This window comes from Enterococcus sp. LJL120 (assembly GCF_054871765.1).
Map to the genome: position 1 here is coordinate 1 of NZ_JBTXLV010000005.1, position 115343 is coordinate 115343.

The 115343-nt window shown below is 40.4% G+C and carries 103 protein-coding genes, 1 other RNA gene and 1 other annotated feature (1 of these 105 running past the window's edge); of the genes, 26 read left to right on the top strand and 78 right to left on the bottom strand.

Annotated elements, in window-relative coordinates; translation table 11 throughout:
• Positions 1–277: 277 nt before the first annotated feature.
• The 17 genes from ACYSNU_RS09170 to ACYSNU_RS09250 all read right to left on the bottom strand — a co-directional run bounded on the left by ACYSNU_RS09170 (position 278) and on the right by ACYSNU_RS09250 (position 18150).
• Positions 278–1387: a ClbS/DfsB family four-helix bundle protein gene (locus tag ACYSNU_RS09170; RefSeq protein WP_461736929.1), complete on the bottom strand. Its 1110-nt coding sequence runs from the start codon at positions 1385–1387 to the stop codon at positions 278–280.
• Between the two features lie 126 nt (positions 1388–1513).
• Complete coding sequence (locus ACYSNU_RS09175) at positions 1514–1978, bottom strand: hypothetical protein (RefSeq protein ID WP_461736930.1); 465 nt, start codon at positions 1976–1978, stop codon at positions 1514–1516.
• 56 nt (positions 1979–2034) lie between these two features.
• Complete coding sequence (locus tag ACYSNU_RS09180) at positions 2035–2952, bottom strand: hypothetical protein (protein WP_461736931.1); 918 nt, start codon at positions 2950–2952, stop codon at positions 2035–2037.
• A gap of 1 nt (position 2953) precedes the next feature.
• On the bottom strand, positions 2954–3850 hold the full coding sequence (locus ACYSNU_RS09185; protein WP_461736932.1) for a YwqG family protein: 897 nt from the start codon (positions 3848–3850) through the stop codon (positions 2954–2956).
• Positions 3851–3864: 14 nt separating this feature from the next.
• Positions 3865–5826: a leucine-rich repeat domain-containing protein gene (locus tag ACYSNU_RS09190; protein WP_461736933.1), complete on the bottom strand. Its 1962-nt coding sequence runs from the start codon at positions 5824–5826 to the stop codon at positions 3865–3867.
• 139 nt (positions 5827–5965) lie between these two features.
• On the bottom strand, positions 5966–6217 hold the full coding sequence (locus tag ACYSNU_RS09195; RefSeq protein WP_461736934.1) for a hypothetical protein: 252 nt from the start codon (positions 6215–6217) through the stop codon (positions 5966–5968).
• A 753-nt stretch (positions 6218–6970) separates the two neighbouring features.
• Positions 6971–7456: a DUF1307 domain-containing protein gene (locus ACYSNU_RS09200; protein WP_461736935.1), complete on the bottom strand. Its 486-nt coding sequence runs from the start codon at positions 7454–7456 to the stop codon at positions 6971–6973.
• A gap of 378 nt (positions 7457–7834) precedes the next feature.
• A complete protein-coding gene (gene lepB, locus ACYSNU_RS09205) occupies positions 7835–8458 on the bottom strand; it encodes a signal peptidase I (protein ID WP_461736936.1) in 624 nt (207 codons plus the stop codon).
• Positions 8459–8652: 194 nt separating this feature from the next.
• On the bottom strand, positions 8653–9333 hold the full coding sequence (locus ACYSNU_RS09210; RefSeq protein WP_461736937.1) for a hypothetical protein: 681 nt from the start codon (positions 9331–9333) through the stop codon (positions 8653–8655).
• A 24-nt stretch (positions 9334–9357) separates the two neighbouring features.
• A complete protein-coding gene (locus ACYSNU_RS09215) occupies positions 9358–10503 on the bottom strand; it encodes a DUF916 and DUF3324 domain-containing protein (RefSeq protein ID WP_461736938.1) in 1146 nt (381 codons plus the stop codon).
• A gap of 123 nt (positions 10504–10626) precedes the next feature.
• On the bottom strand, positions 10627–11481 hold the full coding sequence (locus ACYSNU_RS09220) for a WxL domain-containing protein (RefSeq protein ID WP_461736939.1): 855 nt from the start codon (positions 11479–11481) through the stop codon (positions 10627–10629).
• A 77-nt stretch (positions 11482–11558) separates the two neighbouring features.
• A complete protein-coding gene (locus ACYSNU_RS09225) occupies positions 11559–12365 on the bottom strand; it encodes a WxL domain-containing protein (RefSeq protein WP_461736940.1) in 807 nt (268 codons plus the stop codon).
• On the bottom strand, positions 12365–12691 hold the full coding sequence (locus ACYSNU_RS09230) for an LPXTG cell wall anchor domain-containing protein (protein ID WP_461736941.1): 327 nt from the start codon (positions 12689–12691) through the stop codon (positions 12365–12367). The genes ACYSNU_RS09225 and ACYSNU_RS09230 overlap by 1 nt, the downstream gene beginning before the upstream one ends.
• A gap of 52 nt (positions 12692–12743) precedes the next feature.
• The gene (locus ACYSNU_RS09235) at positions 12744–15458 is read right to left on the bottom strand and encodes a hypothetical protein (RefSeq protein ID WP_461736942.1); all 2715 of its coding nucleotides are present in this window, start codon (positions 15456–15458) and stop codon (positions 12744–12746) included.
• Positions 15459–16009: 551 nt separating this feature from the next.
• Positions 16010–16414, bottom strand: a complete 405-nt coding sequence (locus ACYSNU_RS09240; RefSeq protein ID WP_461736943.1) for a helix-turn-helix domain-containing protein — start codon at positions 16412–16414, stop codon at positions 16010–16012.
• 12 nt (positions 16415–16426) lie between these two features.
• The gene (locus tag ACYSNU_RS09245) at positions 16427–16759 is read right to left on the bottom strand and encodes a hypothetical protein (RefSeq protein WP_461736944.1); all 333 of its coding nucleotides are present in this window, start codon (positions 16757–16759) and stop codon (positions 16427–16429) included.
• 287 nt (positions 16760–17046) lie between these two features.
• Positions 17047–18150: a tyrosine-type recombinase/integrase gene (locus ACYSNU_RS09250; protein ID WP_461736945.1), complete on the bottom strand. Its 1104-nt coding sequence runs from the start codon at positions 18148–18150 to the stop codon at positions 17047–17049.
• A gap of 706 nt (positions 18151–18856) precedes the next feature.
• On the opposite strand from ACYSNU_RS09250, the gene ACYSNU_RS09255 reads away from it, so the two are divergent.
• Positions 18857–20341, top strand: coding sequence for a sensor histidine kinase (locus tag ACYSNU_RS09255; RefSeq protein WP_461736946.1), 1485 nt, complete (start codon positions 18857–18859; stop codon positions 20339–20341).
• Positions 20331–21119 (top strand): LytR/AlgR family response regulator transcription factor, encoded by a 789-nt coding sequence (locus ACYSNU_RS09260; protein WP_461736947.1) that lies wholly within the window; start codon positions 20331–20333, stop codon positions 21117–21119. Before ACYSNU_RS09255 ends, ACYSNU_RS09260 begins: the two co-directional genes overlap by 11 nt.
• A 485-nt stretch (positions 21120–21604) precedes the next feature.
• Here ACYSNU_RS09260 and ACYSNU_RS09265 read toward each other — a convergent pair whose 3' ends face one another.
• The 5 genes from ACYSNU_RS09265 to ACYSNU_RS09285 form a co-directional block, all read right to left on the bottom strand.
• Entirely contained in the window at positions 21605–22690 is a 1086-nt protein-coding gene (locus ACYSNU_RS09265; RefSeq protein ID WP_461736948.1) for a hypothetical protein, read from the bottom strand.
• A 578-nt stretch (positions 22691–23268) separates the two neighbouring features.
• Complete coding sequence (locus ACYSNU_RS09270; protein ID WP_461736949.1) at positions 23269–24234, bottom strand: siderophore ABC transporter substrate-binding protein; 966 nt, start codon at positions 24232–24234, stop codon at positions 23269–23271.
• A gap of 14 nt (positions 24235–24248) precedes the next feature.
• Positions 24249–25007 carry an iron ABC transporter ATP-binding protein gene (locus ACYSNU_RS09275; RefSeq protein WP_461736950.1) on the bottom strand — a complete coding sequence of 253 codons (759 nt, stop codon included), beginning with the start codon at positions 25005–25007 and terminating at the stop codon, positions 24249–24251.
• A 22-nt stretch (positions 25008–25029) separates the two neighbouring features.
• Entirely contained in the window at positions 25030–25998 is a 969-nt protein-coding gene (locus ACYSNU_RS09280; protein ID WP_461736951.1) for an iron chelate uptake ABC transporter family permease subunit, read from the bottom strand.
• Positions 25995–26957: an ABC transporter permease gene (locus ACYSNU_RS09285; RefSeq protein WP_461736952.1), complete on the bottom strand. Its 963-nt coding sequence runs from the start codon at positions 26955–26957 to the stop codon at positions 25995–25997. The genes ACYSNU_RS09280 and ACYSNU_RS09285 overlap by 4 nt, the downstream gene beginning before the upstream one ends.
• Positions 26958–27107: 150 nt before the next feature.
• Here ACYSNU_RS09285 and ACYSNU_RS09290 point away from each other — a divergent pair, with 150 nt between their 5' ends.
• The gene (locus ACYSNU_RS09290) at positions 27108–27554 is read left to right on the top strand and encodes a YueI family protein (protein ID WP_461736953.1); all 447 of its coding nucleotides are present in this window, start codon (positions 27108–27110) and stop codon (positions 27552–27554) included.
• Between the two features lie 178 nt (positions 27555–27732).
• Positions 27733–28140, top strand: coding sequence for a hypothetical protein (locus tag ACYSNU_RS09295; RefSeq protein ID WP_265456155.1), 408 nt, complete (start codon positions 27733–27735; stop codon positions 28138–28140).
• Positions 28141–28255: 115 nt separating this feature from the next.
• On the opposite strand, the gene gshAB is transcribed toward ACYSNU_RS09295, so the two are convergent.
• Positions 28256–30538 carry a bifunctional glutamate--cysteine ligase GshA/glutathione synthetase GshB gene (gshAB, locus tag ACYSNU_RS09300; protein WP_461737186.1) on the bottom strand — a complete coding sequence of 761 codons (2283 nt, stop codon included), beginning with the start codon at positions 30536–30538 and terminating at the stop codon, positions 28256–28258.
• 73 nt (positions 30539–30611) lie between these two features.
• Positions 30612–31406 carry a MerR family transcriptional regulator gene (locus tag ACYSNU_RS09305; protein ID WP_461736954.1) on the bottom strand — a complete coding sequence of 265 codons (795 nt, stop codon included), beginning with the start codon at positions 31404–31406 and terminating at the stop codon, positions 30612–30614.
• 79 nt (positions 31407–31485) lie between these two features.
• Between ACYSNU_RS09305 and ACYSNU_RS09310 the strand changes: the two genes are divergently transcribed.
• Positions 31486–32838, top strand: coding sequence for an MATE family efflux transporter (locus ACYSNU_RS09310; RefSeq protein ID WP_461736955.1), 1353 nt, complete (start codon positions 31486–31488; stop codon positions 32836–32838).
• Between the two features lie 100 nt (positions 32839–32938).
• Here the strand turns inward: ACYSNU_RS09310 and ACYSNU_RS09315 are convergent, their stop codons facing one another.
• The 10 genes from ACYSNU_RS09315 to ACYSNU_RS09360 all read right to left on the bottom strand — a co-directional run bounded on the left by ACYSNU_RS09315 (position 32939) and on the right by ACYSNU_RS09360 (position 45999).
• A complete protein-coding gene (locus ACYSNU_RS09315) occupies positions 32939–33226 on the bottom strand; it encodes a hypothetical protein (RefSeq protein ID WP_461736956.1) in 288 nt (95 codons plus the stop codon).
• 153 nt (positions 33227–33379) lie between these two features.
• Entirely contained in the window at positions 33380–34390 is a 1011-nt protein-coding gene (gene ftsY / locus ACYSNU_RS09320) for a signal recognition particle-docking protein FtsY (RefSeq protein WP_265456165.1), read from the bottom strand.
• Between the two features lie 531 nt (positions 34391–34921).
• Positions 34922–35737 carry a Cof-type HAD-IIB family hydrolase gene (locus ACYSNU_RS09325; RefSeq protein WP_461736957.1) on the bottom strand — a complete coding sequence of 272 codons (816 nt, stop codon included), beginning with the start codon at positions 35735–35737 and terminating at the stop codon, positions 34922–34924.
• Between the two features lie 108 nt (positions 35738–35845).
• Entirely contained in the window at positions 35846–39427 is a 3582-nt protein-coding gene (gene smc / locus ACYSNU_RS09330) for a chromosome segregation protein SMC (protein WP_461736958.1), read from the bottom strand.
• A gap of 10 nt (positions 39428–39437) precedes the next feature.
• Entirely contained in the window at positions 39438–40142 is a 705-nt protein-coding gene (gene rnc, locus ACYSNU_RS09335) for a ribonuclease III (RefSeq protein ID WP_461736959.1), read from the bottom strand.
• Positions 40143–40404: 262 nt separating this feature from the next.
• Entirely contained in the window at positions 40405–40644 is a 240-nt protein-coding gene (acpP, locus tag ACYSNU_RS09340; RefSeq protein ID WP_265456172.1) for an acyl carrier protein, read from the bottom strand.
• A gap of 89 nt (positions 40645–40733) precedes the next feature.
• On the bottom strand, positions 40734–41765 hold the full coding sequence (gene plsX / locus ACYSNU_RS09345; RefSeq protein ID WP_461736960.1) for a phosphate acyltransferase PlsX: 1032 nt from the start codon (positions 41763–41765) through the stop codon (positions 40734–40736).
• Positions 41766–41805: 40 nt separating this feature from the next.
• Positions 41806–43839: an ATP-dependent DNA helicase RecG gene (gene recG, locus ACYSNU_RS09350; protein WP_461736961.1), complete on the bottom strand. Its 2034-nt coding sequence runs from the start codon at positions 43837–43839 to the stop codon at positions 41806–41808.
• 78 nt (positions 43840–43917) lie between these two features.
• Positions 43918–45600 (bottom strand): DAK2 domain-containing protein, encoded by a 1683-nt coding sequence (locus ACYSNU_RS09355; RefSeq protein ID WP_461736962.1) that lies wholly within the window; start codon positions 45598–45600, stop codon positions 43918–43920.
• 36 nt (positions 45601–45636) lie between these two features.
• Positions 45637–45999, bottom strand: a complete 363-nt coding sequence (locus ACYSNU_RS09360; RefSeq protein ID WP_265456180.1) for an Asp23/Gls24 family envelope stress response protein — start codon at positions 45997–45999, stop codon at positions 45637–45639.
• A 381-nt stretch (positions 46000–46380) separates the two neighbouring features.
• On the opposite strand from ACYSNU_RS09360, the gene rpmB reads away from it, so the two are divergent.
• Complete coding sequence (gene rpmB / locus ACYSNU_RS09365) at positions 46381–46569, top strand: 50S ribosomal protein L28 (protein WP_071861708.1); 189 nt, start codon at positions 46381–46383, stop codon at positions 46567–46569.
• Positions 46570–46902: 333 nt separating this feature from the next.
• The gene (locus ACYSNU_RS09370; protein WP_461737187.1) at positions 46903–49536 is read left to right on the top strand and encodes a YfhO family protein; all 2634 of its coding nucleotides are present in this window, start codon (positions 46903–46905) and stop codon (positions 49534–49536) included.
• Between the two features lie 280 nt (positions 49537–49816).
• Here ACYSNU_RS09370 and ACYSNU_RS09375 read toward each other — a convergent pair whose 3' ends face one another.
• From ACYSNU_RS09375 to ACYSNU_RS09435, 13 genes are all read right to left on the bottom strand, one after another.
• Positions 49817–50287: a YbaK/EbsC family protein gene (locus ACYSNU_RS09375; protein WP_461736963.1), complete on the bottom strand. Its 471-nt coding sequence runs from the start codon at positions 50285–50287 to the stop codon at positions 49817–49819.
• Positions 50288–50419: 132 nt separating this feature from the next.
• Positions 50420–52237 (bottom strand): oligoendopeptidase F, encoded by a 1818-nt coding sequence (gene pepF, locus ACYSNU_RS09380; protein WP_461736964.1) that lies wholly within the window; start codon positions 52235–52237, stop codon positions 50420–50422.
• A 28-nt stretch (positions 52238–52265) separates the two neighbouring features.
• The gene (locus tag ACYSNU_RS09385) at positions 52266–53372 is read right to left on the bottom strand and encodes a competence protein CoiA (RefSeq protein WP_461736965.1); all 1107 of its coding nucleotides are present in this window, start codon (positions 53370–53372) and stop codon (positions 52266–52268) included.
• A 70-nt stretch (positions 53373–53442) separates the two neighbouring features.
• On the bottom strand, positions 53443–54081 hold the full coding sequence (locus ACYSNU_RS09390; protein WP_461736966.1) for an adaptor protein MecA: 639 nt from the start codon (positions 54079–54081) through the stop codon (positions 53443–53445).
• Between the two features lie 181 nt (positions 54082–54262).
• Complete coding sequence (locus ACYSNU_RS09395; RefSeq protein WP_461736967.1) at positions 54263–55297, bottom strand: LacI family DNA-binding transcriptional regulator; 1035 nt, start codon at positions 55295–55297, stop codon at positions 54263–54265.
• Between the two features lie 219 nt (positions 55298–55516).
• The gene (locus ACYSNU_RS09400; protein ID WP_461736968.1) at positions 55517–56338 is read right to left on the bottom strand and encodes a carbohydrate ABC transporter permease; all 822 of its coding nucleotides are present in this window, start codon (positions 56336–56338) and stop codon (positions 55517–55519) included.
• 11 nt (positions 56339–56349) lie between these two features.
• Positions 56350–57240 carry a carbohydrate ABC transporter permease gene (locus ACYSNU_RS09405; protein ID WP_461736969.1) on the bottom strand — a complete coding sequence of 297 codons (891 nt, stop codon included), beginning with the start codon at positions 57238–57240 and terminating at the stop codon, positions 56350–56352.
• A gap of 19 nt (positions 57241–57259) precedes the next feature.
• On the bottom strand, positions 57260–58555 hold the full coding sequence (locus tag ACYSNU_RS09410) for an ABC transporter substrate-binding protein (RefSeq protein WP_461736970.1): 1296 nt from the start codon (positions 58553–58555) through the stop codon (positions 57260–57262).
• A gap of 468 nt (positions 58556–59023) precedes the next feature.
• Positions 59024–59422 carry a transcriptional regulator SpxA gene (gene spxA / locus ACYSNU_RS09415; RefSeq protein WP_265456197.1) on the bottom strand — a complete coding sequence of 133 codons (399 nt, stop codon included), beginning with the start codon at positions 59420–59422 and terminating at the stop codon, positions 59024–59026.
• Positions 59423–60068: 646 nt separating this feature from the next.
• Positions 60069–61793 carry an ABC transporter ATP-binding protein gene (locus tag ACYSNU_RS09420; protein WP_461736971.1) on the bottom strand — a complete coding sequence of 575 codons (1725 nt, stop codon included), beginning with the start codon at positions 61791–61793 and terminating at the stop codon, positions 60069–60071.
• Positions 61794–62190: 397 nt separating this feature from the next.
• Positions 62191–65364, bottom strand: a complete 3174-nt coding sequence (locus ACYSNU_RS09425) for a DEAD/DEAH box helicase (RefSeq protein WP_461736972.1) — start codon at positions 65362–65364, stop codon at positions 62191–62193.
• A 46-nt stretch (positions 65365–65410) separates the two neighbouring features.
• On the bottom strand, positions 65411–68524 hold the full coding sequence (locus tag ACYSNU_RS09430; protein WP_461736973.1) for an AAA family ATPase: 3114 nt from the start codon (positions 68522–68524) through the stop codon (positions 65411–65413).
• The gene (locus ACYSNU_RS09435; protein WP_461736974.1) at positions 68521–69645 is read right to left on the bottom strand and encodes an exonuclease SbcCD subunit D; all 1125 of its coding nucleotides are present in this window, start codon (positions 69643–69645) and stop codon (positions 68521–68523) included. The genes ACYSNU_RS09430 and ACYSNU_RS09435 overlap by 4 nt, the downstream gene beginning before the upstream one ends.
• 259 nt (positions 69646–69904) lie before the next feature.
• On the opposite strand from ACYSNU_RS09435, the gene ACYSNU_RS09440 reads away from it, so the two are divergent.
• Entirely contained in the window at positions 69905–70594 is a 690-nt protein-coding gene (locus tag ACYSNU_RS09440) for a hypothetical protein (RefSeq protein ID WP_461736975.1), read from the top strand.
• A 111-nt stretch (positions 70595–70705) separates the two neighbouring features.
• Here ACYSNU_RS09440 and ACYSNU_RS09445 read toward each other — a convergent pair whose 3' ends face one another.
• A complete protein-coding gene (locus tag ACYSNU_RS09445) occupies positions 70706–71335 on the bottom strand; it encodes a lysophospholipid acyltransferase family protein (protein WP_265456208.1) in 630 nt (209 codons plus the stop codon).
• A gap of 190 nt (positions 71336–71525) precedes the next feature.
• Here ACYSNU_RS09445 and ACYSNU_RS09450 point away from each other — a divergent pair, with 190 nt between their 5' ends.
• From ACYSNU_RS09450 to ACYSNU_RS09470, 5 genes are all read left to right on the top strand, one after another.
• On the top strand, positions 71526–72269 hold the full coding sequence (locus ACYSNU_RS09450) for a tRNA1(Val) (adenine(37)-N6)-methyltransferase (RefSeq protein ID WP_461736976.1): 744 nt from the start codon (positions 71526–71528) through the stop codon (positions 72267–72269).
• On the top strand, positions 72259–72543 hold the full coding sequence (locus ACYSNU_RS09455) for a GIY-YIG nuclease family protein (protein WP_265456211.1): 285 nt from the start codon (positions 72259–72261) through the stop codon (positions 72541–72543). The genes ACYSNU_RS09450 and ACYSNU_RS09455 overlap by 11 nt, the downstream gene beginning before the upstream one ends.
• Positions 72544–72585: 42 nt before the next feature.
• Positions 72586–73110 (top strand): GNAT family N-acetyltransferase, encoded by a 525-nt coding sequence (locus ACYSNU_RS09460; protein ID WP_461736977.1) that lies wholly within the window; start codon positions 72586–72588, stop codon positions 73108–73110.
• A 3-nt stretch (positions 73111–73113) separates the two neighbouring features.
• Positions 73114–73470: an MmcQ/YjbR family DNA-binding protein gene (locus ACYSNU_RS09465; RefSeq protein ID WP_461736978.1), complete on the top strand. Its 357-nt coding sequence runs from the start codon at positions 73114–73116 to the stop codon at positions 73468–73470.
• A 145-nt stretch (positions 73471–73615) separates the two neighbouring features.
• A complete protein-coding gene (locus tag ACYSNU_RS09470) occupies positions 73616–74380 on the top strand; it encodes a class I SAM-dependent methyltransferase (protein WP_461736979.1) in 765 nt (254 codons plus the stop codon).
• Between the two features lie 63 nt (positions 74381–74443).
• On the opposite strand, the gene ACYSNU_RS09475 is transcribed toward ACYSNU_RS09470, so the two are convergent.
• From ACYSNU_RS09475 to hisS, 5 genes are all read right to left on the bottom strand, one after another.
• Entirely contained in the window at positions 74444–76297 is a 1854-nt protein-coding gene (locus tag ACYSNU_RS09475; RefSeq protein ID WP_461736980.1) for an acyltransferase family protein, read from the bottom strand.
• Positions 76298–76705: 408 nt separating this feature from the next.
• On the bottom strand, positions 76706–77806 hold the full coding sequence (locus tag ACYSNU_RS09480; RefSeq protein WP_461736981.1) for a hypothetical protein: 1101 nt from the start codon (positions 77804–77806) through the stop codon (positions 76706–76708).
• A gap of 133 nt (positions 77807–77939) precedes the next feature.
• The gene (locus ACYSNU_RS09485) at positions 77940–78818 is read right to left on the bottom strand and encodes a YitT family protein (protein WP_461736982.1); all 879 of its coding nucleotides are present in this window, start codon (positions 78816–78818) and stop codon (positions 77940–77942) included.
• Between the two features lie 163 nt (positions 78819–78981).
• Positions 78982–80751, bottom strand: coding sequence for an aspartate--tRNA ligase (gene aspS, locus ACYSNU_RS09490; protein ID WP_461736983.1), 1770 nt, complete (start codon positions 80749–80751; stop codon positions 78982–78984).
• A 172-nt stretch (positions 80752–80923) separates the two neighbouring features.
• Positions 80924–82222 (bottom strand): histidine--tRNA ligase, encoded by a 1299-nt coding sequence (gene hisS, locus ACYSNU_RS09495; protein ID WP_461736984.1) that lies wholly within the window; start codon positions 82220–82222, stop codon positions 80924–80926.
• A gap of 82 nt (positions 82223–82304) precedes the next feature.
• Positions 82305–82510: a binding site (T-box leader), on the bottom strand.
• 172 nt (positions 82511–82682) lie between these two features.
• On the opposite strand from hisS, the gene ACYSNU_RS09500 reads away from it, so the two are divergent.
• On the top strand, positions 82683–83609 hold the full coding sequence (locus tag ACYSNU_RS09500) for an aldo/keto reductase (RefSeq protein WP_461736985.1): 927 nt from the start codon (positions 82683–82685) through the stop codon (positions 83607–83609).
• A 146-nt stretch (positions 83610–83755) separates the two neighbouring features.
• Here ACYSNU_RS09500 and ACYSNU_RS09505 read toward each other — a convergent pair whose 3' ends face one another.
• On the bottom strand, positions 83756–84265 hold the full coding sequence (locus ACYSNU_RS09505) for a GNAT family N-acetyltransferase (protein ID WP_461736986.1): 510 nt from the start codon (positions 84263–84265) through the stop codon (positions 83756–83758).
• A gap of 130 nt (positions 84266–84395) precedes the next feature.
• Here ACYSNU_RS09505 and ACYSNU_RS09510 point away from each other — a divergent pair, with 130 nt between their 5' ends.
• The gene (locus ACYSNU_RS09510) at positions 84396–84593 is read left to right on the top strand and encodes a hypothetical protein (protein ID WP_461736987.1); all 198 of its coding nucleotides are present in this window, start codon (positions 84396–84398) and stop codon (positions 84591–84593) included.
• 226 nt (positions 84594–84819) lie between these two features.
• Here the strand turns inward: ACYSNU_RS09510 and ACYSNU_RS09515 are convergent, their stop codons facing one another.
• The gene (locus tag ACYSNU_RS09515; RefSeq protein ID WP_461736988.1) at positions 84820–85191 is read right to left on the bottom strand and encodes a carboxymuconolactone decarboxylase family protein; all 372 of its coding nucleotides are present in this window, start codon (positions 85189–85191) and stop codon (positions 84820–84822) included.
• A 280-nt stretch (positions 85192–85471) separates the two neighbouring features.
• Here ACYSNU_RS09515 and ACYSNU_RS09520 point away from each other — a divergent pair, with 280 nt between their 5' ends.
• The 4 genes from ACYSNU_RS09520 (at position 85472) to ACYSNU_RS09535 (ending at position 89244) form a co-directional block, all read left to right on the top strand.
• Positions 85472–86176, top strand: coding sequence for a response regulator (locus tag ACYSNU_RS09520; RefSeq protein ID WP_461736989.1), 705 nt, complete (start codon positions 85472–85474; stop codon positions 86174–86176).
• Complete coding sequence (locus ACYSNU_RS09525; RefSeq protein ID WP_461736990.1) at positions 86169–87536, top strand: sensor histidine kinase; 1368 nt, start codon at positions 86169–86171, stop codon at positions 87534–87536. Before ACYSNU_RS09520 ends, ACYSNU_RS09525 begins: the two co-directional genes overlap by 8 nt.
• 186 nt (positions 87537–87722) lie before the next feature.
• Complete coding sequence (locus tag ACYSNU_RS09530) at positions 87723–88421, top strand: PepSY domain-containing protein (RefSeq protein ID WP_461736991.1); 699 nt, start codon at positions 87723–87725, stop codon at positions 88419–88421.
• 193 nt (positions 88422–88614) lie between these two features.
• Positions 88615–89244 (top strand): PepSY domain-containing protein, encoded by a 630-nt coding sequence (locus tag ACYSNU_RS09535; RefSeq protein ID WP_461736992.1) that lies wholly within the window; start codon positions 88615–88617, stop codon positions 89242–89244.
• 236 nt (positions 89245–89480) lie between these two features.
• Here the strand turns inward: ACYSNU_RS09535 and ACYSNU_RS09540 are convergent, their stop codons facing one another.
• From ACYSNU_RS09540 to ACYSNU_RS09575, 8 genes are all read right to left on the bottom strand, one after another.
• On the bottom strand, positions 89481–90980 hold the full coding sequence (locus ACYSNU_RS09540; protein WP_461736993.1) for a helix-turn-helix domain-containing protein: 1500 nt from the start codon (positions 90978–90980) through the stop codon (positions 89481–89483).
• Between the two features lie 383 nt (positions 90981–91363).
• Positions 91364–91810, bottom strand: a complete 447-nt coding sequence (gene dtd, locus ACYSNU_RS09545) for a D-aminoacyl-tRNA deacylase (protein ID WP_461736994.1) — start codon at positions 91808–91810, stop codon at positions 91364–91366.
• A 252-nt stretch (positions 91811–92062) separates the two neighbouring features.
• On the bottom strand, positions 92063–94276 hold the full coding sequence (locus tag ACYSNU_RS09550; protein WP_265456241.1) for a RelA/SpoT family protein: 2214 nt from the start codon (positions 94274–94276) through the stop codon (positions 92063–92065).
• Between the two features lie 265 nt (positions 94277–94541).
• Complete coding sequence (locus ACYSNU_RS09555; protein ID WP_461736995.1) at positions 94542–95210, bottom strand: hypothetical protein; 669 nt, start codon at positions 95208–95210, stop codon at positions 94542–94544.
• Positions 95211–95212: 2 nt separating this feature from the next.
• Positions 95213–95962 carry a 16S rRNA (uracil(1498)-N(3))-methyltransferase gene (locus tag ACYSNU_RS09560; RefSeq protein WP_461736996.1) on the bottom strand — a complete coding sequence of 250 codons (750 nt, stop codon included), beginning with the start codon at positions 95960–95962 and terminating at the stop codon, positions 95213–95215.
• Between the two features lie 3 nt (positions 95963–95965).
• Complete coding sequence (gene prmA, locus ACYSNU_RS09565; RefSeq protein ID WP_461736997.1) at positions 95966–96910, bottom strand: 50S ribosomal protein L11 methyltransferase; 945 nt, start codon at positions 96908–96910, stop codon at positions 95966–95968.
• 20 nt (positions 96911–96930) lie between these two features.
• Positions 96931–97404 (bottom strand): DUF3013 family protein, encoded by a 474-nt coding sequence (locus ACYSNU_RS09570; protein ID WP_461736998.1) that lies wholly within the window; start codon positions 97402–97404, stop codon positions 96931–96933.
• Positions 97401–98030 carry a DNA-3-methyladenine glycosylase gene (locus ACYSNU_RS09575; RefSeq protein ID WP_461736999.1) on the bottom strand — a complete coding sequence of 210 codons (630 nt, stop codon included), beginning with the start codon at positions 98028–98030 and terminating at the stop codon, positions 97401–97403. Before ACYSNU_RS09575 ends, ACYSNU_RS09570 begins: the two co-directional genes overlap by 4 nt.
• Before the next feature lie 148 nt (positions 98031–98178).
• Here ACYSNU_RS09575 and ACYSNU_RS09580 point away from each other — a divergent pair, with 148 nt between their 5' ends.
• The 4 genes from ACYSNU_RS09580 (at position 98179) to ACYSNU_RS09595 (ending at position 100737) form a co-directional block, all read left to right on the top strand.
• Positions 98179–99462: a replication-associated recombination protein A gene (locus ACYSNU_RS09580; protein ID WP_461737000.1), complete on the top strand. Its 1284-nt coding sequence runs from the start codon at positions 98179–98181 to the stop codon at positions 99460–99462.
• A gap of 76 nt (positions 99463–99538) precedes the next feature.
• Positions 99539–99732: non-coding RNA, 6S RNA (ssrS, locus tag ACYSNU_RS09585), on the top strand.
• A gap of 71 nt (positions 99733–99803) precedes the next feature.
• Positions 99804–100085 (top strand): hypothetical protein, encoded by a 282-nt coding sequence (locus ACYSNU_RS09590; protein WP_461737001.1) that lies wholly within the window; start codon positions 99804–99806, stop codon positions 100083–100085.
• A gap of 178 nt (positions 100086–100263) precedes the next feature.
• Positions 100264–100737, top strand: a complete 474-nt coding sequence (locus ACYSNU_RS09595; RefSeq protein WP_461737002.1) for a universal stress protein — start codon at positions 100264–100266, stop codon at positions 100735–100737.
• 104 nt (positions 100738–100841) lie between these two features.
• On the opposite strand, the gene add is transcribed toward ACYSNU_RS09595, so the two are convergent.
• From add to ACYSNU_RS09665, 14 genes are all read right to left on the bottom strand, one after another.
• Positions 100842–101840, bottom strand: a complete 999-nt coding sequence (add, locus tag ACYSNU_RS09600; RefSeq protein WP_461737003.1) for an adenosine deaminase — start codon at positions 101838–101840, stop codon at positions 100842–100844.
• Positions 101841–101984: 144 nt separating this feature from the next.
• Positions 101985–103169, bottom strand: a complete 1185-nt coding sequence (locus ACYSNU_RS09605; protein WP_461737004.1) for an acetate/propionate family kinase — start codon at positions 103167–103169, stop codon at positions 101985–101987.
• Between the two features lie 19 nt (positions 103170–103188).
• Positions 103189–104187, bottom strand: coding sequence for a class I SAM-dependent methyltransferase (locus ACYSNU_RS09610; protein WP_461737005.1), 999 nt, complete (start codon positions 104185–104187; stop codon positions 103189–103191).
• Positions 104188–104343: 156 nt separating this feature from the next.
• Complete coding sequence (gene comGG, locus ACYSNU_RS09615) at positions 104344–104691, bottom strand: competence type IV pilus minor pilin ComGG (RefSeq protein WP_461737006.1); 348 nt, start codon at positions 104689–104691, stop codon at positions 104344–104346.
• The gene (comGF, locus tag ACYSNU_RS09620) at positions 104660–105139 is read right to left on the bottom strand and encodes a competence type IV pilus minor pilin ComGF (protein WP_461737007.1); all 480 of its coding nucleotides are present in this window, start codon (positions 105137–105139) and stop codon (positions 104660–104662) included. Before comGF ends, comGG begins: the two co-directional genes overlap by 32 nt.
• On the bottom strand, positions 105105–105416 hold the full coding sequence (locus ACYSNU_RS09625) for a hypothetical protein (protein WP_461737008.1): 312 nt from the start codon (positions 105414–105416) through the stop codon (positions 105105–105107). Before ACYSNU_RS09625 ends, comGF begins: the two co-directional genes overlap by 35 nt.
• Entirely contained in the window at positions 105397–105855 is a 459-nt protein-coding gene (comGD, locus tag ACYSNU_RS09630) for a competence type IV pilus minor pilin ComGD (RefSeq protein WP_461737009.1), read from the bottom strand. Before comGD ends, ACYSNU_RS09625 begins: the two co-directional genes overlap by 20 nt.
• Positions 105842–106144 (bottom strand): competence type IV pilus major pilin ComGC, encoded by a 303-nt coding sequence (comGC, locus tag ACYSNU_RS09635; RefSeq protein WP_461737010.1) that lies wholly within the window; start codon positions 106142–106144, stop codon positions 105842–105844. The genes comGD and comGC overlap by 14 nt, the downstream gene beginning before the upstream one ends.
• Positions 106141–107154 carry a competence type IV pilus assembly protein ComGB gene (gene comGB, locus ACYSNU_RS09640; RefSeq protein ID WP_461737011.1) on the bottom strand — a complete coding sequence of 338 codons (1014 nt, stop codon included), beginning with the start codon at positions 107152–107154 and terminating at the stop codon, positions 106141–106143. The genes comGC and comGB overlap by 4 nt, the downstream gene beginning before the upstream one ends.
• Positions 107151–108116, bottom strand: coding sequence for a competence type IV pilus ATPase ComGA (comGA, locus tag ACYSNU_RS09645; RefSeq protein WP_461737012.1), 966 nt, complete (start codon positions 108114–108116; stop codon positions 107151–107153). The genes comGB and comGA overlap by 4 nt, the downstream gene beginning before the upstream one ends.
• Before the next feature lie 45 nt (positions 108117–108161).
• On the bottom strand, positions 108162–108806 hold the full coding sequence (trmB, locus tag ACYSNU_RS09650) for a tRNA (guanosine(46)-N7)-methyltransferase TrmB (protein WP_461737013.1): 645 nt from the start codon (positions 108804–108806) through the stop codon (positions 108162–108164).
• Positions 108807–109058: 252 nt separating this feature from the next.
• Positions 109059–109856 (bottom strand): phosphotransferase family protein, encoded by a 798-nt coding sequence (locus tag ACYSNU_RS09655; protein WP_461737014.1) that lies wholly within the window; start codon positions 109854–109856, stop codon positions 109059–109061.
• Between the two features lie 221 nt (positions 109857–110077).
• A complete protein-coding gene (locus ACYSNU_RS09660; RefSeq protein WP_461737015.1) occupies positions 110078–111295 on the bottom strand; it encodes an ABC transporter permease in 1218 nt (405 codons plus the stop codon).
• Between the two features lie 15 nt (positions 111296–111310).
• Entirely contained in the window at positions 111311–112060 is a 750-nt protein-coding gene (locus ACYSNU_RS09665; protein WP_461737016.1) for an ABC transporter ATP-binding protein, read from the bottom strand.
• 164 nt (positions 112061–112224) lie between these two features.
• On the opposite strand from ACYSNU_RS09665, the gene ACYSNU_RS09670 reads away from it, so the two are divergent.
• The 3 genes from ACYSNU_RS09670 to ACYSNU_RS09680 all read left to right on the top strand — a co-directional run bounded on the left by ACYSNU_RS09670 (position 112225) and on the right by ACYSNU_RS09680 (position 114279).
• Positions 112225–112650: an HIT family protein gene (locus tag ACYSNU_RS09670; protein WP_265456279.1), complete on the top strand. Its 426-nt coding sequence runs from the start codon at positions 112225–112227 to the stop codon at positions 112648–112650.
• Positions 112651–113031: a YtxH domain-containing protein gene (locus tag ACYSNU_RS09675; RefSeq protein WP_461737017.1), complete on the top strand. Its 381-nt coding sequence runs from the start codon at positions 112651–112653 to the stop codon at positions 113029–113031. It begins immediately after the preceding gene.
• 210 nt (positions 113032–113241) lie between these two features.
• On the top strand, positions 113242–114279 hold the full coding sequence (locus ACYSNU_RS09680; RefSeq protein ID WP_461737018.1) for a peptidyl-prolyl cis-trans isomerase: 1038 nt from the start codon (positions 113242–113244) through the stop codon (positions 114277–114279).
• 137 nt (positions 114280–114416) lie between these two features.
• On the opposite strand, the gene ACYSNU_RS09685 is transcribed toward ACYSNU_RS09680, so the two are convergent.
• Positions 114417–115343, bottom strand: the 3' portion of a protein-coding gene (locus ACYSNU_RS09685) for a 3'-5' exoribonuclease YhaM family protein (protein WP_461737019.1). It continues 18 nt past the right edge of the window; 927 of the gene's 945 nt are visible here — the last part of the coding sequence; its start codon lies off the right edge, out of view; the stop codon is at positions 114417–114419.

The window sequence follows — 115343 nt, forward strand, 5'->3', positions numbered from 1 at the left end:
CATTTGTTGTTTAAATTCTTTGGTGAATGTTCGGCGTTGTCTGTTTGACATAAGATGTTCCCTCCAGTGTGTTTCCTTCTAGTTTACACACCACATCTTTTCTGTCTAGTCTAGTGTAGCCTATCCATTTTTATTTTCAAAATGTTGTGTTGTTATCCGCAACCTTTTATAAATTAAAACAAGCTTCTCATATAGAAAGCTATTTAGTGCTCTAAACTAAAAGAGATCACTTAAATGATTTCTCGTCTATTAATGAAAAACTAGTTTTCAGTAGCCTTCACTTATCATAATCTGCTAACTCTCTGACAGCTACTGCATAATGATAAACAAGCACTGTAGCATAAAAGAAGCCTTTTGTAGTTAAGGATTTAGTCCAGCCTTTTTTCGTATACAGCTGATTTTGGGGTTCTTGATTCAGTTGCATAACAAGCCGTTGATGACTTGTTGCAAAACTCTTCTGAATTTTGTTCAGACTCAGCTTAGTTGTTCCGTGTTCCAATATATTATTTTCTTTGATAGCTTTCCTGAATACCGTATCAAGAATCTCATAGCTTTCCCATTGATTGATGTACTCTTCTTCATTAATTTTGAGCATCACATTATTCCAGTCTGTTAAATAGTAGAGCAGGTCTATCACTTGCAGTTCCTCTTGAACGCTTAGATGTAATTTTATTTTGTCGACTATCGTGAGGATTTCGGCATACTTCACTTGAGAGGATTTCGCTATTTTTCTAACAGACGAAAAGACTTGAACTTGAGAAAAAATCTCTTGTTCTGCCAAAACAGGTATGGCTAAATCCCGATTTTTATTCGTATCATATTTATTTTTAAAATCACACTCAATGTCCTCAATGATTTGGGTGGATTCCTTGTCTAAATCGTCAGAAGGGAATCCTGTGGTTGTCGCTAAAATATCCTGTCTGTTAATTTGATAATTCCCACAAGATATCTCTTGGTTGTGGCAGACTTCGTAAAGGGTTTTTCTAATTTCAGTTAAAAACTCAAAAGGATTGTCGTAAAAATCCAGATATTCTTTGAAGGCAATACCAACATTTTGATAACCAGAAGAGGAGGGCTCAAGAACAATTGAAAATTGTTTGAATAACATTAATAAGTCGGGATGATAAAACTCGATATAGGATTTCCTAGAAAGGAAAGTTTGGTAGAAGTCCACTCTATTCTTAGAAAAAAAGTACAACATTACATCTGGTTCACTCACATTTTTGTGATTCAGGTTACTTACAAAATTTAGCTCCTCCAGTTGTTCCTTCAGTACAGCCATATCCTCTTTATGATTAAAACCCATCAGCCAAAAAAGCGGTAGTGTATTGTTAGACTCAAAAAAAATTCCCTCTTTACTTGCCAATAGGTATGAACGATTCCCCATAATAAATCCTCCTAAATAAAATAGCGAATCATTAAGCACAATTCACAATTAGTATTAGTTGCAATAAAATGACATCCCGTCCTTCATATAAGACAGAGCCGACAGTCACGAAGCTATGCTCAAAAGTTACACGGTATCTTTTCCCGACAATAAAGCTCTCAATTCAAGGAAAGTTTCAGGGCCACTATTACTTCCATAGATTGATTTCACTTCGTCATTTTGAAAATAAATGTTTAACATCCATTGATAGCCGTCCATCATATCTGGATCAATATACTCCTCCTGCCAATCACAAGTCCCTGTGTCTAAAATATCTTGTTCTAATTCTGGAATATCCTCAATTTTAGAAACGGTAAAATCACTTTGAGGGATTTCATCAAAGTCAGTTGGATTTTTATCTCTACTTACCAAATCATTTTCATAGAGCTTTCTGGTTCCATTTTGAAAATCTACTTCCACAGCATCCACGATTAGGCCAAAAGTTGACCCTTCATAAGTAATACGTCTGATAACTCCCGCTTCCCTCTCATTAGAAGTACAGGCAGATAGTACGGCAACAATAAAAATCATCAGGAGACCAATTTTTTTCATTTTAGTTCACTTCCTTAATAACCTTACGTTTTAATCCGCTTATCGTTCTTTCTTTTTTAAAGAGTTTTAAAAAAACGAATCTCTGCTTTAAGCTCCCGTTTTCTTTTCTTCAACTGACTAACTTCTTTTAGCAAATTAAAAACAACATAGCCTGAGCCAATACCGATACTGCCAAAAATAATGCGAGCAAAAATAGCTTTTACCGTATCCAATCCTCCCTTTAGAATTTTTGATTCTTGTGGGTTGATTACTACAGAAGAAAACAAGAGCAAAATGAATCCTAATAGACAGACAGGAATTAAAAATTCGAAATAAGTATTTCCTAATTGCGAGCGGACTACTTTTAGACTTTCTTGATTCATCTGCAATTGTCTTGCTTTAGTGAACTGCAAATATTCCTGGGCCTGTAAATCTAGTGGTACTTCACCATAGTCAGACAGATAGTTATCATAATTTTCAACATCTTGCTTCACTTCATAAACATAGTATTTCAAATCAAATTCCATAATCTCAACAAGCAACTCAACCTGATTATCCCTCATAATAAAATCTTCAGGATTACTCCGATCTTGACACAAAAACATTGATTTTAAGCCGTAAATTGAAACCTCACAACTGTATCCCTGCAAAATTTCATTTAACCACATTAAAAATTTTTGATAGCTCATCAGACCTGACTCACCCATTCGCTGAAGATAGCCATTCATTTGTTGCTCATGATTTACTTGGTCCAGTTTAAAAGACAGGCCATCCTCTTCATAAACGTACTCAAGCCCTGCAGCTAGAAAAAACAACTCCCAATAAAAGGGAATATAATTTTCAGAATAGATGGGTTCATGTTGCTGATTGTTTCTGTTCAAATAAATAGTCATGCCACTTTCAAAAGTTGTCTTCTTTTCAATCATCTTTAATCCTTTCATCAAATGACACCTTCCCCAAAAAACAATGACTAACTTGAATCCCTTTGACGTCAAGCTAGCAACAATCCCAGTTGTAATACACCTTTGAAAAATTTTTCTTCAACAGGTCATCTCGAGAAATAAAGAAATTTGCTACCCCGTTGTCTCCCCACATAAGCGACATCTCGGGACTCCAAAAACTGTCAATTTGTAATAAAACTGTATCAAAAGATACTGCTTCTTGATGATTTCGAGGTTCATCTTGAGTAAAAAATGGATACCCTCCGAGTTTACTGCATTCATTGTTGAAGACTGATAATCTGTTTACCAGCTCTTCAACAATGATTTGATTTCCTTCTGTTAATTGATCAAACCATTCAATCAACTCATTACCAAATTTTTCAGTGAACTCAAAACAGTTACTGGCTAAATACTCTGTTTGAATTTCTCCAAAAAGTTGATACTCTCCGCCTACGAGAGGGTAAAGCGCCTCTTCATACAAAGGCTTTACATGATTTTCAAGAGTTGCTCTTAATTGTGATACTGCGGAGTACTCTTCAAAATAGAAAAAGCGAAAACCAGTTTGGCAAGTGTGATCAGAAAAATCCATACCATACATATCATCAAAAAAATCTACATAAATAGCTAGGAGGCCAGTGTGTGGAAAGTCTCCTAAATGTGGTAACTCATCAAAATTCAATTGTGCAAGTGACGATAAAGATTGGTTCGTTTCTGAATTGGTAGGGTAATCCAGACCTATTGGTAAATAGCCCACTCCACCTAACTTACTAGCTGTTAAAGAGAGCTCACCAGTATTCTGAAAAGTCAGTCTTAATGATTTCCGAGGATAATTCTTAATTTGCCTCTCAACCTCTTGCCACAAAGTTTCTAAAACGGCATCATCTGTTTCGTCTTGAATCTTGTGTGACGTATTTCCTTTTTCCCTACTAAACAGTCGTTTTAACCATTCCATTTCGCTTCATCCCCCTACTGTTCAAGGTAAACTGTTTCTGGCAACAAATCCAGATTTGTCACTGGATTATTTTTGAGATTCACTTCCCGAAGTTCAACTAGAGAAAGCAATGGACTGACATCCGTAATATAATTATTTTCAGCATCTAAGACTCGCAAATTTGGCAAACTAGCGGCAAAGCTAATTGACGAGAGTTTGCTATTCACCAAATGAATTTCTTCTAGACTAGTAAAGGTTCCAATAGCACTGCCTAATGAGTCAAGACCTACATCAGACGCATCGTATTCAATACCACCTGAAGTAACATCGATAGACATGCTATCAGCTATCTCAAAATATTTCAGATTAGGCATGTTAAAACCCGCATCCAAATTAAAATTGACTCTCGTACCCTCGCCAAGTATCAATGTTTCTAGCTGAGATAATTGAAGGAGATCTATTTCTTCCCCTGGAGGATAATCATTTTTGGTATCATTTAATATTAATGTTGTTAACTTACCCATTCTTCCTAAGGCACCTTCATTAGTTAGGCCTACAGATGTCCCTGATATAGATAATTCCTCAATGTTTGGAATACTTGGTAAAGGGTTTAAATCCACACCAAGCCAAATCTTTAGATTCAATGTCGTTACAGTAGGAGAATCTATAATCATTCTTAGCCCTAAATCGTCGGTGGTCACCGTAGTCAAAAGAGGTAAAGTTGCCAGTGAAGCATAATTTGTATGATCTTCTAACTTGATAAATAATTCTGTTAAATTGGTCAAACTAGCCAATGCTGTAACATCATTTATCTCAGGAATATCATCAAAATGCAGATTTAATAAAGTCTGCTTGTCCCGAAGTGGCTCCAAACTTTGAATCCCACTGCTGGTTAACGATAAATGTGCCAAATTAGGCATGTTTTTAACAAAACTAAGATCTTTTAACATTTCCACTCTAGAAAGTGTCAGGCTCTTTAAATTCACCAAGCTGAACAAAAATGAAAATTCTGTTACTTGGTTATAAACATCCAGCTTTAGTTCCTCCAGATTGGTTAAATTTGCTAACCAAGAAAAATTGCTTTGTTCGCCGGCATGAACCGACAGTTTGGTCAGCTCCGTTAAATGCGAAAAAGCAGTCATATCGACTTCATCTGAAGCATAAAAAATTTCCAATTGTCTGAGATTAGGAAAGTTTGACAAGTCATTGACTGCCTGTGTATTGTAAAAACTAGCCTTAAGTCCCTGAAGCTGGCCTGCATCCGGCAATGCTTGCGCCACCATAGAACTGCTTTGATTGACTGCCTTTCCATAAAAAACTAAATCCTCCAAGCCAACCAAAAAATTCGTAGCAGTCGGTTCCTGCGCTCCATAGGCATCACTCACATCTAGATAATTCAATCCTTTAAACGCTGTAAAATCTGCCAAAGCCAGCTCATTTGAGGAATCAATAAAAATCGTCTCTATCGGATAATCCCGTTGTCCAGTCCACTCCGTCAGAGAATAACTGAAATTCCAGCCAGAATTAATGCTCACGGGCGCGATGCTTATGTATTTTACTTGAGCCAATTCTTCAGTGGTAATCGCAGAAAGTGGCTTTTTAAAAATTTCTTCAGCTAATCGAATCCCTGCCGTAGAATTAGGTTTAGCTAGCGGAGCCATCAGATTTTTCGAAGTACCTTCTAGCGATAGCTTATCTTCAAAAACACTAGTTAAATAGATAGTAATTTTATCGGCGTTAGTACCTAGACCAATAACAAGTAATACCATGAAAATAAACACCATCACAATAAAAGTTGTGAGTCTCTTCCTCCAACCATTTTGTTTTTTGGGATGTTTTGGTACTGATGTTTGCTGGTAATTGTTAACAATAATGTAGTCTGGTGTCTCATCATCAATCAAAAATCGTGAGCCACAAGATTCACACTCCAACATATCTGGAGCAATTTTTTTTAATTTCCCGCCACAGTTAGCACACTTCATGTTGATAATTTTCATCTTTTTCTCCTTTGAACCTTATCCAAAAAATCCCCTGAGCAAAAAGGCTTGGAAGCTACTATTTTTACGATAGGACACTTCCAAGCTACTTTTATACTATTTCTTACTCTGGCAATTAGCAAGATTTTCTGTCTTGTAACTATTCTCCAATTTTTTTCCTTTTGGGTAAAGCTTCAAAAAAAAGCAACCCACATAGAACCAACTGAATGATTGAAGCCGGAAGTACACCTACTAAATCATACAACCAACCAATAAATCTAGGAACTTGAAAACTGTACGGTAAATTATTTGTCAGATCTAAAACCATAACAAGACCGGCCCCTATAAACCATAGAGCTGAAAAAAATAATTGTACCCACTTAATTGATGTCTTTTTACTTTTGGATTCCATTCTGAATCACTCCTCTCTTTTAAGTCAATGAGTAATAAAAAGATAGATCTTCTATCCGATAACCAATTTCCAACGAAATATTATTTATAATTTTTCAAGCTTGGGATACCTAATCAGAAGCAAACTCGACACAAATCATCTTATTATTTATTATGCCGTCAAACTTCTTGAAGAGCTTTCCATCGATAGCATATCCTCAAACACCCTCATTAAATAAATAGTAGTCCTGATAACATTTTACCTAGTTCAAGAAAAATAACCCTATGAAAATTAACACCATCAAAACAAAAATTGCTAGCTTCCGCCTACCGCTCTTCTGATTTTTAGAACGTTTTGGCGCACTGGGAAAACTGGTAATTGTTAGCGATAATATCATTTGACTTTTTATCATCATTTAAAAATCCTGAGCCCCAAGCTTCACACTCAAGAATATCCAAAGCAATTTTTTTGAATTCTCTCCCACAATTTTCACACTTCACGTTTATAATTTTCAGCTTCTCCTCTTTAACTCTGATTCAGCTACTAAAAATGAACTCACTCCATCTCCTATTTTTACTCACAAATGGAAACAGTAATAAAAAATAAGCAAAAATCCCCTTCGATACATTTGTCTCTATTTCAGAATATTATAAACTATTTTGTAAAAATAATCTTATTTTTATAAAAAACTAAAAGAAACATAAAACGTTATCAAAAATGAGAATCCATCAGGGGAAGTTTGGAGATGGTAAAAAAGAAGAATAGTGATTCCCACTATTCTTCTTTATACCCTGCATTCTTCAAATAGTTAACTAAATCATCGTACTTCAATTCTTCAGCATCTTCTGAAGTACTAATGCCTAAAGCAGACAAACTACTTAGAACTTCCGAATCTGCATTCGTCATGTCAACTGTCATTGTTAAAGTAAATGTATTATCTGAAAATTCATTTACAATGGTTACTCCTTCGCTTCCATCATATCCCTCCGCTCCAGATGCAAAAGATTCCTCAACCAAAGCCTTATCTTCATCACTTAAGTTAGCTGTATCTAGGCCCAGAGTTGCTAAGTCAAAGCTTTCCACTATTTCTATTTCTTGAATTGTTTGCCCTTCATGAGTAACAGAAATCTGTCCTTCTGAAGCCCCCTCAACTGATCCGCTAAAATGACTTGTCTCAGCAGATTCCGCACTCCCGCCGCAACCAACTAAAATTAGTAAACTGACTCCTAACACTCCTACCATATTCACAATTTTTCCCATTTTTCTCCTCCATCTTTCTAAGTAAATTGAACCCCATTGATTTTTTTCCAAACAAAATCTCAGAAATTCTGTCAAAACCAATAATAAATTAACACTTAAGCACCTTTTCAAATCTCTATCTAATTCACAAATCTTTTTCCGTTTAAAACTCGTAAACAAGAAAAATTATTCTCCAATGCAAAAACAAAAAGTTTACTCAAAGTAATGCTAATTTCTGCCTTATAGATTTCAAAAAAATGGCAGCGTTACTTGAAAGTAATTTAAGCCAATACTTTTTAAAATGTTCTGCTAGCTCTCATTTCGCATTAGTTAATAATAAATAATTCATTTCCCTCTCAAAAATTTTTTTGTCTTACCATTAATCTTTTCAGCTTAAAATTATTTTGAAATATTAATCAAATCAGGTAAAATCCCAAATGCTGTTAAATCATTAAGGGGTAAAAAACGCATTTTCACCACACCAATAATCTTATCTTGAACTACCATGCCATAATTACGGCTATCCGTAGTATAGGGGCGATTATCACCTAAAACTAAGTAAGAATTATCTGGAATATAATTTTGTCCGTTAATATCAGCGGTGATGAAATCCTCCGTATACTGACCTTCACTCCGTTGAGACTCATTGATTTCATCAATAATAAATTTTTCATCAATCTCTTTTCCATCTACATAAAGCACATCATCAACATATCGTACCAATTCTCCCGGCAGACCAATTACACGTCGAACACTAGTATTACCACCCAGTCGAAAACAAACTAAGTCAAACCGTTCTATATCACCTCGTCGTTGAACTAGAACTGTATCGCTATCCCTTAAGGTTGGAATCATTCCAAAGCCTTTGATCTCAGCCACTCTAAAAAAATATGAACCTACTAAAGCAAAAACAATTAGTGTTCCTAAAAAAATAAGCAAAAAATCTCGAAGTCCACTGGCAACTTTCTGAAAGAGTAATTTTCGTCTAAAAACAAATCGTCCTGCTTTAGAGCTTCTCTTCAAAGTTCTTTTTTCCCTTCTTGATTGAAGTGAGTTCTGCTTTCTTGGAGTCTTAACTAATTTGTCCTTCTGCTTTTCTTCCCCTTGTTTTTTTGAGTAAGTCGTCTTTTTTTTTACTGAACTCTGTTTATTATTTTTTGACTTTGTAGAGAGCCTAATTTTTGTAGATGAGTGGTTTCGATTTTTTTTAGTTTAGCTCATCCACCCTCACTCATTTCAGTTTCTAGAGCAGTTTGATTCACTTTATAATACTCAAAGGCCGCCTCTTCATATCCCATCGTTCGCTCTACATCCATTTGAAATTCAGCTACTAATTCAGGGTTGCCATAAAAATTCTGGCTTTCACGGGTTGCATTAATTCCCAGCTCTGAAAGTGCATTAAAATATTTATTTAATATGGACTGTCCTTCAACAGTATTCAAGCTACTGGCAGAACTAGTGTTGTAGCTGGAAAGGTTTGTTGCAAGATAACGAATATTTTGTAAACTCGCTGTCTCATCTTCAGTCTGATTAGCTGCTTTATCTAATTCTTGTTGAAAATCTCTCAACAAAAAATATGAACGTCCAATGGCATTCTCATCATCTGAAGTCAGACTGATTGCTTGATAAAACATAGCATAATAGGTACCCCCACCAGCAATTCCCATCAAGATAAATAGAACAACCATTCTGACTAAACTTTTCTTTTTCTGACTCTTGATTTTTTTATTGAGTGCGACTAATCGTTTCCGTTTCCTTTTGTTTTTCGGTAGCTTATCAGGAATTTTTTTTAACTTCCTGCTCTGTGCTAAGAATTGAAGGAAAGAAAGGAGGGTAAAGGCTGCCAAGATAACTGTAACAGTAGCCCCAATCATTACAATCCATTCCAATATGGTCATCTTTTCACTCCTATTCTCATCGTACTATAGCTTTTTTTTCTTGGAGGAACTTTCTTTTGATGACACTTTCCTTGAATCGTTTTTCACTGTTTTTTTCTTTTTGATCTTGGCTTTTTTCTTATTACGAATATAACGAATCACAAAATATACGACCAAGACAACCACAATAAAACTACTAGCAATGATGGCAATCATTTTCCAATCAATTCCAGTATCTTGGACTAATCCGACATCCCGCTCATTGTATTCACTAGCTTCATCTTCTGTTATTTCGAAGTCCTCTGTCCATTCCCATTTATCTCCTTCAACTGTGGTCACCACCACATGTGCCGTATAGTTCCCAGCAGTCATTCGATCACCGTTCATGCTGATGGGATACTCAATGAAAGAATTTGGGGCCATTCGAATTGAGGTAGTTCGAGACTCATACAATACCTCGTTGCTCCCTTGAGCTGTAATCTGAGCATCAATATTCATTCGATTTAAAAAATTAGCAACTACATTTGAAAAATTTATAAAAATTGTATTCCGATAATTACTTTGGCCAGCATAGGCCTGATTCCACTGAAGTTCTGGAGCCAGAGTAACATCAGTTTCCTGCAAAAGGATTGAAATGACGTAAGCATATTGATTAATCACCTGTGAGCCGCCCGCTTGCTCGGATTCATTGGTTTCTTGATTTGCCTGCATCATCTGCAAGCCGCCAGCAATTACTCCATCGTAACTAGTCTCCGGCATTTGGACATTTAAAGGAACCGTTTTAGTTTCTCCTGGAGCCAGTTCAACTGACTCCGGTCCAGTTACAACATCCTTAAAGTCAAAAGCTAAAGAAGCATCATTTTCAATACTATCGTTTGCATATTCGATAACACCGTTTTGATTTGTTTTGGCTCCATTCAATGCCAAATTTACTGTTACTGGGACATCACTCGGGTTTGTCAGAATCAGATTAATTGTTTGTTGTTGCCCCGGATTCATCATCAAATGATAATAACCCAAACTAGTATCCGTCTGGTTTTCAGGATATTCTAAATTGTATGTAAAATTGCCACCACTTGAGGTTCCTGAGGTCTCAGTTGCCAGCACCTTTTGTGGCATTATCATTATTGTAAAAAAAAGAATGCCTAGCCATACCCAAAGTAGATGTTTATTTTTATTGTTCACACTCATACGTTAATCCTCATCAATTTTATTTTCGAACTTTGTATTAAAATATGTATGATTCTTATGTAACAAAGAAGATAGCAAGCTGATGGAACTCATCAGCCTGCCATACTCTTTGATTAAAATTTTTTACGCAGTTCTAGCAATAGACCAAGTAACAACAGCAGTATAATCTGAAGTTGTTTCCATGCTAGCAGTAGTTGCAGCAGGAACTGTTAACTTAACAGATGACTTATCCGTATTGGCAACACCCGTGTAACCTAAACTGTTGGCAGCAACTGTATAACCAGCACTTTGACCAAATTCAGCAGTAAAGATTCCTTTATTACTTGAAGGATTTACGACTACTGGCTGATCAGTATTATAAGCTAACGTAAATGAAGTGTTAAAAGTTGTTGGCGCCACTGCCCCTTCTGTTTGAGTCGCTAAAAGCCCGTTACTGAAATCAATAGTTGCACCTTCTAATACATGGCTTGTTGCGTTAGTAAATTGTGTGCTCAATTTAGCAGAAACTGTATAATTCCCTGTTTGCACACTATCTTCAATATCACCAAACTGTACTAAAGCACCACGAGTAACTTCAGTCAAGTTGGCAGGGTCAGTAAAATCTGCCCCTTTATCGTACACTTGTACCGTTACTGGGGATGCATATAAACTCTGTAAGGTACCAGTATTTTCCAAGTAAGCTGGTTGACCAGTTTTAGTTGGCAAATTGAAGTTGTAATCTGTGGTACGCATCAACACTAATGGACCAGTTTCTGGGTTTTCATTGATATCATCACCTTCATCAGGGACTAAGATGTCCTTCTCATCATCTTCCGGGTCTCCTAAATCAGTTCCAGGCGTATCAATCACACCTTGTTGCACCTTTACAGATCCAGTTGATGGCAGCTCTGTTTCAACTGCGCTTGCTGCAGTTGGTCCTACAACTGAAGCTCCTACTGCTGCGACTAGGGCAGCTGCACATAAACGTTTAAATTTCATTTTTGTTTCCTCCTATATTTCCCTTTTTTATTTACAAATGAGGTTCCCCTCAGCTTGCCTATGATAAATGTATTGCTTTAACCAGTGGGTCCAGCCTCCAGAGTCCAAGTCAATGTCGTGGTGTACTGAACCGGATAAATTTTAATTGCATCTGGTACTGACAATGAAATTGCAGAGTTACTATACGCAGTCTTATTGAACGTCGAGTCCGTAACTGGCTGTCCATCGTCATCTGTGAGTACTGTCAAAGTATTATCTTGCCCTGAAATGTTTTCTCCAGAAGCACCAAAGGAAATTGTCCAAATTCCAACACCCTGTCCACTTGTGGCCGAAGCAACTGTGTATGCTGTTCCCATCTCGTTTATCGCCAAAGTATCTCTTGTAACAGTTGGCGCTGAACCTGTATATGCTGAATTCGCCCAGCCTTTGTCGAAGGATAAGACAGCACCAGATAGCTGTTGACTGTCTAAGTCTTGAATAATCGAGCTATTAAATTGACTATCTTGAGAGAGAGTCAAAGTCCAGCCTTGGGCATCACTCCGTTGGTCAGTGACTTGAATATAATACCCGCGAGCATTTGTATCATTGTGGAACAACTGAGCTAAGGAATCATATTTTCGATTCGTTTCAGTAATTTTTGTTGCACCAAAATTTAAACTTGATACAAAATCGATTCGCAAATCTCCTGTTGTTGAAGGTCCTGGACCTGGGTCAACCTCTTCGCCAGGCTTTTCCGGGTCTTTTGGTGGTGTGACTTCTGAGCCGCGAACTGTGACTGAGCCGCTCCCACCTAAAGCACTTGCGCTTACCGAATGTTGGTCAATTGTTAACGATGCGAGGAGGCAAAAACTAAAAAGAGTTGCCATAATTGTCTTTTTCTTCACTATGCTTCCCCCTCCTTCTCGTTATCCTTTTTCTTACGATAGAAAAGGAATAGTAGTAGCACAAGCAACAAAGTGCCGCCAATTAGACTATAATTACGGATCACTTCTCCAGTTTGCGGTAGTTTCCCACCCGGTGTATCACTTGTATCCGGCAATACCGTACTACTAGATTCTGTCGTACTACTAGACTCTATTGTGCTACTACTGGTGGTTGAATCCGTCGTTTCTTCGTAAAAAGTAATTTGACTATCATTTTGTACTTGCCCCCCAGCATCACCCGCTGCATAAACTTCTCCAACACTCCCGACAACTCCGACTAACATCATTACGAGGCCTAGGAGTAAACCTATTTTCTTTTTCATTTATCTCCCTTCCCTTCTACGGCTGCCCCGCGATGACTGTCCATGTTACTGTTCCTGTGAATGTTCCCACTTTGCTACCAGTCCCAGAAATTGATGCTGGATTATAAACCATTTTTAATCCAGGTTGTTCCTCTGTAGCACCCCAACCACTAGTGATATTAGTTCGGCCGTTTGTAGCATTTACAAAGACATTCTGATTTCCACTATTTAAATCAACTTTTGTACCATCCTCCATGATGTAAATTAGTGCATCAGCCAGAATAGTTGCCCCGTTCGTCATATCAGTCGTCACAGCGGCTTGTAAAGTCCAACCGTCCGTAGTCGTAGCACGCAAGTCATTTACCACTAAATCACCAGTAGTTACTGGGTCATTAATTTGTTTTGTACTGGCATCATAATCAATGAGTCCAAAATCAACCATTGATGGTGCTGATTCAAGGAAGAGCTGGCCAGTTATTTTATATTTAACTGTTACAGCTGCAGTGTCGACCACTACGTTTCGTTCATTTGTTGGACGAGTGGTAATTTCATAACCTGCATCAATCAGCTCCTGTAATCGCCCAGTAACAGCGGCATTCGCTAATAAATCAACATTATCATTGATTTGAGCCCCAATAGTGACTGTGTAACCTGGCATGATTACATCACTCTCGTTGTAAAATTCAACGGTTATCGTAGCATCCGACGTATAGTAAACATCAATTGTATTGCCTGCCTCTTTAATGGTTCCAGAAAAATCACTAATCGAAACAACATCACCTTCTACTTTAGATAAAGACAGGCTACTATCCGCTAATAAGTTAGCAGAAATCTCATTAATAATAGTTGTGTAATCATAAGTGTCGTTTGTATTGTAGTAAAGAGTAACTGGATTTGAGCCGTTAAAATCAGCATTCGAACTACGGATACTTGTGCTACTCAGCAATGCATCATAAGGATCATGAAACGAGATGATTATTTCCGTTTTTATATTTGTCAGGACATCTGCAGAGTTTGCCGAATAATCCAAAAGACCAACTTGACTGTCTGCTTTGTTTTTGGAATTCATAGCTGATGTTCCTAAAGCAAGGTCTAGTTTCCCTTTAATTGAATCGGTCGGCTTAATTTTATAAGTTACTTGAATTGAATTATTTGCTACTGAGCCACCTAATAGTTCTAAATATCCCGCTACATTAGTATTACTGATAGTTAATACGGAAGTATCCACATCTAATTGATAGCCAGCAGTTACACTACCTGTCCAAACATCCCCATCCGATATTACTTGGCTCAGAGTCTGAACCCCGGCATTGTCCAGAATAGAAATAACCGTGCTGTTGCTGACTAGTTCATAACCGGCTGGAATAGCGTCAGTCACTTGATTTAGTAATGAAAGTCCCGTTTTCTGAGTTAAGTCGAGAGTCACATCAACCGTGTCACCGACTTTTGGATTATCATCACTCACAGATTTTTCTATGCTAATATCAGCTGGATAAACAGTTACATTGGTTTCACCAAAAGTATTTGTCGTTGAGTAGGTACTTGAGATAGTCACATCATTAATAAATTCAGTTGTATCTTCTCCTACAACAACTTGATAGGTATACTCAAACCAATTACCAGGTTCAATGATATTTGCAGCATCGTTAAAGGTAAAATTGGTTCCATCCATTGAAGGTGTTGGCGTTGAAAAAGAGGCCAAATTACTATCAAAAGAAAACTGATTATTCCAAGTATTCGTCTGTAAATCTTCTGAAATCGTCGTATTTCTTATTGGAATGGTCGTCCCATCGTCACTATTGTTTTCAACACGCACTTTATATTCCAAAATATCGCCCGGTTTCGCTTGTGTGTAACTTGCGTAGTCTTCGGTCGAGACACTTAAATTCTTAACTTTTCGATCAACATCAATTTGTGGTTCATTTGGCAGCTTAGTAATCATTACCCCAAACGGATTTCCAGCTAAGTAGTTAGAACCAGTAAATCCCCATGTGACTAAACGATTTTCAGCCGACCAGGGAATTTCCCAATCTACCGCACCGGTAAATGGTTCTGAGTTAAAATAGTCATCAATATTGATGTCTGGCCAAGTTTTAGTAGAGTAACTATAGTCAACGACACTTAAGTCGTTGTTATAAATCGGCCCCCAAGTATAACTCAAATCCCCAGTTTCAATATTGGCATAATCTCCCGGTGCTCCATCTGGAGACCATTTAATATTTAACTTTATCCAATGATTAAACCATGATGATTGTTCACTAGTATCACCAACTGAAGTCACACCATAATGCTCAAAATTATCAATCACATAATTGATTGGTGCTTCCCCATCTCGAGAAGTCCACAAGCTACCAGAAGTCGCAGTACTTGCCATCCCAATATGAGGCCACGATAAATCTAGATCAAGATTCCACGGATCTGACAAGAGTTGTAAGTCGTAACCTAAACTAATGCCTTGATTATCTCCATTGTTCACATAGGTATCCATCTCAACGGTAACGGCATTATAAATCATGGAGACACTGTCTCGTTCATAAGGATAGACGCCAATCCCACCGCCTCGACCGCCAATAGCAAGCTCATAAGCCGGATCCCTTTGTAAAACAAATGATATTCCATCACCAATTCCGTAAAAAGCTGCATTTGTATTTCCAAGATATATATATGCTTCAAACTCAAACGGGTAATTTAAGTTCAGCTTTTGGTTATACCAAAGAGTGGATTTTTGGTTTTGAGATGCACCATCGTACAAGACCAGTACATTACTTCTCTCGTTACTTAAATAAGCATTATTTCGCGTGAAAATATTAGAAGAAGCATACGTTTGTGGTAATGTAAAAGCATCTCTAATGTCTATATTGCTATCTTCAGCATCTTCTGGTACAGAACTCTCAAATCCATTGGGCTCCGGTCCATAAGCTGTATATGAATCTTGCCCTTGATTTACAATTACACCACTAGCAAAAACGGATTTCCCTCCAATAACTACAGATAGTCCAATCACAATCATACTTAACAAAAACGGAATCCATTTCATCTTTCTATTTTTCATTTCATTCACTCTTCCCTCCTATCCCATTGAGCCCGCTCTAAAACATCACATCCTGCAGATGTTTTATTGGCAACTGTCCATTATCTTTTATGTTGCCAAGATAACCAACAAGCCCCTCCTTTCCCACTAGACTGATGTTTATCTCTAATAACCAATGAGAGATATATATTTTCAAACATGAACATCATGTTTAAAACAAGTTTCGTTTAGTCATCTTCACTCGATTTGACCAACTCTTTCTTGGAGTTTGGCTAATTTGCAGCAACAAAATCTTGAATGACCTTCTCATCAATATATTTTGTGACAGTGTTACAAATCGAAATGCTTAAAGCATAGCCTTTGTTCCAATGTGTAATCACAGAATTTTCATCAACTCCAAAAGATACCATTTTCCTTTTTAGTCTTCCGATTAGTTGTGATAATTGCGTTAAGGTGGAATTAGAAGCATCCTTCTTCCAGAGCACCCGACTTAATTCTGTTCGAGAGACAAACTCTCCTTTGCGTCCGTATAAAATACTGAAAAGATCTTTTTCTTTTCTCGATAGACTAGTGATAAAACCTGCGACTATCGGCACTGGGATTATGACAGCAACATCATGATGATTCACTTCGTCTCCTAAAAAATCATAATGGGATTCTTTATGAGGACCAATCAACGATTCTCGAATTTACGTTAAATTCATCGCTGAGTTGATAAACTTAAGTTGTTGATCTTCTTCAAAGGATTGTAAAGAATCCTTTGCTGATCGCTCATTTTCAATTCTAAAAAAAGCAATATCAATTGTAGAGAATGCTTGTAAAATCTTTATGACCTCCTCATTCACAACACTTTCACTAAAAATCACAGTTTTAAAAAGGGTAAAGATATGCAAATTTTGTTTTAGAAGCCTTGAATCTAACAATTGGCTTGAGCAAAATACTTCATAACCAAGTTGTTGAATTTTATTGGTCCATTCTGTATCTAAAAAGATATTCCTGGTCAATAACAGAATCTGTTTCACCTCTTTACCTCCTTTCAATTCCCTGTTCTTGAAAAATTTTCGAAAACAAAAAAATCCTTTAAAAATCTACTCAATCTATTGATATTAAACATTTTGTAAACTAAAATTGTGTAGCTAGATTTTTAGCGCATTTTTCTCATAACTACCTACTATGAGAAGATTCAAAATCGCTTGATTCTCTTAAACTAAAATTACAATGACGGCGATGTTGACTGCTAAAAAATGATTTGCAAAAGAAAATAAATGTTCATTCTGACTTAAGAGAAGCATGATAACAGCTCCATTTTTTAGTATAGTTTATTGATTTTTTTCATTTCTTGGATTCGCTGTTCCATTAGCGAATCACTATATGTATCTAAAGTCAGCTTTATCGATTTATGTCCTAAAATCTTACTTAGACTCGCTATGTCCATTCCTTGCTCCACACAACGAGTCGCAAATGTATGTCTCAACACATGAAAATGAATATCAGAAAAACTTGTATCTGCAATGATTTTTTTAAAGCGCATGCTAATAATGCGTGGCTCTGCAATACCATATTTTGTGCTGATTACTGGAACACTTTTATCTTCATTTCGATGGGGAATTAGGTAGTCTTTTAATGTATCAACCAAGGGGATTAAACGCTCCGAGTAAGTGGTCTTGGGAGAATCAATAATCAATTTAGTTTTTTGGGGGCCTTCTTCCTGATTCACCCGTATGACTGTTTTATTGACTTGAATAAGATTTTGTTCAAAATCAATGTCACCCCAAGTTAATCCACTAATTTCACCTATTCGAAGGCCTGTGTACAATGAAATTAAAATGGGTAGCCCCTCCTTTGAGTTGTTTTTACTTGCCAAATTCTCTAACTCTCTTTGTTGATTTAGGCTAAGTGCAGCAATGTTTCTTCTTTCGTATTTGGGCAAAGAGACCTTTTTTATTGGATCAACTTTTAAATATTCTAGCTTTAGTGCTTCGTTGATTGACTGTTTTACTAAGCTAAAAATCAGTTGAATACTTTTACTGCTTAAGCTCTTTTCAAAAAGCGTATCAATAAATTCTTGTAAAATTACTCCATCCAGTCTTGAAAAAGGAACATCGCCCAAAAAAGGAAGGATATGGATACGTAGTAAACGCGAGTAACTGCTAGCAGTTGATCTTTTAATTCGTTTTTTAATACTAGGGAAGTAGAAATTAGTCAGCCAATCACCATACTTTTGATTGTTAGTTGAATTTTTTTTTAATTTGATTGCTTTGATTTTTAATGGAAGAAGCCGGTCCTTCACATCATCATATTTTTTTCCATAGATGTAGCCATAAATAATTTTATTTTCGCTGGTTCGGTCTTTTATATATCTCCCCTCCCAGCGGCCATCTTTTCGCTTATAAATATTTTCTCCACGTTTCATTCTCAACCATTCCTTTCTTCTGACGATTTCTTTGACGGCTTAAAGAAAAATGAGCTTCAACTCTTGTCAAATCAATGTTTTTCCGTTTCTATTTGTATTAGAATTTTTCCATTGTTAAATCACACTAAAAAACTTTTTATAAAAATAGACACTTTTGAAATTACCATTAATTTTTCTTCACAATTCTTAATAATTTAAATAAAATTAGCATTGACAATGAAAGAAATTACATTTAAACTTAAACTATCGACAAAAAGAAACCTTTAACAATCATTTTTCTCATAGTAGGTAGTCATGAGAAGCTAATTTATTTATCACAATCAATTTCATATAATATTTCCAGCAACCCATTATGCACAATCAAATGGGTTGCTTTTTAATTCCCAAAATTTTATCCATTACTTAACCAATCATAAAAATCTTGCCCCACAGAATTTTGATTACCTACAAAGTATATCCATCCAATTTATGATAAGGCAGAGAACCGTGTGAATAATGAACTATTCTAATAAGCGTTTTAAAAAGACAAAAAGAAACAACGTTTACAAATTCTAAACGTTGTTTCTTGAAAAATATCTTACACTGCAACTCTAAAACGACTAAACATAGTCAGTATAATTATAAATTTTAATAAAAAATAATCTTTAAATGTTATAATGATTTCAAATCTTGATTTCTATATAATTTTTGTTTTAAGGAGATTATTATGCTTTATTTTTATACTCAATTAATGCCTAGTGGAACAGTATTTTTAACCTTCTTATTCCAAGTAGCACCAGTAATCATTGGTTACCTTGTGACAATCCGCTACTGTCTACCACATAAAACCTCAGTATCATTATTGCTAATCTCATCAGTACCTACGTTTATTTTAAGTGGCTTGTTTACCCTATTCCTTCGCCTTTATTTTCAGGAGATAATGGTAATTCACAATATTTTTGTTATTGTCTGCCAGTTTTTCATACTCTTATCTCTATATTTAATTTATCATCGTGGAAAAACAAACGTTTTCCTAAAATTTTTGATTATTACTTTTCTAATTATAATCTGGGCCAGTATTTTTGAGTACATTCGAATTTTTTTATTGTATTATTTCCCCTCCGTTTTTATCTCTGTTTTTACTGTGAATTGGTTTTTTTTAAGCCTGATAGCTTTTCTTTCTTTGGTTAAACTTCTTTTAGCATGGATAGCTCACTTAACTGTAAAACACTTAACTTTAACAATTCGATTTTTCTGGTGTCTATTAGTTGCCTTTTCTCTATTTCAATTATTTGTCCAAATCAACGCCGTAACAGGTAGTTACAAACATGATTTTCCTTTAGTAATTTTTTTGTCTTCAGAAAATTTAGCATATTCTTTTTTAAAGCAACTCGTCCCTTCTTCTGTTTTTATTGTAGAAAATATCGACCGGGTTTTTCCTCTTACTACACTTTTTACAGTCACAGCCATGCTGTTCATCTGTACTTTTTTCTTTCTACTATTTATAAATAGGTATCGAAAACAAATAATAGTTCAACAAAATCAACACAGTTTTGAGTTATCTCAGTACCTAAGCACTCTAGAAACAATGTCTAAAGATATTCGGAAAAATCACCATGATTTTAGCAATATTTTATTTTCACTTGGTGGTCATATTTTTCAAACACCTATTGATGATTTGAAACTAAAAAAATACTATCAGTCCGTCACACAAACTTTCGAAAAAGATTATAATCACTTTCTTGAAATTTCCAAATTAAAAAATATAGAAATTCCAGGATTGAAGACCTTGCTCTTCGCTAAAATAATGGTAGCAAATAAAAGTGGGGTGCCACTTCATTTGGAAATTGAAAAGCCTCTCTCTGATCTCCCTTTAGATGAACTTGCATTATCAAGAATCTGCGGCATTTTACTTGATAACGCCTTAGAAGCCTCAGTTGAGAGTTCATCACCGTTTGTGCATTTGGCATTCATTGAAGACAATCTTCATATTCTTTTCATAGTTAGGAATGCAGTGAAAGAAGAGTATGCTATTACTAATTTAAACCAAGAAAGCTTCTCCACAAAAGGGAAAAATAGAGGACTAGGCCTTTCGATTGTCAGAGAAATATTGGCCCAGAATAGACAAAAGGTCACACTAAAAACTATTCAAGGAGAAAATGAAATTCAACAAATACTTATTTTTGAGAAGGAGTTTAGTTATGGGAATTAATATCTATATCGCTGAAGATAATCCTGAACAATGTGATCAATTAGTTCAAGCAGTCAAAAATTACACCTTATTTTCTAACTGGGAAATGAAGATTTCTGGGGTAGCTGATTCTGGAGAAGACTTACTCAAGATGATTGACTATAAAAATCAATGGAATGTTTATTTTTTAGATATAAATTTGGTTCAAGGCGATGAGATTGAGAATGGTTTTACATTAGCTCAAAAAATTCGTACTTTTGATCCACTGGGCTTTATTGTTTTTATTACTGTTCGCTCTGAATTTAGTTTTTTAACCTTTTTATACCGAATCCAAGCTTTGGATTTTATTCTCAAAGAATCCACCGTCAATATTCAAGAACGCGTACATAGTTGTTTGAAAACAGTTGAAGACCGCCTGAGTATGCTGTCAGATGAAAATACTATTAATTTAAGTGTTGGAAACGAAATCCAATCATTTATTACGAAGGATATTCTTTATATGGCGGCTAATAAAAATGCTGTATTATCCTTATATACACTTCAAAAAGAATACCCCATTTATCAAGAGACATTAACCGGCTTAGAGTCAAAACTCGGTGAAGACTTCCTTCGTAGTCATCGTGGTTTCTTGGTAAATAGACGAGCAATTTTACAAGTTTCCAAAGATTTTAAAGAAATCATTTTAATTGATCATTCGGTAATTCCCATTTCAGCTAGACAGAAAAACCGTATCAAAAAAGCGATAAATCAAAATCTCGAAAACAAGCTAAATTATACGTTGAATCAAATCAAAAGCTAATGATAGCTTCTACTCATTTTTTCCGTTGCTCGAAACAGTGAAATTAATTGTAGCTACACATCTATTCTTACCAGTCCTAAATTCGTCAAAATACAAGTGATTGAATCTTCTGACCTGCTTTAGCTAGTCAGATAGCCTGTTCTAGGAGGCAACTAAGCTTAGACTGGGGAACATTGAGAATAATAGTAATCACGAACCCATCTTTGATTTTTTGATGCATGCTCAATTTTACTTCTTCAGTTAGACAAACGTGATTTTGTAATAAAAAATTGACAAATATTGGCTATAAATTCCTCGAGAAAAATCCTGCTTTTATTCATTTCTAACAAAAATTAAAGTACAATGGAAATTTTAACAGAACAATTATCTCACCAAAAATTTTTTCCTACCAAACCAACCCCTTAGTCAATTGCAAGCTAAATAAATCGGTTTTCGCAAATAAAAACAGCCGCCAAATCTTATTCTGGCGGCCCCTTGCTAATACTTTATCTGGCGTAATTTTCTATTTCATTTATTTTCTCTTTTAACCACATTAAATTATCTGATTCTATTAAAAATTCTCCTAAATTAAGAGCTTCGCCTTTAAATGAAATAACCTCGTCAATCAACTTGAGTGATTTTTTTTTGTCTCCATCATAAAAATATGCTTTGACAGCCAGTACGCGTTTATTACTAAATGTTTTTATTTCTAAATACTTATTCAATTTCTTATCTTTGATTAACTCAGCTAATCTTTCATCTTCAGGTCTTCTGATTAGTAAATAGGAAAGCATCTCTTTTTTTAATTCTAATTGATAGGGTATAACTAAGTCCTCTTTGTCCTGCCATAACCCTTCTAGAGCTAGGATAACCTCAGCCCAGTCTCTCTTTTCCATGTCTCTTCCAAAAATCAAAAACTTTTGATAATCGTTGAAATAACTATATTCAGGATTCTCAGCAATTAAATTAAAGTAAGCATTAGGTAAATCCCGATACCTTTTACCTGGGGTCATTTGCGCATTACTATCAAGCTGTAAAAAAAGTAAATCTTGATTTTCTATGGAAGAATTAGCTATTTTAAATGTGCTTCCGTCATTAAATCCTGATGGAATCAAGTTCATTAAACCGAATACACAACCGATTCCTAAAAAAATACTCGAAAACATTGGGAAAATTGGTACCAAACTAATCATCAATAAACTAGCCAAAAAGTTAAAGAGCACTCCACCTGATAGATACAACTTGTAAACAAAATTCTCTTTTTTTGGTGGTATCAATAAACATTGTCCCAGTGTACCTGGAATTTTTTGTCTTGATAAAATCATATTATTATTGTGCTTCACTAAACGCCATGAAAAAATTCTAAAGCTCAAAAATTTGTATCCTGTTAAAAGTCCCATTGTAAGATGTCCTACTTCATGAATAATTACATGAAGTACAATACTTACCATAAAGAATACTCCGGCTAATAAAAAATCAATTGGTGTTATTTCTCCGTCACCAGTCATCATTCCAATGAAAATCCCTAATAAAACACCGACTATCACATAGCAGATAAAAAAGAGAATTGATTCCATATTTATTTTTTTCATGCCCCATCCCCCTCTATCTAGTTTAACATAATGTAAACCCTAGTTTTTCTAAAGGGAATAGTTCGCTTTTTTCACTTGGGATAAGGTGGCTTATGTTGATAGCTGAGTCCATAAATTTTAGAGTTTATCTACTTACGCCTTAGACTGTTTTTAGTTGATTTAGCATAATCGAATTATATCTGGTTATCTAGTGGAAATTCTATTTTAATAACTACTTTTGTCTATAAAGTCTCAAGTCGAGTACAAAAGGAAACCCGCCAGCGGGGACTGGCGGGTTAGGAGTAAAAAATGAAAAAGTGTTTTATTGGGTTTGTTTTATTGGGATGAATTCATAATAGCCTGAAATTGTGAATTTTTTTTGGTCTTAGTGTTCCAAAATTTTGAAAAAATGCGGGTGATTCTATGACCCCCGTCGTCAATGAGCCACCTCCCCCACCCCAACTTTTTGCAAAAAAGCAAACACAAAAAAAGCCTAGTCCAACCAGCTTTCTCAAAAAAATTTCAAGCAAAGAAACCAGAAAATTTCTGAAGTAGCTGATTAAAACCAGACTTTTTAAAGGCTTATTGAAAGTTAAAAATTACTGAAAAGCTTGTTTGACGTCATCAATCATCAATTGGACTGATTCCAGACCGCCGCCGCTGAGGTACCAAACTTCTGGATCTAACATAATCACCAGATTATTTTGGCCAGCTGTCGTTTGTTGTACTAGTTCATTTTCGGCAACGTTGTTTTGGCTGTCATCACCGCCGATGGCTTGGGTTCGGTCAACGACAAAGATGATGTCAGGGTTGGTTTCCAACACATATTCAAAGGAAACACTTTGACCGTGAGTGGAAGCTTCGATGGCGTCATCGGCTTCTGAAAAACCAAATGTGTCGTGGATAATGCCAAAACGAGAGCCAGCACCATAGGCCGATAATTCTCCTTCATTGGCTAATAAAACTAAAGCATTCTTGCCATCATCGGTTGCTTGTGTGTGGACTTCGTCAATTTGCGTTTGCAGCTCAGCCAGTTGGCTTTCAGCCTCGTCTTCCTTGTCGAAAATTTGGCCCAAGGTTTTGACATTGTCTTGAATTGAGTCCCAAGTATTTTCGTAGTCAATGCCCAGATAAATCGTTGGTGCAATAGCTGATAATTGATCCAAATAGTCTGCTTGACGTCCAGAAATAATAATTAAATCAGGAGCCATTGCATTAATTGCTTCAATATCCGGCTCTTTGATGCCACCGGCTGACTCGACGTCGGCATAAGCATCTAAATAAGCTGGCAAATTGCTGACAGCTGTTCCGACGACCGCATCGCCAGCTCCTAAAGCATCAATTGTGTCTAAGGAACCCATATCAAATACCACAACTTTTTCTGGATTTTGCGGAACCTCAACTGTGCCGTTAGTATCGGTCACTTCAATTGTCCCCGCTGATGTACTGCTGCTTGTTGAAGAAGCAGTCTCACTGCTATCAGTTGTGCCGCTGGTGGTGTTGCCGCACGCAGCCAAAACACCTAAACTCAACACAATTCCGACACTTAACAAAAACTTTTTCATTCTTTTTCCTCCATTTAGTTAAAATACATACAAAAGCGCTTGCCCTCAATTTCACACACTTTAATTTCCATCCCGTATAAAGGGTTTAATATTTCATTTTGAATCATTTCGTCGGTGGGACCGTTGGCAAAGAGCTCGCCGTTTTTCATGGCGACGATTTGATCGGCATAGGTAGCCGCAAAATTAATATCATGCAAAACGACCAACACAGTCTTACCCAGCTCATCGACTAATTTACGTAAAATTTGCATCATCTGCACCGCATAATTCATATCTAAATTATTTAACGGCTCATCCAATAAAATATAATCTGTGTCCTGGGCTAAAATCATCGCAATGTAAGCCCGCTGCAGCTGACCGCCAGACAATGTATCGATGTAATCGTCGGCCATTTCGGTTAGCCCTAAATTTTCTAAAGCTTCCTCAACTAGACGATGATCTTCTGCCTGCAAACGGCCTTTGCTGTAGGGAAAGCGGCCGAAATTGACCAAGTCCCGCACGGTAATCCGCAGCGCAATATGATTTTGTTGTTTCAAAATCGCCAGCTTCTTGGCCAGCTCCTTTGACTTCCAAGCTTTAATTTCATTATGGTCCAAATAAATTTCGCCGGTATCTTGAGGAATCAAGCGACTGATAATCGACAGCAAAGTGCTTTTACCGGCACCGTTTGGCCCGATAAAGGCTGTCAATTTTTGCTTTTCTAAAGGTAGCTCGATGCCCGAGACCACCACCTTATCCCCGTAAGACTTTGAAATTTGCTTGATATCAATCATCTTGCCTGCCTCCTTTAGCCTGCTAGTTTATCTGTTTGCGGGTCAAACGATTGGCCCAGATTAACTTGCCGATAAAATACGTGCCACCAACAAATTCAATCACGACACTTAAGGTTGTGTTCAACTGAAAAACTTGTTCCACTAAAAACTGACCGCCGATTAAAAAAATTATCCCTAATAAACTAGCGGCGGCAAACAGCCACCGATGGCGATAAGTCGCCAGCAATTGATAACTAATATTGCTGACGATAAAACCTAAAAAAGTTACCGGCCCGACTAAAGCCGTGGCCGTTCCCGTCAACAAGCTGATTGCCAGCAACAATAACAGCTGAACTTGAGTAACATTTAAGCCTAAATTAATTCCCTGCTCCCGTCCTAGATGCAGCACATCTAAATAATGGCTGGTTTTTAATAAGAGCAAGGCTGTCACGCCAATCAAGACTGCTGCCCATAACAGATGATAACTATTGACGTTGTTGAAGCTGGCAAATAACCGTCCCTGCAATAAATCATATTCATTGGGATCCATCAGCACTTGTAAAAAAGTGCTGAGACTACTGAAGAGCGTGCCTAAAATCATGCCAATCATCAGCAGTAAAAATAAATTATTTTGACTATGTTTCAATAAAATATTGCTTAAGAGTAGACTGGCCAGCATGGTGATGGCGATATTAGCTAAAAAGAGACCGGTTCCCTCCTGCGAGAGCATGCTGATGCCGCCGACTGCAAAAAACAGCAGTGTTTGAACAACTACATATAATGAGTCCAAGCCCAAAATATTGGGAGTCAGAAAATGATTCTGGGTCATCGTTTGAAAACTGATGGTGGCAAAGCTGGTTGCAATTGCCACTAAGATAAAGGCGGCTATTTTTTTTCCACGAATCTGCAGGGCAAATTCGAAATTCCCGTGGGTATTATACGTCAAATACAACAGACACATCACCAGAGCCGCCGCTGTCAAAAAACTGATTTTCAGCATCATTTTTTTCATGCGTTACTCCTTTGGGGCTGATTTTTTTTCGTCAAGAGATAGATAAAAATCAGACTGCCTAAAATCCCCGTAATCACACTGACGGGAATTTCATACGGAGGAATGACACAGCGGGCGATAATATCACAGGCAATCAAAAAGATGCTGCCACCTAATGCGGTTAACGGCAGTGTTTGTCTGAGGTTATCCCCGAACATCATGGAGATAACGTTAGGCACAATCACCCCTAAAAAGGGAATCGACCCCACCATAATTAAAGTGACGGCACTAGCCACTGCCACTAAGAAAACTCCTAGTAAACGATAGAGAGAATAATTTAAACCTAAATTTTCCGCTAAGTCTTCCCCTAAGCCGATAATCGTAAAAGCGTAAGAAAAGAAATAGACGCAAAGAAAAACCGGTATCGTCAAATACAATAACTCATAGCCACCTCTAGTAATCGTTGAAAAATTTCCCTGCAGCCAAGCGGACATATTTTGCACTACTTGATATTGATAGGCAAAAAAAGTCGCGACAGAACCGATAATATTTCCAAACATCACACCAATTAAAGGCAGCATGACTTGATTTTTTCCCGGTAGAATTCGACTTAAGGCTAAAAAAACTAAGGTTCCTAAAAAAGCAAAGAGAAACGCCACAAGACTGCGGGTGAAGATGGAGGCGGTCGGCAGCACTAGCATCACAAAGACAATTCCTAAACGGGCACTGTCCATTGTTCCGGCAGTTGTGGGGGAAACAAATTTATTTTGGGTCAAATGCTGCATCACCAAACCACAGATGCTCATGGTGGCGCCAGCCAAGAGCAAACTGATTGTCCGGGGAATGCGTGTGCTGAAAAAAATCAGCCGTTGCTGACCGTCATCAAAAAGCAAACCAGACAGCGACAAGTCATTGACTCCAACAAAAAAAGAAATAAAAATTAGTAAGAGTAGCAGACCGACCATTAAACTTTTTTTCAAAAAGAATCCTCCTACCCTTTCTAACTGAGAATGATTTTCATTCTTACGATTAGTTTAGAGAAATTTAAATTTTTTTGCAAGCCTTTTTCTAAATTTTTCCCCAATAAATTTATGCTATAATAAATTTAGCATAACAACGAGGTGATTTTTTTGGCGGATGAACTGCAAAAGCATTTAGATAAAGGGATTTATGGCGCACCACTGGTCAATCCTGATGAACAGCACAAGTATTTGGGAACTTTTAGAGAGCGCTGTCATTTGACGATGACCCTTGAAGAAATGCCTAAAAAAGCTAACCAAGATAACCTCTTAAAAGAATTTGCGCTGCATCCCGGCAGCAGCCTCCTGCTAAATGGCAAAGTCGAACAATCTGTTGAGTCCATTTATATTCAACTGGCCAGCAAACAAAACATTCGCTTTACGATTGTGAATGATTTTGTCGGAGATCAGCCAACAGATATCGGTCTGGTTTTCGCAGCTAAAACAGCCGTCAATGAAGAAGTAGTGGATGTCGAAGCCAAATATCCATTGTCTTCTGAAACTTCAGCAACAGAGCCTGAGAAAAAAAGCGGCTTTTGGCATAATTTATTTAAGTAGGTCTGAAACAATTCATTTTTGACTGATAAGATTGTCTGACTTTCACCGAATGACTGAGAAAAGGACTGCTTCAATAAGAAAATTATTGAAAAATTTTCTTTTCAAAATTTCGGTGATAACTTTTGTCATGTAATCTTACTGCTATACACTAAAACATTTGAGAGATGGAGGAAGGAAGATGGAGTTATATCCTGAATTACGGCAGGAGCTGTTCAATGCCCTTGACCGCCACATTGATATTTTGCGGGATGTGGAATTAATTGAAAATGAAAGTTTGGATGGCGTGGTCTTTATGATGCGCAGCTTCGGCTTTATTTTTGACCGAGCGCCGATGGTTCTATCCGGCAGCGATGAGCTGGAAATGAACTATATGATGTTCCAGTATTACAGCCTGTTGACAGAATTAAAATACAATTTGGCCTTAAATTATCCCTATGCAAAACTGCAGGGCCGGCCAATCATTGAGATTGTTGAAGAGTTCCCCACAACTTATGAAAAAGAAATGAAGCAATGGTGGGAGCAACACACTGGCTTGGATGTTCAAGAAACCAAACAAACAATTGAAATTAAAGATTTTGAATATTAAAAAAAAGGTTGTCGCCAGCTAGAAATGCTGCGACAGCCTTTTTTATTTCTAAAAACTTTTAAAAGAATTAACTCTAAGCAAATTTTACATTATAAGCTTTAGCTCCATGCCACTATTAACAATTTTCCATTTCTTCAAACACTTCAGGATAAAGCAGTTGCAACACGTCCATCGTTAATCTTTGACCAGCACCGGCAAAAGGATAGATGTGCATATGCATCGCCGGATTAAAATTAGCCTCGATAATGCCATATGCTGTCGATTCCTGCGTCGGCTCCACTTTTAAATCCGGAATAATCAAATCAATTCCACTGATTACAGCTCCTAAAGCTTCCACCGCATCGGCGGCAATTTTTTTATAAGCCGTTGGCATCTCGTCGGTGAAATCAATCGAGTCGCCGCCGGTACTGATATTGGAATTTTCCCGCAGATAGACAATTTGGCCATCAGCTGGCACACTTTCAACCGTGTAGCCTTGCTCCTTCAGCATTAATTTTTCCAAATCCCCCAGTTGAATTAACTCTAACGGGGAACGGTGATTGGTTCCTCTTAAAGGATCAAGATTTTTTTCGGCCACCAGCTCTTCAATACTGCGACGACCATCGCCGACAATATTGGCAGGGATTCTTAAGAGCACTGCCTTGACCTCGCCGTCTAAAACAAAGAAGCGATATTCTGTCCCCGGTAAAAATTCCTCGACTAAAACGTCGCTGTCTTCTTTAAAAGCGATGGCTAAACCGGCTTGATAATCTTCAAAGGTGGCCCCTTCTTTAAAAATGGTAATGCCAATGCCGTAATTAGTCGACTTGGGCTTAATGACAAAAGCCCGCTGCGCAAATTCACCGAAAGCCGCTTCGGCGCTAGCTAAACTGCTAAATTCTGACCCCTTCGGAACGCGAAAACCGGCTTTGTCCAAAACTTTTTTCGTCACGGTTTTATTTTCCATCATCAATGGCACAATAAAGACATCCTTGGCTGTCATATTGGCATTTTTGACATACTCTACATGCTTTTTGAAATGCAGTTTTAAAAATTGATCGTTCTCATCTAAAACTTCCAAGCTGATGCCCTTTTGAATGGCATCAAACATTAGAATCTGCGTGGACAATTCCATTTCCCGATAACCCGCCAGCTGGTAAGGTCGCTCATGGGCCGCTTGATAATAAGTTGCCGCCAGCTCAGTTGCCAAGGTTGCTTGACTGGTTTTTTCAGCAGCCGTTAACCAACGGGCCGCCAATGTTTCAGCAGGATTTTCGATAATCTTCTGGAAACCGGCAATAAACTCAGCTGCCTCGGCTAACTTGAATTCAGTCAGCATCTTACTCATCTCAGCAATCAACCATTGACCTTCTGCCTTCGCAATAGTCGGAGCTAACGGTGCTTCTTCCGCCACTTGATTGCTTAATTGATCACCGGCTGCCACCCATTGATCAGCCGCCGCATCTTCTTCAGTCCATAATAAAAACAACATAAAATAATGGATGAAACGGACTTGATCATGGCTGATGCCGATTCTTTCGAAGGGATTTAAATCAATGTTGCGCAACTCGACATAGCGAATACCTTTTTTAGGCAGCTCCGACATCTTTTTGCCGCCCCGCAGACGAATCGGCGCATAAAATTCTTTTTCCTCTGAGAGCTTGCCGCTGTTAACCATTTCGGCGATATCAGCAAGATAATTTTCTAAAGAGCTGTAGGAAACTTGAACATCTGCATGATTAGTGTAGCCAAAACGACTGTTCCGCAGACTGCGCATCGGCTCTTGCGGCGCTTCATCTGTAAAATAATTGGCTTCGCTTAAAGGCGCCGCCCCAAATAAATAGGTCAGCAGCCAACGATAGCGCAAAAAATTACGAGCTACTTTCATATACAATTTAGTTTTAAATTCCTCTGGACTGCTACACTCATTTTGCATTTCATAGAGGCTAGTCACTAGTTCAGGGGCGTACTCAAAATTAAAATGAATTCCGCTGACCATCTGCTTGCGCTTACCATACGCCCGTGCTAAATAGCGGCGGTATAAAACATCTTCAAAGCGGGCTAGCTTCGCAATTTGAATCTCACCGTCTTTTTCCGGCAAACGCGGCGGCATACTTAAAGGCCACATCATTTCATTGTCATTCATCGAGCGCAGGGCTACATCGTGAATCGCCGCTAGCTCCCGCAAGACTTCCGTTTCAGTTTCCTTTACGCCGGTAATTAATTCCAGCTGGGTTTCGCTGAAGTCCGTTTGAATATAAGGGTGGAAGCTACGACAGCCCAAAACGGAGGGATGATCCGTTTGCGCCAGCTCCCCCTCTAAAGTGACCCGCTGGCTTTCTTTTTCTAAACCGAAGCGGGCCTTTTCAAGATAAGGCAAGACGCTAGTTGCTTGCATTAATGCTTTAAAATTCATGATTTCACCTTTCTGTTAGAGAATCTGCTCCGTATATTATAGCGGATTATTAGGAAATAACGTACTAAACCGCTTATTATTTTTGCAATTTTCGGGAAAGCTTTATGATAAATTCGTCAGAAAGGCTGGCTAGCTCGCTACAATAGTCCTCATGAAAGAGCGGCCCTGTCGTTGGATAGTCTTCAATTGCCTTTAAAAAGCGGGGCACACAGCTGGTCATCTCGCCATTTTTTAAAAGATAAATAATACTGACATACTCACCAGCAGACTTTTGAAAATTGCTATTTGTTTGAGCTCGCTGAAAAACTGCCATCGCCTGTGGCAATTCAACTGCGGCCAAACTATTTTTTTGAAAACTACTTTGCGCCTGCACCTTTGAGATTTCTCCCTCCGCAAAAATAATTCCATACTGATAGCCATAATTTAAATAATTGACGGAAATTCCCTCCTGAGGTTTTCTAGGAGTTAGCCGATAATTTTCAGCGGTCGACAACTCCTCAATAAACAGTCGGTTGGCACCGATTTCTTGAAAATGTTGAAAGCGTCGATTTAGAAAATCGATGCCGGCGCTAATTTGTTGCAGCTCCTGAATTTTTTCCGTCAATTTGCTTTGCTGGGCCTGCAGCATCTGACTTTTCCCTTTGAAATCAGCCGCCTGAAAATAATGCTGGATTTCTTTGAGGGACAAGCCGATTTCTCGAAACAGACGAATCGTGCTCAAGCGATCCGTTTGATACAAATTATAATAGCGGTAGCCCTTCTCATCCACCCGCACCGGCTTCAGCAAATCAATCTCGTCATAATAAAACAATGTTCGCTTAGAAATGCGGCACAGCTTGGCGAAAGCGCCGGTCGTCAATTCGTTTTTCATTTTTTTTCAACTCCTGCTTGACTATAACCTAACGTGATAGTTTATAAATAAAGTATAGCAAATAATTGAGGTGAAAATCATGGAACACGTTTCGAATAAAAAATTATTTTTCTTTTCCCTGCCTTTGATTGGCAGCTTGTTTACGCAACAGCTCTATAGTGCCGTCAGCATGATTATCGTCGGACAAACGCTAGGTCCCAACGAGCTGGCCGCTATCGGCAACGCCAGCAATTTATTGATGCTGTTTATCGTTATTTCCGGCGGTATTGAGCTGGCTGTAGAAATTATTTTTTCCCGTTTTATCGGCAAGCAACAGTTTAAAAAACTTTCTCAAAGTATCGGAAATATTTTAGTGCTGGCCATTCTCGCCGGCTTAATTCTGACTGTCATCGGGATTCTCCTACTACCAGTTGCTTTGACTTGGATGCATGTACCAGAAAATCTGATGGCTGATACCCTGACTTACAGCCGCATTTATTTACTTGGGGTGCCCTGCATTTATCTCTATGATATTTCCCGGGCGATGCTCTTGACCTTTGGCGAAGCCCGCAAAAGTTTTCTGTTAGTTTTAAGCTCGTCTCTCTTAAATATTCTTTTAAATTTAATTTTTATTCTAGTCTTTAATTGGGGAATTGCTGGCGCTGCCTTGGGAACGGTCTTTGCTCAGGCTGCCTTGATGGTGGTCAGCCTATTATCCCTCCACAAAAAAGCCCAGAGCTTCCCAGATTTCTCACTGAAAATCCGCATGTCGTGGCAATTATTAAAAGAATTGGCCCACATCGCTCTGCCGTCAATGTTTCAGCAATTTGTGATTACCTTTGCCTCTGTTTTGCTGCAGGCCTTAGTCAATCCTTTAGGAAATGAAATCATCATCGGTTATGTTGCGATCACACGGGTCTTAAATATCAGCCGAATTGTCATCTCTGGATTTTCCCAGACTCTGTCGATTTATTCTGCGCGGGCTTTTGCGGCAGAAGCCAGTGCCGCCTTGAAACAATTTTATCGTTTTTTAGTGAAAATTTCTGTTATCTATGGGGTAATCGTCAGTCTTTTGATGGTAATTTTTGCCCGCCCCCTCTGCAATCTCTTTTTCGATTCCAGCAGCCATCCAGCAGCCTATAACTTTTTTTTCAGTTATCTTTTATTTAGCAGTTTGATTACGCTATTAACAGTCTTTAAATTTATGAATGAAAGCCTCTTGCGCAGCAGCCTTTCCATGCGCAATTATCTGATTTGTAACGTTGGTGACCTGGTGATTCGGATTGCAGCAACCTCGCTTTTGATTCCGTTAGTCGGAGCCCATGCTTTTTGGCTAGGTGAATTAATCGGACGCAGTTTCTCCTTCTTGGCTTCCTTTGGCTTTATCAAAGGCCTCAAGCAACGGCTACAACAAGCATGGCTTCCAAATAACAATAAAAAAGCCCTCTCATAAAAAGAAGGCTAAAAAAATTATTCTGTTAACTGTAATGCCCCCAGAAGTTAGGCCAAAAAACTAACTTCTAGGGGCATTATTTTATGCGAGCATTTCCAGATTAGAGAGCTGTCCAAATAACCAGTTTGGCATTTTTCCCACCGCCGCTATATTCATACACAGCAATTTGCTGATCATCAGCGGCCACTCCATAACAAAATTCAGAATCTTTTTTTTCAATTTCTGCAGCCAAATATTGTTTCTTATTATCCAAAATATTACTGATTCTCCCGTTTGGTAGCAGACAGGTCAGATTAATGTAATCACCATTCATAGTCTTCAGTTCAGTAACCTCTTTTAGTTCAGGAATGCCCAAACTATGCAGCCGCTCCAGAATTTTCTCAGTCATTTTTCTGCTCCTCTCCTTTTACAATGCGATATTTTTAATTATATCATAGGATAGAAAGCGTTATCAAAAAAGTGTCATAAAGTTATTCTTTTGTTGGGAAAAATGGAAAAACACTGGAGTCTGACTAATCGGACTTCAGTGTTTCCATAAAATCTATTCTTCCTTTAACAAGCCTTTAAACAGACCAATCACAAAATCATTTGGCTCAAATGGTTCTAGGTCATCGATGCCTTCGCCTAAGCCAACTAATTTCACCGGCAGATGCAGCTCATTACGAATTGCCAGCACAATCCCACCTTTAGCGGTTCCATCTAATTTAGTTAAGACTAAACCAGTGACATCGGTTGTTTCCTTAAATTGTTTCGCCTGGACCATCGCATTTTGTCCAGTCGTCGCATCCACCACCAATAGCACTTCATGGGGCGCATCTGGCACTTCCCGCTGAATGACGCGTTTGATTTTTTCTAACTCGTTCATCAAGTTGACTTTGTTTTGCAAACGGCCAGCAGTGTCCACTAACAAAATATCTGCCTGCTGTTCCTGCGCCTTAGCCACCGCATCATAAACGACAGCCGCAGGATCGCCGCCAGCTTTGCCACGAACGACTTCGACTTGGGCCCGCTCACCCCAGACAACTAATTGATCAATCGCGCCTGCCCGAAAAGTATCCGCCGCCGCTAAAAGCACTTTTTTGCCAGCTTCACGGTATTGATTCGCCAATTTGCCGATACTCGTAGTTTTACCAACCCCGTTGACTCCGACAAATAGCATAATTGTCAATCCTTCAGGCTGCACATTTAGAGCATTGACCTCATCAACCCCTTCAGATTCATAAAGGTCGACTAATTTTTCAATGATAACATTTTGAACTTCCTGCGGCTTTTTGACATTTTGCAGCTTCACTTCCTGACGCAGAGCCTCAGTGATTTTTATCGCTGTGTCAAAGCCGACATCAGCTCCGATTAAAGTTTCTTCCAACTCTTCAAAAAAGTCTTCATCAACCGTTCGGAAATTCGCAAATAATTCATTCATCCGCTCGCCAAAAGTTTTACGAGTCTTTTCTAAACCCTGCTCGTATTTCTGTTGGACCTCGACTTCCTCCGGCGTTTGAACCTCTTCCGTCTCGCCGGTAAAAGCCTTTTTGATCTTATCAAAAAATCCCATGGAATTTCCTCCTTGCTCATTTTAAGGTATTAAATTTCTTGGCAGAAATTTAGTCTGTTTTTCGTACGTATATCATTCCACTAAACTGCAGGGACTTTATATACTGCTAAAAGTGGAACTGACATCCTAACTCGTATTAAGGCAACAAATTTCTTGGCAGAAATTTAGTCTGTTTTTCGTACGTATATCATTCCACTAAACTGCAGGGACTTTGTCTACTGCTAAAAGTGGAACTGACATCCTTGCTCATATTAAGGTATTAAATTTCTTTGTAGAAATTTAGTCTGTTTTTCGTACGTATATCATTCCACTAAACTGCTATGACTTTATATACTGCTAAAAGTGGAACTGACATCCTAACTCATTTTAAGGTATTAAATTTCTTGGCTGAAATTTAGTCTGTTTTTTCGTACGTATATCATTCCACTAAACTGCAGTGACTTTATCTACTGCTAAAAGTGGAACTGACATCCTAACTCGTATTAAGGCAACAAATTTATCCTTGTAGTAGTTTAGTCTGATTGTTACAGCTTACTCTTCAACAAAAACAAATTTCTCGATAACGGCAGCCACACCATCTTCATCGTTACTAGTGGTCACATAATCAGCAATGGCTTTGACATCAGGTACAGCATTGGCCATAGCGACACCGATGCCGGCGTATTCAATCATCGGCAAATCATTCTCTTCATCACCGATTGCCATGACTTCTGCGGCGGTTATTTTTAAGTAATCCGCCAACAAAGAAATTCCATAAGCCTTCGTCACACCCTTAGGCATAAATTCTAGCAGATTAGCCCGACTTTTTATAATTTCATATCTAGTATATAAATCCTGCGGAATGTCCGGGATTTTTTGATCCAAAATAGCCGCACTATAAGCCATGACAGCCTTATTATAAGTACCTTCATCATTGATTGCTTCGATTTCAGTCGGAATAAAATTCAACAAATCATTTAAGCTTTGATAGATTGAATTATGTCCGGGAGCCGTCGTTAGTTGTAGGACATCATCATCAGCTAAAACGTCCACTGGCAGTTCAAGTTGCTTGCCTAGCTCATAAATTTCTCGAACATTGGCTGTTGTTAAAGCTTTTTTGGCTAAAATTTCACCGGTATCATTTTTTTGAACCAAGCCGCCATTGAAGGTGATGCTGTAATCACCAGCTTCTTCTAGACCCAATTCCTCCAAATAAACTTCAATCCCTCTTAAAGGTCGGCCAGTACACAGCACAATTTTTACTCCGGCATCTTTGGCGCTTTGTAAGGCCAATTTATTTGCCTCGGAGATTTTCTTTTCGCTATTTAATAAAGTGCCGTCCAAATCAATTGCAATTAGTTTAATCATGAAACGCTCCTTTATGTTATCTGGAAACTTTTGCAGCCACTACAAACCAGTCGATACTAGCTTAGGCCCCTATTTATTTCAACTTAATCATATAAGACAGAATTTTCCTTACTGCGCCTCCGCCGAAATCCTGCCACCTTCAGTGACATCCTCCAGACGTACCGAAACAATTTTAGACACGCCGGATTCCTGCATAGTGACACCGTATAAAACATTGGCGGCTTCCATCGTACCTTTTCTGTGGGTCACAACAATAAATTGCGTGTCACTTTGGAATTGGCTGAGGTAATGGCCAAAGCGTGAAACATTGGCCTCATCTAAGGCAGCCTCCACCTCGTCTAAAATACAAAACGGAACTGTCCGCACTTGGATAATCGAAAACAGCAGAGCGATAGCTGTTAAAGCCCGCTCGCCTCCTGATAATAGACTCAAACTTTGCAGCCGTTTACCCGGCGGCTGAGCCTCAATTTCGATTCCGGTATTTAATAAATCTGTCGGGTCAGTCAAGAATAATTCCGCCCGACCGCCGCCAAACATTTTTGGAAAGACGGCTTTAAATTTATTGCGGATGGCATCAAAGGTTTCACTGAAACGCAGTTTGACCTCTTCGTCCATTTCCGCCATCGTGGTAAATAATTGTTCTTTGGCGGACAATAAATCATCCCGTTGGCTAACTAAGAATTGATGACGCTCATCCACTTGTTCAAACTGCTCGATGGCGTTTAAATTGACAGGACCTAGTCGCTCGATATCGGCTTTTAATTGACGCACTTCTTTTTTAGCTGCCGCTAAGTCAGCCGTTTCTTGATACTGCCAGATAGCCGCTTCATAAGTCATGCTATATTCTTCCTGCAAGTATGCCAAGAAATTATCCAATTGCAGCTCCCGCCGATTTTTTTGAACTTCTAAATTGGTTTGGGTGGCCATCAGATTTTTTTGTTGCTGATTGGCTTCGGTCAATTGGCTGTCCAATTGGTCAACTTGTTCCTGTAAAGCCTGCCGTTGTTCTTTTGCGGTAGATAATTTCTCCTTGATTTCCGCGAGGGCCCGGCCCAATTCTTCCCCTTGGGCCACTAAACTTTCTTCCGTCATTTCAAAATCAGAGGAAGCATTGCTTAAAGCCGCAATTTGACTGACTAAGTTATCCCGTCGATTAGCAGTGTCCCGCTCTTGTTCCACTAGATTTTGGAGCTGGCTTTCCAAATGGGTTTTCTGCTCCTTGGCAATCGCCAACTTAGCCGTTTGCTGGTTTTTTTCCTCCTGCAAACGTTGGCGGGTTTCCTCCACCAATTCGCTTTCTTGACTAATAGATTTAATTTCTTGATCAATGTCGGTCAATTGTGTCGCTAGGCTGGTTTGTCTATCCGTTAGTTCGGCTTTTTCCTGCTGATATTCGCCGATGAAACGCTGCAGCTCTGTCGACTCCATTTGAAAAATTTGTAATTCTTTTTGAGCCCGCTCTAATTCATTTTCTTTATTAGCAAGCTGATTTAAAATTTCTTGTTCTTCTAAACGGGTCGCTTCCCCGTGACTGCGAAAGGCCTCTAAGTCGACCTCTTGCTTTTTCACAACAGCTTCCAACTGTTGAACCTGTTGTTCCTTAGCAAATTGCTGAGCTTCAATTCGTTCCAATTCTTGACTGAGGTGCTGCAATTCTTGGCCTTGACTAAAGAGACTGCCTTGATTACCTTTTTTGCTGGCACCACCGGTCATCGAACCGCCGGCATTCATCACGTCTCCTTCGAGGGAAACAATCCGCACCTGATAATTCAGCGCCTTCGCCAGTTGGTTGGCACTGGTCAAGTCTTTGGCAATCACAATATGCCCTAATAAATTTTCTGCAATATTAGCAATTTTGTCATCATAGCTGATTAATTGGCTGGCAATTCCTAAAAAGCCTGACACATCTTGGGCTTTTTTCACTTGAGAACTGTTTAAGGAACGGGGCTTAATCGTTGTCAGCGGCAGAAAAGTTCCACGGCCGCCTTTGCGTTCCTTCAAAAAAGTAATCCCATTGCGGGCATCTTTTTCCGTTTCTACAACAATATTTTGCGCTGCGCCCCCTAAAGCCGTTTCAATTGCGAGGGTGTAATCTTCTGGCACTGTTAATAATTCCGCCACGGCGCCGACGATACCGCCAAGCTGCTCTTGGTTTTGCAAAATCAAACGGACACCATGATAAAACCCAGTATAATTATCTTGAATATCCTGCAGGCTTTTATGGCGAGCTTTAACCTGTTGCAGCCGATTCATCAGCTGATACATTTCCTGCTGCGCTTCTTTAAAACGAGCGCTCCCCTGCTGTAATTCTTGTTGGGTCTTTTGATAATCCTTTAATTGTTTAGCAATTTGGCCTTGGACGGTCGCTTTTTTCTCAGTTAAATCAGCCACCTGTTCAACCAACGCCGCCTGTTGCGTTTCCAACTGCTGATTTTTAGTCAGCGCCTGTTGGTTTTTGGCCATCTCTTGTTGATAGGTCCGCTCCAAATGTTTTAATTCATTGTTGGTGCTGGCTTGCTCTTGCATCAGCTCAACATATTGGCTGCGCAAATCTTCAATAATTTCCTTAGAGGATTTTTGGTACTTGATTAATTCACTTTCAGTGGTCGCAATTTCATTGCTTAAAAGCGTCATCTCTTCTTCTTTTGTTAATAAATTGCGCCGCAAATCAGTTAATTGCTGACTAAACTCGGCTAATTTTGCTTCGGCTTCTTCCACAGAGGCTTGATATTCCTGGGCATTTTTCAAGGTGTTTTGCGAGCGTTCCTTTAAAACATCCTTTTGCCCTTCTGCTTGTTTCAAGGCTTCAGTCAATTGCAGCTGCTGTTGATTGAATTGGTCAATCTGCTGGTCGGTTTGGCTGCGGGTTTGCCGCAAATCAAATAATTTACTTTCAGCGTGTTGAATCGCTTCACGGACCTCTGTCAATTGCTCCGCTAAGACAGTCAGTTCTGTTTTTTTAGTTTCCCAATCGGCTTTGGTGCTGCTGACTTCGGTAATGACAGCACTGATGTCGATTGCCGTTAATTTTTCTTTTAAAGTCAAAAATTCTTTAGCGGCTGCACTCTGGGCCTTCAAAGGTTCCAGCTGGTCTTCCAGCTCATAAATAATATCTTGAACCCGGCTTAAATTGTCTTCTGTCTCAAATAATTTCTGCTCGGCTTTTTTCTTCCGCTGCTTGTATTTTAAAACACCGGCTGCCTCTTCAAAAATTCCGCGACGGTCTTCAGGCTTACTGGAGAAAATCGCTTCGACCTTCCCTTGAGAAATAATCGAAAAAGATTCCTTGCCTAACCCAGAATCCATAAATAAATCTTGAATGTCTTTTAGACGGCAGGCTTGTTTATTAATGAAAAAGTCACTTTCACCAGTCCGACGTAAACGACGGGTCACGCTGATTTCACTAAAATCCAGCGGCAGATAGTTGTCGCTGTTATCTAAAACAATCGTCACTTCGGCAATGTTCAAAGGTTTGCGGGATTCAGAGCCGGCAAAAATAATGTCCGGCATCTTACCGCCCCGCAGGCTTTTAGCGGACTGCTCCCCTAAAACCCAACGAATCGCTTCGGTGATATTACTTTTACCGCTGCCGTTTGGACCCACGACGGCGGTTAACTTATTTTCAAAATCAATCACCGTGCGATCAGCAAAGGACTTGAAGCCGGCTATTTCTACTTTCTTTAAATACACAAAATCGCTCCTAATTTGTTTCGGATTCAGCTAATTGCTTCAGGGCATTTTCCGCTGCAGCTTGTTCTGAAAGCTTTTTGGATTTCCCGTGGCCATCGCCGATTTCGCGACCATCCAATAAAACTTTGGTCCAAAATTCCCGTTCATGGGCAGGACCTTCTTCTTTAGTTAATTGATAGTCGATTTTAACATCGCCGTTTTTTTGTAGGACTTCTTGTAAACGGGTCTTAAAATCCATCTCATGTGAAAAAGCACCATTAGTCACTTGGGGAAAGATAACTTTGCTAATAAACGCCAAAACAGCGTCTAATCCTTGATCTAAATACAAAGCCCCTAAAAAGGCTTCAAATAAATCACACAATAAGGCGGGGCGCATCCGGCCGCCAGAGTTTTCTTCGCCTTTTCCTAGTAACACATACTGGTCAAATTGACATTCCTTCGCAAATTTTGAAAGACTGTCCTCTCTGACAATTGCTGAACGCAGTTTCGTTAAACGACCTTCAGGTAAATCCGTGAAGGTGTCATATAAAAATCGGGAAACTAATAATTCCAAAACGGCGTCCCCTAAAAATTCTAAGCGTTCATTGTCAGATAAATGCAAGTTGCGATGCTCATTCACATAGGATGAATGGGTGAAGGCCTGTTCGAGTAAATCGACATGATGAAAAACAATTTGATAGTTCTCCTGTAGCAATTTGGTCAACTGGTGATTCATGTTCCCATTCCTTTCCAACTTGGTTGCAGATACTGTTCTATTATACTGGTTTTTCTCTGCTTTTGAAACTTTAAGGAGATAAAAAAAGAGGTTATCACATAAGTTCCTTCACAGACAAAATTTCTAAACTAAAGGGTGAATTGCTGTCAGAGCCAAATGGTCCGACTGACAAACTTACCCCCACTGTCAGCTGTTACTGACGATGGTTTAGCTATTTTAAATCTGTTTTGAGCTTATGTCACAACCTCGAGAAAATCAATGATTATTGATTGTTCATAATATAGTCAACTGCGCCGCCAACTGTTTCAATTTTTTCTGCTTCTTCATCAGAAATCTCAGTCCCAAATTCGTCTTCTAATTCCAAGACAAATTCCATCACTGAAATTGAATCAGCATTCAAATCATCTTTAATACTAATCTGATCGGTAATTTTATCCGGCTCAACTTCAAAATGTTTGGCGATAATATTCGCTACTTTGCTAAATACTTCTTCCCGCGTCAATTCGCTTCACCCCCGTTTTCCTTGCCCTCAGTCTGCAAGCTTCATTTTACTGATAAAAAAATTGTTTGTCTACCTTTTTCAGCGAATTTCTATTCCGCTGGTGTCGTTGCTTCAGACTCTGTTGCTTCCTCTTGGGCAAAATGGTCCACCAATTGAGTGACGACCTGAGTTTCTAACATCCGGTGAATCTGGCGAATGGTATACTTCACAGCCTCTGGTCCAGTTGCTCCGTGGGTTTTAATCACGGGTGCTTTTAAGCCAAACAAGACTGCTCCACCATGTTTAGAATAATCCATTTCATTTTTCAACCCCCGCAAGCTGTCTTTTAATAATAATGCCCCCAGCTTGCCTGTAATACCTGCTTCTGAAATCGAATTTTTCAATAGCGACATGATGCTGATAGCAGTCCCTTCAATTGTCTTTAAGACGGCATTTCCAGTAAAGCCGTCGGTGACAACTACATCAGCGACACCGCTCAATAAATCACGGGCTTCAACGTTGCCGATAAAATTCAAATCAGGTGCTTCACTTAGCAACTCATATGCTTTTTTGGTCAGCTCGCTACCTTTGCTAGCTTCCGTACCATTATTTAAAAGTCCAACACGGGGATTTTCAATTCCCCGAACATTTTTAGCATAAAAGGCTCCTAAGACACCAAATTGCAATAAATGTTCTGGCCGGTTATCGGCATTCGCCCCTAAGTCCAGCATATCAAAGCCTTTATCCGGCTGCCCAACCACTGGCAAAGTGGTCATCAAGCCTGGCCGTTCCACTTGTTTAATGCGCCCGACAATAAATAGGCCAGCTGCTAATAAAGCTCCGGTATTACCGGCAGAAAAAATCGCATCGGCGCGACCTTCTTTGACCGCTTGGGCCGCCATCACCATTGACGCTGTTTTTTTACGGCGAATCGCTTTAACGGGTTCATCATCACTCATAATTTTTTCATCGGTGTGGATGATTTCGACATTTTTTTCATCGGTTACGTACTTTTTAATTTCCGCTTCTTTTCCAAATAAAAGAAACTCCATCTCAGGGTATTCCGCTTTAGCTAGCATAATTCCTTCGACAATGGCTTGAGGGGCGTTGTCGCCGCCCATCGCATCTACTGCAATTTTCATTTTTTTATTTTCCTCCAGTTTAGTTCAAGCAACTTGCGCTTTAATCAAAAAATTGTTCTTCATCAGCTATTTTTAAAGTCTCCACTAGACTACTATATTCTGCTTGATGTTGCCAGTCGGAATTCTGCCAAATCTTTTTGGCTTCACTGCGGGCCACTTCCAAAATATTAAAATCATTGACGATATCCCCCACAATAAATTGCGGAATTCCTGATTGCCGAAAGCCAAAGACTTCGCCTGGCCCCCGCAGCTCTAAATCTTTTTCACTGACGACAAAGCCGTTAGTGGTTTCTGTCATGATTTTCATGCGCTCCACACCCATTTCGTTTTTCGGGTCCGCCACTAAAATACAATAGGAGGCATCGCCGCCCCGACCAACCCGGCCTCGCAATTGATGGAGCTGCGCCAAACCAAACCGGTCGGCATCCATAATTAGCATCACTGTGGCATTGGGAACATTGACCCCGACTTCAATCACGGTGGTGGAAACTAAAATCTGACTTTTTTGGTCTTTAAAATTTTCCATGATTTGATCTTTTTCTTGGTTTTTCATTTTACCATGGAGCAAAGCCACTTGATAGGTGTCGCCATAATAAGTTTGCAGGCGTTCATAAATTTCGGTGGCATTTTTGACATCCAAAGCCTCTGATTCTTCAATCAGCGGACAGATAACATACATCTGATGACCTTTTGAAAGTTCTTTTAAGCTCCATTCCAAGACGCTATCTAATTGCGGATGACGAATCCAGCGAGTTTCCACAGGAATTCGGCCGGCCGGTAATTCATCAATCACGGAAACATCCATTTCCCCATAAGCGGTAATCGCTAAAGTTCGAGGAATCGGCGTCGCCGTCATAAACAAAACATCTGGTCGCAAGCCCTTCTCCCGCAAAATTTTCCGCTGGTTCACACCAAAGCGATGCTGTTCATCGGTAATCACGAGACCGAGATTGGCGAAGAAAACATCTTTTTGAATCAAAGCGTGGGTGCCGACAAGAATATCCAATTCGCCATTGGCTAATTGAGCAAGAATTTCCCGCCGTTCTTTCGTTTTAGTCGAACCGGTTAAAACTGCCACCCGTACTTCCAAAGGATCAAAGAGCTGGCTCAAGCTTTCCAAATGCTGCTGGGCCAAAATTTCCGTTGGTACCATCAAGGCTCCTTGAAAACCAGCTGTCATGGCGGCATACAAAACAATTGCCGCCACCACCGTTTTCCCGCTGCCGACATCCCCTTGCAAAAGCCGCTGCATATGTTGCGGACTGCGCAAATCTCGACAGATTTCATTAGTGACCCGCTTTTGAGCATTGGTCAGCTCAAAGGGCAGCGTCTCGACAAATTTTTTCAAGCGGGGCACATCATATAAAATCGAAATCCCGTTGACTTCAGCTTTGTCCTGCGCCTTTAAGCCCTGCATCCGCATTTGAAAGAGGAAAAATTCTTCAAAGACGACTCGCCGTTTGGCCTGCTGACTTTCCTGATGATTTTTAGGAAAGTGCATGGCAATAATCGCTGACTTGCGATCCATTAAGCGATATTTTTCAATCAGAGAGGCCGGCAGATTTTCAAAAATCTGCTCTTGATAGAGTTCCAATGCTAGCTTGATTAATTCAATCAGGGTGCTCTGGCGGACTGCTTTTGAGACATGATAAATCGGGGCAAAATCCTCTGGTGATTTGCTGCCTAAAATTTTCATGCCGTTTAAAGCTTTGCGCTTAGCATCCCATTTGCCATAAACGGCGATTTCTTCTCCTAAAATCACTTTATCCTTTAGATAAGGTTGATTAAAAAAAGAGACGCTGAAGACATCATGGTCTTGCATCATGCGAAATTGCAGGCGATTTTTTTTATAGCCATAACGGGCTAAGACCGCTTCAGAAACAACAGTCCCCTTCAGCGTGACTTTTTCTTGATTGCCAATTTCATTGAGATTTTTTTCTTGAATATCCTCATAGCGAAATGGAAAATAAGTAATCAAATCCTCAATCGTCACTATGCCGAGGCTGGCTAAATTTTCTTGGCGCTTAGGACCCACGCCGGCTAAAACGGCGACACTATCTGTCAATGCTGTCATCTGTCGACCTCCCTTCAAGAAAGAAGCCTGAAAAACCAATCTAAGATTAGTGCTTCAGGCTTACAAGTGTTTAATTTTTTATTCAGCAGAGAACAAGTATGGGTAAACCGGTTGATTTCCTTGGTGAATCTCCATCTCTAAATCAGGATATTTTTCTGAAAGAGTTTTAACAAGGTCTTCAGCGGCTTTTTGGCTGCCGCCTTCACCGACGATAATCGTGACAATTTCCGTATCGGCTGCAATCATCTTCTCAAGAGTCGTCAAGGCAACATCTTTAATATCCTTTTCAGATACGACAATCTTGCCGTCAACCATACCGAGATAATCGCCTTCTGTGATAGTCACACCATCAATCGCTGTGTCGCGAATCGCATTGGTGATTTGTCCGCTGACCACACTTTCGCTTAACTCTGTCATCGAAGTTTTATTTTCTTCTAAATCAGCTTGGTCGTTAAAGGCCAGCATCGCCGTCATCCCTTGGGAAATGGTTTTAGTCGGCACCACAGCCACTGGCACTTCTGCTACTTCAGCCGCTTGGTCAGCTGCCATAAAGATATTTTTATTATTCGGCAGGATGATTACTTGGTCGGCATTGACCTCCTCCACAGCTTTTAAAATATCCTCTGTGCTAGGATTCATCGTTTGGCCGCCGCTAATCACAAAGTTAACACCTAAGCTCTTAAATAATTCCTGCACTCCTTCACCGGCAGCAATCGCAATCACGCCATAAGGTTTGTGGGCTTGAGTGATATCTAAGTCTTCGTGGATATGTTCATCGTGTTCCAAAATCGTTTCATGCTGCATCCGCATATTGTCGACTTTAACTTTCACTAACGAACCAAATTTTTGCCCGTAATTCATAACTTCGCCGGGATGTTCCGTGTGGACGTGAACTTTGATAATTTCATCGTCATTGACTACTAATAATGAATCCCCTAGTCCGTCTAAATAATTACGGAAGGTTTCATAATCAAACTTGCTATCAACTGTTGGGCCTTCGCCGATATTAACCATGATTTCTGTACAGTAGCCGAATTTAATATCGGCGGTGGCCAATTGTCCTTGGACACTACGGTGATGTTCTGCATTGACCATCTCATCCATCGCTGCTGGTGATGGTTCGTAAGCAATATCCGCTTCAAATTTGCCAGTTAAGGCATTTAAAAAGCCTTCATAAATAAAGACCAAGCCTTGGCCGCCGCTATCGACAACGCCGACTTCTTTTAAGACGGGTAATAAATCAGGCGTTTTCGCCAACGCCCGTTTACCACCGCTTAAAACAGCCTCCATCACTTCAATCACATCGTCCGTTTTTTGAGCCTTGCGTTCGCCGGCTTTAGCTGCTTCCCGGGCAACGGTTAAAATCGTGCCCTCCACAGGTTTCATCACGGCTTTATAAGCTGTTTCAACTCCATGGGTAAAAGCTGCTGCTAAATCTTTAGCATTTAAGTTCAAGACATCGGGAATATGTTTGGAAAAGCCTCGGAACAACTGAGACAAAATAACGCCGGAATTGCCCCGCGCCCCCATTAAAAGACCTTTTGATAAAATATTTGCCAATTCACCGACTTTTTGTGATGGTGAATCAACAACGGCTTTCGCTCCGCTGGTCATCGACAAATTCATATTGGTACCCGTATCACCATCTGGCACGGGAAATACATTTAAGGAATTGACAAATTCCGCATTTACATTTAAGCGCTTTGCCCCCGCCTGAACCATTTCTTGAAACTGGCTGGCGCTGATTTCTGTTACACTCACTAAAATATCCTCCTTATTGATGCTAAGCACCTGTGCCTAGTCAGGCAATACCCGCACACCCTGCACAAAGACATTCACTGAATTTGCGCTCACGCCCAGTAAAGTTTCCAAATTGTATTTGACACTTTCTTGAACATTGCGGGATACTTCAGAAATTTTGGTGCCATAACTGATGATGGTATACACATCCACCGCCACACCATTTTCTTCTTGCCGAACTACCACACCGCGGGAATAATTTTCTTTTCTTAAAATTTCGTTAATATTATCTTTAATCTGGCTCTTGCTGGCCATGCCAACGATGCCAAACACGTCGGTTGCTGCTCCGCCGACGACTGTTGCAATCACTTCATTGGAGATTTCAATCGTTCCGGCAGCCGTTTTAATTTTTACAGCCATTTGTATGCCTCCCTACAAATTTTTTGTCAAATTCACTCTGTATTTTATCATAGCCCCCTAGTAAATAAAAGAAAGCCAGCCAATAATCTGACGACAAAAACGGGCTTTTATCAAAACAAGCCCACCATAACTCTGTATAATTTACACGTTTTCACAGGACTTGTCAATTCTCTTCAAAAAATCAGCTTGCTAAATGGAGCAACCTATGATAAATTATTACGGTATGAGCTGAAGAATTCGCTTCAAGATTTTGCAATCGACAGCAAGTTCTTCTTGACTCAGGAGCTTGTATTTTCTTCTATAGTAATAGAAGTTTCTAGGAGCTCAGGCAGAAGAATGCATGCAGATTGAATTGCATCATAAGATGAAGGAGGAAATATCATGGCTAAAGTTTGTTATTTTACCGGTCGTAAAACTAGCAGCGGCAACAACCGTTCTCACGCATTAAATGCTACTAAACGGACTGTCAAACCTAACTTGCAAAAAGTTCGTGTGCTAATCGACGGCAAACCTAAAAAAGTATGGGTTTCAACTCGCGCGTTGAAATCTGGAAAAGTTGAACGTGTTTAATCACAACAACTAGTATTCCCAACCGTCTCCTTTTTACAGGAGACGGTTTTTTTGTGTCTCAGCTAAGAAGTTAAGCTTGTCTAAAATAGCTGCAATCAATAATCTCCACCTCTACAAAATTTCTTCGCCCTCCTTAAAGCATTTTTACCTCAGTCTTTTTAATTTTCGAGTTGAAAAATTCTGCCTCGACTTTCTTCCTATGGTACACTATCCTTAATGACTTTATAGAAATTTGGTGAACCTTTTTTGAAACGACAGACAGCTCATAAAAAATCTTCTTTTAAAATAAAAAATCCTTTTACTACTCCTTACTTTAAGGAAAATCGCTGGTTTATGTTAGCCAGTTTTTTACTGCCTTTTTTAATTTTAGCAGGGGTCTATCTCAGCATCGGTATTTATCCCGGCAGCTCCCGCAGCATTCTGGCAAGTGATGCTTTTTCGCAATCTTCAAATTTTTATGCCAGCTTTAATAATTTTCTACACGGCGAGCAGAGCTTTTTCTACACTTGGAATACCTCATTAGGCTTGAACTATCTTTCCCTTGTTTCCTATTATTTAGGCGGGATCTTCACCTTTTTGGTTTATTTCTTCCCAAACCAATTAGTGCCTGATGCCCTCTATCTGATTACCCTCATAAAAATCGGGGCAGCCGGCTTAAGCTTTTGGTTTTTGGCAAATCACAGTTTTAAATTGCCAAAATGGAACAAGGTCTCTTTGGCTGTTGCCTATGCCTTAATGTCTTTTGCCACGGCTCATTCAGAATTAATCATGTGGTCCGATGCTTTTGTCTATCTACCGCTAGTCATCTTAGGCATCCATAAGGTGATGGATGAGAAAAAACCGCTGCTTTTATTTGTCAGCTATTTGTTGCTCTTTTTATCCGGATTTTACATGGGCTTTATGATTGCCATTTTTTCTGGGCTGTATTTTATCGCCCGGCTTTTGACCAAGCCCAAGACTTATCTCAAAACGATTATTCCCTATGGTCTGACCGCTGGTTTAGCCACCGGTGCTTCACTGATTATGATTTTACCGGCTGTCTTGGATTTGCGGACCAATGGCGAATCCCTCTCAACAATTAATCAGTTGAAAACGGAGGCAACCGGCTGGTGGGACATCTTGATGAAAAATATGATTGGCGTTTACGATACCACCCGCTATGGTTCGATTCCATTTATTTATGTCGGCTTAGTACCATTAGTTTTCTGTGTCTTTTATTTTGTGACCCGTAAAATTTCTTGGAAAAATAAAGTGGCTTTCGGCAGCTTGTTGGCGATTTTAATCGCGAGCTTTTACCTTGTACCGTTAAACCTTTTCTGGCACGGGATGCACGCGCCGAACATGTTTTTATTCCGCTACGCCTATTTATTTTCCTTTTTAGTCGTGCTACTTGCCGGTTACGGCTGGGAGCAGTTTACCAAAAAAGATAGCTACCTTGTTATGGGTCTCAGCCTGTTGATTGCCGCGCTCTTTTGTATCGGCTTCGGTCTGGAAACCAATAACTACCCTTATGTCAGCTTATTTTCACTGATTATCAGCGTGGCCTTTTTACTTTTTTACACGTTAGGGATTGCGCTATTCCAGTCAAATAAACTCACTCTAAAACGTCTTAGTATTATCTTTTTAATCTTAATGAGTGGCGAGGCACTGCTGAATACTAACGGCATGATTCACGGAATTTTAGATGATTGGAATTACGCTTCCAGAAGTTTGTACACCAGTCCTTATCCGGCAATCAAGTCCCTCGTCTCTGAATCTGAGGACTTGAATGACAATTTTTATCGACTGGAAAATTTGGATGCCGTCTCCTCCAATGACAGTCTGAATTATGGTTACAGCGGTATCAGCATGTTTTCTTCTATTCGCAATCGGAATTCCTCCAGCTTTTTGGATGAACTCGGTTTTCGTTCCCGGGGGACTAATTTAAATATTCGTTACAATAATAATACCCTCTTGATGGATAGCCTTTTTGGCATAAAATATAATCTCAGCAAAACCACCCTCAATAAATTTGGCTTTTCTGCTATCGAGTCAGCGGGAGATTATACCTTATATGAAAATCAAAATGCTCTGCCATTAGCCTTCACAACGGATGAAAGTATTTACAACGTGGAGAGTTTGGTTTCTGACAATTTGGGAACCCAGACAAATTTGGTCAATGCTTTATCTGGGCAAAATTTAAATTATTTTACCTTTTACAATCCAATTGTCACCTCCACAGAAAATACGGACGTGACTGAAAATGGCAACACTGTGACCTATAGTGAACAGACTAATAATGTTGCGAAGGTCATTAATTATCAAGTGACCGTCTCTGCCAACACTCAAGCCTACATTAGTTTGTTTCCAACTGACTTTAACCAGATCGGTAGCTCCACCGCCGAAGTTTTTGTTAATGGTGAAAGTCGCAAGTCCCAGATTAATATTACCGGACAGTATTATGATTTAGGCTATTATGCGGAGCAGACAACTGTTAATTTTTCGGTTAGCTTTTACGGAACTGATGCGATTAGTTTACTTAATCCACAGGTTTTAGGTATGGATACGACTGCTTACACGACAGCGATGAACGCCATTCAAGCGAACGGAGTTGAATTAACCACTGATGGCCGGACCGCCAGCGGAAATGTTACCGTTGATAGCGACCAAGTTTTAATGACGACTATCCCCTTTGACGAAGGCTGGAAAGCTTATGTCGACGGCGAAGAAGTTGAAATTACCGCCTATGAAGATGCATTGGTTGCTATTAATCTTCCAGCCGGCAGTCATGAAATTGTCTTCAAATATCTGCCACAAGGCTTTAGCTTAGGTGCTATTTCTTTTGTCGTTAGTATTTTCTTGTTTGCTGTTTACCTATTTTGGTTAAGAAGACGCCGCCAGCAGCAAAAATTAGACATTCCTTCACCGCTTGAAGAAATGGAAACTTCAACGAGCCAACTTGAAGAACCAACTCCCCCTGCTGAATAAAAATTAAACAGCCTGTAAAAATTAGCTTTTGTAGTGGCCCCAAAGGTTAGACCAAAAATCTAACATTTTGGGGAACCGATACATTTTAACTGCTAACTTTTACAGGCTTTTTTTAATTGGGAAAAATTTTTGTTTCTTGAGATTTTAATAATCAAAGCTAGTTAAAGATACTTTACTGACCTTTGTACTGACTCTTGGAGCGTGATTATCCCAAGAATCGCTAGTTTAGCTAAAGCAAAAGAGCCTGAGAAAATTCTCAGGCTCTTTAACGTAGTCAGTTTTAATATTTGCACACATCAATCCATTGGCGGAAGTTACTGTAAGTTTCCAACTCTGGAATTGTCAACTTGATGGCACTATTGCCGCTGCCGCAGGCGGGATAAACAAAGTCAAAGCGTTTCAGAGAATCATCTAAATAAACAGCCACCTCTGCATTCACGGCAAAGGGACAGACACCACCGACTGGATGGCCGATTTTTTGATCGACTTCGTCTGCTTTAAGCATCAAAGCCTTCTCTTGAAAGAATTCTTTGTATTTTTGATTGTCAATTTTTGTATCACCGGCCGCCACGACTAAGATGGCTTCAGCACTAGCTTTCTTTTTAAAAGATAAGCTCTTGGCAATCTGCGCAGGCTGAGTCCGTAGCGCTTGCGCCGCCAAAGCGACTGTTGCTGAGGACTCTTCAAGAACAATGATTTGATCGGCCTTGTTTAAATTGGCAAAATATTCTTGGACACTTGCTAGAGACATCGAATCCCTCCTTCTTTATTTAAAGTCTGAAAATGAGGCCAGCTTTTAGAGTAAGCTGATAGCAGCTTGCAAACGCCGGACTTTCCTCCTTGCATTTACAAGCTGCTGCGCTTTTTGAAGACTGCCTGTTAATTAAACAATTAAAGATTCAACCAATTCTTCTAATTCAGTTAAGCGAGTTTCAAAAACCTTCATGGCATCACGGATATAATCCGCTTTGGTCATGTCGACACCGGCCCGCTTCATGACTTCAATTGGGAAGTCGCTGCTGCCGGATTTTAAATAATTTAAGTAATGATCTAAGGCACCCGGCTCTTGATCGACAATCTTTTGCGCCAAGGCCGAAGCTGCTGAAAAACCAGTCGCATATTGATACACATAGTAATTGTAGTAAAAATGAGGAATCCGCGACCACTCTAGTTTAATTTCAGGATCTTCCGTCACGTCTGGACCATAATATTTACTATTTAATTCACCATAGCTCTCACTCAAATATTCTGCAGTCAAAGGCGTGCCTTTGGCGTCTTCTTCATGCATAAAATGCTCAAACTCTGCAAATTGCGTTTGCCGGAAAATCGTGCCTTTAAAGCCATCTAAATAATGATTTAAAATGTAGGCTCTAATCTTAGGATCTGTTTCAGTTTCTAATAGATATTCCGTCAAAATATTTTCATTGGTCGTTGAAGCAATCTCAGCTAAGAAAATTGAATAATCGCCGTAGACATAAGGCTGATTGCTGCGGGTGAAATAACTGTGGACGCTGTGCCCCATCTCATGGACCAAAGTAAATAATTGGTCCAATGTATCGTGCCAATTCATTAAGATATAAGGCTTTGTATCATAGGCTCCAGAAGAATACGCTCCACTGCGCTTGCCTTGATTTTCTACCACATCAATCCAGCGCTTGCTGAAGGCTTCATCAACAACCTTTAAATATTCTGCTCCTAATGGTTGTAATGCTTCTTGTGCTTTCGCCTTGGCATCTTCATACGTGTATTTAATCGATGCTTCTCCTAAAATCGGCGTATACATATCGTACATATGCAACTCATCCAAGTTCAATAGGCGTTTGCGCAATTTCACATAGCGATGCAGCAGTGGCAGATTTTCATTGACAACTGTCACCAAGGTATCATATACGCTTTCAGGAATATGATTGTTGCTCAAAGAGGCTGCCCGAGCTGAATCATATTTCCGAACCTTCGCACTGTAATTATGGCTCTTAATATGGGTTGATAGCGTGCTGGCAAAGGTATTGCGGAATTGTTCGTAGACACTGTATAAGCCTTTAAACGCTTGTTCCCGCACACTGCGGTCAACATTTTCCATCAATTGTCCATAGACTCCGTGGGACAATTCAATCTTTTCGCCTTTTTCATTTTCAATCACTGGGAATTTTAAATCCGCATTGTTTAAAACAGAAAAAGTATTGCTGGAAGCGCCAAAAATTTCGCTGGCGCCAGCCAAGAGTGCTTCTTGGTCAGCTGACAGAATATGAGCGCGATTATCAATCATTTGATTGACGAAATGACGATAGACCTCTAATTTGGGCTCTTCTGAAAAGTAGCTCCAGATTTTTTTATCCGGCAAACTCAAAACTTCTGGTTCAAACCAAGCCAGTGCTTGAGAAACTTGCGCATATAAACTGCTAGCTCTGGCATATAAACCTTGATAGGTAGTGTTGGTGGTATCTTGATCATTTTTCAAATGGGAATAGACATAAATCGTTTCGGTTTTCCGATAAACAGCTAATAAAAATTCAATAGCCTTTAAAAAAGCTTCCGGACCATCCGCCAAGGTTCCTTGGAAATCGCCAGCCTTCGCTACTTCAGCGTTTAATGTTGTAATTGCCGTATCAAAGGCTGCATCATCTGGAAAAATAGTGGTTAAATCCCAGGTTAAAGCTACTGGCACTTCATCTCTTTTTGGTAATTGTTTTGCTTCTGACATGAAAATCGCTCCTTTATCAATAGAAATCTCACGAAAATATTAGCCTGCGCCAATATTTATCCTGTAGTAATCTTATCATATTTTCATAAAGAGTCTGCAGAAAAGACCTTAAAACTTGTTTTTTCTGTTGAAAGACTTGAAATAGTCGGCAGCTTTCTGTGAAAAAAGCGGCTGAAATGACCGCTGGCTCAACTAATGGAAACTTTTGCTGCAGCTTAAAAGTCTGCAAAAAGCGTTGCGTCAGTTGAAAACTAAATTCCTGCAAATCAATAGCTGAATAGCTCAAACTTTTTTGAAAAAAACTAAAGCGCAGAAAATACAGCCAATCACCAAAAAAGGGCGCTGCCATATTCGGTGCAAATAAAATTTCCGGTAGCTGCAGCAGATGACTACCGCGGCGATACAAAGCCTGCTGGATTTGCAAAATCTCCGGCAGACAATAGTAAAGTTTTTTTTGGATGGCTAATTTTTGTTGCTGCCAATCCTTTTTGGTCGTACAAACAATCGAAGATGCTGAATTATTATCAACAATAATTTGCGACAATGGCCGCTCTTGAAAATTAAAAATTTTCCGTGTGAAAGATTTTTGTTTAGAAATCGTTAAAAGCTGGTTATATAACTCGATACTCTTTTTTGAGGTATCTAAATGCCAAAAATGCACTCCAAGTACTTGATTAAACAAGCAAAAATGCGAGCTGCCTTGACGTAAGACGCTTTCCTTGAGGCGCTCACCAATTAGCCACCACTGTTGTAAGTTTAATGTTTTATAGCCAGCAACTCGCTTTGCCAATTTATCTGCTGGCAAGGGTGAGCATTGAAATTCCAGTGCCAGCTGCGGCAACAAAACATCCGCTCGCTGTCCAATGCTCGCTAAAGGCACCTCCAACTGGGCTTCTTGATCCCAGTTAAACAACAGAGCTTTCCCTGCGAGATGTTCGGCAGTCTCTCCTTCACTAAAACTTTCACAGGCTTTCTTAGCACAATGGGCAAAGTGACGCTGCTTTATGTTACCTGCCTTTAAAATTAATTTCTGCTGACAAGCTGGACAATAATAGCTTTCTTTTGCCAATGGCTGATTTTTTTCGGTTTGCAAAAGATTAACTAAAACGCCACGACTATTTTTCGCTATATACATCTGTTTCACCCTCAAAAAGATACGCAAAAAAAGCTTACCGACCGGAGTCTATAAGCTTCTTTAAAACTTTTTAATGAAAGTGATACCGTAGTAATTCCAGAGCATTGCGCTCCATCAATAGTTGTCCGTGCTCTGCTAAAATTTCACTGGTAATCGGTGATAAGTTAGCAAATTCCAAGACTTGAGAAATCATATCTTCTTTATCCATAACATTCAAATCATCCTGTAAGAAAGTGATTTGCAAGTAATAGCCTTCTTTGTAGCGATAAAGATTAGTCCAAGCAGAATCAAGATAAACCTCAGCAGCTAATTGAACTAAATCTTCAAAGTCAGCAACCTCAAACACCAAGCTGCTTAAATTTTCTAAACTTAAGTCGCTTTCAGCATCTTCAGTAAATTGATTTTTCAAATACTCTGCCACATCATCACGAAATTCCTCGTTATTTTCTAAGCCTTCCATGTCTTCTGGCGTAATATTTTTACTGATAAAAAGTTCTAGACCATCACCCTTTGGCAAAACTTGAAAGGTGATTGCTTCACTGCCGCGGAATTCGTCTTCTATATCAACTTCCTCCAAAATAGAGTAAAAGAAGTTTTCAATTTCCCGATGATTTCCGAGTAAATCTAAAAAAGTAATCCCCCGTTGAACCAAATCATCATTGTGGATGACTACGCGAATCGTATTGTCATTAATATGTTCCATTTCCATTATCAAACACCTCGCTTTTGAAAAGAAATAGAGCTTTCTTTCTTTTATTGTAGCGGAATGAGTCTAAATGTAAAGAGATTAACTCGAATTTTAGAAATTTTAGGTGTTTTATTTAAATGAAAGTAAATATAATTTTTTTCTGGCTGAAAAAGGCGGTGTAGCAAACGCAATTCTTCACCAACTATTCAGAGGTTAAATCCCTTGTATCGCTCTCCCGTTTTTTAATCTCAAAAGGGAGCGTCAGTTTTACCGGATAGTCTCTTTCAAAATTAATTCTTTGCCACGCTAAGGCGACCGCTGCATCCCCCAGTTCTTTTTCCCTTAAATCGGCTGAGGTCAATGAAGGGTGAAGATAGCCTGCAATATCAATGTTATCAAAGGAAACAACGGCAATATCTTCTGGTATGCGCAGATCGTTTTTTTGTAATTCTTGATAAATTCCGACTGCGGTCATATCGCTGCCGGCAATAATCGCCGTTGGCAAATTCGCCTTTTCAGTCGTTTGTAAAATTTTCCGAGTCTGCCGCAAACCATTTTCAGAGGACCAGTCCCCCACGTAACCTTTGGCAAATTCCTCAAGTCCTTTTTCCTTCATCCACTTCATATAGGTCTTGTAACGAATGTCGCCATACTTTTTCTTGGCGACAGCGCCGTTATTTCCAAAATATGACTGGTCGCCGCAAATTAAAACCATATTCCGATGACCCTGTTGATATAAGTCGTTTAACATGGCAATCATCGCGCCTTCAATGTCGGCTGCCACTGAGTCAAATTGAGGCGGCGCATATAAATCATCAATCAAGACCAAGTTCGGATTGTGACGACTGATTTCAAATAAGGTTGAGTGACTTACTGCACCAATGATTAAGACGGCGCCAATATTTTCCAATTTGGCGGGGTCAATATTATCCCCCAATTCATAAAAATGCTCCAAGGTGATACCTTTTTCTTTGATAGCTTCATTTATGCCAATCCGTATTCGCCGAAAGTAAGGATTTTCCAAACCCTCTAAATCCGTTTTAGAGGTGATGATGACAACCGTTTTATTGATTTTATTTTTCACGACATTCTTACGATAATCAAAGTAATTGACCGCTTCTAAAATCCTCTTTTTAGTTTCTTCAGCAATTGACAAGTTTGGATCATTATTTAAAAAGCGCGAAATTGTCGTTGTCGAAACCTTCGCTCTGCTAGCTACATCTTTAATTCCAGCCATGCTTAACCCCATCCTTTTTCCTTATTGTCATTACTATACACTAAAAAGAAGAGGCTGTAACATAAGTCATGTTGCAGAAAAAATATCCGAACCAGATGAATTTGTTTTTGTGGTCCAGAAGACCTAAATCGCAAATTCAAAATAGTTATCAGCGTTGGCTGAATCATGTTCAGGTATCTTTTTTCTGCTTTGACTTGTGTCACAGCCCATTAGATTTGCCTATAATTTACCGCCTGTCGTAGCGATACCTTCAATAAATCTCTTCTGGAAGACGATAAATATCACAATCATTGGCCACACTGCCAAAAGCGAGCCGGCCATCAGTTGCGGGTAGTTGGTCATGTATTGCCCTTGTAAATTGGCTAAACCGGCTGACAACGTCATATTGTCAACGGAAGTCGTCGCAATTAACGGCCACATTAAATCCTTAAAGGCAAACAAGGCGGTAAAGATTCCTAAGGCAATTAAACCAGAACGAGCCAGCGGCAACATGATTTTAAAGAAAATTTGCCAAACCGTTGCGCCGTCTAAAATAGCGGCCTCTTCTAAATCATCCGGCAAGCTCATAAAAAACTGCCGCAGTAAAAAGGTGCCGAAAGCACTGACAAAGCCTGGTAAAATCAATCCGGGAACACTATCCAAAATGCCTAATTGTTGTGCCAGCATGTATTGGGGAGTGATAAAAATTTGTCCGGGAATCATCATTTGAATTAAGACGAGACTAAAAAATAAGTTGCGTCCTGGAAAGCGTAATCTCGCTGAGGCATAGGCCGCCATTGCGCTGAATAATAGCGAGAAGAAGACCCGCCCGATAATCATCAACAGAGTGTTGATATAAAATTTATCAAAGGGCAATAAATTCCAGACGGCTTCAAAATTACTAAACTGAAAACTCTCAGGAAAAATTGTCGGTGGAACTTGGACGGATTCAGTTAAGGTTTTTCCTGAAGTGAGAATCATCCAGACAAAAGGCACAACCATGACTAATGAACCGAGAATTAAAGCAATATGAATCAAAAGATGCCATTTACGTTTTTGCATTGTCGTCCCTCCTAATAATTCACCCAGAATTTTTGTAGCTTCATTTGCAAAGCTGTCACAATCAAAATAACAATCAGCAATAAGACAACGATGGCGGAGCCGTAGCCTTTATCATTTAAGATATAGGAATGCTTGTAGAACAGATACGCCAGCGATTGCGTGTTGTACATCGCTTCGGTTCTTGGTTGAATCATCATGAAGATTGAATCAAATACTTGGAAAGCTTGGATTACCGTTGTCACGACAACGAAAAATAAAGTCGGGGTCACTAAAGGCAAAGTAATTGAAAAGAATTTTCTAAAAGGTCCAGCGCCGTCAATATCCGCCGACTCATAATAATCGACCGGAATTTCCTGCAGGCCAGATAACAAAATAATCATATTATAGCCAACTGCACTCCAGACACCCACAATAATGACACTAAAAATAGCAATATCAGGATTAGACAACCAAGAAACCGGTGAAATGCCGAAGACTGCTAGTGCCTGATTGACTAAACCAAATTGAGAATTCAACAACCAACGCCAAATCATCGCTACTGCTGTTGGCGCTGCGACAACTGGTAAGAAGAACAAGGTCCGATAAATACCGACCCCTTTAACTTTTTGATTCACTAAAACGGCTGCTATCAACGAGAACACGACAATTAACGGAATCGAAACAATCGAGTATTTAAACGTATTAATGAAAGATTGCCACACTTCCGCATCTGCAATTAAACGCTTAAAATTGACTAAACCAGCAAACGTACTGTTCCCAAAACCAGTTGACTTGCTGAAACTTAAAATTACCGTATCAATCGCTGGTTTGATATTCAGCAATATCAAACCGATAGCAGTTGGGGCTATGAAAATATAGCCCCAAATGATATGATCCTTTTTATATTTCTTTAAAAACTTCATCCAACCTACCCCCTATTTTTTATTGGTAGGCTGCCATAATGTCGTTGACTCCATTGACAATATTTTCGCTAGCCTCTTCAACTGTGACAGTTCCTGCCAAAGCTTTGTCAACTTCTTCATCCATTAAGCTTTCACATTTTAATGTTTCTTGGTTAAACGGACGAATTACACCATACTCTAACATGTCATCAAAAGCACCAATTCCAGGGAAGACATCGACAAATTTGTTAACCCAGCCTTCGCCAAGACCTTTATATGCCGGAATCGAAACACCCTCATCAGATTGAATTTGGTTGGCTTCTTCTGATGCTAAGAAGGCCATGAATTTTTTCGCTTCTTCAGGATGCTCAGTATCAGCAGCGATTGACCACGCTAAACCATTGGTAACTGTCGCTTGGACTTCTCCCTGTGGCAAGACAGCGACATCACAGTTTTCAGCAATGTATTCATTTTCAGCAAAGCCAGACGCCATCCAGCTACCATGAGTAATCATCGCAACTTTGCCAGAGCCCAATAAATTGACTTGGTCAGTTTCTCTTAGCACTTCCATTGCTGGTGAAACTTTATCCGTCAAGGTAAAATCAACATAATGTTGGAAAGCATCAATTGTGTTTTGCTCAGAAAAACCAGACGCTAAACCATCATCGGTAAAGATTGACCCTTCATTTTGGTAAATCCAATCATAATAACCGGTTTCTGGTGCATTTGTCGCCGCATATCCAAAGACGCCGGTTTCTTCATTAGTTAACGCTTCAGCTGCTGCAGAGAAATCTTCCCAAGTCCAATCTGCTGTTGGCAGTGGAACACCAGCTTCTTCAAATAAAGTTTTGTTATACCAAACCCCAATCGTCGTTACATCTTTTGGTACTGCATAATTTTTATCTTCATAACTATATAAATCGGCAATCCCGTCAGTGAAATTATCAAAATTAATATCGCCAGCATCAACCATCTCTTGTAAATCCATCAACATGCCATTAGACATATACTTATAGGATTCGTTTGAATGCATTGTAATAATATCTGGCATGTTACCCCCAGTAGTGGCAGCCTCTAACTTCGTCCAATACTGTTCCCAAGGTGTTGTTTCCATCTTAACGGTAATATTGGGATTATCTGCTTCAAACTTATCAATGACTTTTTGCAAACCCACCGCTTGATCTGTGTCCCAACTGGCATAAGAAATAGTCACGTTATCACCACTGCCGCCGCTATCGCTAGTGTTACTTCCACTATCTCCTCCACTTGAACCGCAGGCTGCAGCTCCTAAACAAAACAAAGACAGCATACTCCCCAAAATCACTTTTTTCTTCATGTTTTCTCCTCCAAAAAAATAATGTATTTGTTAGCGCTTCCAATGTTACTAAAGTTAGTATACTTTTCAGTAAAATAATTGTCAATATCTTTTTGTGAAAAAATAGTGCTAAAAAATAAAAAACAAAGATGAGAGCTGAAAAAACACTGCAAATAAGGCTTTTTATAAAAATAGTTTATTTAGAAAAATTATAGTAAAGTCATTGGTAAAACAGCAAAAATATTTTACTATAACCAAGGATCGCTAACAGTTAAAAAAATCTCAAATAAATTTTGAAAAACAATTTCTAGAGAAACTATCTTCACCATGATCTTCTAATAGTAAGAAAGCCCACCTCTTTTTTTTAAATATCACAGTAGCAGTATACGCATTCTCTGTCACATTACTTATTCGATTGCAACACGAAAATTAGCGCAATAAAAAATCCGCTAGCAATAGCCAGCGGATTCGTTTCAAGTATAAAGTTTTTTACAAGCCAGCCATCAATTGGGCTTGGCGTAATTCTAATTGGCGAACACCACGGGGTAAGAAACGGCGAATTTCATCTTCATTAAAACCAACTTGTAATCTCTTTTCGTCTACCATAATTGGTCTTCTCAACAAGCCAGGATTCGTTTGCACCAGTTCTAATAGTTCCTGTAGAGACAATTCGTCTAAATCAGTGTTCAGCTTTTGGAATACTTTTGAGCGAGTCGAAATAATTTCTTCCGTGCCATCCTCAGTCATTTCTAAAATGTGCTTTAACTCTGAAATATTTAATGGTTCAGAGAAAATATTCCGTTCTACAAATGGAATCTCGTGTTCTTGTAACCAAGCTCGAGCTTTCCGACAAGAGGTACAACTAGGAGATGTGTATAAAGTCAACATTGATTCTCACTCCTTTTTGATGATATTCATCACATTTTTATAACAGAAGCTATTCTGTTTCTTTCTTATGCAATTATTATATCGAATTTCTTCAAAAAAAGCTAGACTTGCTAGAAATTAAATGTTTATGCATTCGTAATTTTTCACATGGAAAGCCTATAAAATTCAGCTTTCTTTCATAATTTGCACAAATTAAAACATTTTTGAATGATTGACTTATTTTTCTATTAAACTATATAACAGTAAATAAAAACTGTTATAATTCCGAAAAAATTACAAACTTTTTTTAGAAATATTTTCCCCAGTATTGTTTTTTTATAAAGCCTAAATATTTCTTACCAGCCTTTTCAAAAAAACCTAAAGTCTATTCATTTCGACTACAAACAATGCTAAATTAACTTATTGCAGTCAATAAATAATGTTATGGATGTTATTTTATTTTAAATTCCAATTTGGCACCTTTTAGAACAAGTCTAAAAAAGGTTATTATCCCGGTTATTTTTCTGTTTCATTTGGTCATGATTTATTTTTTTTCAAAGATAAATAGCATAAATTTTCTCGAAAATACAAACAAAAAAGGAAGAATGAAACACATTTTCATTCTTCTTGGAAGTTTCAGAAAACAGATAAAAATTATTAAGAAATTCTAAAGGTTATTTTTTCTAAACTGCGCATCGTATAATTTTCGATAATTGCCATTTTTATTCATTAATTCTGCGTGGCTACCTTCTTCGACAATGCCCTCTTCACTAACGACAATGATTCTAGTTGCATGTTTAATCGTCGCTAAGCGGTGGGCGATAATCAATGTCGTGCGGCCGCTAGCTAAGGAATTTAGCGATTCTTGAATAACCTGTTCCGTTTCCGTATCCAGGGCTGAGGTGGCCTCATCTAAAATTAAAATCGGCGGATTTTTTAAAAACATCCGAGCAATCGCTACCCGCTGCTTTTGCCCACCGGAGAGCTTGACTCCCCGTTCGCCAATATTGGTTTGTAAGCCATCTGACATTTGATCAATCACTTTATCTAAATGGGCCAAAGAAACCGCCTGCTGAATTTCAGCATCTGTCGCGTCTAATTTACCATAGGCGATATTTTCGCGAATTGTTCCTGGAAATAAAAAGACATCCTGTTGAACAATACCGATTTGTTGACGCAGTGACGCTAAGGTAATGTCACGAATATCAATGCCATCAATTGCCACACGTCCCTCGCTGACTTCATAAAAGCGGGGTAGCAAATTGGAAATCGTCGTTTTACCAGAACCGCTTTGACCGACAAAAGCCACCGTTTCCCCGGGTTTAATTTCTAAATTTAAATGATGCAGGACACTTTTTCCATCCGCATATTTAAAAGAAACATCATCATAAGTAATATCGCCTTTGAGATTATCAACATTACGGGCATTAGGCCGGTCGACAATCGTTGAGGGGCGGTCCAGCTCTTCGGTGAGCCGCTTAAAGCCAGCTATTCCCTTTGGATAGCTTTCAATCATCGTATTGACTTTTTCAATTGGCCGCACAAAAACATTCGCCAGCAGGATAAACGCCACAAACTGACCATTGGTAATATCGCCATTAATGACATAATAAGCTCCAAAAATCAGCGTGAACAAATTAATCAAGCGCATCAAAAAATAATTATAAGATGAGCTGACCGCCATCACTTTATAAAAAACAATTTTAGATTTGCGATAGGCCTGATTCAATTTTTCAAAGCGCTGTTGCTCAAATTTTTCATTGGCAAAGGATTGAGTGACCCGCACACCACTGACAGCCGCTTCAATTCCTGAATTGAACTCGCCTAAATTTTCATAAATTTGCGTGTTAACCTTAGTCATTTTTTTATTGAAAAATAGTAGCGTAATTGTAATAAAAGGCAGCAGGACAAAAGTTGCCAGAGCTAATTGCACATGAATCTGCATCATTAAAATAAAGGAACCCACCAAAGTCATGACGGTGATAAAAACATCCTCCGGTCCGTGGTGAGCGACTTCAGAAATTTCAAATAAATCAGTGGTCAGACGACTGATTAGCCGGCCGGTTTTTTGATTGTCATAATATTCAAAGGGCTGCGTTTGTAAATGCTGATATAATTCTCGCCGCATATCGGTTTCAATATTAACGCCTAATTTATGACCGAAAAAGACGACAATATACTGAAAGGCGGTATTCACTAGATAAAAGAACAGCAAACCAATCGCCGCCAGTGCAATCATCCGAAAATTTTGCTGCGGCATAATTTGGTCGATCACCTGATTGACCACCACCGGAAAAGCCAATTCCAATCCACCAGCTAAAACGGCACAGGTAAAATCTAAAATAAATAATTTCTTGTAAGGCTTGTAATAACTAAAAAAACGTTTAAACATGATTTCTCCTTTTAATTCTCTTTGAAAAATGATCAACCGATTGTGCTGTTTTTTCAAAGCATCCCATAACTATTTTCGCTAGCTTTTAACAAGCTAGATTTTCTTTGATTAATTGGCCGCTCCCTTTAGCCACCAATGCTACTATTATAAGGAATATCTGCTCTTGGTGCAAAGTTAAGTGCAGTCCCAATAAAATTTGCGCATTCTTGACATAAACTTTACGGGAAATTCATCTTATTTTAGTATGCTGAAGTTACCAAAAGCACACACTCTATTTTTGATACGCTGTCACATCTCAAAAAATTGACAGCCTCGTAAAAAACTAGCTGGACCAGTAGCTCAGGCGCCGTCAATTTTTTGACAATTGCCTTTGCTTCTGGCCCAGCTAGTCTTTTAGTTAAGCCTCGCCAACACTTAAAATCATGCGAATGTCTTCTTCTGTTAAGCGGGCCAATTGTTCTTGGTCCCCTTCGATGACTTGCTGGAATAATTCCTTTTTGCCTTTTTGTAGCAGGTCCATGCGTTCTTCGATGGTCCCTTCAGCAATCATGCGCCAAACTTCCACAACATTTTTTTGACCGATGCGGTGGGCTCTGCCGGCTGCCTGTTCTTCAACCGCTGGATTCCACCATAAGTCATACAAAATGACTGTATCAGCGCCGGTTAAATTCAATCCGGTGCCACCAGCTTTTAAGGAAATCAAAAAGATATCCTTTTCGCCTTCGTTAAAGGCATTCACCATATCTAAACGATCCTTCGCTTTGGTGCTGCCCCGCAAATAAAAAGTTTCTAAACCTAAATCGTGGAACTCTGTTTCGATAATCGACAGCATGGAAGTAAACTGGGAGAAGAGTAATATCCGCCGATTGTTTTCTTTGGCGTTTAAGACTAATTCCTTCACCTGTTCTAGCTTACCAGAGCCGCCGTTATAATCTTCAATAAAGAGCCGCGGATCACAGCAGATTTGCCGCAATCGGGTCAAACCGGCTAAAATACCAATTCGATTTTTATTAAAAGTGCCTGGATCCATCGCGTTGACGCTATCTTGCATTTGCTTCAAATTCGCTAGGTAAACAGTTTTTTGTTCTTCTGTTAGAGCACTGTACAGATTGGTCTCGATTTTTTCTGGTAAATCCTGCAGCACGGTCTTTTTATCCCGTCGTAAAACAAAAGGTTTAATCATCTGGGCGATTAATTTTTTATCCAAGCTGCGGAATTTGGTTTTCCCGGGGAAAAAACCCGGCATAATAATTTGAAATAGTGACCACAGCTCCTCCAAATTATTTTCAATCGGCGTGCCGCTCAGAGCAAAGACATGGGGCACGGGTAATTCCCGTAGTGCTTGCGCCGTTTTAGTCACGCTATTTTTTACCATCTGCGCTTCATCTAAAAATAGATATTGAATCTGTTGATTTTGATAGAGCTCACCATCTTGCCTCATTCCGGCATAGGACGTGATATAAATATCACTGTCTTGGGCCAACTGCGCCTCCCGCTCCTCTTTGGGGCCTGCTACAACACAGGAGGTTAAGCTCGGGGCAAATTTACGAATTTCTGCCTGCCAGTTGTAAATCAAACTGGCTGGTGCAACAATCACGGCCCGAATCTCACCATTTTCTTGCTTCTCAGACAGCAGATAGGTGATTGCCTGAATCGTTTTCCCTAAGCCCATCTCGTCGGCTAAGATACCGCCAAAATGATAGTGACTCAACATTTTAAACCAGCGGAAACCGATTTTTTGATAATTGCGCAATTCTGCCTGTAAATTCGCAGGCAATTTAGCTGAAAAATCTTCCGGATGTAGCAAGTCTTTGGTTAAAGTTTCAAAGGAGGCTGTTAGCTCCACTTCGACACCGGCTTTTTCCTTTACCAATAGACTTTTACTTTTTGGCAAATGTAAAATGCCATCTTCCGTCTGCAAGCTACCGCGAATTTCTGCTAGAAATTGGCTGGCTTGGTAAAATTCTTCCGAGTCTAGGGCCAACACTTGGCCGTTTTCCAAAGTATAAAAGGGTTGGTTTTGCATTAAGCTCTGCAAAACTTGATCCACTTCATGGTCAGAAATACCGGAAATATCAAAGTGGACATCCAACCAAGAATCAGATTCTGTCACGGTGACTTTAGGCTGAAAATGCTGGGCGTCTAAATACAAACTCCGCAATTTTTTGCCCATTTTAACCGTGCCTAGTTTACGAAATGCCGGCAGCTCTTCAGCAAAAAATTGATACAAAGCCGCCCCCTGTGGTAATTTTCTTTCAAAGCCTTCTGCAGTCACTTGAAAGCCAAAATCTTCAAAGCGCTTTTTAATCAGCGCTTCATGGCGATAATCCCGCAGCACAATTTTTTCTTCTGCCAGCTGTTGATCTTTCGGATTGGTGGAGTATACATTGTCGCCATAATTGAAATTGACTTGGCTGACAATTTGCTTAGATTTGCTTTTTAATTTAAAAATGATGTCGGCTGCTAAGGGATATTCTGCAATCTCAGCGGTAACCTCTGGGCTGACGTAGACTTCACCGATCTCCCGTAAAAAGGGCAATACTCCTTTAAATAAGTCCGGCAGCTCCTGCATTTGATAGGCCACCTGTTGATTTTTATAGCGTTTAAGGAGCTGCTCCAAGGTCAATAAAATTTCCTGCTGACGATGAGATAAAGGATAAAAATAGCCTTCATAAAAGCCCCACTGATAATAACTAAAATAGCGTGTAAACAGCTGACTGACTGCCAATTGATAGTGGTCAGCTTCCTTTAAAATAGAAAATTTTAAAGGTGGCAATTCATCGCTAAAAGCAATCTGCTGCCAATTTTTTTCGTCTACTTTAAAGTGCAGCTGCCGCAACTGATTAATTTTCAGCAGCAGGTTTTGACCGTATTCTACCGGCAATAAAATCCGCCGCTTGTCCACCTTGCCATTAATTTGCAAGCCGCGGGTACCAAGTAGTAGCTGAGACTGATTGATACCGTATAAAATTTGCAAAATTTCATTGGTGGCTTCGTCAAAGGCGCCACGACTGAGGGTCAAATTTTGCTTGTTAACCTCAAAGCTTTTTTCCTCCTGCCAAGCCGACAAAAAGTCATTGATATTTTTTACCACGTAAAAGCGATTTAAAGCCAGATAGCCCACGCGCAATTGCAGCCCTAAAGCAGCCAGCTCAGGATGATAAGGATTGGTTTCCATAATTTCCAGATAAAATTCAATCGCCAAGGGGGAAACCTTATCCGCTTGTTTTAAGGAAATCCGCGAAAATCCTTTGGTAAACATTTCTGATTGGGAAACACTGACAGCAGCCGGCGCATCGCTGGCTTTAATTATGCGGTTCAGTCCTTCCTTCCGTAAATATAATTCCACTGCAACCGTGTGCTTGCAATAATGATGGTCCTGCCAATAAGGACATTGGCAGATGTCTTCTTCCTTGGTGGTCCCGTCCAAAGTCACATGGTACGTCTCTGATCCGAGAACTTCACCGTGCCATACACGATTGACATAATCTGGTTCAACGGACAACACTCGGCCCGCTTCCAGATATTCTCGGCCACGTTTGATTACTTTTTCAGGTATACTCCATTTCACGGGATTTTCTCCTCCTTAACTTGGCAAGCGGCACTTGCTGAAACCTTTAACGATAGGCAATTTTGCTTTGCCCATTGCCAGAACTATCAACTAACACTTGCTGGGGAATTCTTTCTTTTAATTCTTTGACGTGACTGATAATACCAATCATTCTGCCGCGGCTTTCGATTGTTTCTAAAGCCTCCATCGCCATCTCCAGCGACTCTTCATCTAAGGAACCAAAGCCTTCATCGATAAAGAGGGCCTCAATTGAAATGCCGCCAGCTTGATTTTGGATGACCTCAGCTAGAGATAAGGCCAATGCTAAAGCGGCAATAAAACTTTCGCCACCAGATAACGTATGGGCGCTGCGACTTTGACCGACAGTGTCATCGTAGACATTAATTTCTAAACCGGTTTGGCTGCGGAAGGAACCGACAGCCGTCGATAATTCAAACTGATAGCGGTCATGGGTTAAGCTTTGCAGCCGCTGATTGGCCACCAGCAGAACTTCTTTTAGATAAGTCTGTAAAATAAATCGTTCCAAACTCGTTTTACGGGCATTATTGCCATTAATCGTATCTGCTAATTGCTGCAATTCCTGCAGTTTAACTAATTGCTGACGATTTTTCTGGTAGAGCTTTTTAAAATCGGCCAGAATTTTTTGATTGCTGGCTAGCTGATACTGCAGCTGACTGACCTCTTCATGAAAGAGCTCTTGTTCGCTGCGGGCTAGCTGATAAGCAGTTTCTAAATCGGTTAAATCCGGCTGCTCTTTTGTGGACAAAGCTTGGTTCAGGCGCTTCAAATTTTCTTGATTTAAAGCAATCTGCGTGTGATAATCACCGATTGTTTTCCGCAATTGCGGCAGCTGCAATGTGTGGGTTAACAACTCCCGCAGCTCATCCACCGTCGCTACTGGGGCTTTTTTAAGTAGCGCCGCTAGCTCAGCGTTTTGCTCAGTTAAGCTTTTGCTCGTTTCAGCAAAGCTGTCGTGGTTTTGTCGAATTTGTTCCGTCAAGCGAATCTCCGCCTGTTGATTAGCCTGAACCAGTTCCGTTATCTCAGATACCTGCTGCTGATAACTTTTTAGCTGATCGGTTATTTCAGTAATTTCCGCTTCAATAGTTTGCGGGTCCTCTGATAAGCCCTGTTGTTCAAGAGCTGTCACTTGACCCTTTAATAAATTTTGCTCTTCAGAAAGCTGACGCTTCAACTCTTGAAGTGCTTGCAGCTGTGGAGCCAGTTTTTCTTGTTCTGCCTGCAAGTCTTTGGCTTTCAAACCAGCCGCGTGGCTAGCATTGATTTCAGCGTTTAATCGCTTATTTTCAGCCTCGAAAAAATGAATGACTGCCGATAAGTCGAACAGGCTTGTTTGATAATCTGCTGCCATTTTTTCAACAAAAGTAGCAGCCTTAGCAGCTGTTGCTGATTCGGCTTTTTCAAGGGCGCTGGCCGCCTGCTGATTTTCCTCGACAGAAATCTGCCAGCGGGTTTCCAGTTCCGCTAATTTTTGCAGTTGTTCGTTTAAAGCAGCTTCTGCGGTAACTAGCGCTGTTTCTGCTGCTTGAATTTCCTGTTGACTCACCGGCTGTTCCTGTACGAGGCCGGGATGTTCCAACGAGCCGCAGACCGGACAAGGCTCTCCCGGTAATAAATCCAAACTCAAACGAGCAATTTGCAGAGCAGCTGACTGGCTTTTCTTCAATTGAAAATCAGTTTGTAATTCTGCTACGTTATCTTGCGTTTTGATTAATGCCGTCTCAGTTTTTTCAGCTGCCAGTTGATTGGCCTGTAGAATTTCCCGTTGCTGCTGATTTTCTGTCAGCAGCTCTTGAATTTCACGGCTTTGATAATTATTTTCGGTTAGCTCAGCTAATTGCTGCTGCAAGTCCGCAATTGCCAATTGCTGTTTTTGCAACGTTTTTAGCTGCTCGCTATTTTCAGCTTGGCGACTGCTAAGCTGAGCTTCATCTGCCTCTGTCTGTGTCAGTTTTTTTACTATCTGTTGAAGTTTTTCTTGCAACTGATTAAATGCTTGGAGCTGCGGTAATTTATCCTGCAGCTGCTGCAACCGTTTCTTTTTTTCTTCATAAGCTGGCGCTTTTTTTCCCAGCTCAGCCTGCTGCTGTTGGCTGCTGCTGAGAATCAGCTCTAAGCTTGCGCTTTTTTCTAAAAGCGCCTCTTTTTGATCCGCCAAAGTTTCGGCTTTTTCAGTAAGCTCATCAATCTTAACTAATTTATTCCGTTGTGTTTCTGCCCATTCCAAATGCTTTAATTCTTTTTCTAAAGCGGCTATTTCCTCGGCTTGGGCTGATAATTCTACCTGCCGTTTCTCAGCTGTTGCTAATTCCGTAAATAATTTGCTCAGTTCTTGCGCTGTGAACAGTTCTTTTTGCGCCGTCTGCTCTTTTGAAACCAGCTTAGTCAACTGTTTTTGCTCAGCCTTTAAATGCTGAGCTTCCTCCAGCAAATAGCTTTCGCCGTTAGTCAAAAATTCCTGATCTGATAAAGCTGTCTGCTCCCACTGAAACTGCTTTTGAATCAAGGCCAGTTCCGCCGTATCTGATTCCTGTAGTTTTTTTGCTCGTTTCAGGCGTTCCTGCAGCTCGCTGGCAAATTTTTGATAGATACCAGTGCCGAATAAATTCCGTAACACCGCTTCTTTGTCTTCACTTTTAGCCACTAGAAAATTCCGGAATTCTCCTTGAGGCAAGAGCACAATTTGATTGAATTGTTTAGCATTTAGATGGAGCAGCTCTTCAATTTCTTTGCGAACCTCGCCATCTTTACTATACTGACGAATTTCAGTGCCATTCGGCTGACAGATGGTCAACTCGACTTTAGCATTTTGTTCCTTCGTACCGCTGCCTTTTTTCTTTTGTAGGGTTTGCTTCGGGCGGCGCTCAATTTGATACAATAATCCTTGATGTTCAAAAACAAAGGTGACAATTGTTTCTTCTGTCGGCGCTGCAAAGGAGGAGCGCATTTCACTGGCGCCCCTTAAGCCGCCAGAAGTTTCACCAAACAAAGCAAAGGTCATGCCATCAAAAATAGTGGTCTTGCCGGAACCAGTCTTGCCGCTAATTAAAAACAGCGGCGCTTCTGCCAAGCGGTCAAAGTCAAGGGTCTCTTCAATAAAGGGACCAAAATTTTTCAAAGTTAACCTAACAGGCTTCATGCGTCAGTCACCTCCTGTGTGCTCAAGACATCAGCAACCAGTTCGGTTTGAGCGGCCGTCATGGTTTCACCGGTCACCTCTTGGAAAAAATTATCTACTAATTTTTCCGGTGCTAGCCTGCGGACTGCTTTAAAATCTGTCTGCAATTCCGCCGATTCACGACCATTGACTCGGCTGACCCCTAAAATCCGGGGGTAAACCTGCCGCAGCTGGTTCATCATATTGGGGATAATTCCCCGGTCTGTCAATAAAATGTCTAAATAATCTTCTCTCTCAACGCTTTGATAAAAAATCGGTGACAGCAGCTCCTCAAAGCTCGCTTCAATTTGCTGGAGATTGTGCAACGGACTTAATTCCTTAAACTCCAAGTGTAAATCTGGCAGCTCCACTAGCCAGCCGCCTTTTTTTTGCTCTAATTCTGATAGAGAAAATTTTAATGGCGAACCGCTGTAGCGCATTTTTTTATGCTGAAGCGCATTTTTATTATGCAAATGTCCCAACGCCACATAGTCAAAGCTTTCCAGTAGATAACTTGGCACACTGTCGAGACCGCCGACTTCAATCTTGGTTTCCGAATCACTTTTTTCACTTCCCGCCACAAAAAAATGGGCGACTAGAACCTGCTGCAACTCCGGTTTAAATTGGTTTTCCATTTCAGGAACGACCCGCTCCATCGCTTGAGTAATCGTGCGAATCTCATCATCTTGAAAATACAAACGGGCGCTGATTGGCTCAAAATAGGGCAGCAGAAAAAATTGCGTTCCTTGAAATTCAATTGGCGTGAAGGCTTGTTCTAAACGGGTATGCAGATAAAAATCAGTCTGCTGATACCACGGCGCCCCAGCCTCCAGACGAACTCCGCTGTCATGGTTTCCCGATATTGCAAAGACGGGAAACTGATTTTCAATATTCAGCTCTTGAATAAACTGATTAAAAATCTCGATGGCCTCAACCGGCGGCACCGAACGATCATACAAATCCCCCGCCAACACCACAGCATCCACCTCTTCAGTTTTTGCCAGCTGAATAATATCAGCTAAATTTTTCTTTTGATCCAGCAATAAGTCATAGCCATGAAGCTTTTTGCCGATATGTAAATCCCCCACATGTAAAAAACGCATGTCTGTTCCTCCAAAAATGGTCTTCCCACTATTATAACACTTTTCCAGTCCCCAAGCAGTTGCCAGCCTCAAAAGATATGGGAGAAAAAATAATTTTAAACTGGCTGACTGTTTTTCAAATTATGCTAAGCAGACTGCGATTAAAAAAAATTCCAGCAAAACTTTTTTAATTTCAAAAAAAATTTCTCCAAACACTTTCTTCAGCCTTTTTCCTGTTATAATAAATAAAAACCATTTGAATTATTTTGGAGGGAAAAAGATGGGGAATCGGGCTTATCTACTGGCAGGAACTGACTGCCAACTTTTTGAAGCAAACAATAGCCTGCCGCTTTTTTGGCTATTAGGGGCACTGCCGCAATTGCCCGCAAAACAGCAGCAGATTGCCAGTTTAACAGCTCCGCAATTAGAAAACTTTGCGGGGGAGGAAGCTTATGAAGAAGCTTATGAGGAGGCTTTTAGTACGTGGTTTACAGAAAATCTGGTCGGCGAAATCCAGCTTGCTAGCGACAGTTATTTAAATAACCTTGAGGAAAATCGTTCCTATATCGATTCCCTCTATCCTTTACTGAGTCCAGTTTATGAGGATTTTATCCATGTCATCCAGCAGCAAAGAGCAACGGATGCGACTGTTCAAATCATTATTGATTACACGGAAACCATCAATTTCTACTCCGATTATCTAGAATTTTACGATGAATTAATCGCTTTGTGCAGCCACGTCGCCAATCAGCAGCAAACAAATTGGCTGTATCCAGAAGATCCCTTGGGTTCAGCCATTGGGACTGATCAATATGCCAATCATGCTGGCCAGCCCATGTTTTCAAACGATAGCTATCAGCAACTTAACAGTCAGCTAATCACCGCCTTTAACGCTGCTGAAAAAACAGCTGACAGCTTGCAGCAACCAACTTTATTCCAAAAATTTCGCCAATGGTGGTCAAAGAGTTAATGGAATTGATAAAGTAATCAAAAAAACAGCTACCCATTCAGTCGATATCCCCTTAAGAGTTAGACCAAAAAGCTAACATTTTAAGGGGCGATACAATGGGCAGCTGCTTTTTTAAGATTTTTTCTCGGAAGCGACATACTTGTAATTTGGATTGACCTCTTTATCCAATTGATCGAAAGCCGTTTGAATGCGGCGTTCCACCTCATCCATACCAGCTTTATCCATTTTTTTTATATCGCTGATATCAATCGGTTCTCCGAAACGGACATCAATCCGCTTGCGTTTGAGTAGACCGCTAAAACTGGTCGGGCCTTGATAAACGGATGGCACGATGCGCACCTTAGCTAGCTTGGCAATCAATGCCATGCCACCTTTTAATTCGGTAGAATGGCGGGTGCCACTAGGAAACATAATCAAACTCAAATCCGTTGACTTCAATAATTTTACCGGCGTCTTCACTGTGCTTGGTCCAGGATTGGTGCGTTTAACGGGAAAAGCATTGGCATGAACCAGAATATAACGCAAAATTGGATTTTTAAATAGTTCTTCTTTGGCCATAAAACTAAAGGATTTTGGACGGGCACCAATCGCCAAATAAATCGGGTCCCACCAGGTACGATGGGGAGCGACTAAGATATAATTTTCATTTTGCGGCAGGGCTTCACGATTTTGATAATGGGCGTTGCCATTTAACACAAAAACCACAAAGCGAGCTACCATTCGAATAAAACGGAAAAACATGTTCCTCTTCCTTTCTGACTGGGAGAAAGCTCTGACTTCTCTGAATCATAGTATGCCGAAATTTATTTTACTTATCAAGTATTTTTTTGCTGTAAGTAAATGTCTAAGGTATAATACCAGTATTCTATTCATTGAACCTAAAAAAAAGCTGCAAGGCTTAAGAAATTATAAAGAAAGAAGCTGTGCGTAGGTGACTGTCCCTTTAAAAACCGGTGAGCGAATTGACCAGCTTTTCGCTGAAGGTATTCAAATTATTCAAAGCAAAGAGGTCTTCTCTTTTTCTCTAGATGCCGTCTTATTAGCAAATTTTCCAAGAATTCCCCAAAAGGGTCAGATTGTCGATCTCTGTGCCGGCAATGGTGCCGTAGGTCTTTTTGTTAGCGGTAAAACCGCCGCGCCGATTACCCAAATTGAAATCCAGCCACGCCTTGCCGACATGGGGCAGCGGAGTATTTTACTAAATCACTTGGAGGAACAAGTGACTATGGTAGCCGGTGACATTGAAGACTGCTTCAATTATTTACAGCCTGACTCGATTGATTTGGTCTTATGCAATCCGCCTTATTTCAAGGAGCTGCCGACCAGTCGCAAAAATCCCAATCCCCATTTAGCGATTGCCCGTCATGAAATCGAAACGAATCTTGACGAGGTCATTCGGATTGCCAGCGGCCTGTTGAAAACCAATGGCCATTTTGCGATGGTCCATCGACCGGATCGTTTTTTGGATATCATCGACACTTTAAGAAAATATGATATCGCTCCAAAGCGATTGCAGTTTGTTTATCCAAAGGCCGGTAAGGAGGCCAATATTTTATTGATTGAAGGGATTCGTAACGGCAAAGAAGCCGGCCTTAAAATATTGCCCCCTCTTCTTACTGCCGATGAAAATGGCGATTATACACCAGAAATACGAGGCATGCTCTATGAAAAGTGACGAACATTTTTTCTACGTACTGCTGTGCCGTGATCAAACTTTTTACGGTGGCTATACGACCGATTTAAGTCGCCGCCTAGCTGAGCACAACAGCGGTACCGGTGCCAAATATACTCATCCCAACAGCCGCCGCCCTGTTCAAATGATTCATGCGGAAAGTTTTGCCAGCCGCAGTGAAGCTACCAAAGCCGAGTCAGCCTTTAAAAAGCTGACTCGTAGACAAAAAGAAACCTATTTACAGACAGCTAAAACCAATAGCGTTTTAGTCGGCTAAAAAGGCCTACTACACAAGCGATAATTTAAAGGAGTCCAGACCATGATTGAAATTAAACCTCTGACAAAAGAAAATGCCAAGGAACTGGAGGCTATTAGCCGAGAGACATATTTTGATACCTTCGCTAATGACAACACCAAAGAAAATATGGATGCCTACTTAGACGAAGCCTACAATCTTGAAAAGCTTGAGAGAGAGCTTGCTAATCCCCTCTCAGAATTTTATTTTATCTTTAGCGACGATGTTTTAGCCGGCTATTTAAAATTGAATTATGGTCCCGCTCAAACGGAACCTGTTGATGCTGAAGGCCTTGAGATTGAACGGATTTATGTCCGTAAACAATTTAAACGCCAAGGGCTAGGTAATCGCTTGTTTCAAAAAGCGTTGCAACGGGCAGATGAGTTGAAAAAGCAATCGATTTGGCTAGGAGTTTGGGAATACAACCAACCGGCTTTAGCCTTTTATAAAAAAATTGGCTTTCAGCGGGTCGGCCAACATGATTTTGTAATGGGGGACGACGTGCAAACCGATTATTTGATGCAAAAACAATTGACACCAGAGGCCTGATCTATGAGTACAGAAGCAGAGGTTATCGATTACATTTTTCAGCGTTATCAGATTCAACCGGACCGGCCCTTTGCTAAAAACAATAGCAGCGTCTTTCGTCATCGCCGCAATCAAAAGTGGTTTGCATTGCTGATGAGCGTTACTGAAGACAAGCTGGATTTGCCCACTAGTGATGAGTTGACCATCTTAAATTTAAAAATCGAACCAGAATTAGGCAGTATTTTACAGGAGCAGGCTGGTTTTTTCCCAGCCTATCATATGAATAAAAGCCACTGGATTACCGTTGATTTACGGCAATTTGCCGATTTTTCTGAGCTGGCTGGCTTGATTGATGCCAGCTATTCTTTGACATTGACTTAATTTTTGAAGGGTGTGAGATGATGATAATCAGACTAAAACGAGGTAACTGCTTGATATAGCTCATGATAGCGACTATCTCAAGCTTGTTTTCTGCTATCACGGGCGGTATCAATTTCTCGCTGACTAAATTTTAAGGAGAATGTTTATGCCCACAACAATCAATCCGGCCTGGCTAAAGGCTCAGGCTAAACAAAAAAATTTCAGCGGCTGGGATTTTTCAGCCATTGAAGCAGAGTACACGCAAGAAGCGAACCCTTGGAATTACCAAAAAATCGTTCAAAAATTTTTACAGCCAGAACTTCAGCTTTTGGACATGGGAACAGGCGGCGGCGAACTTCTAAAAAGCTTTAATCACCCGCCGAAGAATACGGCGGTGACGGAGGGCTGGCCGAAGAATTATCAATTGCTTTTAGAAAAATTAGACCCTCAGGGTGTCGCTGTTAAATTTGTAAAAGAGGATGACAAATTAAACTTTCCTGATCAGCATTTTGATTTGGTGATCAATTCCCATGAGTCTTTTGATTTGAAAGAAGTCAAGCGGGTCTTAAAACCCGGTGGAAATTTTATTTCACAGCAGGTCGGCGATTTAAATGGCTTGACCCTTACTTCCCGGTTGATTCCTAATTTTCAAAAAAAGCAATTTGACTGGCATTTGGCAACCGTCAAAGAACAGCTTAAAGGCGAAAATTTTCAACTACTTTTTGCTGATGAAGCCTATCCTTGGCAAAAATTTTATACGATGGAGGCCCTCATCTATTACGCATTGACTATTTCTTGGGAGTTTCCGAATTTTTCAGTGGAAAATAATTTGCAGGAGCTGCTTTATTTGGAAGAAGAGTTAAACCAAAAAGGCTTTATCGCTAACCTAGAACATCGTTTTATCTTTGTTGCCGTCAAACCAAATGAATAAGAGCAAAAAAAACTGCAGATGCAGCCACTCCAATTACTTGGAACTGGCTGCTCTGCAGTTTTTTTATTCAGCTAAAATTGCTTGCGCCACTAAACGGGTGTATTCAACTGCCCCCGCTGCGTTGGGGTGCACGTTGTCATTAAAGAACCAATCCGGATGGTCGGTACTGTAGGTATGCCAATCAATCAAGGTCAAGTTGTCATACTTTGCATCCATCGCGGCTAGCATATCGTTGACTTGCGTTTCCCAGCGACGGGTCGGCAAATGCAAATTAATCCAGTAGACTTGCCGTTCCCCTATAACGGTCATAATTTCAGCGAATTGTTCTTCACTGAAGGGCCCGTTTGTCCCTAAGCTCATAATCACTGTATCCGCCAGTTCACCTTTTTCAGCCATCGCACTTAAGGCTTCAGCGCTATTGTATAATTGCCGGCCAACTTCGCCATCAATCACAATTTGCGGGAAGACACTTTGAAAATCCGTCACCATATCCAAAACAATTGAATCGCCAAAGGCTGAAATCGGCAAAGCCTGGGCGGCTGCAATTTGCGTTTCTGATAGACCATAGGGATTGGCCTCCGTCGGAACTTCTGACTGAGTAGTCGAATCTGTTGAACTGTCAGTCGAACTAGTTGTGCCATCTTTTGTCGCTTCCGCCAGGCGGCTGTTTTCCGTTAAATGAGCTTCGAACTCGTCTTGTTCAGCATTAGCGGCGTCAGTCGGTGCAATCAACAACCCGAATACCGTAATAGCTAGCAACAAAATACTACTACTGTAAAATAAAGTTTGTTTAACACTTTTGCGGCTTTTTAAAAATTTTGTAATTTGTTGCTTCAAGTGTCCATAATCTAGCTTTCTAAAAGGTGTTTCGATAAAGCGATAGGACAATTCGCTGACAAGTAAAATCAGCACAATTTCGATGATAATATGCAGCCATAATAGATTATTTATATTGGTGATTTTCGCTTCATAAAAAATCATCACTGGATATTGATAGAGATAAATCCCGTAACTTCTTTTTCCCAACCAATTAAAAATTGGATTGGTCAACCAACGATTCCATGAGGAACCAGGGTGAGCCGTCACGGCAACTAAGATGGCACAGAAAATACTGTAGAGATACATCCCACCCCAATAGACAAAATTGGACTGGTCGTCTAATTTTACTAAGCCAATCAATAGAACAATCAGCGAGATTAGCCCGATAACATTTAAATTCCAAGTTGCTTTGCGGGAAATGTTTTTCTTCAAGCGGCGGCTAGGCCAGACAAAGGACAAGGCACTCCCAATCAAAACCGAAAACAGACGAGTATCGGTTCCATAATAAACACGAGTCGGATCACCGCCGGGAGTATATAAAATAACCATTAACAGAGCTGAGACGATACTTGCTCCCATTAAAATATAAAACATTCGTCCCCGACTTTTGATAAATTTCAGCATCAGCAACACGACAATCGGCCAAATTAAATAATTTTGGCCTTCAACGGCTAAAGACCAGATATGCGTAAAAGGGGACTCATTAGCAAAGCGATCAAAATAAGAAAAGCCCCGGGATATCTGCCACCAGTTGTTGACATATAGCAAACTGCTGACTACAATCTGGCGAATATTTTCTAAAAGATTTTGCTGAAATAAAGTAATATATGTAATGGCCGTCAAAAACATACCCACCATCGCTGGATACAGACGTTTCATCCGCCTTTTATAAAAGGCCCAGATGTCAATTTTTTTATTGTCGTCAAATTCCTGTAGCAATAAATCGGTAATCAGATAGCCTGAGACCACAAAAAAAATGGGGACCCCTAGATAGCCCCCCGCCAAGCTTGTCGGCAGCAGGTGATACAGGATGACTCCAATAACGGCAATTGAACGGATGCCGTCAAATCCGGTAATATAGCGTTTCTCTCTCTTCATTCGACCCCAACCAAATCCTTTTGTAATATAACTTTAAGAGTACGACCTTTTAATATGAAAAGCAAGAAAAAGTTATTAAGTATTAGGAAGACTTTAATAACTTAAAGTAACATCTTTTTACTCAATAATTAGCAGGGGCTGTAGCCAATACTTTTGCTTCAAGATAAAAGATATTAGCTTTTCTAATTTCAGCACTACGAAACTAATTTTTGAAGTCCCTTACAAGTTGTTAGCTGCTTAAAAACAAAAAAAATAATCAACTGATGTCCCCATGTCCTGAGACTACACCTAGATTTTCAGTTTCTCATTTTCCTTTTGCATATCTGTTAAAGCTTGCTTTTCCCCTAACCAAAAAAAGTATCTAATCCTTTGAGTTTCGGATCAGATACTTCCATTTAAATTACTGACTTACACCGCCGGATACAAAGCGTCAATCTGAGCAAGTTGATCATCTGTGAAGGTGATTCCTTCTGATTCAAACATTTCGATGATTTCATCTTTGGTGTAATAATCTTGAGCCCCTTCAATGCTAGTTAAAAGCTCGTTGAACTCATCTTCACTTAATTGATAAGTGGCACCTTCTGTTAACATGGTGTCCAGCTGATCTTCCGTCACTACTTGATTACCAGATGGCACAGTCACCGTTTCATCACTTGAAGTCGGCGCAAGGTTACCGGTAAAGCCCACCGTCATCGTGCCGTCAGCATCGTCATTGGTCATTGTGCAAGAAAATTCAGCACTATTATTGCTGGTGTCCAAAGTCACCGTCAATTCAAAATCAGTAATGTCGGCAGCGTCAAATTCTCCCAGCTCTTCGATATCTTCATCTGTGCCGTTTTCCTGCACAAAATCATAATAGCCTTCGATTTCTTCAAGGGTATAGGTATGAGAAATTTTATCGCCGTCTTGTTCAAAAGTACTTTCGTCTAAGGTGCGTGTGTATTCAGCCAGGTAGGTCGTTTGCGCTGAATCATCCACCTCTAGTAAATCAGTCAAATCACTCGTACTAAAGGTATCGCCGAAATCATCTGGATTTGCTTCGACATATTTCCCACTTATTTGATCGGTGATGCCAGAAAAATCAACACCTGTATCATAAAGAGAACTCATCAGCGTCAAGATTTGAACATAGGCGTCACCAGAAATATAAGTCTCGTCGCCGGCCATAATCATTTCAAAGGGAAACTCATTGTCCATGAAATTTAAGTTGAAATTATATTCAACTGCTTCGTTTTCTTGGTCAATTAAAACATTGCCGCCAATGCCCATTCCTTGAAAACTTGACATCAACGAATCAAAAATGCCGCTAAAATCATACTCGTCACTGCTGCTGGTTGTGCCGCCATCCATGGTCAGCTCATCGACGGTCAGTGAAAAATCAATCGCATTGTACTGACTAAAGTCATTGACTTCATCCCAAGCATCAGCAAAATCATCCCGTGCCGAACTGCCACAACCTCCTAAAATAAACATCCCTGTAACTAGTAAACCACCCAAAACTTTTTTCATTTTCCCACTTCCTTTTTTTCATTTCCCCATAAGTGTAACATTCCAGCTTACGTTACGCTTGTCTTTTTTGCAAAATGCTCCAAAAAAATAAGAGAATCAGCTCAGCGCCAATTCCCTTTTATTATTATTCAACTTATTGTAAACTTTCTTCATAAAAATGACCGAGAATTTTTACATTATCTGAAATACTGACAAAGGCTTGCGGGTCGGCTTTTTTCATCGCCGTTTCCAAAAGAGGCAGCTCAAAGCGCGTCACAATCGTTAATAGAACCGTTTGTTTATCGTGTTTAAAGGCACCTTCTGCTTCGTGGATAATGGTAATCCCTCTGCGCATATTCCCTTGAATATTTTCAATCACTTCATCCGGACATTTGGTGACAATCATCACCTGCATTTTCTTTTGCTTAGTGAAGACGGCATCCGTCACTTTGCCGCTGACAAAAATCGACAAGGCACTGTAAAACATATATTGCCAGCCAAATAGCACACCCGCCAATAGGACAATCACAGCATTAAAATAAATGGAGATTGAACCGATTGTGCGGCCGGTTTTTTTGCGTATCGTGATGCTGATAATGTCCAGACCACCAGAGGATAACCCATTTTTCAAGGCAAAGCCAACGCCAAAGCCCATAATACCGCCGCCAAAAATTGCACAGATAATCGGATCGGTAGTTAATTCCGTCTGGGGAATAATTTGAATAAACAAAGATGCTAAGGTCACAGTGATAATCGTAAAGATGGTAAACTTCTTGCCAATTTTACGCCAGGCAACCAAAAACAAAGGAATATTCAGCAGATATAAAGTCACCGAAACCGGCAAGCCAATCCCAATACTATCTTTAGACAGAGTGGTAATTACTTGGGCCAGTCCGGTAATCCCGCTGGAATAAATATGACCTGGTTGATAGAAAAAATTAATGGCAATAGACGACAACAGTGCATAGACAATTGCTACCGATAGTTTGGCGGTAAAATCATGATAGGGCCAACTATCAACTATTTTTTTCATTGAAAAAGCCTCGCTTTGTTTTAATCAGTTACAGTATACCCTTTTTATAACAAAGAAAAAAGAACAACCGGTTAAAGTTGTTCTAATTTTTCCTAACGATTCCCTTAAGAAAGTCTTTTTATTTCTGCAAGTTTCTGAAAAAAGGGCTTAAGGCCGCGACTTACTATTCTTCAATCGCTGTCACGTCAATATTTAATTCAAATAATTGTAAAGGTGAAACTAAGCTTGGGGCTTCGGTCATCACGTCGGCGGCTTTTCCGTTTTTAGGGAAGGCAATCACCTCACGAATATTATCTTCACCAGCTAAAAGCATCACTAAGCGGTCTAAACCTAAGGCAATACCGCCATGTGGTGGGAAGCCGTATTCTAAAGCATCCAATAAGAAACCAAATTGTTCCACTGCACTTTCTTTAGTGAAGCCTAATGTTTCAAACATTTTTTCTTGTAATTCTCTTGTATGAATCCGCAATGAACCTCCGCCTAATTCATAACCATTTAAGACAATATCATAGGCTTCTGCGTAGACCTTCGCCGGATCGGTTGCTAAGAGCGGAATATCAGTTTCTTTTGGCAGGGTGAAGGGATGGTGCGCCGAAACATAGCGTTTCGCTTCTTCATCATATTCAAACAACGGCCAGTCAACAATCCACAAGAAATTAAATTTGCTTTCATCAATCAAGCCTAATTCTTTCCCCATACGGGTGCGGATAGCGCCGAGGGCTGCGGCTACTACTGAAAATTTATCGGCACCAAACATCAATAAGTCACCGACTTCAGCGTTAGCGGCTGCGATAATTTTTTCGGCAGCGTCTCCCATAAATTTAGCGATTGGTCCTTTTAGTCCGTCGTCTTCAACCTTCAGCCAAGCTAATCCTTTTGCACCAAATTGACCAACATAAGTCCCTAAATTGTCCATGTCTTTACGGGAATATTTATCGGCAGCACCTTTAGCATTTAAAACCTTGACGACGCCACCATTTTCTAAAGCGCTTTGGAACACTTTAAACTCCACATCTTTGACAACTTCGCTTAAATCAACCAGCTCCATTGCAAAACGAGTATCTGGTTTGTCACTGCCGTAACGGTTCATCGCTTCGTCCCAGCTCATCCGAGGGAACGGTAGAGTGACCTCAAGACCTTTTGTTTCCTTCATGACTTGGGCAATCATGCCTTCGGTTAAAGTTTGAATTTCCTCCGGCGTTAAGAAAGTCGTCTCTAAGTCAATTTGAGTAAATTCCGGCTGACGGTCTCCCCGTAAATCTTCATCTCGGAAACAGCGCACGATTTGATAGTAACGGTCAAAGCCAGCCCCCATCAACAACTGTTTTAAAATTTGTGGTGATTGCGGTAGCGCATAGAAATGCCCTGCATGGACCCTTGAAGGTACCAAATAATCCCGAGCACCTTCTGGTGTTGATTTTGCTAAATAAGGCGTTTCAATATCTAGAAAATCATGGTTATCTAAAAAGTGGCGGGCCGCTTTGGTCACTTGGTGGCGCAATTTGAAATTATTGGTCATTTTCGGCCGCCGCAAGTCTAAGTAACGATATTTCAAACGAGTTTCGTCGTTAACATTTTGATCGTCTTCAATCACAAATGGCGGTGTCTTCGCCGTATTTAAAATTGTAATTTGGTCAATCATGACTTCAAATTGACCGGTTTTCATTTTAGGATTGATGGCTTCTGGCGCCCGGTTAATCACTTCACCGGTCACTTCAATCACATATTCGCTGCGGCAAGAGTCAGCAATCTGCCAAGCTTCTTTGGATAATTCTGGATTGAACACCACTTGGACGATTCCTTCTCTATCCCGTAAGTCAATAAAAATCACACCGCCTAAATCCCGGCGTTTTTGTACCCAGCCTTTTAAGGTAATTCTTTTGCCTAGTTGATCTTCGGAAACTAGACCGCAATACACTGTTCGTTCTGCCATTTTATTTTTTGCTCCTTTTTTAATAGATAAATTTTAAGTTGATTTTCATTCCTACAGGCTCAATTAGCTGAGAATTGGCCAAGTTGGAACATTTAGTTGGAAATTGAGTCCAGCTGGAATATTTTCTAATTACATCAGACCTAAGCTAGCCTGCCAAAATTTTTCATAAATTTTAGTCAAACATTTTGGTCGTCATCTCATCATAAATTTCTGGGAAATCTTCGTAAACTTCCTCTAAACGAAATTCTTGTTCTTTACTGGTGGCCATCGACTTAACCTTCACTAGACCCTTAAGCAATTCTTCTTCGCCGATGGTTAGAACTAATTTAGCGCCGAGTTTGTCAGCGGATTTGAACTGGGCTTTTGGTTTGCGGTGCATAAAATCACGATCAGCCGAAAAGCCAAAATTGCGGACAGCCTGTACTAATTTCAGCGCTTCAAGATTAGTGCCATCATCAATCGCTACAACATAAGCATCTAATTCATTAATCGCCGGAATTACAATTTCCTCCATCGCTAAAGTCATCAAGACCCGCTCAATCCCCATCGCAAAACCAAATCCCGGGGTTTCTGGTCCGCCTAGTTCTTCCACCAAGCCATCATAACGGCCGCCGGCACAAATTGTCGATTGGGCCCCCATGCCTTTGGCGTCACTCATGATTTCAAAAATCGTATCCGTGTAATAATCCAGACCCCGCACCATATTGCTGTCAATCTCATATGGAATTTCTAATGCCTCCAGCATCTTTAAGACATCGTCAAAATGTTTTTGTGAAGCTGGTGTTAAAAATTCTAAAATTGAAGGAGCTTCAGCAACAAACTGTTTGTCCTTCGGGTCTTTACTATCCAAGACCCGTAGCGGATTTTCATGCAGGCGCCGTTTGGAATCTGCGCTTAACTCTTCTATATGTGGTTCCAAATAATCAATCAACGCTTGGCGATAATTTTTGCGGGTTTCTTTGTCCCCAAGGGAATTGATGACCAGTCGAATTTGCTGAATGCCCAATTGTTTGAAGAAATCCAAGGCCATCGCCATCGTTTCAACATCTGTCGCCGGATTGCTAGAGCCAAACGCTTCAACGCCGATTTGATGAAATTGTCGCAGGCGGCCTTTTTGTGGCCGCTCATAGCGAAACATCGGCCCCGTATAAAAAACTTTATAAGGCTTTGCGTATTCCGGTCCAAATAATTTATTTTCAACGAAGGCCCGCACAATCGGCGCCGTATTTTCCGGACGCAGGGTGACATGGCGGTCGCCTTTGTCATAGAAGTCATACATTTCCTTCGAGACGATATCCGTAGTGTCCCCAACGCTGCGGGAAATTGTTTCAAAATGCTCAAAAAGCGGCGTGCGGATTTCTTGAAATTGATAGTCTCTAAAAATTAAACGGGCGGTCTCTTCGACAAACTGCCACTTTTCTGATTCTCCCGGCAAAATGTCGGCGGTGCCTTTAGGGCGTTGGTAATTCATATGATTCGCTCCTTGTTAAATGTGATTTAAAATTCCTGAGGGGCAGTCTGCGGCAATAAAAAAAGTCCCTGTTCATTAACTGAACAAGGACGAATGATTGTCATACGCGGTACCACCTAAATTTGAAAGATTGCTCTTTCCTCAACCGATTAACGCTCGCACACGGAACAGCTTTTCCTCTGTTCTTCTAAGAAATGTCTTTCTTTTGTCTCAAGTAAACTGCTTGCAGCCACGGCAGTTCTCTCTGGAAAATTGAAAACAAAATACTCGTTCCCTCATGGAATTTTAAGATATTACACATAAAATACTAGAGAAACTGGCGAAAGTCAAGCTGAAACCATGATAATTTTCAAATTTTTTCATGAGCTATTTTCTTTTCGACCCAACAGCAGTTCTTTTTATTACCCCTTTTGACAAACTTAGGCTACACTGAAAGCAACTATTAAGGAGGGATTTCCCTATGGAAGAAAAACGCTTTGGCCATTCGCAAGTCTATGCTTATGAACTAGGATTAGGCACTAACGCTGTCGGTGGTCACAATTTATTTCCCAATTTAGATGACGAAACCGGTAAAAAAATCCTTCGGGCTGCTCTAGACAGCGGCATCAATTTATTAGATACGGCTTATGCCTACGGACTAGGCCGTTCAGAGGAATTAATCGGTGAGGTCTTAAAGGATTACGACCGGGCAAGAGTGGTGGTTGCCACCAAAGCCGCCCATGATAAAGACGGCTCCTTTAACAACACCCCGGAATTTTTAACTAATGCTGTTGAAGAATCTTTAAAGCGGCTGCAAACTGATTATCTAGATATTTTCTATATTCATTTTCCCGATGAAACGACCCCAAAAGCCGAAGCAGTCGGTGCTTTGCATGATTTAAAATTGGCCGGAAAAATTCGCGCTGTCGGAGTCTCCAATTTTTCCCTCGACCAATTAAAAGAGGCCAATCAACATGGTCACATTGATGTTGTCGAAGAAAATTATTCCCTCTTACATCGGGAGGCGGAAAAAGATTTATTCCCATATTTGAAGCAACAAGGCATCAGCTTTGTCCCTTATTTCCCATTAGCTTCTGGTTTATTAACCGGCAAATACGCCTTAGATACTAAATTTGCCGCCGATGACCGTCGTTTGAAAAATCCGAATTTCCAAGGGGAACGCTACAAAGAAATTGTTCGCACAGTGGATAGTTTGAAACCTCTGGCAAAAGCCAACGATGCGACGATTGCCCAATTGCTTTTGGCTTGGTATATGAAAAATCCAAATGTGACCGTCGTCATTCCAGGTGCTAAACAGCCTGAGCAAGTTTTAGATAACGCCAAAGCTATGGATGTCCGTTTATCCAATGATGATTATGCTTTGATTGACCAAGCCTTTAAGTTTTAAAAGGCTTTAACCAAAAAATGAGCCAAACTAACTAGAGGCTGTCCTCTCATACCATATGAGAGGAATCTTCTTAAAATTGTTAGTTTGGCTTTTTTGTTTTCGGAATTTTTGGATGATTTTTGATTTTTTTAGCTATCATAGCAGGGCTAGATTTTTAACTGCATAACGGCGGTGGAACGTAAATTTCCCAGCTGGTCAGTCCAGTTGTCGGAAATTTTTTCGCTGACTTCAAAGCCAAGCGTTTCGTACAAACCAATCGCTTTGAGATTGTCAGCTGCTACTTGAATTTCCAGAAAAGTTATTGCTGGATTAGTTTGAATCATGGCCAGCCCTTTTAAAAGAGCGGCTTTGCCATAACCTTTGCCCTGACTTCCATACTCGCCGATTACTATCCCAAAGGTTGCACAATTTTCGCTGACTTGACGATAATGAAATTCGCCAATCAGTCGCTGAGCTTCATCCAAAATAATTAAAAATTCAGAAAAATCAGCGGCTTGGTGTTTAGCAATTGAAGCCAGCACTTCTGCCTCGCTAGCCTGCAAACCCTTGGGAAAGCCAACTGCTGTCATCACACGGCTATCTGCCCACCATTTTCTGATTAATTTAATGTCAGAGGCTTTGACAGCCCGCAAACTGACTGCTTTTATTTGTGTCATTGTACTTCACCTACCTACATTAAGCATACCAAAAAATATGACTGAGAAGTGGTAAACCGAGCTAATTTTCCAGTCCGCTCAATAATGACATATGTTATAATTTAAAAAAAGAGAAGTACGAGGTGAACTGATGATTGCATCCACGAAAGAGCGAATTGCTATTACTACCAATTTTTTAAGCTCTCTTTTAATCCTACTCATTACGATTATCACCAATCAGATTGCAATTGGCTTGGCTCTGGCCCTTTTTGGCCGACCCATTTTGAAAAAAATTTCTGCTGCGCTTCATCAGTACAGAATCAACAGCCTGCAAAATAGAAATCAGTAACATTTGCTTTTAAATCAAGCTCAATACCCCGCCAGTTTTAAAAAGCTGACGGGGTATTTGTTTGAAGAATAATTGGTACAAGCTAAATTTTTTAAAAATAGCACCGACCTTTGCCCGAGCCTACTTCAAAAAAATTGCAAACCTATGGAAAGTCTCACTTCAAGACACTAGGCCACAAAACAAAAAGCTAGCCAAACTCCAACACAATTTTATAAGCCGACTTTGTTTAGTCCTCATTTTCAGCAAAGAAATCCTTTGCGACAGTTAGGGCATTCATCACCTTGGGAAAACCAACATAAGGTAAGCATTGGACAAAGGTTTCAATGATTTCGGCCTTTGATAAGCCGACATTCAAGGCCCCTTGGAGATGAATTTTCAACTGGGGTGCTGTGTCTCCTTGAGTCAACAGCGTAGTCAGCACAATCAGTTCCCGTTGTTTCAAATCTAAGGTCTCATCTGCCTTCATTTGGCCAAAAGTCAGCTTGATATAATCATCCATAACTGGGGAAATATCCTTAAGGGTTTGCGTCACCATCTCACTCGCCGCTTGGCCGATAATTTCTTCCCGGGCTTTTAAACCACTTGCGTATTTATCCATCTGTAAATCTCCTCCATTCGCTATTGGTAACGATACTCCCATGCTAATTTGATAGCAAACCAAACGTCTCCGGCAATTTGAAAAAACTTTTTTTGTAAAAGGCTGCCTTCAAAATAATTGAATAACTCGAACTATCGCAGTTAAGACGACCTTTATTAAAAACTCTCCAAAAAAAAACTGCTCTATGCCTTTATGAAGAATTTTTCATCTTAAAATGATTGCTTCTTTGAGCAACTGTCGGTAATCTTAGGATAAGAAAAACCTGTTGAGGAGGAAGCCGATGGAAAAGCCTGTCATTTTATTAGTCGAAGATGAAGAAAGTTTAGCCAGCTTTATTCAAGAGGAACTGCAATTTGAAGATTATCAAGTAATTTATGCCAAGGATGGAGCAGAGGCCTTAGATTTATTTGCCGCCCATGAGCAGGAAATTGACTTAATTTTACTGGATTGGATGCTGCCAAAGGTTGATGGATTGACCGTTGGCCGGCGGATTCGCCGCCATAGTTTTGTGCCGATTATCATGATGACCGCCCGTAATCAGATTTCTGATAAAGTCTCCGGCTTAGACGCCGGAGCGGACGATTATATCACCAAGCCCTTTGAAATTGAAGAATTATTGGCCCGCATTCGCGTGATTTTACGAAGAGAAGAGCGCATCACCCAATTGAAGGAAACCGGCCTGACCTATCAGTATGCCGATTTAGTTTTAGATGTCGCCAAACGGCAGGTACTCAGAGAGCAGACGGAAATTTTTCTAACTAAAAAAGAGTTCGACTTGCTTTATGAATTAATCAAACGGCCAGAAGAGGTCATCAGCCGCGACGATTTATTGAACACCGTCTGGGGCTACGATTATTTTGGGCAAACCAACACGGTGGATGTTTACGTGCGGGCTTTGCGGAACAAGCTGGATGAAGATGGCCGGCCCCGCTTGATTCAAACGGTCCGGGGCGTCGGTTACGTCTTGAGGCAGGAAAATGAATAGCCTGAAGCAGTGGTATCAGAAAAATCAAAATACCCTGCAATTTAAATTAGTCACCCGTTTTACCGCCATCACCCTCTCTGTTATTTTTTTATTGGGGACGAGTTTTCTTTTAGCCACTGGTTACCGGTTATATGAATCAACGGAGCAAGAAACTGCCGCTATTGAAGATGCTCTGTCGCAAGTTGATACTCAGACCAATGACGAGTGGCGGGAAACCCTGCGGCTATATATTGCAGCTGATGATCCTCGCTATTTTATCCGGGTGGCCCTCAGTGACGGCAATTCCGTTTATTCTAGTGATGCCTACTCGTTATTTTCTCAATTTAACGAATTGGGCCAGCTATTCTTTTTACAGGATATCCTGTGGGAGGACAGCACGCCGTATTATTTCAATCAGTTCACTGTAGACGGGACGAGCGTCGCCATCTTAACTGATATGGAGGATAATTTTGAGATTCTGGTGACCTTAGCCCAGTGGATTTTTATTCTCTCTGGTTTAATTTTGATTTTTGGGATTTTCTTTATCCTGCGGTTTTCCAAAAAAATCAGCGCCCCTTTATTAAAAATGAATCAGGAGATTAAAGAAATTGCTCCGGAAATCACGGAGCAGACACCTTTAAGCGAGCCTACCAGTCCTCAAGAGGCGCAGAATTTGGCGAAATCCTTTAATCACTTACTCACTCGTCAGCAGGAGGCCATGTTGCGGGAGCAGCAATTTATTACCGATGCATCCCATGAATTAAAAACACCTTTAGCAGCTATTCGCGGTCATGTCGGTTTGATTCGCCGCCGCGGCACTGAGCATCCGGAAATTATTCCTAAATCCTTGAATTTTATCGACAAGGAATCAAAACGGATGGAAGTTCTCACTCAACAATTACTGTTGTTGGGTCGAGAGAAAAATGTCAATCATTATACAGCCGTTGATTTAACCGATTTAGTCGAACAAATTTTAGAGGAGTTAGCCACCGAAATCTCTCAGAAGGTGACTTTTTCATTGGCTCCCCATGTGGTTTTAGACGGGGACAAGCAGCAGTTTTATCAAATTTTCCGCAATTTAATTGAGAATGCTGTTAAGTACACCCCTACCAATCAAAAAATCATGATTCAATTGGAACCGATTGGCCCGACTGTTCAATTTAGCGTCAGTAATACTGGCGTGACGATTTCTGAAAGCAATAAGAAGAAAATTTTCGAACGCTTTTATCGAGTGGATGAATCCCGCTCCAGTGAAATCGCCGGCAGCGGCATCGGCCTCTCCATCGTCAAACAATTAGTTGAGCTTTATCAAGGGGAAATTGTCGTTTTAGATTATCAAGACAATGGCGTCACCTTCCAAGTGACCCTGCCCAAAAATTAAAAATAGGCAACTCATAATAAGCTGTCAAATCCCATTAAAGATTTGACAGCTTATTTGCTGGATTTGCTTAAATCAAAATGAAGAATTCTTCATTTTGTCTTCATAGTCTTTTGGTTTGGAAAAAACACTTTTTCGCTATAATAGGTTTATAGAAAAGAGCAGGAGAAATTAAGGGGGAGTTTTAAAATGAAAAAAATAATGTTTACGGGGATTAGCGGGTTAGCACTTTTATTTTTAGGGGCTTGTTCCCCAAATCAGGCGCAATTAAATCAGCCGGCACCGGCCAATAATGCCAATAACACTCAGCAGACAGCACCAGCTAGTCCAGCAGCACCTGAGGATAGCAGTTCCGTCGCAGCCGCTGAGCAAACAACACCTAGTGTCGATACAACGACTAGTCCATCGGTTCGCAGCGGCAGCTCTGCCGATGTCAGCACCGCTACAATCACGCTTTCAGTCAGTGATGCAATCGGCATTTTTCAAGAACAATATGCCAGTACAGATATCACTGAGTTGAAGCTCAAGACCCATCACGGTATTTATTATTATGAAGTCGAAGGCATGGATGACGATGTGGAATACGACGTTTGGATTTCAGCAACAGACGGCAGCTTATCGAATCAAAAGCAAAAGAATCTAGATGCCGATGAACGAGGCGGCATTGAACGCCGCCAAAGCGCTTTAAATCTGGACAATTTAAAAAATCTTGAAGAGATCAGCAGTATCGCTGAAGGCGAAATCAACAGCGGCTCCGCTTATGAGTGGCAGCTGGAGCGGGAATTAAACACCACCTATTGGGAGGTTCACGTAAAAACCTCCGGCCGCCACGCTGAAGTCTTAGTGGACGCCCAGTCTGGTCAAGTATTAGAAGTGGATTATGATTAAACACTTTGGAGAGCAGCTAGTGTGAACTGGCTGCTTTTTTTAATGCATTCCACTCGTTTTCTGGCAAAAAATCATCTAAAATAGAAGTATCATGAAGAATTTTTCATTTTTGTTTCACGTCACTTAAGTTTTCTTTCCGCTAACAGCGGCTATACTATATATATCAACTAGAAAAATCTTGGAGGAATTACACATGAAAAAAATTACTTTATTTTTAACAGCGGCAGGTCTTTTAACTTTGGCTGGCTGCTCGGCCAATCAAACAAATTTAGATAGCACAGGAACAAATAGCAACACTAGCACCTCTTCGCAGGCAGCTACCACTAGCAATACCAGCAGCGCCAGCGGAACAACTAACAGCGGCACTACTAATCTTGACGGTGTAACGATTAGCCTAGATGAAGCAATTCAAGCTTATCAAGAGCTGCATCCTGACACTGATATTACCAATATCGAATTGGACACAACTTTAGGCAGTTATTACTACACTGTTGAAGGTGTTGATGACACCAACGAATACGATGTTAAGATTTCAGCCAGCGATGGTAGCGTTGCAGAAGATAGAACCGAAACCCTTGATCGTGATGAACAAAACGGCGTTGCCCGTGAAGAAGCCCTGAACTTGGACAACTTATTGCCGATTTCTACCATTAGTGACACCGCCTTGGCGGAAGCCGGCAGCGGCACCATCACCGAATGGAATTTAGAAAAAGAATTAAGCACCACTTATTGGGAAGTAACCGTGGAAATCAATAATCGGGAAACCTCCGTTTCAATTGACGCCCAAAACGGCGATGTTTTAGAAGTCGACGTCGACGATTAATTATAAAAAGCCCTAGCTGTTCTACAGTCAAAGAATCTTTTTTAGATTCAATGACTGAAAACTTCCAGCTAGGGCTTTTTTTGAGAAAATCCTGAACCATCTTGCATTTGCACTTTCAGTCCGCTATTTCCTCGTTGCAAATTTACAAATAGTCAGCGTTCTCGTTTCATGTTAATTATAAAATTCAATTCTATTTTACTAACGCCACAGCCTTGCTAAACAGTAGCTGGGCTTTTTTAATGATTTTTTTCCTGTAAATAAGGAATATCCTTCGGCAAGACTAGGCGGCTCTTTTCAATTAACTGTCGCAGGTCATTGAGATTTTTGAAGGAAGGAATATCTTCAATCACAAATAATTTTTCCGCCGGCACATCTGGCATTGTATAATTTGCCACATAAATTTCATAATTGGCAAGCTTCGTCTCCGCCAAGCCATAATGGGAAACATCCTGCAGATTTAAATTAATTTTATCTCCGTATGAGCGGGCCAGCATAGCCCCCACCGCATTGACATGATCGACCCCTAAGTCGCTAAAGACGCCAACTTGAACCTGGTGCCGCAGCTGATCCATTTTATTAGCTAAGTCCTGCCAATAAACCATCATACCGCACAGCATATCATCGTAATACACCGAATACCAAGGAACTTTTGTTTTAGCCTCCAGCTCCCGTAAAGCTTTTGCGACAATTTTACTGAAGACCACCAAGTGCTGCTGAACAATGTAACTGCTGAACCAACGGCGGTTATAAATAATGTAACGCTTGTAGGGATAAATTTTATATTTGCCATAGGTCCGCAAAAATAGCCGCAGAATTTTTTGATGGCTCTCTTGATCGAGACTGACCCCCAAAGCATCCACCACAATTTTAATAAAGGCTTCCCCTTGCTCTGTAATCCGGACTTCTTCTTGGGGATTGTCCCAAGCAAATTCCCACCAGTAAATAGTCGATGAAAAATCATCGTACCAATTATCCGGTAAATGGACCTTCAACGGCTCAACAATTCGTTCAATATCCAAGCGGTATTGCTGCAGTTTAGTCTGCACTTCTTCACGGTTGTTCATGACCCGGGCATCTTGATTGACAAGATTGCCTTGGCGCTCACGAATGATTGTGACCGCAATTCCAAAGGCAAAGTCCACCAGCTGCAAATCATTAAAGCCCAAGTTGAAATCTTGATTTAAGCGATTGACTAAATCAAACACTAGCTGCCGGTCTAAAGGAAACGGCCAGCCGTGAATCCCATAGGCCTCTAAGAAATAGCCGCGGAAAAAAGTGCGGATTTTCCGTTCGTCGTTTCCTTCAATCCGAAACGGTGTCCGATTAAGCTGCATCTCCCGCTTATTCAACGAGCCCTCCAGCTTAATGGCGAGACGATAGAGACTGGAATTACTGAGATAAAATTTATTTTCCCAATATTCTCCATTTTCGTAAGGATTGAAGAAAATCGCTTCCAATAATGCAAAAGCGTTGGACTCCCGCAAGATTTCGGTATAGATATCGTGAATGGAATGGTTTTGGGTTTCCAAAAGGCGAATACTGTTATTATTTTGATATTCAAATGAGATAATCTCAGGCCAGCGATCTTCAATATACTGGACATCCGTCAAAATGGTTTTTTTAGAGGCATCCAATTTCTCTGCCAATTCCTCCAAGGAAATCCAATTGGTTGTTAAATGCAATGAATTTAATAAGTTGATTCGGCGATGCATTGCTGTCGGCAAGACATTTTCCATGTTACGCCCTCCTTAATTTTTCTTTCCTTATTAGTATAACAGATGAGACCGATTTTTTTCGTCAAGAAGGCCTATACTGATTTGAAATTTCTGGCGAAAAATAAAGTGATTTTTTTCTTTACAATTAATCAATCAAACAACTTTCATAGATAATTAATAACAGACTTTAAAAAGGCTCTTTCTTCAAAGAGAAAACCATTATTTTCATGAAGGAAAGTAACTAGGGAAATAAAGAAAATAAAAATAACAGCTCCCACAAGCAAATAAAAATAGAATTTCTTTTATTCAATAGGACTTCTGCAAAATTTTCAAAAATAAATAAATTTATGCCGACCATTTTTTCAACCATAGTTTCAAAACTATTTTAGAAATACAAGAAAAAATTATTTTTCCCTCGTGTCAATAATGATTGTAACAGGACCATCATTGGTCAGGCTGACCTGCATATCGGCGCCAAATTCACCGGTTGCCACTGGAATGCCCAGCTCCCGCAGTCCCTGATTGAACGCTTCGTATAGCGGAATCGCCAGCTCTGGCCGGGCCGCTTTGACAAAGCTAGGTCGGTTGCCTTTTTTCGTATCTCCATACAACGTAAATTGCGAAATACTCAAGACAGCTCCGCCAATATCTTGAATGCTGAGATTTAACTTGCCCTGATCATCAGAAAAAATTCGCAACTGGCTAATTTTTCTTAACAGATAGCCCACGTCATCCTTCGTATCTTCTTCATGAATTCCCAACAAAACCAGCAAACCCTGCTGAATTTCGCCGACCATCTGCTGCTGGATTTCCACCTTGGCCTGACTGACTCTTTGAATTACTGCCTTCATCTTTTCACCTGCTTTTTTATTTTTTCCTAATAAAAAAACTGCGACATAAGTTAAAACAGGAGGAAATCTGCAAACCCTCAGCTTTAAAGGCTGATTACTATCAGGCATTTGTGGTTGCGTCCCCGCTGAAAGACAGGGGCTCAACCACATTAATCATTAAGACTCAAGTAGTCCTAAATAGCTATAATAAGGTTTGCAAATTTCGACTGTTAAATTCTTATGCCTCAGCTCTGTTGTGCTGACCTACTGACTTTAGCCGTTCGTCCGGCGCACGCTGTACACATCTGGTACGGTTTTAATTTTATCGACAATGGATTTCAGATGACTCAGATTTTGAATGGCAATCGTCAAATGGATAATCGCCATCTTATCTTTAGTCGGCTTCGCTTCGACGCTGACTAATTTTTTCGTCATTGAGCTGACGGTTTGTAAGACATCGTTTAACAGACCATCCCGGTTGTAGCCGTAAATTTCCAAATCAGCATCGTAATCTTTAGTAAGATTACTAGTATCTTCCCACTCGACTTCAATTAGTCGTTCAACAAAATCGTCCTTGCTTTTCACATTGGAACAATCCGCTCGGTGAATCGAAATGCCGCGACCTTTGGTGATATAGCCGACAATTTCATCGCCGGGAACGGGATTACAGCAGCGGCTGATGCGAATCAAGAGATTTTCCACCCCTTGAATGACAATCCCGCCTTCGTGACGAACCTTCATTTTTTCCGGTTCTTTTTTGGTTGGCTGATTGATTAACTCTTCAACCTCTTGCCGTTGTTTTTCTTTTTCCTTTTCCCGCCGCTCTTTTTCCGTCAAGCGATTGGTCAAGGTCATGGCACTGACTTCACCATAGCCGACAGCGGCATATAAATCATCTTCACTTTGGAAATTAAAGCGTTCCAAGGCTTCTGACATTTTGGCCTTCGAGAGAAAATCTTTTGGCTGAAAGCCTAAATCATTCAGGCAACGATAGACTGCATCGTGGCCTTTGGTAATATTTTCTTCCCTGTCTTGGGTTTTAAAGAAACGTTTAATCTTATTTTTGGCCTTGCTAGTGGCCACCATTTTCATCCAGTCACGGCTAGGACCAAAGGAATTCGGTGAAGTTAAAATTTCAATGATGTCGCCATTTTTTAATTTATAATCCAGCTGCACCATTTTGCCATTAACCTTGGCACCGGTTGTTTTATTACCGACATCCGTATGAATGCTGTAGGCAAAATCCAGCGGCCCCGAGCCTTTCGGCAGCTCGGTAACATCGCCTTTTGGTGTAAAGACATAGACCTTATCGCTGAAGATGTCTCCTTTAACCCCCTCCATAAAGTCAGAGGCGTCATAGCTTTCATCCTGCAGCTCAATTAATTCATGGAACCAGCTCAATTGCTTAGACATATTATCCGGCTCAACTTGGTCAGTCTTACCTTCTTTGTAAGCCCAGTGAGCAGCAACCCCGAATTCGGCAATTTCGTGCATTTCCTGCGTCCGAATTTGAATTTCAATCGGATTGCCTTTAGGACCGATAACTGTCGTGTGTAGGGATTGATACATATTGGCTTTCGGCATCGCAATATAATCTTTAAAGCGGCCGGGCATCGGCGTCCATTGAGTATGAATCGCTCCTAAGACGGCGTAACAGCTCTTAATCGAATCGACAATCACCCGAATAGCTAATAGATCATAAATTTCATCAAATTGTTTCTTCTGGTCCTTCATCTTGCGGTAAATCGAATAAATATGTTTGGGACGGCCGTAAATCTGGCCGTAAATTTCCAATTCCTCTGTCGCTTTGCGGATTTCTTCCACGGTATCAGCAACATAGGCTTCCCGCTCTTCCCGTTTCGATTGCATCAAATTAACAATTCGATAATACTGCTTAGGATTTAAATAGCGTAAGGCGGTATCCTCTAATTCCCATTTGATGGTGCTAATCCCCAAACGATGAGCTAAAGGCGCGTAAATTTCTAAAGTTTCTTGGGCAATGCGCCGCTGTTTATCTTCCCGCAAATGTTTCAAAGTCCGCATATTATGCAGACGGTCAGCTAGTTTTACCATGATAACCCGCAAATCTTGGGCCATTGCCATCAGCATTTTCCGGTGATTTTCCGCCAGCTGCTCTTCGTGGGATTTGTATTTTATTTTACCGAGTTTAGTCACGCCATCGACTAGCATAGCCACATCGGCGCCGAATTCTTCGGTCAAATCCTCTAAAGTAACCTCGGTGTCCTCCACCACGTCATGTAAAAATCCCGTGGCTACGGTATGAGGATCCATATGTAATTCCGCCAATAAGCCGGCGACTTGAATCGGATGAATAATATAGGGCTCACCTGATTTGCGAATCTGACCTTCATGGGCCTTGGTCGCATAATCACACGCCTTTTGAATAAAGGCCACATGCTCATCAGACATATAGCTGGCTACTAATTTAACAACGCCAGGCCCCGTCATAATTTCTTCTTTTGGCATCGTGATTCCCCCTTGATAAAATTAAAAGTGGGGCTGTGACATAAGCATCTACTGAACCAATATTTCCGAACAATTTTCTCTTAAACTACAAGAGAAAAAAACTTTTATCGCAACAGCTCTTAAAACCACCGCAGTAAAATAATTAAAGTTCGGAATTTTGGTAAATGACCTATGTCACAGCCTCACTTCACTAGCAAACATTATACAAACTTTCTGTCTTTTTTTCAAGAATCCCCGGCTAAAGCAGAGGATTCATGATAACTTCTTAATCTAACTCTTCTTCAAAGGTAATCGCTTCTTGTAAATCAATTTTGTCAAAGTGATTGACACCGATATGATTGACACCATTATGGAGCATCATTTTAATTTGCCCGGTAGTCGGATTTTCCAAATTAACCTGCAGATGCAGGGCTGCATTGGCGCTTAAATTCCAAATATTGGCATCCAGATTCGCCTCTTCAGTCTCCAAGCCTTTCCCCAATGAAAAATGATATTGATGGTGTTCTCTGATAAATTCCATCAGTGTAATTTTTTCCTCGACCTGATATTGCTGACTGTCAATTTGAAATAAAATATCCCCCCAGCCAGCCGCCAAGTCTGTCAGTTCCTTCAGATACTCAGAAACCCGATTAAATGGGTTTAATAGGCCAGTTGGATTTAAGCTGACTTCGACAAAGTCAGCCCCTTTTTGAAAGCTATCGGCAATTTCAAAGGAAACTTTGGCATCGGTCCCTTGCGCTAACGGATAATCAACGACCGCACCAACAGCAATCCCCGAGCCAGTTAAAAGCTGCGCCGCTCGATTAACCTGCCAAGGCAACACCAAAATTTTTTTCAAAGGGGTTCGCTCCAAATACAGCAGTCTTTCCACCAGCTGCTGATCAGTTTGGACAGCATCCAATAAACGCACCGTGATAAAATCAGCTAAATCCATCTTTACTCCCCTTTCAATTCAAAATAAAAGCTGGCAGCGCTCAGTAGATAAAGCGGCGCTGTTTCCGTCCGTAATATCCGCGGGCCTAAGCCGCAAAGAATTCCGCCGGCCGCGGTAAATTTTTCAATTTCCGCGGGTGCCAAGCCGCCTTCTGGTCCAAAGATGGCCAGCACCTTTTGGCCAGCCACAGCTTGTTGAAAAGCCTGAACTAAATGACTTTGCTCCCCCATTTTGGCGCTTTCTTCATAGGCGACTAGAATCAAATCATAGTCAGCTAAACGCTTAAAAATGTCCTCCGCTTTTGAAAACAGATGAATTTCAGGGACGATTTGCCGCTGTGCTTGTTCTGCTGCTTCTTGGGCGATTTTAGTCAGCCGCTGCTGCTTTTTAACGATTTTTTTTTCGTCCCATTTGACCACTGAAGCTTTCGCTGGAAAGCCGATAAACTGCGCTGCCCCCAACTCCGTGCCCTTTTGGACAATCCATTCCAGCTTATCGCCTTTTGGGTAGCCGCTGGCAATCGTAATGTCAATTGGCAGTTCTTTAGCCTGTTCTTCTTTATATAATTCTTTTGCCAGCACTTGATTTTCAGTTATCTCGACAATTTCGGCTACCACACTGATACCGTCACTGAAGACCACAAAAATTTTCTCTGGTGACTTCATCCGCATCACGTGGACAATATGATGATAGGCCTCACCGGTTAAATTTACGGTTGGCTGATAGGTTGCTTCTACAAAATAACGCTGCATACTCTAATCCTCAGTCTTTTTAATAATCATAGCGTACCAATCTTTTTGCTGGAAGACTTGATCGACGACAAAGCCCACCTCTGCTAAAGCAGCAAAAATCAACGCTTTTTTATCTTCAATGATGCCAGAAATAATCAAGGTACCGCTAGGCTTCAATAAACGAAAAGCATCCGGCAGCATCAAGACGATAATGTCCGCCAAAATATTGGCTACAATCACATCTGCTGAAATTTCAACATCCTTTAATAAATCATTGGCAGATACTTTGACATCGACAGCGATTGGATTCATGTCCATATTTTCTTGAGCCGCTCGAACTGCCACCTCATCCAAATCATAGGCGTAAACTTTTTCTGCCCCTAGATATTTACTAGCAATACTTAAAACCCCTGAGCCAGTGCCAACATCTAACACCGTTTCGCCGCCTCTTAAAACCGTTTCTAACGCTTCTAGAGTCAGACGAGTTGTCGGATGCGTCCCTGTGCCAAAGGCCATGCCGGGATCCAAGGTAATAATTTTTTCCTCTGGATGACTGGCTTGATATTGCTCCCAGCTGGGAACAATCGTCAAATAGCGGCTAATGCGGACTGGATGATAATACTTTTTCCAAGCAGTCGCCCAATCGCTTTCGGCCACCTCATTGACGGAAAGTACATTTTTTCCGATTGTCAAACCAAATTCCGGTAATTTTTCGATGCTATCTTTAATAAACGGCAGAATTTCCGGTAAAAAGGTTGTCTCAGGAAAATAGGCCATTACTAGCGCCCCCTCCGTCAAATCCGTGAAATTTTCCCGTTCAACAATTTCGCCGTAGGGATCTCCTTGATAAAAATCGGCATCGAGAGCATCTTCAATCGCTACTCCGCTGGCACCGGCCTCCATCATAATATTAGAAATTGCCTCCACCGCTTCACTAGCGGTTTCAACTTTGACTTCATTCCACTTCATAATTTTGCTCCTCGCAGTTTTTAATAACTTGGATACGGCAGGAAGGTCGCCAATTCTTTGGCATATTTTTCAACTTCCTCAGAAAAAGCCTGTTCATTCCAGTGCAGCTCAAAGACCTCTGCTTCACCAGCTAAAAAGTCGAGCAGTTCGCCTTGCCCCTCATCTAAAATAATTTGCAGATAATCCACTAAGCCGTTTAAAAAGGCAATACTCAAGCCTTTTTTACCTTCGTAGGGAAAAGCTTTCAGATAATCCTCTGCTTGATAGCGGCTTTTCTCAGGGTTAAATAATAAAATGCCATCTTCAAATTCAATGACCTCTTCTTCTGAAACGACTCCGTCGGCATCATCAATTGCCTGGCCCTCAGTATTTTCAGCATACAAGCGGAAAAAAATCTCAATCGTGTGATTTTTAGTATCCCAATCTAAAGCGACTTCGTAATCGCTAATAGTTTCCAACCGTTCATCTAAATAATGTAAAAAATCTTTTTTCATGTTTCTTTCCTCCAGCCAAAATCTTCAGCGACTTCGCTTTTCTTTTGTTTCGTAATATAAGGATTGCCTTTGACCACATAACGCAAGGGCAGCTCGGTCCAAATCCCTTTATTGGGTATCCCAATCCGGGGTAAAGAAATAATCTCTTTAGGAATTTTTTGCTTTTCAGCATCTAAGTACAGGGAACTAGTAAATAAATTTTTACCGTATAATTCCTTTTGAATGCCTAGCGCCTGCACTAATTTTCCCGGACCATTAGTTAAATCCGGACCATTGACACCGTGGCGCTTTTCAATCATCAGCGGTAGTCCGACCACTGGCTGCAGCCCCCGAATCATCACCCCTTGGGGAATTCCCTCCGCTTGAGTAATGATATTTAAAATTAAATGGGTGTGCATCGTATATAAATAGATGCTTCCGGCGGCTTGATACATCGCCTGGACTCTTGGCGTTTGCCGCATACCAAAGCTGTGGGCCGCTTGGTCGTCTGGCCCTAAATAGGCCTCCACGTCGACTAAATAGCCCGCTAAAATTCCTTCGGGCGTTTCGTGTACCAGATATTGACCCAATAATTTTTGGGCAACTTCCTCTGTGCTTCCTTGAAAAAAATCTGCTGTTATCCTCATCTGTCTCACCCTTTCTATCATACACAAAAGCAGCCAGGGTTGCCATTTATTCCGCTGATTCTTTTTGCGTTAATTTCAATGGAGCATTCATGAACAAAAAGCTTGGGCGTGCTATACTGGTTTTAGCAACACGTCAGGAGGAATACTTATGCAACAGCCCCTTGCCTATCGCATGCGGCCCCGCAATTTAGATGAAGTGGTTGGTCAGCAGCACTTAGTTGGACCCGGGAAAATTATTCGCCGCATGGTGGAGGCCGAAATGCTTTCTTCGATGATTTTATACGGTCCCCCCGGCACTGGAAAAACTAGTATCGCCAGTGCGATTGCCGGCTCGACACAATATGCCTTTCGCATTTTAAATGCTGCAACAGATACCAAAAAAGATTTGCAGATTGTCGCTGAAGAAGCCCGCATGAGCGGCACCGTCATTTTATTATTGGATGAAGTTCATCGCTTAGATAAAACCAAACAAGATTTTTTGTTGCCCCATCTAGAGAGTGGCCGCATTATTTTAATCGGCGCCACTACAGAAAATCCTTATATTACAATTAATCCCGCGATTCGCAGCCGGACGCAGATTTTTGAAGTCAAACCGCTTCAAGAAGACGATATTCAAAAAGCAATCGGCCTTGCCTTGGCAGATAAAGAACGTGGTCTGGGGGAGTATCCAGTTGAGCTGGATGAAAATGCCCTGCTCCATCTCTCAAGAGGCACCAATGGCGATTTGCGCAGTTCATTAAATGCTCTGGAACTGGCGACCCGTTCGACACCGAAATCTAAGGATGGCATGATTCATTTGACCTTAGAAATTATTGAAGAATGCCTGCAAAGAAAAGCTTTAACCCACGATAAAGATGGCGATGCCCAATATGATGTGATTTCCGCCTTTCAAAAATCCATTCGCGGTAGCGATGTCGATGCCGCTTTGCATTATCTAGGCCGGCTGGTAGAAGCCGGCGATCTGCCGATTATCTGTCGTCGCTTGATGGTAATTGGCTACGAAGACATCGGTCTCGCCAATCCTGCCGCTGCGGCCCGCACCGTCAACGCCGTCTTAGCGGCCGAACGACTGGGCCTGCCGGAAGCCCGCATTCCACTTGCGGATACCGTAGTTGATTTATGCTTGTCACCAAAATCAAACTCAGCCTATGTGGCTTTAGACGCTGCCATCGGTGACATTCGAGAAAATGGTGCCGGCGATGTCCCCGATCATTTAAGGGACAGTCATTACAAAGGCGCTAAAAATTTAGGGCGGGGCATTGATTACCAATATCCCCACAATTTTGAAAATGCGTGGGTCGATCAAGAATATTTACCAGAACAATTCAGACAGGCACAGTACTACCAACCAAAGAGCACCGGAAAATATGAACAAGCGCTAGGTCAACAATACCAGCGTATTCAAAATTGGAAAAAGACTGGCAAAAAATAATGATAAAGCGCTTCAAAAAATCTAAACAGTTTGATTGCACTTTTAATTTTCCTATGCTAATATATATCCATAGATAGGAAATCTGTGATGTTCGAATTATCCTTTTTGTGTGTTGACCGAACATTTTTATTGATATTTCGGGATCCTTCTTGTGTCGAAGTTGGTAACATGCCTTCTCTTTTGGTAGTTCGAGACCTAGACCGTGGAACCCACCTGCTTAGATTGCGGGATCAATACTACAGGATGAACAACGGCATCGACGGATCTAACCTAAGAATAAAGCAATTTGCTTCGGCAAGTTGCTTTTTCTATTTCTCAAAAAAATTTAGCGAGGCTCTTTCATGATTCTGATTTTATTAAGCATAGTTGCCGCATTTCTATTATTGATGGCATTCTTTTTAATCAAAAAAAACCGCAGCTTTTTAGCGCTGATTGGCGATTCCAGTGCCAGTTTGGCTTTTCTCAAACAAAGCGGTCTGATTTTTATTATTTTAGCGGCCGGCAGTCTAGCTATTGGGTTTTTAAACAGTAAATTTTGGGCAATCCTTTACTTAGCTGTGATAATTTTTTATTCTGGCATTTTTAGTTTAAGTCTCTCAAAAAAAATCAAAGACAAGCCGTAAATTTTAATGCCCTTTCAATTGTCGGAAAAGCCAATTTGGTCTAAAATAGAAGTGTCAGGAGAGTTATTTTTAGAGCTTGCCCAGCTGTCTAGCTTTTCTAATTTTCTAGTCAATAGTAATCCGGCAAACTTTTTCAAGAACTCAACCGCAGAAAATAAAAATGAAGAGGAGTGATTCCATGTTACAGCAATATAGTAAAATTATGGTGGCCATCGACGGATCGTCAGAAGCCGAACTAGCCTTCAAGAAGGCTGTTAACGTAGCGAAACGAAATCAGGCCAAATTATTATTGGCCCATGTCATTGATACCCGTTCCTTCCAAACTGTTTCATCTTTTGACGGATTATTGGCGGAGCAAGCCACTGAAATGGCTAAACAAACCCTACAGGATTACAAAAATGAAGCCAATAAAAATGGTATCACTGAGGTTGAAACGGTAATCGAATACGGTTCGCCAAAACCGATTATTGCCAAGCAAATTCCAGAAGACCATGCTGTCGATTTGATTATGCTAGGGGCTACCGGCTTAAACGCCGTGGAACGGCTATTCATCGGCTCTGTCTCTGAATATGTTATCCGCACGGCATCCTGCGATGTTTTAATTGTCCGCACTGATTTGGCCAATAAACTACCTGAAGACACAGAAAAATAATTTTTAAAAATAAAGAACTAGCTAAAATCGACGTTGGATAGGTTTTAGCTAGTTCTTTTATTCTGGAGTTTTAATCTAAAAAATTTAATTGCTGCAATTAAAAATTATATCTGATAGCCCTGGGTAATTTTTTCAGCCAATTCTTTTTTCACAGCTTCAGCGGCAAAGCTGTGGGTCAAGGCCTGCAGGTTCAATTGCTGCATCTCAGCCTGCGTTAAAGCGAAATGCTCGACTAAAAATTGATATTCCTGCGTCAAATTGGTCTGGGAGACACCACGATTGTCGGTGTTGATGGAGCAAAGCAGACCACTGTCAAAAAATTGCCGAAAAGGATAGTCGGCAATACTGGCAACCGCTTTGGTCTGCAAATTACTGGTGGGACATAGCTCGATTAAAACCTGTTGTTCCCGGCAAAAATCCTGAGCTGCTACATCATCTTTAATTGCCACCCCATGACCAATTCTTTTAGCACCTAATTGAATACTCTCCACCACGTTGCGGGGACAACCGCATTCACCGGCATGCAAGGTAATCTGCAAATTATGCTGTTTAGCAAAGGTTAAAAATTCACCAAATTCCACCGGCGGATAATTGGCCTCATCACCAGCGAAATCAACCCCGACGACTTTTTCTTTAGCACTGTCTGCCGCCGCTTGAAACACCGCTTGATTGACCGCTGTTTCATGATGACGCATGCCACAAATTAATAAATTGACGTGGATATCAAACAGCGCCTCCCCCTGTTTTACTCCAGCAGCGACTGCTGTAATAACCTCGGCTAGCGATAATCCTTTTTCCCGATGCAATTCCGGTGCAAAACGAATTTCTAGATAGCAAATATTTTCACTAGCGGCTTGCTCAATGACATCGATTGTTGCTAAGGTTAGATTTTCGGCCGTCTGCAAAAGAGGCAAAACAACATCAAAGCAACGAAGATAGTCGGCTAAGCTCTCGCAGTTTTCCGGTACCACAGCTTCTTTTACGAGGGCTTGCGGCAGGCCCGCTTGCTCAGCAAATTTTTGCAGCAGCTTTTGACTTAAGGACCCATCTAAATGACAATGCAGCTCAACTTTTGGTAATTGTTGCAAAATTTCTTTTTCCACAGCCAGCCTCCTGATAAATGTTTTCTAAATTTTTATCATAATTTCTAAGTAGAGGCAACAATTTTGACTGATTTTTAATTAATGACAAACAAAAAGCTGAAGCCGCTCATTACGAGCCAGCTTCAGCTTTAAAATTTCTGATGATTATTTTCTTAAACGTTCAACATCACGGGCAATCATTAATTCTTCGTCTGTTGGAATCAAGAGCACTTTCACTTTTGATTCAGGCGTTGAAATAACTAATTCTTCGCCGCGTTTAGCATTTTGTTCAGGGTCGATTTCAGCACCAAACCAGCTCATGCCATTGATTACTTTTGCACGAACGTGGGCATCATTTTCACCGATACCGGCAGTGAAGACAATCGCATCAACACCGTTCATGGTTGTCACATAGCCACCGATATATTTACGGATACGGTCAGTGAAAACATCATAAGCCACTTGCACTTCTTCTTTATCAATGTTTGCTTCTAGATCACGCATGTCACTAGACAAGCCTGTCAAACCAAGTAAACCTGATTTTTTATTTAAGACATCGACCATTTCATTGATGTCGATATTTAATTTGCCCATCAAGTAAGGTAAAATCGCTGGATCTAAATCACCAGAACGAGTTCCCATCGTTACACCAGCTAATGGTGTGAAGCCCATTGATGTGTCAACAGATTTCCCGCCATCGACAGCCGTAATAGAAGCACCATTACCAAGGTGAGCTGTGATAATCTTTAATTCTTCGATTGGTTTACCTAACATGTCTGCTGCCCGCTCTGAAACATAGCGATGACTAGTTCCGTGGAAACCATATTTACGGACTTTAAAGTCGTTATAATATTCCATTGGTAAGCTGTAAAGGTAATTGTGTTTTGGCATAGTTGCATGGAAAGCCGTATCAAACACTGCCACTGAAATAATTTCTGGCAAAATTTTCTTGAAGGCTTGAATTCCCATTAAGTTAGCAGGATTGTGCAACGGTGCAAATTCAGATAATTCTTGAATGTTTTTAATGACTTCATCATCAATCACAACAGAATCGCTGTACATTTCGCCCCCGTGAACCACGCGATGGCCAACTCCGGTAATTTCATCGTAGGCCCCTAAAATGTTTAATTCGATTAATTTGTCCAATAACATTTTGACTGCGACTTCATGATCGTTGATATCAGTGATTTCTTCGTACTTTTCACCTTCACCGTATTTGATAGTAAAGATTGAATCGTTTAAACCAATTCTTTCAACAATTCCTTTTGCGACGACTTCTTCAGTTGGCATTTGGTATAATTGCCATTTCAAACTTGAACTTCCAGCGTTAATTGCGATTGTTTTAGACATTGTACTCTCCTTATGTTGTTTATAAATTTAAAGACTCCCAGTCTTTGAATTTCTCAATAAATTCGGTCATGCTTTCAGCATTTTTTAGTGAACCAAGATTCGCCAGTAAAACTTCTGCTTGTTTAGCATCTGCTCCCCGTTTTTGCAAAATAACAATACTCTTACGGGAACTAGCACTGGTAAATAAGTCTGCCGGCAACTGAATCATGCCCTGCAGATAGACCTCGTGTGCCAACCAATTTTTCAGCTGTGGTCCTTGTTCTGTTTCTAAAAAGTTGGTCGGTAATAAAAACAGGCCAAAGCCAGCTTCTCTGACATATTTCATGCTTTGCTCCAACAAGAGGTGATGGGCAAAGGTATGACCTTCTTTAACGCCGACAGTAAATTCCTGCGCCTTTTGATCGTTAGGATAATAGCCGATTGGCAAATCGCCAAAAACAGCATCGACGGGATCAACTAGTAAATCCTGCAGTGCATCTTGATGGAAATAAGCGACAGATTTTTTTAAAAAATCTGTATTGGCAGCGGCTACACTTAAGAGCGTTTCATCAATATCGACACCAAAAGCCGTAATCTTTTTGCCTGCTGTTTCAAGATTTGACACCACGGTTAATAAAAGATTGCCTAAACCAGAGGCGATATCCAACAGTCGCAGATTTTCTTGGGGCAAGAGCTGCTGTACTAAAAAGACAAATAAAAAGCCAATGCTGTCCGGCGTCAGTTGATGATTCGCCTGAAGCGGTTCTTTTTGCAAGCCTTTTAATAAAACCAGTTGGAAAACTTGCCGCCATTCCTCAACACTTAAATCCAGTTTCTTAAGATTTGCATAAGCTGTCTCTAAAATAGCCACGACTTCCGGTGAAGGCTGGTTATCAATCACCCGAACTTGAAAATTATCGTTAAAATTTTCAACCGTTTCGCTATAGGCTTCGAGAAAACTGAGCTCCAGATTTTCCGCCAAAGCGCTAACTGCCGCCTCCATTTGATTAAAAGCCGTTTCAATTTTTTCAAGTTCCAAAATGACGACCTCATTTCTTGATTATAACACCTTGTTTACCTGTACAATTTTAGACAAAATTTGTGAAATAATCAATCCTTTTGTTAAAAAGGTTTTTTGTGAATTTCCGCACAAAAAAAGAAGCGAATAGTTCCTGCAACTCACTTCGCTTCTGTATTAATTTTTGATAAAATCTGTATCTCTTAAAGCCTCTTTAAAATCATAGCGATATTTTTTTACTCGAACCGTTAATTCCAATTGTTGCCCCTCTTTAAACTGGACTGTCCCACAATTATAGACCACGGGATTTTCAGAAAAATCCACTCCTGCATAATATTCATACAAAAAAAGTTCTTTCATGGTTCTCGCTGTATAAAAACTACGGATATTTTGAAAATCTGCTACTGTGGTCTGATAATCGGCAGTTAACCACAGCAAGTAACTGCAAAAAAGAAATGCCAGCAACATCGTGCTTAAAAAGACACCGCCGTGATTAACTGACTTGCTGATATTTTTTAAGTACATAACTGCCTTGGCTCTCTTTGCCATCTTGAAACAACACCTTAAATTCGATTTCCCCTTCTAATACCGTCATTGTCAACTGCTTGACGCTTGTCAGCAGTGGTTGTGTGCCTTGGTTTTTCTTTGTTTTGTCAATCCGCTCATTTCGGTAAGAAATAGTGAAGCTGGGGTCTTTGTCATATTTCCCCGGTAAAGGATCTGAAAAAGATAGCTGATGATTGCTTACAGTCAGAGTCTGCAAAGGAGCGGCCTCTTGCTCCAGCTGAAATAAAAAAGTATAAAACTCCTGTTGATGATTGGTGGGAAACTGTTGAGATACCCCTTGACTCACACCAACTAGCAGTGAAAATAGCCAGCAAATACCGCTGATAATCAGTAAAGCAATCAGACACTCCAACAAGGTAAAGCCTTTAGAATTAAAATTTTCGAAAAATTTCAATTTTTTGGCCATAGCCCTCCACCTCAGCTCTAATTTGGTTTCCTTGTTTAGCAATCTGATAGACAACTTGCTCTTTTTCTAAGGCTGTTGGCACCTGTTCTAAGCGGCAATTCCGAGCAGTTTCGCTATCTAAAACTTGATAGAGCTCGACCAATTGGTTAATTGTCTGCGTTTTTTCAAATAGAAAAACGACTTGCGGCAAAAGAGTAAAGATAATCACCCCCACCACCAGTAAACTAATGAGGGCCTCAAACAGGATATAGCCTTGATTAGCTGATTTTTTTAACATATTTGCCGCTCCCTAGTTGGAATTGATAGGTTATCACTGTCGACCGTCCGGAAAGCTGAAAGGAGAATTTCAACATATCGGTATTATTGCCGGTCGCCTCCTTAAACAGCATGCCTTTTGTTGAGACACCGGCCTTTGGTATAACACTGTCTGGAATCGTCAGCACCTTTTGGACCTCTAAAGAGCCCTTGTCCATATTTTTATGCCAAAAATAAAATTCTGTCTGGGCCACGTCTTCTGTAATCTTGGTTGGACTATTTTGGGTAATTGCCGCCTGCTGAGTGGCGGTTATCAACCGTTCAAAACGCTGGAAAAAAATCTTCTCTTCGACATTTCGCTGCCATTTAGCCAAACTCAAACTGGGCAAGAGAACAAAAGCCGTGACAACGATTAGTGCAAGCAGACTTTCAATCAAGGTAAACCCTTTATTTATCGCCACCTTTTGTGATCACCTCTTGATATTTATCCCATTGCTTTTGTGTTAGATAATCCGGCACCATCTCTTGCTCATCGGGAGTCACCCCGTCATTATTCAGCTTGTACAATTCAATTTGCGTCTTGACCACTTCAACAATTGCTTCATCGCCACGACTTGTTATGTCTTTACTATGATTACTTAAATTCGGTGCAAAAAGCAGAATCAACACGCCAATGACAAACATCACAATGAGCATTTCTATTAGCGTAAACCCCTGATTCAACTGACTAATTTTTCTCACTTGGTTCACAACATTCCACCTCCCAAATTGCCATAAATTGGCAGTAATAATGCAGCGTAGAAAATAATGATTAGGACAGCAACAAATAAATATATGAAGGGTTGAAGCCAGACAAAGAGTTTTTCAACGTCTTGGAAAAACTTTTGCCACAGCCACTCGCTATAGACGATTAATTCAGCCCCTAGATTGCCCTTGAGGCTGCCCCGTTGCAAAATGCTGCTGAGTTCAGCTGTAAAAAAGGGCAGAGTTTGAAGCGGCCGCAAATAGCCTTGACCTTTTTTCATCTGCTTTTCCAAGAAGGCAGCTAAATCCTGCATCAGATTTTTTTCTTCCGCACTTTTCATGCAATCGATAATCTGGCGCATTTCTAGTCCATCACGAAAAAGCTTGCCCCATTCCAATGCAAAAAAACTGGTAATATACAGGCGATAATACTTATTAATAAAGGGCAATCTAGCCATAAATTTTGCTCTTGTTATGGCTGACTTATTTTGAAAATAACGACGGACTCCCAAAAAGATAATCAAACTCACTAGCAGCAGACCCAACAATCCAAGGGGGAAATAATTCAAAAAAAGAATGGCAAAATCTTCACTAGCAACCAGACCGCTATCCTTCAATTGAGGCAAAATCACTTGTCGAAAGGCAAGCAGAATAAGCAGTAAAAAACTTAATAAAATACTAGGATAGGTTAATGTTTTTCGCAGCTTTTGCTGTTGTTGTTCTAGCATAGTCAGCTGGTTGGCGATATTTTTAAAGGTGCTGGCCAAGGTGCCCGATTTATTGGCGAGGCGAATTTGCAGGACGATTTCCTCTGAAAAACCATTTTGCCGGAAGATTTCATGAATCGCAGTTCCCCGCCGCAGTCGCTTTTGAAACGCTTGAATAAAACTCTTTTCAAAAAAGGCCCCCTTTTTCATAAAAGCGAGGGCTTCATTGATGGAAAAGCCCTGAGCTAACAAATCCGCCAGCAGCGCCACAAATTTTTGTCTTTGCCGCTTATGGGACTTTGCTTTCATTTTCCCCACTCCTTATGATAATCAGCAAGTGCTTTTTCAAAGGGATAATCTAGCGTTATTTGCTGCTGTTTGTAAAATTGATAGCCGCATACGACTGTCGGCTCTCCTTTTTGAAGGTACATTTCTTGGTAGCTGATTCCCTGCAGACACTCCTTTAGGTCAAAGGGATTTCCACTCAGCTCATTCATTCTGGTTGAAATATTGGTCAGGCTACGGGCATGAAGCGTGGCAAAGACAAAGTGGCCCGTAAGCGCAGCCCGAATAGCTGCTTGAGCTGTTATTTGATTGCGGATTTCCCCGATAATCAGTAAGTCAGGATGATGGCGCAGAGATAATTCAATTAAAGCATCATAATCTTGATTGATTTTTTGATTGATTTGCAGTTGTAAAAAGCGAGGCTCCTCAATTTCTACTGGGTCTTCAATGGTAATCACCTGACCGCTAAAGTGACTAGCGATTTCATACATCAAGGTCGTTTTGCCGCTGCCAACCGGACCGCAAAAAAGATATAAACCTCTCTCACAGACAGCCTGCTTCAATATCTGGGGCAGTTCTTTTTGGGCATACCGGCTAACTTGATGCCCTCTGCGGAAAAGCAATCGGATTGCCAAACTTTCTCGTTGCCGATAATCTCCCATTGACGTTAAACGCAGGCGTTGGCGGAAACCCTCCAGCTGATAAGTGAAACTACCTAATTGGCCCCGCCGCTCTTCGCCGACATCCATTTCCCCCAAATATTTAAAACGACTAATCAGTTTACTACCGTCAGAAAAGGCAACCTTTTTAAACAACGAGCTTTGATTGGCTTTCCGGTATATTATTTTGTAGCGATTTTCCTCGGGATAAAAACTAATATCCTGCCACCCCTGCGCTTGGGCTAAGCGAATCAGTTCGCCGGAAAATTTGGCGACATCCATCTTCTTCACCTCAATAAAACATACGCTGGAAAGATTTTTTGCCACGAAAAAAACCTGCTGTTAAGAAAATTTCTCAACAGCAGGTCCTTATTATTTTTCAGGAAAATGAGCTTCCACGCGATATATCCGCTGACCGCGACTTGAAAATTTTTCTTCATACTCGGTCATAATGTTGTCAGCAAAATCACTTTGATGCAAATCCAACCAGACTTGATCGATAATCATGCCAAATTGAGAAAAACTGGCGAGGGAATATTCAAAGAGCCCTTGATTATCGGTTTTAAAATGAATTGACCCGCCGGATTTTAAAATTTCTTGATCCACGGCTAGAAAGGTCTTAAAGGTCAGGCGGCGTTTTTCATGGCGTTTTTTGGGCCAAGGATCTGAGAAGTTTAAATAAATCTGATCCACTTCTCCGTCAGCAAAATACTCCGTCAAAGCGGAGCCATCAACATGCAGCAGCTGCAAATTCGGCAAGGGTTCTGCTAAAAGTTTATCCAAAGCAATCGAAACAACACTAACCTGCATTTCAATGCCAATATAATTGATTTCTGGATGCGCCTGGGCCATTCCATAAATAAATTGGCCTTTACCGGTACCAATCTCAATCTGGATTGGCTGATCATTGCCAAAGCGTTCATGCCAGCGGCCCTTCCATTCTGTTGGATTAGCTGGCACAAATTCCGGGGCGTTGGCCACCATTTCAGTAGCGCCCGTCCGATGTCTTACTCTCATTTGTTTCCTCCATAAAAATCTCTTTTAAATAGTTTTCAAATTCTCAAAATTTGCTGTCAAGCAAGCTTTTTTTAGTATGAGTTGCAAGTAAAATTTGTTTACGAGCAAATTTTTGCAACAAAAAAGCTGTGACGCTGAAAGTACCTGCCAACTCTAAACATCCGATTGACCTCAAGACAATCGTAGGCTCAGGTAGTTGGCCGCTTCAGCCATTTAATCACAGCTAACTCTAGCAGGCTTATTTCAAAATGTTTAGCGGTTAAGCTCGCAATCACCGCTAAAAAATCGTTTCAATTGTAAAATGACTTCTCGAGATCGCTGTTCTTGTCCCTGTAATACAAGGCGCTTTATTTCATTCATTGCGCTGAGGGAAGCGTACCAGTGAATTTTCTCTAAATTTTCATCATTAGCTTGTAAGCCATAGGTTAACAGCCACTGGGTCCATTTAGTAAAGGGCACATATTGTCCTAAAATGGTGCCGATATCTAGTGCAGCATCGGAAAACATTACAGAATCCCAATCCACCAAATATAAATAATTACGGCAGACAAGCCAGTTGCGGTGATTAACATCACCGTGAACAACCGTAATATCCTTGCGGCGAAACGCCGGAATATTTTGCTCTAAGTAGCTTTTAACCTGCTTTAAAAAAGGATTGGCATAAAAAACCGCTGGTAATTCTTCTTCAAATTCCCAGAGCAATTCTTGGGAACTTTTGACTTGACCACCGATTTTTTTTAGCATCGACTTTAATGATTTTGATTGGTGCAAATGATACAGTACATCAATCACATCATTGCGGGAGCCAATTTCTTCAGCTGAAAGCATGTGGCCATCCAGCCATTCCTGCGCAGTCAAAACATCCCCCGAGCCGGTCCGCTTAGTCCAAACTAATTTCGGAGTGATGCCTTCTTTGGACAAGGCAGCTAACATCGGCGTGGTGTTACGCTTAATGAATATTCGATTTTCTTGATTGATACCCACATACGTTTCACCGGTTGCCCCTTTAATCGGCAACATCGACCAACCAGGCTCTAGCTGAAATTCCATGCCTCTACCCCTACTTCGTTCAACATTTTTAAACCAAAAAATTCCCGACAAACAGTTTTTGTCGCGTACCCATTATTTTAATTCCATCAGATAGCGCCGTCAAGCACATGTATGTTCGTTTTTATAATTTTCACAGAAAAGCAAAGAGAACCCAGTGACTTCCTCAAACGAGCGACCATCACTAAGTTCCCTATTTTTACAAAAATTGACGCTGAATTGTCTTAATCCTGCATCTTCTTAATTCGACTTGGAATATAAAATTTCACAAACAAGAGGACCTCTGCTAACAACAAGACAAAAGCTAGCAAACTGTCTAAAGAAATTCCTAGTACAATAAAATTAATCCCCCCAAAGACGATGGCGGCAAACAATAATAAGCCAAAAATTAATTTTTCTAAGGCGCTTTGCTGCTGTTTTTTCGACACAGGATACAGGTGAGTCAAAATCATATACTTAAACTGATTGTAAAGAGGAATCATCTGAAACCCAATCAGATAAATAAATAGCATAGCCACTCCGGTAGAAAAATAGAAATCATCTAAAAAGGCTAATAAAATGCTACCAATCACCACTAGACGCAGATACAATCCGCTAAATTCAGACCCCCGCATCATCCGTCTGGCATACAGATAAATATAAGTATTGCCATGGGTTTTGCTGATTTTATTTAAAATTGGATCGAGATATTTGCGGCGTTTAACCGTCCCGGTAATCTCCGGCACATCAGTAAAGAGATTGATAAACTGATAGATTCGGTGGACACGATTTTTTTCGGTGAGCACCATTTTTTCCCAGTCCAATGGTTCTAGATTACGGCTAAAATACAAATGCCAAAAAGCCATAACACCTAACCCGGCGCAGATGACTGCTAACCAAGGGGCGACAAAAATCCCCAGAAAAATACTGATTAAACTTAAGGTCAGCCAAATCAGATTGACATTAAAATTCGTCCGTTGATCATGTTGAAACAAGCGGTAATACTGCAAAATTAACTGACAAATTTTTAAGAGCCACAGTGCAATCAGATACCAAATGAAATTACTCAAGCCCCGCTGAGTACTGATGACCAATAGCGGCATCGTAAAGCCGGAAATAAAGATCAGCACAACAAAAGGCAAAATACAGGAATAACGCAGACTGCGGACAAAATAACTTTTTAACGCCCGTTCTTTGGGTAAGAGAAAGACCATATCGGCTTCTTGAGCTAGCGTTGCCAAGCTGCCAAAGTGCAAACTTGCCAGCCACAGAATTCCCACAAAAACAGAAACTAGCCACGAGCCCTGCGGCACACTGCCTAAAATCTGTGAGTAGTACAAGGATAAGCCGCCTAATAAAAAGAGCAGCACAATCGTAAAATGATCATTAAACACATAGCGTAAATAGCGAAGCATCCGCTTTTGATGCCGCCCTAAACGGACTGAAAAAAATTCTCCCATCATAAATTTAAGCCCCCATTAAACGCCAGCGCTAGGCTGCGCTACTTCTTTGGTTAAAGCGACATAAATTTCATCGAGGGAGGAATCCGGCAGATTAAATTCCTGCCGCAGTTCCGCCATTGTCCCCAAGGCGCGAATTTCGCCATTGTGGAGGACGACAAACCGGTCACAATATTTTTCAGCCGTTGCCAAAATATGCGTTGACATCAAAATCGCCGCTCCGTCATTGCGCATCTGATCCATTAATTCTAAGAGGGCATTAATCGCTAACGGGTCAAGGCCTAAAAAAGGCTCATCAATAATATATAAGCTGGGCTCAATTAAAAAAGCACAGAGTACCATCACTTTTTGCTTCATCCCTTTAGAAAAATTAGCCGGAAACCAGTCCAATTTATTTTCTAAACGAAAGGTTGCCAATAATTTTTCTGCTCTGGTAAAGGCCACCTCTTGAGGAATATCATAGGCCATTGCCGTTACTTCAATATGTTCCCGCAAGGTCAATTCTTCATAGAGAGACGGAGTTTCAGGAATATAGCCGATTTTTTTTCGATAATCCTCCGGCTGTTCTCTTAAGGTCAAGCCGTCGATTTCAATTTTACCTTTGGTCGGCGTTAACAAGCCGATAATATTTTTAATTGTGGTGCTCTTACCGGCTCCGTTAAGGCCGATTAAGCCAATCATTTCACCATTATTTACTTCAAAACTAATATCTTTTAATACAGGAATCGGGCCGTAGCCGCCTGTTAAGTCTGTAATTTTTAACGTCATTTCTTTGGCCTCCAATTTTCTTATTCCCATTATACATGATGAAGTTCTTTTCGGGAAAAAGGAATTTTTCAATTGCCGCGATTTATGATAAAGTTATGGCAATTAGTTTTTTAAAAGCTGCCGGCCAATCTTTGCGGCCAGCAATTTGAAGGAGGAGTTTTACGATGGAAAATTGTATTTTTTGTAAAATCGTCAATCAGGAAATTCCCAGCTATAAAGTCTATGAAGATGATCAGGTCTATGCATTTTTAGATATTACCCAAGTAACCAAAGGCCATACTTTGGTCGTGCCTAAACAACATGTGAACGACTTATTTGAATATGACGAGGCTTTGGCAGCCGCTGTGTTTTCCCGTCTACCTAAAATTGCCCGGGCAATCGAGCAGGCCTTCCCTGAAATGCAGGGCCTTAATTTAATCAATAATAATAAAGAGCTGGCTTATCAATCGGTTTTTCATTCCCATGTTCATTTGATTCCCCGCTATAGCAAGCAGGATGATTTTTCGATTCACTTTGGCAACAATCAAGATAACTATACTTCTGAAGAAATGGCAAAAATTGCCCAAACTATTCAAGAGCAGGTGAACTAAATGTTAAAAAATTTTGCAAAAGGCTTATTGTTCGGCGCAGCAGCCGGCGCAGTCGGCGGTTTACTATTAGCTCCCAACAGCGGCAATGAAACCCGTCGAAAAGTCCGCGACAGCCTAGATGAGATGACTGATTTAACGATGGAGGTCAATGATAGCCTAAATAATTTTAAAGACGCCTTGGCTACCACTATCGCCACTGCTGAAGAAATTATTCCAGCTGTCCAAAGCGGCATCGAAAAAGATGTGCGGCAATTTCAATTTCAAGCTGAACCACGGGTGGCGCAAATTATGGAGCAGCTGGAAAAGATTCAAAAAAGAATGCCCCAAGAGCCTACCGCTTCTGTCAAAACAGTCAAGAAAGCAGAAGTTATTAATGATTAACGATTAAAATAAGAAGATTTACTAACTTGTGAGCAATATAAGCGGAAAGGCTAGTTCAAGCCTTTTCCGCCTTTTTTTGTTGACATAACAGCGCCTTCTAAAAAAATTCATATATTATTTTTTTGTGAATGATATTTTCCTTTTTAGTAATTGTGGTATAGTAGTAATTGTGCAAACGCAAAAAAACTATTATAGGAGTGCAATTATTTAATGAAAAAGAAAATTTTGTTTACTACATTAGCCGCTGTCGGTTTGCTAGCTTTAGGGGCTTGTTCTAGCAGCAGCGAAAGCATGAGCGACGAAATCGCTACGTATAAAGGCGGTTCGATTACAGTCGAAGATTACTACGATGAAATCAAATTGAGCAGCACAAATACTAGCACATTACAAAACTTAATCATTTTTACCGTTTTTGAAGAAGTATACGGCGACGATGTCTCTGACGATGATGTGCAAGACCGTTATGACGAAATTGCTGCCAGCTATAGCGATTTTGATTCACAATTAGAAACTTACGGCTACACTGAAGAAACTTATAAGGCTGCCTTAAAACAAAACTTAGCTTTTGAAGCTGGTTTGAAGGCCAATGCTGAAGTAACTGACGAAGATTTAGAAACTGCTTGGGAAAGCTTCCACCCAGAAGTTGAAGCCCAAATTATTTCTGTCACTGACGAAGAAACTGCTAACAGCATTGTGGACCAATTAAACAACGGTGGCGATTTTGAAGAATTAGCTGCTGCCAATTCAACTAACAGCACTATTGATTTTACATTTGATTCTACTTCAACTGATGTACCTGATGAAGTGAAAACAGCGGCCTTTGAATTAGCAAATGACCAAGTATCTAGTGTAATTTCGGTAACTGATTCTTCTACTTACACAACTTACTACTATATCGTGAAAATGATTGCGACTTCTGATAAGGGCGATGATATGAGCGAATACGAAGATACTTTGAAGGAAGTTGCCTTAGATACAATTACTGCTGACCAAACTTTCCGGACTGAAACCATTGCGAAAGTTTTACAAGATGCGAATGTAACAATTAAAGACGACGACTTCTCAAGTCTATTATCAAGCTACTTAACAACAACTAGCTCATCAACAAGTGGTTCTGCTGCAACAAGTTCAAGTTCTGAAGCAACTTCAGATTCTTCAACCGCAGAATCTTCAACTGCTGAGTCTTCTACAACTGAATCATCAACTACAGAATCTTCTACAACTGAATCTAGTAGTGCAGCTGAATAATTAAAATTTGACCAGCCTTAGCTCTCTAGCTAAAGCTGGTTTTTTAGTTTGAAAAAATTCATCTGCCATAACTAATAAAAGCGACCCCCAGAAATTAGCTTAAAAAACTAATTTTTAGAGGTCGCTTGATTTTTCTGTTATTCAGTTTTTGGTACATAAAAACTACGGTTATCCATGCCGAAAATTCTTTCGGTGTATTGTCCCGGTTCCGTTTGCCGGATTGCTGAAAGCATCATTTGCATGGAAGCATCTAAATTATCAATTTGATGCAAAATTTCCGCCTCCATAATCCGCGGCCGAACAGGTGAACCATATTCTAATAAGCCGTGATGCGCCAAGACCATATGTCGCAGCACAATTACATCCTCTGCCTTTTCGTCAATCTTTAATTGACCGCAGGCCTTGACGATTTCTTCGTCCACCATGACCAAATGGCCGACTAAATTTCCTTCAATTGTATATTCCGTGGCAACCGGTCCTGTCAATTCCATAACCTTACCTAGGTCATGGAGCAAAATCCCCGCATATAACAAAGAAGCATTTAGTTCTGGATATTCTTTAGCAATGCTCTTACCTAGATGTAGCATCGTCAATGTATGATAGGCTAAGCCACCGGCAAAGGCGTGGTGATTGCGTTTGGCTGCTGGAAACTCAAAAAATTCCTTTTGAAATTTATTCAATAGGAAACGGACAATCCGATTCCAATGGGCGTTAGTGATTTCAAAAATCGTCTGATTGATTTCCTCTTCCATCGCTTCCCGCTTAAGGGGTGCTCTTTCCATATACAAACTTGGATCAGCGGGCTCCTCTGGTTTCGCTAAGCGCAGATGCAAAATTTTAACCTGGGGATTTCCCTGATAAACTTCCCGCTTACCAGTTAGCAAAACAACTTTCCCAGCTGTATAGCGATTAATTTCTTCTTCAGAGGCATCCCAATATTTTCCATCGATGGTCCCAGAAGTATCTTGGAAGGTAAAAGCGATAAATTTCTTTTTATTTTTAGCCAAACGGACATCGGCACCTTTAATCAAGACAAAAGATTCAAATTCTTCATCCAAGGTGAG

Excerpts from the sequence above, each read along its gene's own strand:
- ACYSNU_RS09400 (WP_461736968.1), bottom strand. The coding sequence starts at position 56,338 with ATGCAAAAACGTAAATGGCATCTTTTGATTCATATTGCTTTAATTCTC.
- ACYSNU_RS09195 (WP_461736934.1), bottom strand. The coding sequence starts at position 6,217 with ATGGAATCCAAAAGTAAAAAGACATCAATTAAGTGGGTACAATTATTT.
- recG (WP_461736961.1), bottom strand. The coding sequence starts at position 43,839 with ATGACAGCATTGACAGATAGTGTCGCCGTTTTAGCCGGCGTGGGTCCT.
- ACYSNU_RS09310 (WP_461736955.1), top strand. The coding sequence starts at position 31,486 with ATGGAACACGTTTCGAATAAAAAATTATTTTTCTTTTCCCTGCCTTTG.
- hisS (WP_461736984.1), bottom strand. The coding sequence starts at position 82,222 with ATGAATTACCAACGCCCTAAAGGCACCGCCGACATTTTGCCGGGAGAA.
- ACYSNU_RS09220 (WP_461736939.1), bottom strand. The coding sequence starts at position 11,481 with ATGAAATTTAAACGTTTATGTGCAGCTGCCCTAGTCGCAGCAGTAGGA.
- ACYSNU_RS09405 (WP_461736969.1), bottom strand. The coding sequence starts at position 57,240 with ATGAAGTTTTTAAAGAAATATAAAAAGGATCATATCATTTGGGGCTAT.
- ACYSNU_RS09540 (WP_461736993.1), bottom strand. The coding sequence starts at position 90,980 with ATGGAAAATGTCTTGCCGACAGCAATGCATCGCCGAATCAACTTATTA.
- ACYSNU_RS09375 (WP_461736963.1), bottom strand. The coding sequence starts at position 50,287 with ATGTCTCTAGCAAGTGTCCAAGAATATTTTGCCAATTTAAACAAGGCC.
- ACYSNU_RS09440 (WP_461736975.1), top strand. The coding sequence starts at position 69,905 with ATGGGGAATCGGGCTTATCTACTGGCAGGAACTGACTGCCAACTTTTT.
- ACYSNU_RS09485 (WP_461736982.1), bottom strand. The coding sequence starts at position 78,818 with ATGAAAAAAATAGTTGATAGTTGGCCCTATCATGATTTTACCGCCAAA.
- ACYSNU_RS09660 (WP_461737015.1), bottom strand. The coding sequence starts at position 111,295 with ATGATGGGAGAATTTTTTTCAGTCCGTTTAGGGCGGCATCAAAAGCGG.
- rnc (WP_461736959.1), bottom strand. The coding sequence starts at position 40,142 with ATGAATCACCAGTTGACCAAATTGCTACAGGAGAACTATCAAATTGTT.
- ACYSNU_RS09370 (WP_461737187.1), top strand. The coding sequence starts at position 46,903 with ATGTTAGCCAGTTTTTTACTGCCTTTTTTAATTTTAGCAGGGGTCTAT.
- ACYSNU_RS09605 (WP_461737004.1), bottom strand. The coding sequence starts at position 103,169 with ATGTCTAAAACAATCGCAATTAACGCTGGAAGTTCAAGTTTGAAATGG.
- ACYSNU_RS09560 (WP_461736996.1), bottom strand. The coding sequence starts at position 95,962 with ATGCAGCGTTATTTTGTAGAAGCAACCTATCAGCCAACCGTAAATTTA.
- aspS (WP_461736983.1), bottom strand. The coding sequence starts at position 80,751 with ATGGCAGAACGAACAGTGTATTGCGGTCTAGTTTCCGAAGATCAACTA.
- ACYSNU_RS09200 (WP_461736935.1), bottom strand. The coding sequence starts at position 7,456 with ATGGGAAAAATTGTGAATATGGTAGGAGTGTTAGGAGTCAGTTTACTA.
- ACYSNU_RS09475 (WP_461736980.1), bottom strand. The coding sequence starts at position 76,297 with ATGAAGAGAGAGAAACGCTATATTACCGGATTTGACGGCATCCGTTCA.
- ACYSNU_RS09270 (WP_461736949.1), bottom strand. The coding sequence starts at position 24,234 with ATGAAAAAGTTTTTGTTAAGTGTCGGAATTGTGTTGAGTTTAGGTGTT.
- ACYSNU_RS09185 (WP_461736932.1), bottom strand. The coding sequence starts at position 3,850 with ATGGAATGGTTAAAACGACTGTTTAGTAGGGAAAAAGGAAATACGTCA.
- ACYSNU_RS09550 (WP_265456241.1), bottom strand. The coding sequence starts at position 94,276 with ATGCCAAAAGAAGAAATTATGACGGGGCCTGGCGTTGTTAAATTAGTA.
- ACYSNU_RS09315 (WP_461736956.1), bottom strand. The coding sequence starts at position 33,226 with ATGACTGAGAAAATTCTGGAGCGGCTGCATAGTTTGGGCATTCCTGAA.
- plsX (WP_461736960.1), bottom strand. The coding sequence starts at position 41,765 with ATGAAAATTGCAGTAGATGCGATGGGCGGCGACAACGCCCCTCAAGCC.
- ACYSNU_RS09215 (WP_461736938.1), bottom strand. The coding sequence starts at position 10,503 with ATGAGTGTGAACAATAAAAATAAACATCTACTTTGGGTATGGCTAGGC.
- ACYSNU_RS09525 (WP_461736990.1), top strand. The coding sequence starts at position 86,169 with ATGAATAGCCTGAAGCAGTGGTATCAGAAAAATCAAAATACCCTGCAA.
- ACYSNU_RS09265 (WP_461736948.1), bottom strand. The coding sequence starts at position 22,690 with ATGAAAAAAATAAATATGGAATCAATTCTCTTTTTTATCTGCTATGTG.
- ACYSNU_RS09595 (WP_461737002.1), top strand. The coding sequence starts at position 100,264 with ATGTTACAGCAATATAGTAAAATTATGGTGGCCATCGACGGATCGTCA.
- comGG (WP_461737006.1), bottom strand. The coding sequence starts at position 104,691 with ATGTACTTAAAAAATATCAGCAAGTCAGTTAATCACGGCGGTGTCTTT.
- ACYSNU_RS09570 (WP_461736998.1), bottom strand. The coding sequence starts at position 97,404 with ATGAAAAAAGATTTTTTACATTATTTAGATGAACGGTTGGAAACTATT.
- ACYSNU_RS09230 (WP_461736941.1), bottom strand. The coding sequence starts at position 12,691 with ATGATGTTAGTCGGAGTTGTCGGGAGTGTTGGAGAAGTTTATGCAGCG.
- ACYSNU_RS09170 (WP_461736929.1), bottom strand. The coding sequence starts at position 1,387 with ATGGGGAATCGTTCATACCTATTGGCAAGTAAAGAGGGAATTTTTTTT.
- ACYSNU_RS09580 (WP_461737000.1), top strand. The coding sequence starts at position 98,179 with ATGCAACAGCCCCTTGCCTATCGCATGCGGCCCCGCAATTTAGATGAA.
- ACYSNU_RS09385 (WP_461736965.1), bottom strand. The coding sequence starts at position 53,372 with ATGTATATAGCGAAAAATAGTCGTGGCGTTTTAGTTAATCTTTTGCAA.
- ACYSNU_RS09420 (WP_461736971.1), bottom strand. The coding sequence starts at position 61,793 with ATGTTTAAACGTTTTTTTAGTTATTACAAGCCTTACAAGAAATTATTT.
- ACYSNU_RS09255 (WP_461736946.1), top strand. The coding sequence starts at position 18,857 with ATGCTTTATTTTTATACTCAATTAATGCCTAGTGGAACAGTATTTTTA.
- ftsY (WP_265456165.1), bottom strand. The coding sequence starts at position 34,390 with ATGGGATTTTTTGATAAGATCAAAAAGGCTTTTACCGGCGAGACGGAA.
- comGB (WP_461737011.1), bottom strand. The coding sequence starts at position 107,154 with ATGAAAGCAAAGTCCCATAAGCGGCAAAGACAAAAATTTGTGGCGCTG.
- ACYSNU_RS09575 (WP_461736999.1), bottom strand. The coding sequence starts at position 98,030 with ATGAGGATAACAGCAGATTTTTTTCAAGGAAGCACAGAGGAAGTTGCC.
- ACYSNU_RS09360 (WP_265456180.1), bottom strand. The coding sequence starts at position 45,999 with ATGGCTGTAAAAATTAAAACGGCTGCCGGAACGATTGAAATCTCCAAT.
- ACYSNU_RS09670 (WP_265456279.1), top strand. The coding sequence starts at position 112,225 with ATGGAAAATTGTATTTTTTGTAAAATCGTCAATCAGGAAATTCCCAGC.
- ACYSNU_RS09655 (WP_461737014.1), bottom strand. The coding sequence starts at position 109,856 with ATGGAATTTCAGCTAGAGCCTGGTTGGTCGATGTTGCCGATTAAAGGG.
- ACYSNU_RS09430 (WP_461736973.1), bottom strand. The coding sequence starts at position 68,524 with ATGAAGCCTGTTAGGTTAACTTTGAAAAATTTTGGTCCCTTTATTGAA.
- ACYSNU_RS09280 (WP_461736951.1), bottom strand. The coding sequence starts at position 25,998 with ATGAAAAAAATGATGCTGAAAATCAGTTTTTTGACAGCGGCGGCTCTG.
- ACYSNU_RS09555 (WP_461736995.1), bottom strand. The coding sequence starts at position 95,210 with ATGGATTTAGCTGATTTTATCACGGTGCGTTTATTGGATGCTGTCCAA.
- ACYSNU_RS09665 (WP_461737016.1), bottom strand. The coding sequence starts at position 112,060 with ATGACGTTAAAAATTACAGACTTAACAGGCGGCTACGGCCCGATTCCT.
- ACYSNU_RS09275 (WP_461736950.1), bottom strand. The coding sequence starts at position 25,007 with ATGATTGATATCAAGCAAATTTCAAAGTCTTACGGGGATAAGGTGGTG.
- ACYSNU_RS09190 (WP_461736933.1), bottom strand. The coding sequence starts at position 5,826 with ATGAAAATTATCAACATGAAGTGTGCTAACTGTGGCGGGAAATTAAAA.
- ACYSNU_RS09210 (WP_461736937.1), bottom strand. The coding sequence starts at position 9,333 with ATGACCATATTGGAATGGATTGTAATGATTGGGGCTACTGTTACAGTT.
- ACYSNU_RS09445 (WP_265456208.1), bottom strand. The coding sequence starts at position 71,335 with ATGTTTTTCCGTTTTATTCGAATGGTAGCTCGCTTTGTGGTTTTTGTG.
- trmB (WP_461737013.1), bottom strand. The coding sequence starts at position 108,806 with ATGAGAGTAAGACATCGGACGGGCGCTACTGAAATGGTGGCCAACGCC.
- ACYSNU_RS09530 (WP_461736991.1), top strand. The coding sequence starts at position 87,723 with ATGAAAAAAATAATGTTTACGGGGATTAGCGGGTTAGCACTTTTATTT.
- ACYSNU_RS09520 (WP_461736989.1), top strand. The coding sequence starts at position 85,472 with ATGGAAAAGCCTGTCATTTTATTAGTCGAAGATGAAGAAAGTTTAGCC.
- ACYSNU_RS09455 (WP_265456211.1), top strand. The coding sequence starts at position 72,259 with ATGAAAAGTGACGAACATTTTTTCTACGTACTGCTGTGCCGTGATCAA.
- ACYSNU_RS09460 (WP_461736977.1), top strand. The coding sequence starts at position 72,586 with ATGATTGAAATTAAACCTCTGACAAAAGAAAATGCCAAGGAACTGGAG.
- rpmB (WP_071861708.1), top strand. The coding sequence starts at position 46,381 with ATGGCTAAAGTTTGTTATTTTACCGGTCGTAAAACTAGCAGCGGCAAC.
- ACYSNU_RS09390 (WP_461736966.1), bottom strand. The coding sequence starts at position 54,081 with ATGGAAATGGAACATATTAATGACAATACGATTCGCGTAGTCATCCAC.
- ACYSNU_RS09175 (WP_461736930.1), bottom strand. The coding sequence starts at position 1,978 with ATGAAAAAAATTGGTCTCCTGATGATTTTTATTGTTGCCGTACTATCT.
- ACYSNU_RS09295 (WP_265456155.1), top strand. The coding sequence starts at position 27,733 with ATGGAGTTATATCCTGAATTACGGCAGGAGCTGTTCAATGCCCTTGAC.
- prmA (WP_461736997.1), bottom strand. The coding sequence starts at position 96,910 with ATGAAGTGGAATGAAGTCAAAGTTGAAACCGCTAGTGAAGCGGTGGAG.
- dtd (WP_461736994.1), bottom strand. The coding sequence starts at position 91,810 with ATGAAGGCAGTAATTCAAAGAGTCAGTCAGGCCAAGGTGGAAATCCAG.
- ACYSNU_RS09625 (WP_461737008.1), bottom strand. The coding sequence starts at position 105,416 with ATGTTAAAAAAATCAGCTAATCAAGGCTATATCCTGTTTGAGGCCCTC.
- ACYSNU_RS09465 (WP_461736978.1), top strand. The coding sequence starts at position 73,114 with ATGAGTACAGAAGCAGAGGTTATCGATTACATTTTTCAGCGTTATCAG.
- ACYSNU_RS09505 (WP_461736986.1), bottom strand. The coding sequence starts at position 84,265 with ATGACACAAATAAAAGCAGTCAGTTTGCGGGCTGTCAAAGCCTCTGAC.
- ACYSNU_RS09410 (WP_461736970.1), bottom strand. The coding sequence starts at position 58,555 with ATGAAGAAAAAAGTGATTTTGGGGAGTATGCTGTCTTTGTTTTGTTTA.
- ACYSNU_RS09480 (WP_461736981.1), bottom strand. The coding sequence starts at position 77,806 with ATGAAAAAAGTTTTGGGTGGTTTACTAGTTACAGGGATGTTTATTTTA.
- ACYSNU_RS09515 (WP_461736988.1), bottom strand. The coding sequence starts at position 85,191 with ATGGATAAATACGCAAGTGGTTTAAAAGCCCGGGAAGAAATTATCGGC.
- ACYSNU_RS09675 (WP_461737017.1), top strand. The coding sequence starts at position 112,651 with ATGTTAAAAAATTTTGCAAAAGGCTTATTGTTCGGCGCAGCAGCCGGC.
- ACYSNU_RS09680 (WP_461737018.1), top strand. The coding sequence starts at position 113,242 with ATGAAAAAGAAAATTTTGTTTACTACATTAGCCGCTGTCGGTTTGCTA.
- spxA (WP_265456197.1), bottom strand. The coding sequence starts at position 59,422 with ATGTTGACTTTATACACATCTCCTAGTTGTACCTCTTGTCGGAAAGCT.
- ACYSNU_RS09250 (WP_461736945.1), bottom strand. The coding sequence starts at position 18,150 with ATGAAACGTGGAGAAAATATTTATAAGCGAAAAGATGGCCGCTGGGAG.
- ACYSNU_RS09325 (WP_461736957.1), bottom strand. The coding sequence starts at position 35,737 with ATGATTAAACTAATTGCAATTGATTTGGACGGCACTTTATTAAATAGC.
- ACYSNU_RS09500 (WP_461736985.1), top strand. The coding sequence starts at position 82,683 with ATGGAAGAAAAACGCTTTGGCCATTCGCAAGTCTATGCTTATGAACTA.
- ACYSNU_RS09535 (WP_461736992.1), top strand. The coding sequence starts at position 88,615 with ATGAAAAAAATTACTTTATTTTTAACAGCGGCAGGTCTTTTAACTTTG.
- comGF (WP_461737007.1), bottom strand. The coding sequence starts at position 105,139 with ATGGCCAAAAAATTGAAATTTTTCGAAAATTTTAATTCTAAAGGCTTT.
- ACYSNU_RS09590 (WP_461737001.1), top strand. The coding sequence starts at position 99,804 with ATGATTCTGATTTTATTAAGCATAGTTGCCGCATTTCTATTATTGATG.
- ACYSNU_RS09260 (WP_461736947.1), top strand. The coding sequence starts at position 20,331 with ATGGGAATTAATATCTATATCGCTGAAGATAATCCTGAACAATGTGAT.
- ACYSNU_RS09435 (WP_461736974.1), bottom strand. The coding sequence starts at position 69,645 with ATGCGTTTTTTACATGTGGGGGATTTACATATCGGCAAAAAGCTTCAT.
- ACYSNU_RS09305 (WP_461736954.1), bottom strand. The coding sequence starts at position 31,406 with ATGAAAAACGAATTGACGACCGGCGCTTTCGCCAAGCTGTGCCGCATT.
- pepF (WP_461736964.1), bottom strand. The coding sequence starts at position 52,237 with ATGTCAGAAGCAAAACAATTACCAAAAAGAGATGAAGTGCCAGTAGCT.
- ACYSNU_RS09470 (WP_461736979.1), top strand. The coding sequence starts at position 73,616 with ATGCCCACAACAATCAATCCGGCCTGGCTAAAGGCTCAGGCTAAACAA.
- ACYSNU_RS09395 (WP_461736967.1), bottom strand. The coding sequence starts at position 55,297 with ATGGCTGGAATTAAAGATGTAGCTAGCAGAGCGAAGGTTTCGACAACG.
- ACYSNU_RS09510 (WP_461736987.1), top strand. The coding sequence starts at position 84,396 with ATGATTGCATCCACGAAAGAGCGAATTGCTATTACTACCAATTTTTTA.